The sequence below is a fragment of the Desulfofundulus thermosubterraneus DSM 16057 genome (genome assembly GCF_900142025.1).
Lineage (GTDB): Bacteria > Bacillota > Desulfotomaculia > Desulfotomaculales > Desulfovirgulaceae > Desulfofundulus > Desulfofundulus thermosubterraneus.
In genome coordinates, this window is record NZ_FQZM01000003.1 from 115,344 (window position 1) to 230,686 (window position 115,343).

Sequence of the window (115,343 nt, forward strand, 5' to 3'; positions counted from 1 at the left end):
GCAACACCGGAAGCAACAGGGCCAGTTCCACCATCGCCTGGCCTTTTTGCGAGCGGATAATCTTTTTCCACATCCGGCAGCTCACCTCAAAATAAACGGAAACAGATAGGCCGCAAAAACGCCTGCAAAAATGGCGGCCCCAAGGGAATGACATCACCCGGCGCGGCCTGTTCCAGGGGAGTAAGGGCGTACGGGGCGGGAACCCGGGCCAGGCGAAGGAGGGCAGCGCATCCCATCGCCCGCAGGGAGGAAAGCAGGCGCCCCTGCCTGATCAGCAAAACACAGGACATCAGGCCGCCGGCCAGCGCCGCGCCTAAAAAGACCAGAAGGGTAAATTGCGGCCCTTTAATCATCCCGATCGTGGCCAGCAGCTTGACATCTCCCGCCCCAATCTGGCGTACGGCAAAGGGGATCAAGAGAAGCAACAGGCCGGTCAAAAAACCGGCCATCCCCTCCGCCAAGCCCTTAAGACCATGAAAATATAGCTGCATGATGACGCCGATGAGGGCAAAGGGCAACAACACTTTATTGTATATTTTGTTCCAGCGCAGATCCGTGTACAGGCAGATGGCCGTGAGCGCGATCACGAGAATGTCAAAAGAAATCATCATGTGACAAAACCCGCCGAAACCACTTTATTGGACTTTTCCACCCTCGGTATTGAGCTTACCACCAATCTTGTTAAAAATTTCGTTGATGCCGCCCGACAAAATCCCTAAGGCCGCAATGGCTACCAGCGCCAGGATCAGCCCGTACTCGGCCATCCCCTGCCCGCTCTCTTCCTTCACCAGACGGGTCACTAAATTCCGCATGCAAAAACACCATCCTTTCTTTTTCTTCTGATTCTACCACCGGTAGACTTTTTACACATCGCACAGGCGTCTCATTTCAAGTTGTGATTTTGGTCTTAATTTCCATAGGACCGAAGTCCCAAAAAAAAAGAGGAGCGAAAAGCCCTTTCACACCTGCACCAGCTTGTTTTTGATGGCGTAAAGCACCACCTGCGTTCGATCATTAACGTTTAACTTTTGAAAGATATTGGTCAGGTGATTTTTCACCGTCTTTTCGCTGATGAAAAGTTTTTGGGCGATGCTTTTGTTGCTTTCTCCCTGGGCGAGCAGCTGGAGGATTTCCAACTCCTGGTTGGTCAGAATATTTCCCGCTTTCCCCGTCCGGCGGTTGAACTCCTGAAAAACTTTCGCCGCCAACCGGGGCGAAATAAAGGATTCCCCGCGGGTTACACCCAAAATGGTTTCCAGCAATTTGTCCGGGCTCACGTCCTTTAACAGATAGGCGGAAACCCCGGCCTGGATCAGCTTAAATAAATATTCTCCTGGTCGTGGATGGTCAAAGCGATAACTTTGGTGCCGGGCATCTCCGCTTTAATCAACTTGCAGGCGGTAATGCCGTTCATGCCGGGCATATTGACGTCGAGGAGTACAACGTCCGCCCCCGTCCGGCGAGTCAATTCTACGGCCTGCTCCCCGCTTTCCGCTTCCCCGGCGATAACCACGTCCGGCACCAGCGAAAGAATCCTGCGCAGGCCTTCCCTGATCAAAGGGTGGTCATCCGCAATAACAACCTTGATCGCCAAGAGCACCCCAACTCCTTTTCTATTAAAAGGAATTATAAGAACAAAACACAAATTAGAAAAACACTTCCAAACTATTCCTGCAGCGGAACCGTTACATATACTGCAGTCCCCCTGCCTGGGGCCGTGTTGATTTGTACAGAACCGTTTAGAAGCTGCGCCCTTTCGCGGATATCGATCAGCCCGTAACCTTCCGGGCGGCTGCTATTTTTTACTTCCTCAAGATCAAAGCCTTTCCCGTCATCCCTGACCAAAAGGTTTACCCTCTCCGGCAGGACCTCCATTTTGATCAGTACGCTACGGGCCGCCGCGTGCTTGCGCACGTTATTCAAGCATTCCTGACGATGTTGGCCATCATTTGTGCGGGTCCGTCATGTATTTCCCGGGCGACGCGCTTGCGTTCCTCTTCCTGGGCCCTGATGATGCTGACCCCGAGATCGTGGAGCTGCTGCAGTTCCCCTATTTTCAGTGACACCTGCTGCAGGTTGTTGCTGAGGTAATTAATGGCCGTGCTCAGGTAGGCAAGGGTGCTTTCCACTTTGGCCAGGCTGGTTTTCATGTGCCTTAAGTTTATTTCCAGCTGATCCCGGCGGAAGCGGAGCATTTTTTCCTGATTGCGCAGGTCGCGTAAACGGAGTTGCAAATTTTAGGCCGTTTCGTAGGCGCTTTTGATATCTTCCTCCCGGTAGCGCTTGAAATCCCTGCTCACTTCCATGAGGTGAATGCGCGCCTTTTTCTCCCTTATTTCCAGATCATCCACCTGGTCGATGGTCTTCCTCAGTTCCTCGATCACCTGCTGCAACTCTTGCTGGATGCGGTTACATTCAATCTGCGTGGCTTCCGCGATCTCGAAAATCTGGCTCCTTCCATTTTCCATGGCGGCAATAGTATCTTTAATTACCCTGTCTAAAGCTGAAATGTCAAACTAGCCTTCTCACCCCGTCCCGTTCGGCAGGAACACACATTTTACACAGGATGCTGTACATTTCATTTTCCGTCCTGTAAAGACATTCTGATATATTTTCGTTAAGGCACTGCTGACACCTCTGGAGCTACCCCTCCTGCTTTAGTGAAGTCATAAGGCTTTATTCGAGAGCGTTAGGGCAATACCCTTTTTACATGCTTCCACCATATGTACTTTTGATTGCCGCTTTACGTACATCGTTTATGCCCCAAAACAAGTACCAACTGAAGAAAGATTTCGGGGAGAATGTTATATAGAATGTTATAGTAGCATACTTGAAAAAATAAAAAGAAAATTTCCCCGGGGAGAACTCTGGATTTCCGGGGAAATACTAAGAGAGTTAGGCCTGGAACAAACGCAGGAGCGCTTGGGGAATTGGCGCTGCCAAAAGGCGTCATGGAAATATAAGTAAGCCAGTGTTTAAGGTGGAGCCGGTTGGTAATACAAACCCCAGCGCCTGCGCATTACACCGCGTTATGGCCGGGGGTACCGCCTGTAAAACACTGGTATTCAGCACTTCCGCCCAGTTGACGTGTCCCCGGCTGGCTGTTAAAATGGAAAAGGAGAGTAAGACTAAGTAAGAAAGTTAGAATGGAGTGAGCTAAAACCATGAACCTTATACGAATTCGCTCCAAAGGACAGATAACGCTTCCCCTTCCGGTCCGAAGGGCCGTGCAGGCTGACGTCGGCGATTACCTCGTGTGCGAGGTCCGTGGGGACAGCGTGATCCTGCGTAAGGCGCCCGTCTACCCCCGCGCCAGCTTTGACGACGGCATCTGGCGGCTGGTGGGTTCCGCGGAGGATAAGGAAGGGAGAGAAGATGTTTCCGTCGATAAGCACAAATACCTGGGGGATGAGCTGTGAGGGTGCTGGTAGATTCCAGTGCGATAGCAGCCCTGATCCTGCGGAACGACCAGCGGCATCCTGAAGCGGTCCGGGCTCTCCGCTATTTCACCGAGAAGGGGGCCGAACTGGTCCTCACCAACTTCATCGTCGCCGAGACGTACAACCTCCTTGCGGCCAGGGCATACCCGGCAAAAGCCAGAGAATGGCTGCTGGCCAATACCTGGCCCGTGGAGAGGGTTTCGGAAGAAGACGAAAAAGAGGCCCGCCGTATCTTAGAAAAATACGCCGACAAGGATTTTTCCTACACCGACGCCACCAGCTTTGCCCTCATGGCCCGCCTCTCCTTCGACCTGGTTTTCACCTACGACCGGCACTTCACCCAGTACGGGCTGCGCACCCAGGAAGACCTGCTGGCTCGAGGAGAAATTTGACAGATTTTTAGCCGCCGCGTGCCCGGCAAAGATAAGACCCAAAGACTCTAAAGTCCGGGCATTTTTTAAACTCGTCCGCCGCTTTTTTTTGACCCTCCCGGGTTGTCTTGATCGATTTTCACGGCCTTAGCGCCCTCCTTTCAAGCCTGATTTTGGACACGAAAGCCTTTACAGTCAATACAAGGAACATTGTCATGCGTTGTTGCTTTTTGTTCGGGAACTGTGAGCACAGGGGCATCCTGGTACCCATCTGCCTGCCCACGGGCCAGAAGCGGTGCAGGAGGGGTTATGTCCATGGAGGCTATTCACTGTAATACTTCCGGCAAATACTCTCCCTGTTTGACCGCACGTCCTCCAGGTAGGGCCATCTCTGGCGGACCTTGTTCACCCGGGACAGATCCAGGTCGAAGTAATATACCCCCGGTTCCCGGCCACAGGATAACAGGGTATACCCGTCGGGATAAGCCACAAAACTGTCCCCCTGCACTTCCCGGCCGTCGGGGTAGCTGGTCGCGGTATTGTTGGCTGCAACCACAAAAACGGTGTTCTCACAGGCCCGGGTGATGCCAACGCTTTGCCACAGGGGCATCCGGGCAGCCGGGATATTGGCCGGGTTCAAGATTAACAATGCCCCCCTTAAGGCCAGGCTGCGCACTATTTCCGGGTACATAATATCCACACACACCACCACACCGAGAGGTGTGCCCCGGTGCCGGATCACGGGTAATAAAGTGCCAGGCTTTACATACTTCCTTTCGCCAATGGCCTGGGAGGGGAACTGTTTTTCAAAGAAAACGGGGGCGGACAGTTCACCACCCAGGATCATACCCCGGGAAAATATGCCTCCCTCCGCCCGGACATACTGAGCCCCGGAAACCAACACGGGAGTGAGAGATGGGCTGCCGACAACATGAGGACCGTCCGGGATATACCCCCCGGACTTGCCCCGGGAGAGGATGGCTCCGTGGAATAACTTAACAATGATCTCCTGGTAATCATCCCAGTCGATCACTGTTGCTCCCAGCCAGTCCTCCGGGAGCAAAACCACATCTACATCCGCGGTAATTTCATCCAGAAACTTGTGCATTTGAGCGATGTTCTGATCAAGGTCTGTTCTATCCCTGGGGAATTGAACAATGGCCAGTTTTACCCAGGACATTTTTTCCCTCCTTAGTGTAAATCGTGGCCAGCGTGGGGTTTTACCGGTGTTGGCTTTCTAGACTAGCAACTCCACGATATCTTTGTCCTGCAAGACGTACTCCTTTGGCACACTCTGGCCGGGAAAACGGGCCGACCCCCAGATGCGTGCTCCACGCAAGGTTTTCAAAAAATCTTTGTGAATGCTCCCGGCTAGATCCAGAATACTGCTGCCGCGGGGCAAAATAAAGGGGCGGGTGAGGTCCGGTTCTTTGCCCGGGGACCTGGTAAAAACGCGAATAACTTCCAGGGCTGAAAACAGCCTGGTTTTGAGCTGTTCCAGGTTGAGACCCGTTGCGGCAGAAACCGGTAATATTTCCAGGTCAGGCGGCAGCAGTTCTTGCAGCAGCGAAAGATTTTCCCTCCCTTCGGGCTGCTCCGCTTTGTTAGCAGCTATGATCAGGCGGTGAGGCGGCACGGCCCTAACCCCGTGGGGAATCTCACTGCGGACGATTTTGCGTTCGTTCAGCAGCCGCAGGGAGTTTTCCAATTGTTCTAAACAGTCACCCGCGCAGCTGTCAATCACCAGCAAAAGGGCGTCGGCGTTGCGCAGTAAACCGGCCAACCCGGGGGGAAACCCTTCGGCGGTAAGGGGCGGGGTGTCAACCAGCTGGATGTAAATTTCCTCGTAAGGCATCATGCCGCTAAAAGGAATAGTAGTGGTGAAGGGGTAGTCCGCCACCTTCACCCTGGCTCTGGTCAAAGCCCCGACCAGGGCTGATTTGCCGCTATTGGGATAACCCACCAGGGCCACCTGCCCGGCTCCCTGCTTTTCAATATGGAAGGGGTCGTGCCGGCTGAGGCTGGTTTTCTTTTGGCCTTCTTCCCGCAAGCGGGCCAGCCGGCGTTTAATATCGGCTTGCAGCTTCTCCGTACCCTTGTGCTTGGGGATTACGGCCAGCATTTCCTCCAGGGCGGCGATTTTTTCCTCAACGGTGGTGGCGTTGCGAAAAGCTTCTTCCGCGGCGTGATACTGGGGGGTCAGGTTGGCAGGCACTGGCTATTCCCCCTTTTTAAAATATTAACAACGGTTTGGCTTCAGTTTAGCTTAAAAACCGGGATAAGGCAATCCAGGGATGTTTGGGGGTTCACAGAAGTTGCTTTAAAACTTACCCGGCACCCCCCCCTTAAGCCGCCTGGCGCTGGCGGCCTGTTTTGACAAAGATGTGTTTTCCGTCGGTCCTTAAGATAACCGCCCCGTCCACGTCGGTGCGGTAGACACGCACCGGCATCCGGGCCAGGTATTCCAGCGTTTCCCGGGCGGGGTGCCCGAAATTGTTATGCCGCCCCACGGAAATCACCGCCACGGCCGGGTGGGTTTTTTCCAGGAAAGAGGGTAGCAGGTAACGGCTGCCGTGGTGGGGTATTTTGAGCACGGTACACCCCAGATTAATGCCTGCATCCATGATGGCCTGCTGGGCCTCCACTTCAATATCCCCGGTAAGCAACAGCACCTCTTCCCCGTAACATAGGCGCAGCACCAGGGAGGCATTATTCAAATCGGACCGGGTGCCTGAAAGCAGCGGGCGGGGTGGTCCCAGCACCCGAACATCCAGGGCCGGGTCAAGATGCAGGCGGTCCCCGGCCCCCGTTACCTTCACAGGCACACCCCGGGCGACCAGTCCGGCAATCAGAGCACTATAGGTTGACGGGACCTGTTCCGGAGATTTGCCGGTGGAAACGGAAATGTTTCCCGTCCTTCCTACCGGTGACACCAGGACCAAATCAACCGGAAAGGCTTCGATCACCGCCCCCATTCCCCCGGCGTGATCCTCATGGGGATGGGTGATCACCAGCACGTCCAGGCGCCTGATGCCCAGCCGGCGCAGGTAGGGCACCACCACCTTCTCCCCTGCCCCTTCCCCCGAGTCCAATTCCCCCGGCCAGCCCCCGGTATCCACCAGCATGGTTTTGCCGCCGGGAGTCTGGACGAGAATACTGTCCCCCTGACCCACATCGATGAAATGGACCACCAGCTGGTTTTCCACGGAACTCTTGAACAGAAAGATGCTTATTAAAAGTCCTCCGCCCAGGAAAGCCACCGGCAATAAGCGGTGATGGCGGCTGAAAAACTGGGGCCAGAGAGCCCGTCTATCCTTGGAAACAAGCAAAACTCCCACAAACAGAAGTGGATACCAGGCCATCACCAGGAAAAAAGGCGGCGTGGGAACATAGATTACCGAACCGGGCAGGGCCCGGCAGAAGGAAACCAAACTTATAAAAACGTCCAGGAGCAGGGAGGTGCTGGTATTGATCAGGCCGGCCAGGGCAGGAGCAACCAAGCCCAGGAGGGCAGACACCGTCCCTAGGGCAAGGATCAACCCGGTGAGGGGTACTGCCACCAGATTGGTCAATAAGGATACCAGGGATATTAAATTGTAGTACCAGGCAATCAGGGGCAGGGTGGCCAGCTGGGCGGCCAGGGAAACCCAGAGGGTTGCCCTTAACCACGTGTGCCGGATGATATTTTTCAACAGCCTGTCCAGTACCGGTCCCAGGTAGAGAATGCCCCAGGTGGCAGCAAAGGAAAGCTGAAAGCCGATGTCGTAAAGGGAGAGAGGCTTGGCCATGAGGCTGACCAGGGCGGCAGCGGCCAGGGTGGTAGGCCAGTCGCTGGCCCGGCCCAGGTGGTGGGCCCAGAGAAACATGAGGGCCATAAGGGTGGAACGGGTCACCGCCGGACCCAAACCACACAGAGTGGCGTAAAGAAGCAGTATCGCAGTACCGGTAGGAGCGGTAAGGGAAAGGGGCACGCGCAGCAACCTGACCAGGGCCAGCACCCCGGCCAGAACGAGGCCCACATGCAAGCCGCTGACGCTCAGGATGTGAACCACGCCGGATTCACTGAAAAGCTGCCAGGTTTTCCGGTCGATCATCCCCTGGTTGCCAAAGACAATGCCGTTTAAAAGGGCTGCTTTCTCCGGCGGCAGGGTAGCCCGGCTGACCGCGAGGAGTTTTTCCTTAACCCGCAGAACCGCCCGCACCACCTGGTGCCCGCCCACCCCAAGCTTGTTAATGGAAGCGGGATCCCGCACCATGAGGACCGCACCGGCACCCCGGCGGGCCAGGTAGGCACGATAGTTAAATTCCCCGGGATTGCCCGCATCCGGGGGGCGGGTCAGCAAACCGTGCAGGCGCAGACGATCTCCGTATGAGTAAACGGGCCCCGGGGCGGGGGCCCGCACAAGCACCAGCGCCTGGAGCTCCCGGGCCTCCCGGCCCAGGGAAATCCTATGCACATTCAGCCAGTAGTAAACCCGGTCCGAACGGACATCCGCCTCCTGGCTGACGGTGCCCTCCAAAGTCACCCAGTGTCCGGCATACTCATCAAGGGCAGGGTTGACACGGCAGGCTGCCAGCGTGGCCCAGGCGAAACCCAGGGCCAGGAACAGGCTTAAAATGACCCACCGGTTAAAAGACCAGTGAAAAAAATACCCCAGCACCGCTGCAAAAAACAGAGCACAGCAAAGCAACAGGGCCGTGCTGGGGGGCAACTCCCAACAACCCGCCAGGAAGATGCCGGCTGCGAAAGCCAGGGTCAAATAGACCAAGGGCCTGGAAACCAACGACCACACCCCGAATGACATGTAGTAACAATACAAATTGTTCGCCACTGCGTTCCATCTTCCTGTCGCCCAAAACTAAAGAGGCTGCGACCTCTTCACCCTGTCAACAGCCTCACTCGCCCCTATATCAGCAGGGTCAGGCTTTAACTAACAAAACAAGCCGGTTTTAAAAACCGGCAATTATTTCTCTTTGTTGCCAGTTTAACAGGGGTCTGGGCAGGGCCAGTGGGAGAGTCAACCAGGATAACGATAGTTCCCCACCTCTTCCCGGCGATTCTTCCCTATCCCATTGCTGTTCCTTTTCCAGAGGGCAGTACCATTCGACCAGGTAGGATAAGTCCCCTTTTTCTCTTAGCTTTTGAAAATTAATTCCGGCCGTCGCCACCTGCACCAGCCCCCTTTGTTAAGAATATGTTAAATTTCTGTTAATATTATATTAACTAATGGTTCCAAATGTGTCAATAACAAAAAAGCATCTTCTGTATAAGTAGCTAGCCGTCCGATGCATCCTAAAAAAGGGGTGATCAAATGGGTCACAAGAAGGACAACGACAAGCTGCGTACGGAAAGGCAACTGGATAGGCTTAAGTGGGAGACGGCCAAGGAACTGGGCCTGGAGGATGATCTGGCCAATGCCGGAGATGAGTTGACCGTGCGAGAAGCAGGCAAAATTGGCGGCAACATGGTGCGCAAGCTGGTGAAGGCCGGAGAAAAGGCGCTGGCCGAAGAAGGGGATCGCAAAGCTCGTTTGAACCTTCAGGATGACCTTTAGGTTGCATACAAATCTAAAATATCGCGTAACCAACCAGAGGGCGGTCACTCCTTAAGGCATCGCCGTCCCTGGTTTTGCGACAGTTCCCGTGTGACGCGGTCAAAAACGTTTGAACCCGGCTGCTGAAGTGCCGGGTTGCTTTTTTACACCAAAAACTCATGTCTTGCTCCAGCTACCCGCTGCAGGTATTGCTGCGTTTCGCGGTAGGGGGGAATGCCGCCGTAGCGCTGCACCGCGCCCGGGCCGGCGTTGTACGCCGCCAGGGCCAGTTTGACATTGCCTCCGAAACGCTCCAGCAGGGATTTCAAATAACGGGCGCCCCCCTCCAGGTTTTCCCGGGGATCCCACGGGTTCCGCACCCCAAGGGCCGCGGCCGTGGCGGGCATGAGCTGCATTAATCCCTGCGCCCCGGCAGGGGAAAGGGCAAAGGGATTGAACCCCGATTCAACCTTGACCACTGCCTTGAGCAACGCCGGCTCTAAACCGTACTTTTCAGCCACATCGTTGATCAGGGCATCGAGCCCACCAGCTTCAGCCGGTGCACCGTTGTTCCCGCCGGAAGAAAAATTCCTTTGTCCATGTCCCTGTTGGGGAAGCAACGTATTAAAAATTGTCCACAGTGATGTCAAAAGTTCACTGCTACCCGCCGTCAGCAGGAAGAACGGCAAAAGATATTCCCTAATTTTGGGCTTGTCCAATTGCTTGCCCTTCTCCGCCCTCCCGTCCCCGGCGGACGATTCCAGGGCTGCTGCCAGCAGCAGGGCAAAGGACTGCCGGGGAGTATCGGGAGTCCCTACCGGAAAACCGGCCTGCCTGTTACTAATTTGAGGAAAAGGGTTTACCACGGGGACAAACATTGACCTTTCCTCCATTTATCTACAGCAATACTGGACCACAAAGACAAAACGCGATAGGATACGTTCTCAGGGAAGACTTCAAACCTAATATACCGTTATGTAATCCTTGAGCTGTTCAAACCTTTTATCCCCGATGCCGGAAACATTCTTAATGTCCTCGGGCACTTTAAACGGCCCGTTGGTTTCCCGGTACTGGATGATGCGCTGGGCCAGGGAAGGCCCGATCCCGGGCAGGGTTTCCAGTTCCTTTTGATCGGCGGTGTTGATGTTTACCAGCGAACCGCTCCCGGTCGGCGATTTTCCATGCGGTTGAGCAAAAGGATTGTCGCGCAAGGTGGCATTAACAGGACCAGAACCCGGCATGTTCTGCAAAGGCACCGCGCCACCGGTTAAACCAGGTTGTTTTACCGGCACAACCAGCTTTTGCCCGTCGGCCAGGGGAGCAGCCAGGTTTAACATATCCAGATCCGCTTCCGGACGGGCAACGGCCATTTGAACCGCATCCTGCACCCTCGCACCGGATGGGAGGCGGTATACCCCCGGTTTTTCCACAGCGCCGGCAACATGAACCACCAATTCTTTTTTTTCAAGATTTTCCGGAGGTTTTAGCTGTTCCAGCGCCGGTTTGTTTTTAGCGTCGACCCGCTGCTGCCACAGAGCATAGCGATAACCCCCGCCAAAAACCAGTATGGCCGCAACGATTAAAATGATCAGCTGATGGCGCCTTGTAACTTCAAACACCAGTTTCGCCCCACCTTGTTTTTCCCAGATAATTCTACCTCAAAAGGTATATTCCTCCTTTTTAAGCAAAAAAGATATTTTTACAGCATCCACCCCGGCCGTTTCAACACAAGATCTCGCCCATCGCCGGCAGGCTCCGCAAGCGGGCCGGAATAAGGGATGAATCTCTTCATCCATAATAATAACCCCCGGGAAACCAGGGTCAATACTTGCTCAAACATATTTGCCGGGCCATTTTTAAATATCCTCATTAATAAACAGCCGGCCATCGGTGCCCAGGGTAGCCAAAAAAACCTGCTCCGGCTTCAACCCGGCCGCAGCCAGACGCTCCTTCAGCCATACCTCGTCGAGGCCAACCAGACGCAGGTTTTCCCTCAATACCTGCCCATCCATAACCAGAATGGTGGGCAGACCTTCATAGCCGGTTGGCAAGCCCAGATCCTCGGGGGTAACGGGACGTTTTTGGGACTTGGGAATTATACTCAGTTTGCCCGAAGTTTCCAGAACCCCGAACTCCACGTCCCCCACATTAAAGATTCCTTTTTCCCTGAGCTGGGCCAGAAGATCGTTTAAATTGTAGCGCGCCCGGCGCAATTCGTCCTTGATAATGCGCCCGTTTTTGATTACCACCTGGGGTTCACCGTCCAGCAACCGGCGCAGGAAGGGGCTGTGCAGGGCCAGGTAGCTGAGCACGACTTCCAGAATCCCCAGGGTAACCAGGGGGATGATCCCCTTCCACAGGGGAATACTGGTAGACTCCATGGGAATGGCCGCCAGCTCGGCAATAATGATGGCCACCACAAAATCAAAGGGTGAAAGCTGACCAATTTCCCGCTTGCCCATGAGGCGAACTACCAGCAGTACAATAAAATATATTAACACCGTGCGGTAAATCGAGATCAGCATTTACCCGGCCCCCCCGCTCCTCTATTTTGGCCCCGGGGAAAGCCGGGTTATTCTTTCGGAAGACCTATTTAATGCAGCTGGCCCGGGTCCACGCATCCGGCTAGAATTTCCTGTAGTTTTTCCAGTTCCTCCCCCGGGTGGGATCCCTGCAATGGCGGCACCACCTGGGCCACCTGCCGGATTAGCTCGTCGAACCCCCGGTAGGCCTGGCGGATAACCAGGGCATGAGAAGGGGATATCCTTGTCTCCTGCCCAACCAGATCCCAGTCGGTGATGACAGTTAGGTCTTTGTGCCGAACGGCAGGCAGGATATTCCACATTTCCGGAGTAAAACCGATGGCCACTTCGTGCCCGCCATCCCAGTTTAAATCCAGAGTCACCAGGTAGTTCTGGCCATCGATGGGTACAAGTTGCCAGCCAAAGCGGTAAGGAACCTTTTCGCCCCGGTTAAAGCGCCGGAATAGCGGTTCAAGTTCGTCCGCAAGCGCTGAAACCATTACAATCATCCCGTGCTCCGATTCGCCAATAAAATCCGGCAAGGCAATTTCCCGCAAAACCCACACACCTCCACCGCCTGCTAACCAAATTTAAATAGCAGGATTAAATCCCTTACGGAAAGAATAAAAGGCAATTGTACCCGGGCTTAAAAAACTAGGTAACCACACTTCTAATATACACCATTGTCCCATATGAAAGGACCTGCTGGCAAGTAGCAGGTTAAACCGGATTTTGCGAAAAGCCCCGGGAATAATTTCAACAAGGATGGTGCTTTCAGAATGTTTCCACTGCGCACACTTCTTTTTACTCCCGCAGACGATCCCCGCAAGGGGGAAAAGGCCTTTACAGCCGGGGCCGACGCGGTCATCCTCGACCTGGAGGACGCCGTGGCCGAGGCCCGGAAAGAAAGGGCACGCCAGCAAATCCGTCAAACTTTGAGTGTTCCCCGTCCCGTTCCCGTTTTTGTGCGCATCAACGGCCCCAGTTCGCCCCATATCCTCCATGATCTACAAGCGGTGGTCGGTTTGCCCGTGGAGGGCCTGATGCTGGCCAAGGCCGAGTCGGGGGAAGAAATACGCCGGGTGGATTGGCTGCTCTCCCTTCTCGAGCAGCAACATCAATTGCCCGTGGGTAAAGTCAAATTAATCCCCTTTGTGGAAAGCGCCCGGGGTATTACCCGGGCCGGGGAAATTGCCGCCGCCCCCCGGGTGAGCTGCCTGGCTTTTGGGGGAAACGATTACACCATGGATATCGGGGTACCCTACTCGCGGGAGGGCGATGAATTATCTTTCGCCCGCAACCAGCTGGTGGTAGCTTCCCGGGCGGCAGGCATCGCCCCGCCCCTGGATACCGTCAACCCTGACTTCAGAGACATCTCTTTCCTGGTGGAAGATGCCCGCCGTGCCCGCAAACTGGGCTTTCAGGGCAAGCTGGTGATCCACCCCGCCCAGGTGGCGCCGGTGAATGAGGTCTTCACCCCCGGCGCTGAGGAAATCGCCTGGGCGGAAAAGGTGGTGGAGGCCTTTGCCCGGGCCCAGGCTGCCGGCAGCGGCGTCATACAGGTGGAAGGGAAAATGGTAGAACTGCCCATTGTACGCCGGGCGGAACAATTGCTGGCTGCGGCCAGTCGCCTGGGTAAATGAACAATGAATATGCAACAATTCACTGAGAGATTTTAAAAACATAAGTAGTGTTAACGAAAGGTGGAATGAAAACCATGCCGGCCGTGAAAAGGCCCGGGAAAAGGGAACCCCGGTTTGCTCCGGGGAACGAAGACCTTCTGGAGCAGCCGGCCACCCCAGAAGAAAAGAAACGCGGTGAATTTACCAGGGTAACAACCTTATCCTTTGATGAAGTAGAACCAAGTTAACTCAACTTGAAACGGTTCACGTGGGACTCCAATTCACCGGCCATGGAAGAAAGCTCATGAGCTGCCCGGGCTATCCGCTCTACCGTTCCCGACTGCTCGCTGGCCGCGGCGGCCACTTCCTGGCTGGCTGCGCTTACTTCACCGGTGGCCCGGGCCACCCGGTCCACCTGCCGGGCAATGTGCTCGACTTGCTGTACGATGGCACTAAAGTGTTTACCGGTTTCAACGGCCAGCCGGAGACCCTCACCCATACTTTGCACGCTTTTTTCCATATCATTGACCCCGCGGGCGGTCTCCTGCTGCACTTCGCTAATGAAAACACCTATTTCCGTAGCAGCCCGGGCGGACTGCTCGGCCAGCTTGCGCACCTCGTTGGCCACCACGGAAAAGCCCTTGCCGTGCTCCCCGGCCCGGGCGGCTTCAATGGAGGCATTGAGGGCCAGCAGGTTGGTCTGCCCGGCTATGTCGGTGATCATTTCCACGATCCGGCCCACTTCCAGAGAACGGCGGCCCAGGCCGTGAACGACGGCGGAAAGCTCGCTGACCTGACCCTGGATTTTTTCCATCTGGGAGCGTAGACGCTCCATGACCTTTCCCCCATCCCGGGCCGTCAGTGAAGCGTCCTTGGTGGTTCCTTCCAACTCTGCAACTCCCTGGTTCAACTGGGTGGCAACCTGGGCCAGGCTGTCGGCGATACCGGCCGTCTCCTGTGCGCCCGCGGAAACCTGCTGGATGGAAAGGGATAAATCCTGGCCTGCCGCCGAAAGCCGGCGTGCGGTGTCAAGCGCCTGCCCGACCAGGGTGCGAATGCTTTCAATCATGCGGCAGAAGCTGTTTGTAAGCTGTCCCACTTCATCCCGGGAAGAACAGACCGGAGAAACTGTAAGATCACCTTCGCCCGCACGCGCCATCTCACCCACCAGCCTGGTGATGGGGTCAAGGGAACGCTGGAGGAGCATGTAGATAATGACCAGTACCAGGGCACCGATAACCATGAAAACGACAAACTGGTTAACCATGGTGGCATTGAGTTTTGAAAGCATGCCTTCCCGGTTTAATACTATCTTGGCATAGGCAACGGTCGCACCGGAGTAGTCTTTCAGGGGGAGCAACTGCACCGCCTGGCGACCGTCGTTTATGTATGTTACTTGCGCCTTCCCCTGTTCCAGGCAGACTTTAATTAAGCCCTCGTCCACAGGATATGTATCTTTGTCCGCGGTAGCGGCCAGCAGGTTGCCGCTATCCACCAGGGAAATACCCCTGTCCCCCCGCCGGTAAACAAAAAAATCCGCCCCGAGTTGCTCTTTCCATTTCACCAGCAGAGCCTCGTTAAAACCCTGCCCGTACTCGGCGCTGCCCACATGCCGCCCCTGGTAGAAAACCGGCGCAACCACGCGGAAGCCGTAACCGCCCCGCCCCTCTTCCAGGCCGGCCACGAGCTTTTTGCTCCGGTTGGCCTCCACCACCGTAGCCCGGAAAGAAGAAAGGTCGTCGCCGAATTTATCGGGCATATGCAGGCGCAAGAAGGCGGTGGCAGGTGGAAGGTGGAACTGAAATTGATCGATTCCCTCGGCTTTAACTTTTTCCCAAATGGGAGCAGTGAGTGCCATCAACTTATCCCTGTCTCTGGCTGCAAATGCTTCCTGCACCTGAGGATTGTTGACCACGCTTTCAATACCCAAACGAATGCGCCGGTTGGTTTCGGCAAGATCGTTTTCTACAAAGGCCTGGATAGACTGGAAATGCTGCGTTTCCTGCTGGACAATCATGCTTTTAGTCTGACTGTAGTTGTAAAACGCTAAAAGCCCAAAGCCCAGGGCTGGCAATACCAGCAAAGGGATCAAAACACGGGTCTTAATGCTGGTAAATAAAACTTTCATCCCACAATTCGCCTCACCATTTCAACCACATCTCGCAGTAATTCCTGGAACACCCGGAGTGCGTGTTTGAACCACTCCGGGTGACCCTTTACTACGCCGATTTTTCCTCCACGGGAACAGTTTCCTCCTGCCCGGCACTTGATTCCCCGGCGATGCGGGCCACCCGGCCCACTTGCCGGACAACGTTCTCAATATGCTGCACAATGGCATTGAACTGTTTTCTCGTTTCCAGGGCAAGCAGGAAGCCTTCCCCTGCGGCAAAACTACTGTCACTCACGCCGGAGGATGTCTCCTGTTTCACCTTCTGAATGAAAACACCGATTTCCGTTGCTACACGGGCGGACTGTGCAACCAGTTCCTGCACCTCATTCAACAAAGCTGAAATTTCGCTTCCCTGGCCCCCTACCCTGACCGCCTCAAGGGAAGCGTTAAGAGCCAGCAGGTTCATCTGTTCAGCCACACCGGTGATCATTTTCAGTATCCGGCCCGCTTCCGAAGAGAGCCGGCCGGGACCATGAACAACCGTAGATAGTTCACTGACCAGGTCGTGAATTTTCTGCATCTGGGGCCGTATCCGCTCCATGACCTCCTGTTCCTCCCGGGAAGTCCAGAAGATTTCAGCCGACTCTTTTTCCGGTTCCAGAGCCTCCTGTTCCGACTCCATGGAAACCAGTTCAGTCCAATCGGCGGGTCGGAACTCATGGCCGCAGATTTGGTGGGCCCATACCCGGCGCGAGCAGGCGGGACATATTTCGGTTGTGCTGTGAAGGCGGTCCGGGTAATCTTTTAAACGTTCTTTCACAAAGCCAAGATGTTTTGACGTAGCATAGGACTGCCCGCAAATCCGGCAGGTAACCAGTTCCACACGGCTCATCAGCCCCCCGCACATGCGCATCTCCCTGAAGCCGCCTTCATCGCTTAAGGTTATGGCCTTCGTTGGGCAGTTGACGGAGCAACTGCCACATCCGATACACCTATCGCCCGGGCGCGAAAAATCAGTTACCGATCCCCTGCTGCCTTCAACGTAACCCAGTTGAATGGCTTCCGCCCCCACTTTGCGGCAGGTATCAACACACTTTCCGCAGGCAATGCAAAGGTCGCACCGCAGGCACCTGCCAGCTTCCACCGCACCGGCTTCCGGGCTGAGACCCTTCATTACTTCGTCAAATGTGTCCCGCCTAGCGGGTAAGTACTGCTCCTCAAAAGAGTAGGTCCGGGAGCAGCTTTTTTCCTGGGCAGTAACCTGCATGAGCGCGGCAACTCTTCTTTTGGCCGGGTACTTGATGGCAGCGGAAGGTTTTTCTCCACGCAAATAGGCGTCTATAGCCGCCGCTGCCCGCTTACCGGCGGCAATGGCCTTGATGGCGCTTGCGGGCCCCGTAACCACATCGCCGCCCGCAAAAACTCCCGGCCGGGATGTTTCCATAGTATCCGGGTTGACGACAATGCGGTCCCGGGAAACCAGCACCTGCGGCGGCTCCGGCCCTTCAGTGATAAAGGAGAGATCCGGCTTCTGACCGACGGCAAAAATAACCATGTCGGCTTGCATCTTGAACTCCGAATTCTTGATGGGAACCGGCCAGCAACGGCCGGTGGCATCGGGCTCGCTCAAAGTATTGCGTATGCACTCAATGTACTGAAGACGCCGGTCCTGCCCCCCCAGCCCCGTGGGAGAAATAAGGTATTCCAGGATTACTCCTTCCCTTTCGGCTGCTTCTATTTCTTCATCCAGCGCGGGCATTTCCTGGCGGGAACGCCGGTAAATAATCCTCACCTCAAGAGCTCCCAAACGCCGGGCAACCCGCGCGGCGTCGATGGCCACGTTACCGCCGCCAACCACAACCACTTTCTTGCCGCTGACCTCTACCGCGGGTCGAACGTTTCCTGCCAGTAAACCCTGGTTAACTACTCTGAGAAAGGTTACCCCGTCCATAACGCCCTTAAAAGAATCATGGTTGGGGATGGGAATAGAACCTTTCCAGGCTCCGGTGCCTAAAAACACTGCTGCGTAACCATCTTTCAACAAAGCCTCAATACCGTATTCCCCGGTAATCGGGCTGTTCAACCTGATTTCCACACCCAGGGCCTGGATGCGGGCTATTTCATCCCGGAGCACGTCCCGGGGGAGCCGGTACGGGGGAATGCCGTACGCAAGCATCCCCCCTGCCTCGGGCATGGCTTCAAATATGGTTACGGCGTAACCTTTCCTGGCTAAGAAATAGGCGCAGGACAGGCCGGCAGGGCCTGACCCGACCACCGCAACCTTCTTGCCGGATTTTCTTACGGGCCGCAGCGAAAAAAGGTTTACCTTATCCCGGATCTCCCGGACCTGGTCGTAGGCCAGCCTTTTCAGAGCGCAGATAGATACGGGTGCGTCGACCTCACCCCTGCGGCAGGCACGCTCACAGGGATGTTCACAAATACGCCCCAGAACACCGGGCAAGGGAACATCCTCTAATATTAGCTGCAAAGCTTCGGTATACTTGCCCTGTCCTACCAGTGCAACATAATTCGGGATATCTATGCCTGCCGGACAGGCCGCTTGACAGGGTGCAAGCACCAGTTGGGGACATTCCGAGGCGGGACATACCCGGTTCTCAATGTGCACAATGAAATCGTCCCTGTCTTCCCGCAAAATACTCATAACTTCGGGCGCCACACGTTTCCCCTGGCCGCAGTGGCAAGTAAGGTGCAACCTGTTAACCAATGTCAGCAGGCCCTCCAGGTCACCAAGGCGAGCCTTACCGCTCCTTATCCCGAATAGCAGTTTTAAAGCTGTATTCAGGTTGGAGCGACACTGGCCGCAAAGTCTATCTATTGTTAAATAAGACTTTACAATTTCCTCTGCCTTCTTGACGCTGCAGGCAGTTTTTATCATAAATACCTACTCCTTTTTAACTATGCCCCACTGCGATAATTTGGTGAACATAGCGGACCCTTTTTAGGTCCGGCATGCGATCGGCCGGACCAAAGAGAAGGCAGTCGGTGGGGCAGGCGGTAACGCATGCCGGCTTGAGCCCCGCGTCAATACGGTCCTTGCAGTAGTCGCATTTCACAGCCTTGCCTTTTTTGGCGTCCCACTGGGGGGCACCCCAGGGACAGGCCATGATGCAGCTTTTACACCCCACACAAAGTTCCTGGTCTATAAAAACGATCCCGTCCTTGGCCCTTTTCTGTACGGCTCCAGTGGGACAAGCTGGTACACACCAGGGTTCCTCACAGTGGAAACAGGGCATGAAAACATTTGTCGCTCTGGGTTGGCTGTCTATCTGAACGGGACCGACCACAACTACCTGGCTTGGCCTGGGCCCCACACCGAGCCCTTTGTTTACCTTGCACTGTACTTCACAGCTGCGACAGGAAATGCATTTTTTTTCGTCCTGGTACAGGTAATACTTGCTCATTGATTGACCCCCCAATAAATCACTTGATTGGCCTGATAGTAACGAAGACATGCTGCAAAGCCGGACTGCCACCCACCATGTCGGTGATGTTCTCCTGCAACAGGGCGTCCATAGCCCCTTTGCCGTAACACCTGGACTGCACGGGTACCTTGTGACCGAAACCGTGCAGCATGAAAACCGCCTCGGGGTGGATGAGGTCCGTGACAAACGCACGGATGGTATCCCGGCCCCGGGAGGAGATGACTTCTACCATCTGGCCGTTTTTGATACCCAGTTTTGCCGCCTGGCGGGTGTTGATCCACAACACGTTCTCGGGCACCAGCTCGTTTAAGAGCGGGTTGTTTTGTGTGGATACATGGGTATGGGCTGCAGTCCTGCCGATCATCAGGCGGAAATATCCTTCCGGGGGCGCCGGCACGGGCTCGTAAGCCGGGAAAGACGGGAAGCCGTTTTTCTCCAGGAGGCTGGACACAAACTCGATTTTGCCGGAGGGTGTCTTCAGCTTGATCCCGTCCTTGCGGTCCCAGTAAATAGCTTCATCGCTGAGGGAAACGAAGCCCTTTTCATCAAAGTCGCTGACGCTGATGCCGGTCCCCTGCAACTGGTAAGCCCACAGGTCTTCCAGGGTCTGATAGGGGAAGTACTGGCCGATGCCCAGCCGGTCGGCCAAGGACTTCATGATCTCCCATCCAGGCCTGGTGTCGTAACGGGGGGACACCGCGGGCCTGCGCAGGAACAGGGCAGGCTTCAAGCCGTTTGCCTCCTGGATGGAGTCTCCCCTTTCCAGGTAGATGGATTCGGGCAGGACGACGTCAGAGTACCAGGCCGTTTCGCTGAACTGGATATCTATGGTAACGACGAGGTCGAGCTTTTCCAGGGCACGTCTAGTGTATTCGTAGTCAGGTATGGAAAGCAACGGGTTGAAGCGCCAAACAAGTAACGCCTTGACCGGGTAGGGGTCTTCTTCCAGTATGGCCTTGGGCAGCATCTGCACCACCCCGTGGGCCGGGTCGGGCAAAGGCAGCCTGGGGGTGCCCACGCCGTCGCATCTTTCTTCGGTTACCCTGGGCAGGTCCTGATCCGTTAGTTTATTGAGGGGTTTCTTACCCGCATCCTTGGCGCCTTTCTTGAAGAAGAGTCCTCCGGGAGCTTCAATGCTACCCATGAGGGCGTTCAACATGATAATGGATCTTCTGAAGTAGATTTCGTTCAGGTAATGGGAGCACCGGTAACCGTAGTGGAATACCACCGCCGGCTTGGCCTCGCTGGCTTCCCGGGCCAGGGAGACAATTTCGTAAGCGGGAATGCCGGTCTCCTTTTCCGCCCATTCCGGGGTGTAGGGCTCGACGAATTGCTGCAGTTCCTTCAAGCCAAGGACCCAGCGGTTAACATATTCCTTGTCGTACAGGCCTTCCTTTAAGATGACGTGCATCAGGGCATAGTTCAGGGCCAGATCCGTTCCTGGCCGGATCATGAGGTATTTGTGAGCTTTGGTGGCCGTAACGCTTACCCGCGGGTCGATGTAAGTGAGTTTGGTCCCGCTGTCAAGGGCCTGCATCAGTTGCTTGACCGGCTTGAGTTCCAAAGATTCAAAAATATTGCGGCCGTAAAGGATCACGTGCTTGGCTTTGCCCAGGTCCACGCCCACCTGACCGTCGGTATATCCGGTCAGAGTCCGGAAGGCGGTGTTCAGGGAGCCCTTGCAGCAGGAGTCGTGGGTGAAGTAATTGGGGGAACCCAGGGCCTTCATAAAGGTTTTGCTGATATGGGAGTTGAGGTGAGCCCTTTCAGTCAGGGCGATGCTCCGCCCGCCGTATTTTTCTTTCACCTCGGCAAGTTTTGCCGCCACGTAGTCCAGCGCTTCCTCCCAGGACGCTTCCCGCCATTGACCGGAACCCCTGGGACCGGTGCGGATCAAAGGCCTTTTCAGCCTTTCTTCGTCGTTGAGAAGACTGACCCCGGCAGCCCCTTTCGGGCAGATGCTCCCTTCAATGCCGGCAACGTGGGGGTTGCCTTCAATCAGCTTGACGTCGTCATTTTCCACCATCACTTTAATGGGACACCTTACCGTGCACATCAGGCAAATGCTGTAGACACTTTCCATAAGGGAAGCCTCCATAAACAAGTTTTTCAAGTGATTTACAGATGGTTTACTTTGCCGCTGCCAGCGGCAGGGATTATATATAAAAACCTAGCTTTTGCCGGAATTTTCTTCGTAAGCCATCAGCATCCGGTGTATGCCCCGGAAATAGGGGAGCCGGTTTTTCACCCGGCCGAAAAACATGCGGGCCAGGATGTAACAGATAATAAAGGTAAAGACATAATTTACAGCCAGGCCGGTAAAGGGTATGGGGAAGCCGATGCCGGCAAAACGCTGCTGCATCCAGGCAAGGGCAAAGAAAGCGGGCCACAGGGCGGCTGCCGACAGGCCAAACATGTTGAAGAAAGCCCGGCCAAAGGCGTCGTTGGCCTCTTTGTTGCAGGCGTCATAGCTCTTCTTATCCCCCATTTTTAAAGCAGCCAGGGATAGCTGCTGCAGATCCGCCAGTCGGGTATTCAGCCGGTCAAGGTGGTTTTTGTTCACCAGAAAGACTACGGAGATGGTGAATTCCCCGATGACCACCGCCAGGAGTGCCACCAGGAATGTCCCCAAAAAATAATCAAAAACCGGATGGCCGCTGATTTTGTAAAAAATGATCAGGACCTGATCCACCAGTTCCCAAAGGCCCATACTTCAAGCCCCCGTTTATTCAGGTAGTTGCTCCAGGTTCCCCGGGAACAACCCGGGGAACCTGGTCCGGGTATCAGCAAAGCGAATCTTACATCGGCACCCAGGCTTTCCCGAAGAATCCCTTGCTGAAGTAACCAAGGCCCACGTACAAGGCGAGAACGACAAACAATCTCTTCAGCCAGATGTCCGGGATATATTTCTGGGTGCGCGGACCAATCATGGAACCGATAAATACGCCGATCAACTCCACGCCGATCATGCCCCAATCCATGGCGGCACCGGCTACGGTGATGTAGGTGGTGATACTGGTCATCATACTCACCAGAACGGCCATGGCCGAGGTGCCGGCCACCACAAACATGGGCAGGCCGACGATACTGGTCAGGTAAGGTACGTACAAAAAGCCGCCGCCCACGCCAAGGAAGGCTGAAATGGCTGCTATCACAACGCCGCCGACGAAAGCCCAGATGGGGTTGAACTGGAACTCCACACCGAAGAAGGAAAACTTAATGTTGGTAAGACTCCACTGGGTAACGGTGATCCCCTGGGAGGCTTCGTCTTTCTTTTCCTTGATGCTCTGCTCAAAGGCTTTGGCCGCTTCTTTGGCCGCCTTCTTGCTCGCCTGCCCCCGGGGGGTCGTTTCATATAAAAGAACGCCGCCCACCACAAAGACAAAGAGTCCGAACCATCCCTGGTACTGGCTGAAGCTGACCTTGCCGCCGGTCAAAGCGGGAATGGCCACAGCCCCCACAATGGAACCCAATCCCAGGGCAAGGCCCAGGGGCCAGGCCAGGCGCTTGGCTTTCAGGTAGTTGATGGTGCTCAGGAGAGACGACAGGCCTACCAGCCACTGGTTGGAGGTACGGATACTGTCGGTAAGCAACTTGTTGAATTGAGGCGCAGTCTTCTTAAAAGGTTTGACGAAATCGCCAAGGCCGTAAACGGTCATGTGGCCTACTCCAGCCATAATGCCGCCGAAAGCACCCACAGTGGAGAAGATCCAGCCCACCCAGACAGCCCACAGGATAGCCACCAGGTAGTTGATCTTGGGTGCTCCGGGAATGCCGAAGGCTCCCCTGGGCGCATCGGGATCGATCTGCCCCTTACCCGTGCCCAGCGGGGCTTTAGCTATGGCTTCGCCCAGTTTTCCTTTCAAGCCGAGGTCACTGCCTACCAGCTGCACTTGACCATTTTTTGCCCCGTCTTGTTGCGCTCCCACGCCGCTGGCGCCTAAAGCCAGAACGGCCAGCATCAACAGCAGGGTGGCCAGGGCAATTTTATTGATAATCCCCTTTTTCATTTAATCCTCCCCCGTAATTTATGATGATGAAGAAAACTCTTATAAGTTCACGTACCTATTAAAACCCAAAATGCTACCAAGGTATCGGTTGACAATCACACATGAACATGGGCATAAAAAAACGGTCAAATTTTACCGTGGATCACCTCCCTCTTAATCATGTGTCACGTAAAAATTCACCTCCCCAAAACCAAAAGGATTAAACAAGACATACTTCATGTGTTATAACTAAATATAATCTATGTAATAACATGTTAATGTCAGGTGTATGACATTCGAACAGTCATCTTGGCGACAGTGTAATGTCATGCTTCCGACATTTTTCAATTGTTCAGGCTGCCCGCAACCACCATTGACAGGGATGAAGAAGGGAGAATATAATAGGTAGTAAACGTATTAACTTTCCCTCTGGCGTTTTGGGCAGATGTTGCATAATAGTTCCAAGAATTTTCTAATAAGTTGGTTGTGAATAAACCCTTTCTTACCGGGAGGGATAGACGGCATGTCACTACCGCACCTGGAAATAGCGGCACTAAATGAAGTGGAAAGGGCAATTATTCGTCAGGCGGGATTCACGGTGCACTACCCGAAGGGGCACGTCATTTTTGCCGCCGGCGATCCGGCCGACCGGGTATACCTGGTGGAAAGCGGGTGGGTAAAAATCTACCGCTTGAACGCAGACGGCCGCCGGGTTACCGTGGGCAGTATCCGCAGCCCCGGGGAACTGATGGGCCTGGCGGAAGCCCTGTGGGGAGGGGAACGCACCTGTTTTGCCGGTGCCATCAGCAACGTCAGCCTGGTGGTTCTACGCAAGAACAAATTTGAAGAGCTAATGGGTGCCCATCCTTTTCTGGCGATTAAAGTTGCCAAGTTACTGGGAGTACGCATGCGGGAAGCGGAACAGATTATCCACGAGATGGTCTGCTGGCAAGCTCCCGGGCGACTGGCCCTGGCCCTGTTAAAAATGGGCGAGCGCTGCGGCGTGGAAACTAAAAACGGCATAAAACTGGGCGTGCAGCTTACCCACGAGGAACTGGCCAATATGGTGGGTGCCTCCCGGCAAACGGTAACTTCCCTTTTGAACACCTTCAAGCAGGAAAAAAGTATTGCTTACGAGGGCAGGACTATTAACATCGTGGATCCGGACAAGCTGGCCCGGTGGATTATGTAAACACACTGTTCAGGTAAAGGCTGTTGCGATCTTTAACAAACCCCGTTTCCGGGGTTTTTTTTGTGCGCTTGACAATACAAAATACCCATCAAAAAAAATAATATTTTTGAGAAGGTTTTCTAATGAAGTTATCGAACTATAGTCAAATAAACCGCCGGGGGGAAACATCGGTTGCGTCAGGAGGGCAGCCTGGCGTTACAGCGTGTCTTTGACCTTGGTAAGAAGATAGAAAGGAGTTAACCGATGAGCCGTTACTATTTGTATCAGGACGAAAAGAAATGCATTTCCTGCCGCACTTGCGAAGTGCAGTGCAAGGTCAGCAAGGGGCTTGGGGTGGGACCCAGGCCAAGTAAGGTTGTTACGGTAGGACCTGTCATCAAAAGCGGTCAAGCAATGGCAACGTATGTTTTGACCGCCTGTCACCACTGCGAGGATCCCTATTGCGTGCAGGCCTGCCCGGTTGGAGCCGTCCAGAAACGTCCCAGTGACGGCATTGTGTTTATCGACCAGGAACTGTGTGTGGGGTGCCAGAGCTGCATTATGGCCTGCCCGTGGGGTGCACCGCAGTGGGATGAAGAAAAAGGGGTAGCTGTTAAATGTGACTACTGCAAAGACCGGATTGATGCCGGGCTCCAGCCGGCATGCGTTACTGCCTGTCCCACCAACAGCCTTCTCTTTGGCCCGGCTGAACACATGCCGTACGTAAAAAGGGTACGTTATGCCCGCAAGAGGTTTGCATGTAATGTATAGCCGCTCTGCATAAAAAGGCAGGCCGGAAAATCCCGGCCGGTGGTCTAAATATAGCTCACAATTTCTTCTAGTTCCCTTCTCTTGGGCCTGCGGGCCGGGTCGTCGGCCGGATAACCCACGGGTATAATGGCCACCGGTATGAGCTCCGGAGGAATATCTAGGCACTCCCTCACCCGTTCCTCGTCAAAAGCGCCCACCCAGCAGGTCCCCAGGCCCAGGGCATTTGCGGTAAGCAGAATATTCTGCACCGCGGCGGCCGTATCCTGAATACAGTAAAGTCGCCGCCCCCGATCCCCGTAAACCCGGGCCGAGCGTTCTGGTTCCGCGCAAACCACAATCACCACAGGGGCCTGGACTATAAACCGTTGATTTAAAGCGGCCTGGGCCAGAGCTTCTTTTTTTTCCTGCCGGGTAACCACGTAAAAAAACCAGGGCTGCAAATTCCCGGCGGATGGAGCCCAGCGGGCCGCTTCCAGGAGTTGGTCAAGTAATGCTTCGGGCAGCGGGTCCGGTTTATAGTGTCTTACGGAATACCGGCTCCTTACCAGGGAGAGTATCGTGGACATGATCAATTTCCCTCCTCATCAAGGTGTTCTTAATATTATACCCGGAACTCTCATCTCGTGTGTTTTCACAACCGCCTTCTTAAGAAATCGCCCTTAATTTTCACCGGTATAAGCCAGGGCTAGTACATATTAATTCTTACTTCACCTGACCACCATTACCGGACAGGGGGCCAGGTGCAGCACTTTATGGCTCACGCTGCCCAGGAAAAGGGACTTGATATCGCCATAACCGCGGCTCCCAATTACGATCAGGTCAAATTGACCATCTGCGGCCACGCGACAGATGGCTTCGGCTGCATCTCCCCGTTCCACTGCCGTGGCTATGGCCTGGCCTTCCGCCAGAAAAATCTCTTGTACGGCAGCAAAGACTTTTTCCGCGCGGGCTTCTATTTCTTGATCCAGCTCTTTTTGCTGAAGCCAGGCACAAACTCCGGGTTCGGGGAAAAGTTTATAGCAGGAAGGCCCCACGTACAAAGCCGTTACTGCAACTTCCGGGTTTAGCTTGTTTAAGCGCAACGCCTGTCCGGCAGCACGCAGTGAATTCTCCGAACCATCCACGGCCAGAAGGATTTTCACAAACCACTACCTCCCCCGAAGACAATCTTTATTGCAGGATCTTCTACGTTCCAGTGGAAAAAACCTGCATTACTAGAAACATAATTAAATTCATAGGGTGACAATATCATAGTCCGGTGACAACATAATTAAATTCATATTGCCTTCACAGGGATTTATGAGCTATAATACTTCATAAAGTATAAAGTAAAAGATAGGAGAATACGGTGCTTACGGGTTGGGCAAACCGGGCGAAAGCCCGGGACGCTAAAGCTATGGGTCTAAGGTCCTTTTCAGGACTATGATCGCCAGGCTGCAACGGTACCGACTGCCGGGGGGGGTAGTCACTTGACTACCCCCCTTTAATTTTGCCTGAAGTTGTTCATATCCTTGTGTCCAGCGGAGGTGGTTTCCTCAAAAGTAGTAAGAACGGATGATTACCGAAACACTATGTAATGAAAGGAGATGAGAAACTTGTCGGCTCAAACGCAAGTTATTTTAGCTACATCCGTCTTTTTACTTACCTATGTTATAATTATTTCGGAAAAGATTCACCGTACCGTGGCCGCCTTTTGCGGTGCCGCGATAGTGATACTGGCTGGCATCATTACCCCGGAACTGGCTGTCCATTACATCGATTGGAACACCATCGGCCTTTTAACGGGGATGATGATTATCGTGGGCGTTACCCGTGAAACAGGGGTCTTTGAGTACCTGGCCATCAAGGCGGCCAAAATGGCCCGGGGGGAGCCCCTGCGAATCCTGGCATCCCTCTCTCTGGTCACGGCTGTACTATCAGCCCTGCTGGACAATGTGACCACGGTACTCCTCATCGTACCCGTTACATTTGCCATCGCCCACAAACTAAAGGTAAGCCCCCTGCCATTCTTAATTTCTGAAATTATCGCTTCCAACATTGGAGGCACAGCTACCCTGATCGGTGACCCGCCCAACATCATGATCGGCAGCGCCGTAGGGCTCGGGTTTATGGATTTTGTGATTAACCTTACCCCGGTGGTGGTTGTAATTTATGTGTTGACCATCTCCATCCTGCGCCTCATTTACCGCCGGGAACTGGTTACAAACCCTGAGAACCAAAAAAGCATCCTGGAGCTAAAAGAATGGGACGAGATTAAAGACGCCTCCTTGCTCAAACCCTGCCTATGGGTTCTGGGGTTAACCATTGCCGGCTTTGCCCTGCACCAGTTCCTGCACCTGGAGAGTTCGGTAATTGCCCTGGCCGGCGCGGCCCTGTTGCTGGTAATCACCCGTTCCGACCCGGAACATGCCCTGCACGCCGTGGAATGGCCGGTTATCTTCTTCTTTATCGGCCTGTTTGCCCTGGTGGGAGCGCTGGAAGAAGTAGGCGTCATTGAAACTATTGCCCATTTTGCCCTGGAGGTTACCGGGGGAGAACTCCTGCCGGCCGGCCTTCTGATTGTCTGGCTTTCGGCCCTGGCCTCGGCCTTTGTGGACAACATCCCCTTTGTAGCGACCATGATTCCTTTAATCCAGGACATGGGCCGCCTGGGGGGTATTGAAAACCTCAACTTTCTGTGGTGGTCCCTTTCCCTGGGAGCCTGTCTGGGTGGCAACGGCACCATCATCGGTGCTTCGGCCAACGTAGTGGTGGTGGGCATGGCTGAAAAGAGGGGTATTCCCATCAGCTTCCTGGGTTTCTTTAAAGTAGCTTTTCCCCTCATGATCCTGTCCATTGTCATTGCCACAGTTTATTTGCTGGCCTGGCTGAAATTTCCGACCACCCTGGTGCTGGTCGCCACGCTGGCAGTAGGGCTGGTTTGGAGCCTGCTTTTAAACCTTCTGCAAAGGCAGGGCAGGAAGGAGTCTTTCGGGCACGGCGGGTAACAACTGATTCCCTGCACCAGTTGCCTGGAGAACAGTAAATTGTACAAGGGGGGTTGGCAGTTGACCAGAAACCAGTTGGCCGCCATGATCGATCATACCCTGCTTAAGCCCACGGCCACCACCCGGGACATCCAGCGGCTTTGTGCCGAAGCAATGGCGGAAGGGTTTGCCGCCGTATGCGTCAATCCCGCGCATGTGGAGTACGCCGCTAAAATACTTGCCGGTTCCACGGTGGCAGTGTGTACGGTGATTGGTTTTCCCCTGGGGGCAACCACGCCATCCGTAAAAAAGAAAGAGGCTGAAGAGGCCATAAATAACGGCGCCAGGGAAGTGGACATGGTCATAAATATCGGCGCCTTGAAGGAAGGAAACCATGATCTCGTCGTGGCCGATATCCGGGGAGTGGTAGAGGCAGTGACCGCCCTTTTGCCCGGTGGGCTGGTCAAGGTGATTATCGAAACGGGCTACTTAAACCACGAGGAGAAAATCACCGCCTGCCGGCTGGTGTGGCAGGCGGGCGCCCACTATGTAAAAACCAGCACCGGTTTCGGCCCGGGCGGGGCCACGGTGGAAGACGTAAGGCTATTGCGGGAAAACCTCCCCCCGGAAATGGGCGTAAAAGCCTCGGGGGGCATTCGTACCACCGGCCAGGCCCTGGCCCTGATCCGGGCCGGGGCCACCAGGCTGGGTACGAGCGCCGGCCCGGCCCTGCTGGCCGGCCTGGAGTAAGCAAATAACATCGGTGAAATCATTTCCTCCATCTCCGGGCAGGTGGAGGAAAAAATTTTTTCCGGGCGAATATACTAAGGGTTTTAGGAAAAACTGCAGAGGAAGAGGGTTATTTATGGCCGGTATCAGGGATTATCAGGCTGTTGCTGGTGAACAACTCATTGAAGAAATTTACGAGCTGGCCCGGCAGCTCAAGGGGTGCAGGGTTCAACACATCAATTCCACCTTTACCGGCGGCGGGGTGGCGGAAATTTTAAAACGCCTCGTACCCATGATGCAGGAAGCGGGCTTAGAGGTGCGCTGGGACGTCATTAAGGGGAATGAGGAATTTTTCCGGGTGACCAAAACCTTCCATAACGCCTTTCACGGCGTACCCGTGCAAATAACGCCAGCCATGCTGGACACCTACCGCCGGATATCCCGGGAGAACTACGACCTGGTAGACCCCCGGGCCAACTTTGTCATTCTCCACGACCAGCAGCCCCTGGGCCTGGCCGAAATCCGTCCCGGCCACCCCGGCCGCTGGCTGTGGTACTGCCACATTGACCCGGTAGACGTAGACCGGGAGGTGTGGGATTTCCTGAGCCCCTGGGCAAGGAGTTGTGACGCCGCCATCTACCATATCCCGGCCTATGCCCGGAATCTGGGTCACCGGCAATACATCATGCCCCCAGCCATCGACCCCCTGGCGGAGAAAAACCGGGAGGTAACGCCCGGTGAGATTGCCGCGGTTATGGAACGGCTGGGCATACCGGCTGACCTGCCCCTGGTGGTGCAAATTTCCCGGTTTGACCGCCTCAAAGACCCGTTGGGGGTTGTGCAGGCCTTCCGCCTGGTGCGGCAGGAAGTACCGTGCCGCCTGGTGCTGGCGGGGGGCGGAGCCTCCGACGACCCCGAGGGCATCCAGGTGCTCCAGGAAGTGCGGCAAGAAGCCGCCCATGACCCGGACATCTTTATCCTGGAGCTCCCCCCCACCAGCGATCTGGAAATTAATATACTGCAACGGGTTGCCGCAGTGGTGGTCCAGAAGTCGGTACGAGAGGGTTTCGGGCTGACCGTAACCGAGGCCATGTGGAAATCCCGCCCGGTGGTAGCTTCCCCCGTAGGCGGCATTACGGTGCAGATAATTCACGGACAGACCGGGCTGGCCGCCGCCACCACCGGAGAAATGGCCCGGGCGGTGGTCAGAATATTGCGCGATCCCTCCCTGGCAGAAAAACTGGGGCAAAACGCCAGGGAACACGTGAAAAAGAACTTTATCCTGCCCATTTATCTAAAACGGTGGCTGGAACTGCTCACGGCCGAGCAGAGTTACCCGGTATGATCAGCTGCCCGGCCTGGTTGAAATAAGCCCGGTAAAGGGTAAACCCCAGGGCAATGCTGGAAATGGCCGTGGCGCTGCTGAGCATCAGCATAACCATGATCTGGTACTTAACCGCCAGCAGGGGATCGGCCCCGGCCAGGATGGAGCCGGTCATCATCCCCGGCAGGGTAACTAGCCCCACGGTTTTCATGGAATCAATGGTGGGCAGCATCCCTCCTTTAATGGCCGCCTGCAGCACACCTTCCACCGCCTGCCGGGGAGATGCCCCCAGGGCCAGGGCGGCTTCCACCTCCCGCCTCTGCCGGCGGATATCGGCTTGAAAACGGTTGAGCACCAGGCCGGCAGCCACCATGGCGTTGCCAACGATCATCCCCGCCACCGGAATGACAAAGCGGGGGCTACCCTCGATGATGTGGAGTGAGAGCATCAGTCCCAGGGTAACTACCTCCCCCAGCCCAATGGCCAGGATCACCCGCCAGAATATCCGCGGGATCTTTTTGCCCTTTCCGGCCGCATTGTGGGCGGCTACCAGGGTCATCAGCAGCAATATCCCTGCAGTAAAGTACCAGCGGTCCTGCTTGAACACAAAGGTCAGCACATAACCGATGGCCAGCAACTGCAAAAAGGTGCGGACCGTCCCCACCAGCAAATCCCGCTCCAGGCGCAGCTGCTGCCACAAAGACAAAAGCATGGCCACCAGCACCAGGGCCAGCGTGGACAATAGGGCTGCATCGGTCAAGGGATTTCACCTCTTTTCAGGCCGGCAGCACCCTTGCGGGGGGTACCTGCCCTCCTGGAAGAACTGGCGCACCCAGGGATCGACCTCGCCGCGCATGAGATCTTCTTTCGGGCCACAGGCCGTAAGGCGCCCCTTCTGCATGACGGCCAGTACCTGGGCTACCCGCAGGGCCTGGGCGGCATCGTGGGTTACCCACACCACGGTGAGGGCATTTTCCCGCTGTAGCCGCGTGATTAACAGCTCTATCTCATCCCGGGCCTCCGGGTCCAGGGCTGAAGTAGGTTCGTCCAGCAAAAGGGCCGCCGGCCGGTTGGCCAGTGCCCGGGCTAGGGCAACCCGCTGGGCCTGACCACCGGAAAGACCGCTTACCTCCCGCCGCAAAAACTCGCCGTCCAGCCCGACCTGTTCCAGCAACTCTGCCGGTTCTACGCGCGGGGCCGAGCGGGTAACCCGGGGACCGTAAAGGAGATTTTCTTCTACGGTACCGGGAAAAAGGACCGGGGTTTGAAACAACATGCCCACCTGACGCCGCAGTTCCCGCACGGGATACCTTTCCAGGGGTTTGCCCTGCCAGTAAAGCCTGCCCCGGCTGGGTTCATCCAGACGGTTTAAAAGACGCAGCAGGGAACTTTTACCCGAACCCGACGGCCCCACCAGGGCCGTGATGGCACCCCCGGGAAAATGGGCCGTAACGTCCTCGAGTATGGTGACCAGCTGCCCTTCATCGCCGGCAGCCGTACGCCATACCCGATCCAGAAAAAAACCATCAGCATAGATCGCCACTCACCATCACCAAATCCCCAAAATCTTGAAATCTCGAAACTTCATAAGTTCGTACTATTAAGTTCGTACTATACTTGTAATCTCCTGCCGGTCAAGTCCAGATTATGGTATAAATTCCCTCCGGCAGGTAAGAACATCCCGTTTTAGGCCACGCTTATGAGGTATTGGCATTATAAACTATGGTAAATGTTCAGTAAAACCGCTTTGTGACTATTTGTTCGCACGGCAATATGTTATCGATCTGAAAGCAGAGAACCGTTGAGTGTTGGGCTCAGTCCGGTGTTCCGCCCAGCACTCACTGGCATACCAGGCCTTCGCAAACCGGTGGTATTAATTAAACCTGAAACACCAGGAGTAAAGTAGTATTCTGGTAAGCGCTGGGTCGTTCGCTTAAGGCCAACTACGTGCCTTTGGTTTTAACCATACAATTTCAGTGAACATTAGCCGGCGCTGGCCGGTGAGAGCGAGGAAATCCAGGTGTTATTCGGCGACAAATTTGTAACCCACGCCCCAGATGGTTTTCAAATAGCGGGCTCAAACTACCCCGCATAATCATCCCACCCGCATCATTTCAGGAAATGCAGGATGTCCTTGCGGGCAACAATGCCCACCACCCGATTGTTCTCATCCACCACGGGAATTCTCCCGAAACCGTGTTTGATGATTAATCGAATGGCCTTTTGAATGGGGTCATTAGGGTAGACGGTGGTTACCTTTCTCACCATTATCTCCCCGATGGTATGACCGGTTCTGGGTGCTTTCTTGCGGCCCAGCAGTTGCCGGAGTGTGCCGCCGACAGGCACTGCTGAAAATTGGAAAATAAGATCCGATTCCGTAACAATCCCCACCAGTTTATTCTCCCGGTCAACAACAGGGAGACAATGAATATTCTTTTCCAGTAAAATACGAGCCGCCTCTTCAATGGTGGTATCGGGCGTACAGGTAATCACCGGTACAGTCATTATTTCCCCGATCCACTGTTTGCCTTCAAAGGTACTTTGACGTTTTTCCGCCTGGTCCAGGGTCAAATCGACGATAGTCAGCAAATCCTCCGGAGTTATATCCATCACCTTCCTCGTTTGCTGCAGGGCGGCTTCCACATCCTCCAGTAGGACAACCGGCCTGTTATTCATTCTTTCAACCCCCTCCATTTTGTTCCTGTTCGCCGCCTAAAGCCAGTATTTCGGGTATTTTCTTTCCGGCAGCAGGTTGTTGGTGATCAACCCCACCAGTACCAGTATGGCGGCGCCCAGGGCCACGGGCGTGAGTATGTACATGGGGGAAGCCTTGGTCAGCACTGCTCCCAGAGCGGTGGCGCCGCCCGGCGGGTGGGCGGTTCTGGTAATGAGCATCAGCAGTACCGCCAGGGAGGCGGCCAGCGCCGCGGACCACCAGGTCAGGCCGCAGAGGGCGTAAACCGTTACGCCGCATATGGCCGAAATAATATGCCCGCCAATAACATTCCGGGGCTGGGCCAGGGGAGCATCGGGCAAACCATAAATCAACAGGGCCGACGCGCCAAAGGAGGGCACAATCATGGGCATGTTGTAAACCAGGGTCAGGAAAGCCACCACTCCTATACCGGAAAAGGCACCAAACCAGGAAACGAGAAGCTCCTTCCACGAAGGGGCGGATAAGGGAGTCGTACGCCTGCTGCCGAGCATTTTGCGCAAATAAATGGCTATGTACGGCTGTTCAACTTCCTGCTTCTCAATGCCGGGAGGGGAGTACTGGCTTATGCTCACCATAATCAACTCCTCAAGCTAAATGCTCGTACCCAGTTTACCACACCGCTCCCGCCGAAACAATGATCCGGATCACAAGCAGTCAGGAACTGCACCATAGCAGCCACAGGCAAAAAAAGAGCGAAGAAACTCGCCCCGGTTTTTTCAAACTACTCCTTTAAAAGATATCCCGTGCACCACGGCCATCTGCTCTCCATCATCTTACCCATCAGTTCGCGGCTTTTAAAAGAACCGCCTGGTCGTGGGTAAGACGGTTGACGGACAGCTCCACAAAATAAATACGACTTCTACATGAACTCTTATCCATTCCGGTAACTCATAAGCCGCATGGCGTTCAGGATGACCAGGAGTACGCTGGCTTCGTGGATAAGCATGCCGGAAGCCAGCACCACCTTTTTGCCCATGACACCCAGCAGCAAAACTGCCACCACCAGAATGGCAAAGGTGACATTTTGCTGGATATTTTTCAAGGTCTGACGGCTGAGGCCGATGGCGTAGGGGAGCTTATCCAGGCGGTCGGACATGAGGACGATGTCCGCCGTTTCCATGGCCACGTCGGTCCCTGCCACCCCCATGGCAATACCCACATCGGCGGCCGCCAGGGCCGGTGCATCATTGATCCCGTCCCCCACCATGGCCACCACCAGCCCCTCCTGCTTCAAACGGCGGATGGCCTCCACTTTCCCTTCCGGCAAAACCTCCGCCTGATATTCGTCCATTCCCAGTTCCCGGGCCACGGCCCGGGCCACCCGCTGGTTGTCACCGGTGAGCATGACCACCTTGCGTACTCCGGCAGCCTTCAACCGGGAAACCAGATTTTTCGCTTCGTCCCGGATCCCGTCGGCGATGCTCACCGCTCCCCAAATTTCCTCCCCTATGGCCACCAGGACGGCTGTCCGTCCGGCAGACTCTTCGCCTGCCAGGTAATTTTCCACATCCACCGGAACGGGGATGCTGGCTTCCTGCATCAACCGGCGGTTACCCACCCGGATAATCTCCCCGTCCACCGTACCGGTTACCCCGCAACCGGGGTAAACCTGAAAATTTTCCGCCGGGGGGATTTTACCCAGGGACTCCGCCCTTTCCACCAGGGGTTTGGCCAGGGGATGTCCGGACAGTTTTTCCACGGCAGCAGCTTTTAGCAACATTTCTTTTTCCGACCCGCGCCACACCCGCACTTTTCTTACCAGCGGCCGGCCCCGGGTGAGGGTGCCGGTTTTATCTAGAACCACCGCCCGGATCCGTCCGGCCTTTTCCAGGTGCTCCCCGCCCTTGATCAGAACCCCGTGGCGGGCGGCATTTCCCGTAGCGGCCACAATGGAAACGGGGGTGGCAATCACCAGCGCCCCGGGACAGGCAATCACCAGCAGAGTCAGGGCCAGCAGGGCATCCCGGGTTACCAGATAGGTCAGGGCGGAAACCGCCATAATCCCGGGAGTGTAGTAACGGGCGAAGTTTTCCAGCCAGCGCTGGATCCTGGCCTTTTCCTCCTGGGCCTCTTCCACCAGTTGCATGATACGGGCAAAGGTGGTTTCCTCACCGGTTCGTTCCGCTTCCACCTCCAGGTAGCCGCTTTCATTCATGGTGCCGCTGAATACATAATCCCCTGGCTCCTTCTGCACCGGGAGGGACTCCCCGGTGATGGCCGCCTGATTGACCGCCGCCCGTCCCCTGACCACCCTGCCATCCACCGGAATTTTATCCCCGGCACGGATGAGGACCAGTTCGCCTGGTTCCACCTCTTCCGCCGGCACCTCCACTTCGGTTCCCTCCCGGCGCACCCGGGCCACCTGGGGCGCCAGCTCCATCAGTTTCCTCAAAGCGGCACGGGTTTTGTCCATGGTCCGGGCTTCCAGATAATTTCCCAGGGAAAACAGAAAAGTGACCACGGCCGCCTCCCAGTATTCGCCGATAATGGTGGCGCCCAGGGCGGCCAGGGTAACCAGGGCATTGATGCCCACCACCCGGAAGCGCAAAGCCTGCCAGGCTGACGCAGCAACCCGGTAGCCGGCCAGGAGAGTGGCCAACACCATCAACCCGTTGGCCGCCGCCGGCCAGCCCAGGCGGCCGGCCAGGTAACCCAGCAGGATGAGCAGTCCAGAACCCAGGGTGATCATAAGCTTGTCATAAGCCACCCACAGCGCCCTCAAGCGTTCCAGGCGGAACAAGCCGCCAACCGGAGCAACGGGAACGGCACTTTCTCTTTGCGACGGGAAGCTGAACATAACTAACCCCTCCCGGTAATCCGGTACCCGGTTTTAGCAATGACCTTTTCGATTTCCTCAGGAGTTACCACCGCCGGATCATATTCCACCTTCACCTTTCCCGTGGCATAGGTCACCACGGCCTTTTTAACTCCCTTTTGTCTTTCCAGTATTATTCCGGTGTTCCGGGCGCATTCGGGACAGGCCAGCCCTTCAAGGCGAAAAACTATGGTTTGCATAACAACTCTAACCCCCTTTCCGCCAACTGGTTACCCGGTTACCCGTTTTATTAAGACTTAGCTGATCTTTCCTTCACCCAGTTCATGAGCTCGTGGCGGGCCGACACCCGTCCGCTGGCCTTCAACTCCCCGTCTATCATCAAACCGGGTAGCCGGTAAACCTCGTACTGCAGCCGCTCCTCGGGATCGGTGACCTTATTGACCGCCGCGGCCACCCCCATCTCGGCCAGGACATCGAAGACCGTTTGTTCCAGCTGACGGCATACTGGACATCCATCCGCACCAAAAAGTTTGATCTCCATATTTACCTGCTCCTTTCGTGGTTTTCCCTTACCCTAGCATATTTCTGCCACCAAAACATTGATCCAGATCATAGTTCTGGAATGATTTATTTCACGACAAGTAACGTGGCAAGTCGGGACGGTTCTTGCTTGTCCACGGGCTTAATTCGCACCGGTTTCCATATTTTTAACCCCTGCCGGTTTAAATTGAGCTCTGTCCACCAGATCATCAAACAGCGAGTACACCACCGGTATGACCACCATGGTCAGCAAAGTGGCCACCAGCATTCCCCCGATAACGGTTATGGCCAGGGGGGAAAACCTTTCCGAACCCAGCGCCCATTCCAGGGCCAGGGGAAGCATCCCCACCACGCAGGACAGGGCGGTCATCATGATGGGCCGGAAGCGCACCTGTACCGCCTCCACGATGGCTTCATCCCTGGTCGTGCCCGCCTCCCGGGCGCGGATGATGAACTCCACCAGCACAATGCTGTTGCGCACCACCGTACCCACAAGCAGAATCAGTCCCAGTATGGCCGGCAAAGAAACGCTCTTGCCGCTCAGCAGCAGGGCCAGGGCTACCCCGAAGAGCACTAAAGGAATGCTCATCATAATGGTTACCGGGTGAATGAAGGACCTGAACTGGGCCACCAGCAGCAAATACACCGTCACCACGGCCAGAAGCAGGGCACGCTTTAAATCCCCGGCGGACTCCTGCAGGTCCGCCTTTTCACCGGTTACTTCCAGCCTGTAGCCCTCGGGAAGTTTCACCTCCCGGAGTGCCTTTTCCACATCGGCAATCACGTGGCTGAAGGGCCGCCCCTCAGTATAACCCAGAATATCAATGGAGAGCAGGAGATTTTCTCGGGTAACCACGCTGGCCGCCGGGTTGATCTCCACATGTACCAGCTCCCGCAGCGGCACCTGCACGCCCAGGGGAGAGGTGACGGTGACGGCCAGCATGCTTTCCAGGGAACCCCGGTCCTCGGGCCGGTAGCGTACCACTATGTCGGTATCCTTGCGGCTTTCCACCTCCAGGGAAGACGCCCTCAGTCCCTCCAGGGCGGCATAAACCTGCCGGGCCATTTTTTCCGGGGTAAGGCCCAGGGCCGCCGCCCGGGTTTCGTCCACCACCATGTTTACCTCCGGCGTGTTTAACGACCAGCTCCGGTAGAGGTTGACCACACCGGGTACGGTTTTTAACTGCGCAAGCACCTCACCGGCCAGGTAATCCAGCACCCGCACATCATCCCCGGTGATGCGTACGTCTATGGGCGCGGCGGTGCTGCTTTTAGCCGTACCGCCGACTTCCTTCACCACAAAGGTTTCAATGTCGGGAATGCGGGCCATTTCCCGGCGCAGCCGTTCTTCGATTTGCCAGATGGTTTCCTTCCTTTCCTTCCGGGAGGTAAGGGTAACGGTGATTTCTGCCTGGGTTACCCCCAGGGCGCCGGTACCGCCCATGTAATGCGACCCCGGTTCATAACCGATGCGGGTGCTGTAGGCGATTACCGCCGGCTCCCTGTCCAGTAATTTCTCTACCCGCGCCACCACCCCGATCGTCTTCTCCAGGGAACTGGCGGGGGAGGTTTGCAAACTGATCAAAAGCGACCCGGCGTCCATCTTGGGCAGCACTTCCATACCAATCAGGCCCAGGAGTTTGATACTCAGCAAAATTAGTCCCAGGGACAGGAGCAGGGTCATCTTTCGCCTTTTCAAGGCCCTGACGACCAGCAGGGCGTAGGAGTCTTTCAGGCGGTTCATGGCTTTCGTAAAAGGAGCAATTGCCGCGTTTAACGCCCTTTCAGCCGCCGCCCAGCGCCTGCCGCCCAGCATAACTGTGAGCAGGGGGATAATGGTCAGGGAAACAAGCAGGGAACAGCTGATGGCGTAAATGAGCGTTTGGGCCAGGGGGCTGAACATCTGACCCACGAACCCGCCTACAAACAAAAGGGGAATCAGCACCGCCACAATGGTGGCCGTACCGGCCACCGCGGGCAGCATGATCTCGCTTGCACCGTCAATGGCCGCGGTACGGATGTCCTTCCCGAGCTCATGGTGATGGCGCATGATATTTTCCACCACAATAATGGAGTCATCCACCACAATGCCTACGCTCAAAATGAGGGCGGAAAGGGTGATAATGTTCAGCGACAGGCCGGAGGCCTTCATAAGGACAATGGCTCCCAGCAGGGACAGGGGCATGGAAAAGGCAACGATGACCGATTCATTCAAGCTGATGAGGAATAGCAAAATAATGGCCGTGGTGAAGATGAGGGCATCCCTGACGCTGGCGGTCATATTCTCCACCACCTGCAGGGTGAAAATAGAGTCATCATCAGCTACAGCAAACTTTATTTCGGGAAATTGCCTTTCCAGTTCAGCCAGCTTTTCTTTTACCCTCTCAACCACTTCAACCGTGTTGGCCTCACGCTTTTTGATGATCTGAACGGCCAGGGAATTCTTGCCGTTAAAGTTATAGCTGCTGCGTTGTTCCTGGCTGGAATCTTCAATCCGGGCCACGTCTTTCAAGTATATGTTGTGGCCGCCGCGGTTTTCGAGGAGGATGTTGGCCAGCTCCTCGGGATGCAGGCGCTCCTGCGTGACCCTGATTAAGTATTCCTGCTCCCGCTGGGTAACCCGCCCGGCGGGCAGGCTGATATTTCCCCCTCCGATGGCCGCCGCCACCCGGTCGAGGGAAATATTAAGAGCCTCCAAACGGTGCCGGTCCACGTAAACATTAACCTGCCGCCGGTGGCCGCCCAGCACGTCCACGGCACCCACCCCGTCCACCAGCTGCACTGCGTTTTTAATTTCGTTATCAGCCAGCGTACGCAAGGCGACCAGATCCAGGCTATCGCTGCTTAAGGCCAGGGTGAGCACCGGCTTATCCTGGGAGCTGAACTTGAGCACCTGCGGTTCCTGAATGCCTGCGGGCAGGCTTCCCTTTATCCGGCTGATGGCATTTTGCACGTCCACCGCCGCCTGGTCCAAGTCTTTTTCGTAGTTGAACTCCACCCTGACCACGGAAAGCCCATCCTGGGAAGACGAGGAGATCTTCTTAACTCCCTCGATAGTAGCCAGTTCTTCCTCCAGCGGTTTGCTCACTTCCCTGGCCACATCCGAGGCGGCAACCCCGGGGTATACCGTGATCACGTTCACCATGGGAGGAGACGTATCGGGAAACAGCTCCAGTTTAATTACGTTTTTGGCGTAGAGGCCGAAAAACACTATGGCCAGGACCAGGGCAAACACCGTATATTTGTGCTTGATGGCAAAGGCGGGCCAGTTCATGACTTTCTCCTTTCCTGGTACACAAGTACTTCTTTCCCGTCATAAAGCCTGGTCAAGTCGGACACCACCACCGGCTCGCCGGGCTTAAGGTCTCCTTTTACTTCATAGTGCGTTTCGTTCTTTAACCCCGGAGTTACCGGCACCTGTACCGCCCTGCCGTTTCTGACGGCGAACACCCAGGCCCTGCCCTGTTCCGTTTTCACCGCCCGGCGGGGGACCAGCAGGGCCCGCTCGCTTTGGCTGACTACAAAGGAAACCTCCACGCTCATCCCCGGCCTGACTCCGGGAGAAGAAACCGGCACCTCCACGATGGTGCTGCGGGTGAGGGGGTCTTCTGCCGGGTAAATCCGGGAAACCTGCGAGGCGGTTTCCCGCCCCCCGGGATAGCGCAGCGTTGCTTTTTGCCCTACTTTTAAAAAGGGTAGGTCTGCTTCTGCTACTTTTATCCGCGCAACCATTTTTCCAGTATCGTCCAGGGTAAGAATTGGTTTACCCGGCACGGCCAGATCACCGGGATAGTTATGTACGGCTGTAACCACACCGTTAAAAGGCGCCTTGATGGTTGCATCCTGATAGGCTGACCTGGCAAGTGCCAGCCCGGCTTCGGCCTGGGCCAGCTGGGCCCTGGCCGCCCTGACCTGGGCGGGAGCGGTGCGTTCCGCCGATTCCTTCGCCTGCTGGTAGGGGAGTTCGTACTGGTTTTCAAAAACGGACGGGGCTATAGCTCCGGCGGCCAGCAACTCCTGCCCGCGTTTGTAATTGGCCGCGGCCTTTTCCAGGTTGGTCCGGCTGACGGAAAGGGCACCCTCGGCCTGTTCCAGAACCGCTCTGGCCTGGTCCACCGCCGCTGCCGCCTGGTTTAAGCGCTCTTTTAATTCTTCATCGTTTAAAACTACCAGAACCTGGCCCCTGGTCACCCGGTCTCCTTCTTTAACCGTAAGCGTTCGAATTTCCGCCATTACTTTGGAAGCCAGGGACGCCCGGTGGGCGGATTCAATGGTCCCCGTATAGCTCAGGCTCTCCGTGATGGTACCGGCGATAACCGGCACCGTCTCCACCGGCACGCCCGCCGCCTGTGCCGGTGGCGGCAACTGGCGCAGGGCCATAATCTTTGTGCCTACCACCAGGCCAAGGGCTGCCAGGATAACAACCAGCAGAACCGCTTTGACCTGTCTTTTAACGGTAGAAAAGATCTTTAGAAAGTTCAGCGGAAGATTCACGGCTTAAGCCCCCTTAACATCAAGAGTATCCAGTGTCAACTTACCAGTAAAAGTCCTTCCTCAGCGAAAGCCTTTAAGACTGCTGGAAACCCTGCTAACCGGTGCCAGAAAAGCGACCCTTTATGGCTACCGGCATTATTCGACAGGCCGGCCGGAAAGCATGATGGCCGGGCAAGCAGGGACGGTTCTTGCGTGCCCACGGACTTAACGTGCACAGCAATTGCCCGTCATTATCCTGGAGTAATGCCCTTACAGCCGAAAGCAAGCAAGTATTCACTCGCTAAATAACATAAAATTAATTTTGCAGTATTGTGGATAAAAAACGTAAAATCCGCCCGTGTGTTTCAGTAAGGGATGATTGACACCCCCTTAAAGACCAGCGCAACAGGCTTACCTGCACCAGGCCCAGGTAGGCAGCAACGACCATGGGTACATCCAGGCCGGGCCTGAACTGTCCCTTCTCCATACCCTCCCGGATAATGGTCCCTATAAGCTCCATGTATTCGCCAATGGTCTCAGACATCAACTGACGCAGCTTTTCGTCGTGCAGATGCACCTGCTCGGAAAAAATAATTTTGGGAATCCCGCTGTTTTGTTCAAACAGCTCCAGGTGAAAAAGCAAAATATCACCGAGCTTTTCCAAGGGTTCACCTCCCCCGGCAACCCTGGCCCGGCTCCAGCCCAGGAGGGTGTCCCTTATATAACGTACGGTGGCCAGCAGTATTTCATTTTTACTAGCAAAGTGGCGAAAAATGGTTCCCTCGGCAATGCCCACTTCCCGGGCAATTTCGGCAGTGGTCAACCCGGAAATGCCCCTTTCGGCAACAATCTTCAATGTGGCTCGGACGATTTGCTGTTGCCTGATCTGCGTATCGTATCGCTGCGCCATGAAAATTTGCCTCCTGAACAATTATACTCCATTATATTAAGTGATTACTCACTTGTAAACTAACATACCCGGTATAGTTTGTCAAGGATGCCACCTTTTCCTTAAAAATTGCTGCCTGCCCGCCATTATACCCCGCCCTTTGCCCGCCGGCAGTGAGCAATATCACAATTTCACTATGCCCGCAGGAAAAACAGCCGCAACAAATAACTCATACCCCAAGGCAGGATCCATTTCTGAACAGGTAGAATAACTAAACATGACAGCCTTATGGCAAATCTTTACATCAACACCCTAACCGTGGTCTTTTCGCGTTTATGATGAATTTGGAAAGGAATGTTTACTGGTGCCAGATTACACCGGATCGAAAATGATTCAATCCCTGGCGCCGGGTGAGTTTCTTTTTCGCCGGGGCGAACATAAAAGGGAAATATATGTAGTATTACAGGGCAAGATCGAGCTCAGCAAAGTTACCGGCGGTCACAGGGAAGTGCAGGCCCTTGTGGGACCGGGAGAATTTATCGGCCAGAGCTCCCTGCTGGAAGGTTTATCGCGGCAAAGCGACGCCCGGGCGGTGGAAGATTCCCTGGTGCTGGTTATTAATGAGGAAAACCTGGAACAGGTAATCAAGATGCACCCGCAACTGGCCGCAAAAATCATGCGGGCGTCAAGGGATAAACCACCCGCTCAAAAAGAAACTCTCCGTACAGGTTCAGGGCACCCCTTTCTTTACCAGTCAGAGGTTAAATGCCCGGTGTGCAGCACCACCTTTACAGTGCATAAAGTGTTTGAACATAAATTATCCGTCACCGGCCAGGATAGCGATTTCCGCCAGCGTTACCGCGATTTTGAACCGCTTTTGTATAGCGTCTGGGTTTGCCCGGCCTGCTTTTACGCTAACCAGCGCACCGATTTTCCAAATCTCTCCGCCAGGCAAAAAAAGCTGCTTCAGGATGGAAAGGCAGAAAGGCAAAAAGCTTTTTCCGGAACGATGGCCGCCCCGGGAACACCGGAATTTGCCCTGCAGGCACACCGGCTGGCCCTGTTCAACTCAGAACAGATGGCCGCGGAACCGGACAAAATAGCCCGCCTATGGTTGCACCTGGCCTGGCTGTATGAGGACGGAGAACAGAAAGAAGCTGCGTTAGACGCCCGGGCCCGGGCATTGGAATACTTCCGGCAGGCTTACTTTAACAGTTCCCGGACACTGTCCACCAAACAGGAACAGCAACTGGCCTACCTCATCGGCGAACTGCACTTCAGACTGGGCCGGTATGCCGAGGCACTGGATTTCTTTCGCCGGGCGGTAGTTGTACGTGGGGGCAGCGCCGCTCTAAACGAGCAGGCCCGGGACAGGATTGCCTTAACCAGGAAACTGGCTAAATCAACCAGCCAACCTGCCGCCGGTTCATCCGGCGCAGAGGAAACAGGTCGCTAACGGAAAATATAACCAGCGAAGTTGTCCCATACAAAACATCCATGGTACTATAACGGGAGAAAATACCCTACCCCCACTCCAATGAACGGGAAGGTATGCGGCATGGCTTTAAAAGCATCTCCTGAAAATACCATCTTTGCCCTGGATATAGGCACCCGCACGGTAATCGGACTGGTGGCCGTCCCCGAGGACGGCCGGTTAAGGCTGGCGGCGCAGCGGCTGGTGGAACACCGCCGGCGAACCATGCTGGACGGGCAGATCCACGACATCCCAGGGGTAGCCGAAGCGGTACGGGCGGTAAAAAAAGAACTGGAAAGGGAACTGGGCTTCCCCCTGCGACATGTGGCCATTGCCGCCGCAGGACGCTCCCTGATTACCAGGTCCTGCCACATCGAGCAGGAAACCAGCGGCCGGGAAATTGACTGGCCTGAAGTAAACGCCCTGGAACTGGCAGCCATCCAGCAGGCCCACCGGGAACTGGCAGCCGAACCGCCACCCAACGCAAAGGATTTCACCTGCGTGGGTTATAGCATCGTTTCTTATTACCTGGACGGCTACCCCATCTCCAGCCTGGTAGGTCACCGGGGCAAAACCATTGGAGCCGATGTGCTGGCCACTTTTTTGCCCGGTTCGGTGGTCAACAGCCTCTACGCCGTGCTCCAGCGGGTGGAACTGGAGCCTTTAAGCATCACCCTGGAACCCATTGCCGCCATCGAAGCGGCCATTCCCGAAAACTACCGCCTTTTAAACCTGGCCCTGGTGGATATCGGCGCCGGCACCTCCGATATTGCCATCACCAGGGACGGTGCCATCACCGCCTACGGCATGGCCCCCGTGGCTGGAGACGAAATTACCGAGGAAATTGTCCAGACCTGCCTGGTGGATTTTGATACCGCCGAGCGCATGAAAAGGGAGTTGGTCCGGGGCGAGGATATACGTTACACGGACATCGTGGGCATGGAAAATACAATTTCCTGCCAGGACCTGCTGGCCCGCATCGACCCGGCACTGGAAAGATTGGCCCGGGAAATCAGCACCCAAATCCTGGCCCAAAACGGGGGGCGACCGCCACGTTCGGTATTTTGCGTAGGAGGCGGCGGGCAGGTTCCCGGCTTGACGGAAAAGATCGCCCGGCATCTGGAGCTGGACAAAAACCGGGTGGTCCTGCGGGACCGGCGCAGCCTGGGACAGGTACTTATAGTGGAGGGCGACGATGAAATTCCCGGACCGGAAGGGGTAACGGTGGCGGGCATTGCCCTCGTTGCTTTACGCAAACTGGGCCATGATTTTATCCACATCATGGTGAACGGGGTGGAACACCGGCTCTTCAACGCCCGGGAATTTACCGTAGGGAATGTGCTGGCTTTAACCGGCTTTAACCCCCGCCTGCTGATCGGGCAAAACGGGAAAAACCTGACCTTTACCTTAAACGGCAAGCGCCAGGTCATTTACGGTGGGCTCTCCCAACCGGCCAGGATTCTAGTGAATGACCGCGAAGCCAACATGCAAACCAGGGTGGCCCACGGGGACCGGATTGTGGTCCACCCGGCCGTAAACGGTGCTGACGCCCGGGCCACAGTAGCCGACCTTCTGCCACCCCCGGGTACCATCACCGTTTACGCCAACCGCAGGCCAGTGGAAACAGCAGCTCGTTGTTATGTCAACGGACAGGCCGCCGAACCATCCTGGGAAATCCCCCCGGATGGTGAGGTGGAAATCTGCGCCGTGAAACCCATTTTTGAGTGGCTGGCAGAGCACCTGGCCGCCTCTCCGGTAGAATTGGACGCGTGGAAGGTGCTGGTGAACGGCCAGGCTGTCCCCCCTACCTACCGCCTCCATGATGGAGACAGGGTAGACTACCGGCCAGTGGACAGGGAAAACCGCGATTTTCAAGGAACACCCGCTGGCTGCCTGGCAACTCCGGAGGTGGGTTTCAGTTCCGAGCTCACTCAAAGCATCACCGTAACGGTAAACGGATCTACCGTCAACCTGACGGGACGTTCCAGTTACATCTTCATCGATGTCTTCAATTACATTGATCTGGACCCCAGCGGGCTTAAGCCGCCCATCCGCCTGACCCTCAACGGTAAAGAAGCATCCTTTACCGATGAGTTGCATAACGGGGATATCATTGAAATCGGCGTTTCAAACCTTAAACCGGGCAGCCATAGCCTCTAACCTTTCGGCCATGCTGGAAAGGGTGGCAATGCTGCTGGCGGTTTCCTGCAGCAGGGCGCTTTGCTCTTCGGTGGAGGCGGCGATATTTTGTACCGCCTCCGACACCTGCCGGGAAGCCGTCGCTACATCGGCCACCTGGGAATCCACTTCCTGTACCGCACTTAAAATTTCCTTAAAGGCGGTGCCGGCCTCCTCAACCACCGCCAGGCCCCGGTCCGCCTCCCGGGCCGATCCTTCCATCAGGGCAGTAACCTCGCTGATCTCTTCCTGGATGGCGGACACCAGGTTGCCTATTTCCTCGGCTGAAGAGGCCGATCTCTCTGCCAGCTTGCGCACCTCTTCGGCCACCACGGCAAAGCCCCGGCCGTGTTCCCCGGCCCGGGCGGCTTCAATGGCCGCATTCAACGCCAGCAGGTTGGTCTGGTCGGCAATGCTGCTGATAATGCCCAGTATTTCCCCGATCTGCTCGGACATCCGGGCAAAACGCTCCACCCGTTCCACCGCCTGGCGTGTGGTATCATGCATGGTACGGATCTGGCGGCTAACCTCATCCATCTTCCGGCCGCCGTCTTCGGCCAGGGAAGCGGCCCGGCCGGCCGTTCGGGCCACCGTTTCCGCCCGCCCGGCCACTTCCTCCACGCTGGCGGAAATCTGAACCGCCGCGCTGGCCGTTTCCGTGGCCCCCTGGGAGATCTGATCCGTGGCGCTGGAAAGCTGCTCGGCCAGCTCCGATGCCTTCCTGGCCTCTTCCGCAACTTCGCCGATCAGGTGGGCCAAGTTTCGGCACATTTGTTCAAACGAACCGATTAGTTGTCCAATTGCGTCTTTTTCCACCATGTCACCCCGCCTTATAATTCCCGGCTGCAAAAAAGGTCGCCCCCGTCTTTCAAATCACCGCTGGCCACCCGTTCAGCCATCCCGGCCAGGTTTTTTAAAGGAATGGCCAGCACAAAACGAGCCAGCAGGTAGTTGATCTCTCCAACGAGCAGCCCCGCCAGTACACAGGCTCCAAAAAACGACGGACGAAATACCATTTCGGAGGGTAATCCCAGGGCTACCACAAAGAAAGGAAAAACCGCCCCGATAAGCAATCCCATCACTATCATGGAAAGAAACAACACCCGGAACAAACTGCCCCTGGCGGCCAGGCGGCACAACACCTCATTTTGCAATCCCATGGCAAGCCCCCCTATAGATTATCATCGTTGATCTTCTGCATCTTCATAATAGCTTCACTGTTCTTCTGGATCATCCCGGCAATTTCTTTGGCGGAATTTGCCGACTGCTGGGCCAGCTTGCGCACCGCCTGGGCCACCACGGTGAAGGTGCGGCCGTGCTCCCCGGCCCGCGCGGCCTCAATGGCCGCATTCAAAGCCAGGAGGTTGGTTTCATCGGCTATATGGGAAATGACTCCCGCCACCTTGCCCACGTCCTGCTGCATTTGCATCAATTGTTCCAGTTGCTGGATGATATAGTTTTCGATTGCCAACTGCATGTCCAGGTTGATCCTCCTGGCAAAAGCATTGAAAGCGCGCTGGACGGCGGCCATATCATCTCCATGATGTTCAATTAAAATGCGCTGGATCTCCTGGCAGTACATCTGATAGGCCCCCAAATACCAGCGGGGGGAAAGGCCGATGTCAAGGTGCTTGCGCCCGATATACAGGCGTTGCTTGAAATACTGCTCGTCCAAAACCGGTGAAGTCAGGCTGATAAAATACTGCTTCTGGGTTTCCTTAAGCCTGTTTACATTGCTGTGCCTCTCGATAATTTTTTTGAGCTGGGGAAACTGCAAAATGTGCCCGTAAAAATAATCCACCACGCGGTCGGCTTCTTTCACAAACAAATCCCGGTACCGGGCCATAATCTCCAGGTCTTCCGGTGAAATGGCCAGGTATTGGACCTGAGTCTGGCGTGATTTTTCATGATCGACCATTACCTTCATAGTCTCTTCCTCGCTTTTAGGTAACATTTAGGTCCTGCCCTTTTGCAGTTCCCGGGCTAAAAGGGCGGCCAACTGGGGGTGCTGCTCCTTGATCCGGGCCAGGTAAAGGAAGACGCTGCCCGGGTAGTCGATGGTTTCCTGCAGCAGGGCGCTTTCCAGGGCTGAACGCACCAGGGCAATAACACAGTCGGGGGAATGGTTGTCGCGACACTGCCGGCACTGGCGGCAGGTTTCGGCAATGGCCCCGGCCACCTGTTCCGGGTAGTAGGGTTTAAAGTCCTGGGTGGGAAGAAGCTTGCTGGCCCCGGGAATATCCAGGAGCTTCTTCTGGGCGGCAAAGCTTAAAACCTTACGGGCGAACCCCACCAGACACTGGGACTCCTTGCAACCGGCAGAATTATATAAATCACAGCCTTGACAGATCCTGTCCAATTGCGTTTCTAAAGCTGCTAAATTTATTTCCTCAACTTTAACCGTGGCCATCTCTCAATTGCCACCTCCCCTAACCTTGCAAAAACCTGGCAAATTCAGATGCCTCTTCCCCCGGCGACGCCAGGAGTTCCGCGGGCGGCTGGAACTGCCCCTCCCCGACCCGGGCCAGGGTTTGACAGAGGCGCTCGTAGGGCTGGGCCAGGTTGCGGTAGCGTTCCAGTACAAAATCCAGTAGTCCCAGCACCTGTTCAGCAGTCACTTTGCGGGCAATGGGAATGCCGTGCACCGGCTTAACCGTACCTCCCCGCCCGCCGATGAAAACGTCAAACCGGTCTTGACCCGAAGCCCGGACACCAAAATCGGCGCACTGGGGATCCGTGCAACCCCGGGCACACCCCGCCACGGCAATTTTAAAATCCTTGGGCACCCCCTGCCCCACGTATTTTTCCTGGATCACGATTCCCAGGCCCAGGGCATCGGCAATGGCCCGCGGGCACAGGGCCTCGTTTCCCGGGCAGGCTTTCACCGGCCGCACCACTTTCCCAAAGGGAGCCACCCTCAACCCCAGCGGCTCCAGGGCGGCCACCAGCCTTTCCACATTTTCCTCCGGTACCAGAGCCACTACCGTTTGGCGGGTGGTCATTTTTAGCCGGAACACGTTGTTTTCCCGGGCCGCCTGTCCCAGACCGAACCACTGCTCCGCAGTCATCACGCCGCAGGCAGCCATGATGTCTACGGCAATCAAGCCGTTCCTTTGCTTGAAGTATCCTTCGCCCACGTTCACTATGACCTCCTTAAAGTTTTTGGATATTCGTGCTTAATATGTAATAATTGGTTAGCCAATTGTATTCTAGTTTAATTTGCCACGCTTGGTACTTTTCCTCCTGGAAAGATAATATTTTTTCTCGTTACTATTAAGCGACCAAAATTAACGCTCCATAGAGGTGGCAAATGCGGTAACCGGCAAGTTCTAGAAGCAGAAAGGTGGACTCACAATCCACCCGTGTACAGGCTCCAATGTATAAAACCAGGCCCGTGATTATCCAGACCTGGTTTTACATTTTCAGTGTGACCGGAAGCTATCCGGTCTTATGGTGTTCCGCGTATGCACCCAAAACTACACATTGCTCAACGCACGGTGTAAGACGTCAAGCCGCCGCCGTCCGCTGTAGTCGTCCACCTCGTCGTAGACCAGGGCCCCGGTAGGGCAGGCGCGTACACAGGCCGGTATCCCCGTTTCATCCCGGCACTCCCGGTCGCACTTCAGGGCCATGGTGCCCTCCGCGTCGCTACGGATTATACCATACGGGCAGACCATGACGCACATCCAGCAGGCAGTACATTGCTGCTCACCGCCCACATTGGTCACCGTGCCGTCCCCTTTCTTATGCATAGCCCCGGCAATGCAGGCGTCAATACAGGGGGCGTCCTGGCAGTGACGGCAGTTCAGGGGGGCTTTGTATCCGCCCACCTGGTGGACAAAAATACGGGTGCGGGGTTTTTCACCGTTCAAAACGGCGCCAAAGAGGTTGCCCGCACTGGAGTGGGCCACGGCACAGGCCAGCTGGCAGGAACGGCAGCCCAGGCAACGGTCGTAACGGATTAAAACTTCTTTCGGCATCCTGCCCACCCCCCCCCTAAATGCCCAGAGCGGCCCGTTTTTCATCAATATGTGCGATGATTAACTCAGCTGCCTTGAAGGGGTCTGTTTCCACCGCAAAATAGCCACCCACCAGATCCTTCGCCTGCTTGGTGAGCAGATCCGCCACCACGTTGCTCCCCAAAACGGGAGGTACCGTGCCCAGAACGGTGAAAATCCCGGAAGCAACCACATAGGCGCCGATGCTTACTGCCTTTTCCGACATCCACTCGGGCGCTGAGCCGGCCACCGGCAGGTCGGCAATGTCTACGCCAAGTTCTCTGGCCAGCGCTGCGGCAACCGTCAAAATCCGGCTGATGTCCACACATGAACCCATGTGCAAAACAGGAGGCACGCCGAGCGCTCGGCAAACTTCCGCCAGGCCCGCGCCGGCCAGCTCCGCCGCCTCCGGCAGAAGCAGCCCCGCCTTGGCGCTGGCAATGGCCGCGCAGCCGGTTTCGACCACCAGCACATCCCGGGCAATCAGGGCTTTTGCCATGTTCACGTGGTTGTAGTCCTGGGTGACTTTCGGGTTATTGCAGCCCACCAGAGCGGCGATTCCTCTGATCTTTTTGTTTTTCACGGCCTCTATGAGCGGGATAAGGGTGCCGCCCAGGGCGCTTAAAATGGCCTCCACACTGAAACCGGCCACGTATGCGGTAGCTTCTTCAGGAATAAAGACACGGTTTTTGTCCCGGTTGGGATAATTTTCGATGGCCTGACGAATAATCTCCCGGGCGGTTTCAAGAGCGTTATGTTCATCAAACGGTATATGAATGGCTCCGGGGAATTTTGCCTTGGGCGAGGTGGAAATAAACTTCGTATGGTAGCAGGCAGCCAGCTGGCCGAGGGCAGGCATGATGCACTGCACGTCAACCACAACCGCCTCCAGGGCACCGGTAATTACCGCCAGCTCCTGCTGAAGGAAATTGCCGGCGACGGGGATGCCGTGGCGCATGAGAATTTCGTTGCCGGTGCAGCACATTCCCACCAGGTTGATGCCGCTGGCTCCTTTTGCCCTGGCGGCGGAAATTAACCCGGGATCCTTTGCCGCCTCTACCAGCATCTCCGACAGGATAGGCTCGTGGCCGTGTACGAGAATATTCACTGCCTCTTTACTAAGAACGCCCAGGTTGCTCCGGCCCCTCACCGGACGGGGAGTGCCGAATAAAACGTCGGAAAACTCCGTGGCCAGCAACGAGCCGCCCCAACCGTCAGAGAGGCTACAGCGCAGGCCGTGCAAAATGAGATTGGCCGGGTCGTTGTCCACGCCAAAGTGGGTGCGGTGCATAGCTTCCACCACTTCCCGGTCGATCCCGCGGGGCATAATGCCCAGCTTTTCCCATATTTCTTTACGTTTTGGAGGAACCCGGTCAATGGCCTGCAGGTAGCCTTTCCTGGTGCCGAATTCCTCCAGAGCTGCTTCCGCCAGCTTTTCGGCTATGGTTTGAACCGTTTCGCCTTCGGTGGAAATGCCAAATTCCCGGGCCAGGGCCTTAAGTTTATTCTCATCTTTAATGGTATAGTCCTTGATCTCCCCGGCGGCAACTCCTCTAAGTGTTTCGATAATGTCCCGCCCGTGGTCCGAATGTGCTGCCGCTCCGGCGGCAATCATCCTTAACAGGTTTCGCGCCACTATAATATCGCCGGTTGCCCCGCAAACCCCTTTCTGCGGGCCATCTCCAAAAGGATCGATGCGGCAGGGGCCCATGTTGCAGTTCCGGCAGCAAAGACCCAATTCGCCAAAACCGCACTGGGGCTGCTGCGCCAGGTAACGATCCCAGGCGGTTTCCAGGCCCCCATCACGGGCTACCTTAAGCATCTGCAGGGAAGCCGGGTCAATTGAACTGGTACCCTTCATGGAATACCTCTCCTTTCTGCAAATTTGAATCTCCCTGGATTCCCGGACGGCATCTTAATTTATGTAGCAGTATTTATGTGGCAGTTCCGATTGAGATCCTTTTTCCCTTGTTCTAAAAGGGTTCCTAAAGATACGCTTCCCACCTGCCCTTGCAGTAACTGCCGGCGGTAAGCCCACGCCGGGCGGCCCGATTTCACCAGGGCCGTGTACACTCCCGCGCCGTCCACCTTTCCGGCCAGGATGAAGCCCGCCAGACGCTCCCCATCAAAGACCAGCCGCCGGTAGGTACGGCTCAGGGGATCATATTGGGCCAGCACCTCTTCACCTTCCAGGTTCCCCACCGAGACCACGTCCACCCCCCCAAAGCGGGCGCTGTTCAGCCTGGTGAGGGGAGCCGGGTAGGGACGAGCTATGCCCAGCATATTGGCCGCCGCGTAGCGCCCCTGCTCAAAGGCCAGCGTCCACAGGGCTGAATTGACCTTTTGCCCGGTTAACCGGTCGGTTACCTGGATACAATCCCCCGCCGCATAAATATCATCCAGGGAAGTACGCATGTTGCCGTCAACCACAATACCCTGCCCCACCTTACCGCCGGCCTTCTCCACCAGGCCGCTGTTCGGGCGCACACCCTTGGCCACCACAGCCAGCCCCGCGGGCAGTTCCCGGCCGTCTTCCAGCTCCACCCCCGTCAAGCGGCCTTGAGGCCCGGCAGCAAAGGCCTTTACCCGGGCGTTATAGATAAAATCGATACCCGCATTGAGCAGTTCCCGCTCCACCATGGCCGCCGCCCTTTCATCCAGTTGCCTGATGAGCAACCGTGGGCTGGTCACCACCACGGTAACCCACGCCAGGCCGGCCTGTTTCAAAGCGTAGGCCGCCTTCAACCCCACCAGCCCGCCGCCCACCACCACTGCCCCGGAAACCCGTGGGACCAGGGCGGAAAGCCGCCGGGCATCACGCAGGGTGCGCAGGGTAAAAACCTCCTCTGCTTTAACCCCCGGCACTGCCGGGAGCACCGGGCTGGCCCCGGTGACCACCAGCAGGCGGTCGTAGGCCAGTTCCCGGCCGTCCTGCAAAACCAGTCTTTTCTCCCCGGGCCGCACCTCCACTGCCGCCACCCCGGCCAGCAGCTCCACCTCCAGCCGCCGGTAAAATTCCGCCGGCCGCAGCCTGATGGAATATTCTGTACTTTTACCCGCTACTAAGTCCGGCAACAGGCAGCGGGAATAGGCCCCCGTGAGCTCATCGCTCACCACGGTAATGCGGTGCTGGAAACCGCCCAGGCGGCGCAGGGTCTCCACGGCCGCCACCCCCGCCGCGCTGTTGCCTATAATCACAAAACGCAATAAACCACCTCCCTTGTCCAGGTCTAAAACTGGAATTTCCAGCGAGGTTTTAAGACTCAAAATACACCTTAATTATATATCTGAATTGACATAACCAACAACACTTGTTTCCATTAAAGCTTAACTTAGTCGTAATAAACGGCAGGCATTCATACAGGAGCCTGCCGTTTATTATTTACAACCGGGTTATTTTGCAGCGGGAGCATAAGGAACCGGCTTGCCGCTGGCATCCTCGCGGGGAGCATAGATGGGAGCATCGGCCTGCTTGGTCCCTTCCCAGGCAATAGCGTAGCCAAAGCGCAGGTTCTTCACATTAAGACCCTCGGCGCCGAGGACACCTGCCGCTAACCCGGCAGTATGGGCGGTAAAGCAGTACAGCACAATCTCATTTTTGCCGCCTCTGGCCACATGAGCCTCAAGGGCCTCTTTAAGGGCAGCCAGGTTAGCCGGAGCTGCAATTTCCTCAGCGGGGGATATCCAGATGGCTCCCGGAATGTGCCCGGCATCATAGTCTTTCTTCAACCGGGTGTCGACTACCAGGGGATCGTTGGCTATGCTGTCACCCCCGCTGTGACCGTCGCGATAATCGCAGAGGTCGCCGTCCTTATCATCATCCAGAACGGCCAGCAAGTCGGCGGCTTTAACAAAGTTGGTATGGATGCTCGGATTCTGCTGGGCGGGATCATTTTTACCCCTGAGGAACTTATCCCCCGAGTTCTTTGTTATAACCACGGCATTTTTTGCTTCATCCCACTGAACGTCACACCCGAGGGCTTCGGCTACGAACCTGATTGGAACCAGAACCCTGTTTTCCTGCTTGACCGGGGGGACGTCGGACTTCACCTCATTGCCGTTCACGTACATTTTTATCCCTTCTACATTTGCCACCGCAACAGTCGCCAGTAAAACCAGTGACAGGGCAAGAACCAGGAAAAACACTCTCTTTTTCAAAAGATTCCCCTCCCCCGAAATTCTAAGATTTACTACTGCTCATTCAAATACTGTTCACTCATCTTTTAAACCTCATATCACCTCCTCGTTACCAGTCAGTATTATGGAGAAACCCGGCACTGCGGCTACTTCCCTGCCACTCCGGTCCGCTCATAATGAAAACCCTTTCTCTACTCATAGGAAATTCTAACAAAAGAATGTTGCTACACCTACAGCTGCTGCATATATTTACTTTTTTTGGTCCTGTAATTACGAATTTGTAGGTGGAAGTCCCGGGTTTCGTTATTCTTCCGGGACATGAATAAATTAAACGCCCCAAAAGACATTTTAGGGCTGTTTTATGCTCTAGAAAGCCGGCATTCAGGAAAGAAACCGGTAATTTTACGTCCTTGTGGTTGTAGAGCCAGGTTATCAGGTCTTATCATAAGCGTGGAGATTATTTTTTTAAAATTTTGGCCTGATAAATAGGCCGGACTTCGCCCGGTTTCGCACGGCCGGTAGGCTGGCCAACACCAGGCTGCCGGCCGGCGACCTGACGATCAGGACCAGGAGGTGATGTTCCATCTAAAATTATCAAAAATAACCCATAGCGAAGCAAAACTACAAGACACCAATAAGCTCAAGGAGGGGGGAAACATGTCTTCCACGCAGCGGTTTTCCCTGTTGAAAAGTGAAGACTGGTGGGCTGTCTGGCTGGGTCTGTTTATTTTTGTGCTTGGCCTGGGTAAGCTGGCCGGAATGGACCTGCTGGGCTGGGTAGTGAAAGCCAACGTCTGGACTGATCTTTCCAAAGCTCTGACTCCGGTATCCGATGCGTACAAGGGCATGCCGGGGATTCTCTCCCTGCTGTTGACCTACGTCTTTATGCTGGCCGTGACCACCATTGGTGCCGCCACCATGGGCTGGAATTTGAAAAGGTTTATGGCCGGTTTCACTATCATTTTCTGGATAACCTATGCTTGCTGGATTTGTGGCAATTATGCCTATATCGCCGCCACTCCCGATGTGCTGGCCAAGTTCAAAATTCCCTGGTCTTTAAGTCTTACCGGCGAGGCCGGATTTATTGTTGCCCTGCTGGTGGGCCTCATTCTGGCAAACCTGTTCCCTGGAGTCACCCGTTTTCTGCAGGAAGCAGCCAGGCCGGAGTGGTTTATCAAAACAGCCATCGTCATTCTGGGTGCCACCATCGGCATCAAGGCCTCTGAATCCATTGGCCTTGCCGGGACGGTGCTTTTCCGGGGCTTCTGTGCCATTGTGGAGGCCTACCTTCTTTACTGGCCCATCGTCTACTTCATTTCCCGCAAGTATTTCCGGTTTACGCCGGAATGGGCCGCGCCCCTGGCCTCAGGTATCTCCATTTGCGGCGTTTCGGCGGCCATTGCCACCGGTGCGGCCATCCGCTCCCGCCCGGTGGTGCCGATCATCGTCTCTTCCCTGGTCATCGTCTTTGCCGTAGTGGAACTGGTGCTCCTGCCCTGGCTGGCTCAAGGTTTCCTTTTTAACGAACCCATGGTGGCCGGAGCCTGGATGGGCCTGGCGGTGAAAACGGACGGCGCAGCGGCGGCCAGCGGGGCCATCACCGATGCCCTGATCCGGGCCAAGGCCATGACCGCCCTGGGCATTGCCTACGAAAAAGACTGGATTCTCATGGCTGCGGTAACCACCAAGGTTTTCATCGATATATTTATCGGCATCTGGGCCTTTGTACTGGCCGTGGTCTGGTGCTACGCCATTGAATGCAAACCCGGGGAAAAGGTTTCCCCGGTTGAGATCTGGTACCGCTTCCCCAAATTTGTCATCGGTTATGTGTTAACTTTTGTCATCCTCCTGGCAATCGGCCTTTCTTCCCCGGATTTGGTGAAAACGGCCAAAGCCGGTATCGCTCAGGCTGACAGTTTAAGGGGGATTTTCTTTGCCCTGACCTTCTTCTCCATCGGCCTGGTTTCCGACTTCCGCAAACTGCGGGAGGAAGGGATGGGTAAGCTGGCTCTGATTTACTTCCTTTGCCTCTTCGGTTTCATCATCTGGGTGGGGTTGTTCATTTCCTGGATCTTCTTCCACGGTATCCATCCGCCCGTGATCAAAAGCTAACATGCTTATAGCGGTACGGGGTGCATAGCTGAAGGACCGACAACCTTCTTTTAGGGGGGATTTAGATGCCGGAACCTGCATTACAAAAGCCGCTTCCTGAAGAAGAACAGTATGTAGAGCTCATGCCGGCGGAGAAAAAGCTTATCGGCTGGAGTCTGGGGCTGGGGATAGTCCTTCTGGCTATATTGATTCTGGCCAGTAGAAGCCTTTCGTGACATAAAAGGTTTTTTAAGCGACCTGCACCAACGGCACATCCGGGGCAGCGTAATTGCCTGGTAAGACCGTCGAGCACGCAATTTAAAGCCATAGATACGGACCTTTTCCCATAGGGTGGCGCATATTTTTTTCACAGTGGTAACACCTGTCGGGAAGGTTGGTGGCAAATACCGGGTTACCTAAACCTAATTTAATTGCCCTGGGGGTTTGAACCCCCGGGGCGCTAATCTTCCTTTAATGCCTTCACATACCTTGCCAGTTCTTCCCTCCGTCCCTCACTGAGGAGGGCCGTGATGATCTGGACGTGGTTGATGAAGTCGTGACGCTGGCTTCTAAGGGCGTCAATTTCCCAGCGCATCTCTTCGGCCAGTTTCTCCTGGGCGGACGCAACAGCCTCCCGCTCGGCAAAGCGAAGGATGCGCCAAATATAAAACGTTGAAACAAGCAGCGTTAATACGGTAACGGCTTCCTGTAACAGTGTATAAGGGCGTGGCTGTGCAAATACGATTAACTCAGATAAGGTGGTAAGAAAGGTGAGATAATTGATGTTGTCAAAAAGGAAATTGCCCGAATTAATTGTTATTGCTCTTTTTGTAATTGCTCTGCTCCTTGTTTCTAATCCCGCCGCCCTGGCCGCTTCTCCAGAAAACCAGGCAAATCCAGTCACCAAGCAAGTTTTTCCAGAGTTCAAAGATGTTCCTGCAACAGATGTTGACGCTCTTTTTATCCGGTATCTCACCAGCACTGGATTCTTAAAAGGTTTTCCCGACGGCACCTTTGGTCCTGAGCGGCCGCTTACCCGGGCGGAAGCCGTGGCCGTGCTCACCAGGAACCGGGAGGTAGCACCCCCGACGGACGGCAAACAAACCTTCCGGGATGTGGGTCCGGGTCATTGGGCTTACGCCAGCATCGAAACGGCGGCCCGGGAGGGCTTACTGGCCGGATATCCCGACGGCACCTTTCGTCCCAACCAGTTGCTTAGCCGGGCGGAGGCGCTGGCCCTTGTGCTGCGCTGGTCCGGTCAACCACTGCCGGAGGTGCAAAGGCCTGTTCCTGCGGATGTACCCGCCGGTCATTGGGCCTACCGAACTGTGGCCGCGGCACTGGATGCCGGACTGGTGGTGCCTGCCGGCGACCGGTTTAATCCGGAGCAACCTATGCTGCGCAAGGCGTTCGCCCGCAGCGTGGCTGTTACCATGATTCTGAGCCCTTCCCGCCGTGCGGAAACACTAGACGCCACCCTAGTGGTTAAAAGCGGCAGGGTGACGTTGCAAAACGCTTCCGGCGAAAAAACTGTCAGCGGCAGTGTACCGGTGGCCCTTAACGACATTATCCGCACCGGTGTCGAGGGGAGGGCCGAACTGGTATTCCCGGACGGTTCCGGCGTGCGCCTTGAACCGAATACGGAAGTGCAGGTTACCCGCCTGGACGGCGCCGCGTCAATCTGCAAGGACGGGCGGCCCACGGAAATCATCGAGCACCTGGGCTTGAAACTGAATAAGGGGCAAATCTTTGGAGCCCTGGCCACAACCTATACCACTTTTAAAGAAACAGCCAGCCTGCCTGAACATACGGCTCCACCGGTTCTGGTGGCCTCCCTGGGAATCACCCCCGAACTGGCAGCCGCGCTGAGCAAGACCGCGGCTCCGGAAAAAAACGCTCCCTGGTGGAAGCTAGCCCGGGCAACAAAGGTTCGTGTTACGGTGGACATGCCCTGGGCTGTAGCCGGAATACGGGGCACATTCTGGATGAACCGGGTCACTGATCAGGAGCAGGTAACCAACGTGCTCATCGGTGAAGCCACGGTCACCGCTGCCGAAAAAACCGTAACTCTGAGCGGCGGGCAGACCACCAGCGTCACCGCGGCCGGTGCACCACCACAACCGCCCGCCCCCATGAGCAAGGAGGAGGTGCAGGCCTGGCAGGCCGTCAAGGAGTGGGTGCAGGAACGGGCTCGGGCCATTGAGCAATCAGAGCCTGTAAAAATCGAGCCGCAACCGGCAGCGCAACTGGAGACTCCCGCTCAACCCGCACAAACGCTCAGGGAAATACTGGATGAAGCCATCGCTAGCGCAGCCGCGGTCGCGGCAGACAGCAGTTCCGGTGGTTCTTCTGGAGACAGTGGATCTTCCAGCGGAGGGGAAAGTAATCTTGTCTGGTGCATGGAGACCGTGGACGGAAGCGTATACGGGGTGGAATCCGCGTCTATGGTGCTGGATCTTTCCGGGTACCCACATATCGTTTACAGTTGTTTTGACGCAACCGGCAGCCACCTCAAATATGCATATAAAACCGGAGCAGGATGGCAATCAGAACCAATAGTGGACGATGCTGGCAACAACAAATTAATGTCCACATCCTTAGCTTTAGATACCTCGGGCAACCCCCACATTAGCTACTATGACGCAACGAATGGCAAGCTGATTTACGCCTGCAAAAACGGCCCACAATGGCAGCTAGAGCTTGTGGATACGGTAGTTGCGGATGTTTATTCCTCTTTGCCGCCGAAGATAGCCTCCCTGGCTCTGGACACCGAGGGCAGGCCGCACATAAGTTATTACGATGCCACCAATAAAAAACTTAAATATGCTTTCCGGTTAGGTCTGGAGCAATGGGACCGGGCAACGGTGGTTGACAGCGTTTACGACGAAGGAGTTTATGCATCCATTGCCGTGGATAGGTACGACAATCCTCATATTGCCTATTACGACTGGAGCAACGGCGATTTGAAGTATGCCTATAAAGGGGCGAATGGATGGGTAGTTGAGACTGTAGAAAGTGAGGGGTGGGTGGGCTGGAGCACTGCCCTGGCGCTGGACGCTTCCGGCAGACCTCATGTCAGTTACCACAAATGTGATGATGGCACGCTTAGATATGCTTACCGCGATGCCGACGGGACGTGGCACACAGAGAAGGTTGACGGTGATCAAAACAATTATACGGGCGATTACACCTCCATAGCAGTAGGCAGTGCCGGGAACCCTTATATCGCCTATTTCGTTACAGTTATAAGCAACAATGAACATTTAAATTATCTAAAGTACGCCTGCAAAATCGCTTCCGGCTGGCAGATTCAAACCGTCGACGTTACGGAATATGTGGGTTGCCCCTCTATCGCGCTGGATTCCAGCGGCAGGCCACATATCAGCTACTATGATGGTGCCAATTACAGGTTAAAGTATGCCTGTTTAACGCCTGCCCAGTAATATTTTCAACCTGATCAAATCACTGCAGGACACCGGGGTGTTTCGAATAAATAAAACGCTCCGGTGTTCTTCTTATCCTGCTCCAAGTGCCCCAGAAAAATCTCAGTTTCGCTGGCACGGACAGGAAAAATGATCGTAAAGCAAGAAAAAATAGAGTGCGATATTTTACCCCTCTGCTGTCCGGAGGATACAAATGAAGAGGAGGAAAGGTCGTTGGATCCCCATAACGGTTCCCAGAAAAACCCCTTTTGGTTGATGGGTAGAGCAATCGCCCGCTTCCTTTCCGGCAGGCTTTTGCTCCCGCTCTTATTTTTTCTCCTGGTAGAGGTCGGCGTACTGGTGGGGCTTTTTGAGCGCGCGGAAATGAGCCTTTACGATGCCTGGTTTCGCCTTAAAGGAGCGCAGGACCCTGGGGATGAGGTAATAATCGTGGCCATTGACGACCGCTCCATTCAAGAACTGGGGCCGCTGGCCTGGCCCCGCTTGGTTCACGCCCGCCTGCTGGACAAGCTCAGGCAAGCCCGAGTGGTGGGTTTTGATCTTATGTTTGATATGCCCACCGCACCCCATGAGGACGCTACCCTGGCTGAAGCGGTAGCAAGGCACGGCAGAGTGGTGCTGGCCGGACATTTTGCCTTTGAAAAAGAAGGTCGGGAAACGGTGCAGGTCTTCCGCGGGCCGCTGCCGGAGATAGCCGACGGCGCCGTGGAAGTGGGATTTACCAATGTTCCCGCAGACGAAGACAGGGTGGTCCGCCGCATCACCCTGGTGGATGTGAATACTCTTGGCGTACCTGTTCCCTGTTTCGGCCTGGCAGTTGGTTTGGTGGCTGCCGGCGAAAAAAGCGAAAGCTTGGTCCTTGCCTCCCCGGGGTGCCTGCAGGCGGGTCAACGCAACATCCCGGTAGACCGCTTGTACCGCTCAATGCCCTGTTTTTACGGCCCGCAGGGCACCTTTAAGACCGTGAGCTTTATCGATGCCTTGAACGCCGACCCGTCCGTTTTTAGGAATAAAATTGTCTTGGTGGGGGCGACCAGCCCCGACGTCCACGACTTTTTCCCCACTCCGTTTACCACCAGCAATCTGGTTTTAAGCGGCTCTCTGCCTGTGCCGGGAGTTGAAATTCACGCCTCGGTGGTCCAGAGCTTCCTGGACAGTCACTGGTACAGAAGGGTAACGCCGGTGGTAAACTTAATCCTTCTCTTCCTAGCCGGTCTGATTACGCATCTGGTTGTTTCCGGCCGGGGCCCGTGGACGGGCCTGGCAGGAATGCTGGCGCTGATCACCGCGTTTACCGGCGTCGCCGCCGGCGCCTGGTGGTACGGGCACCTGTGGCTTAACCTGGCGGCCCCCCTGGTTCTGATTTTCCTGACGTACGCCGGAAGTGCGGCGGCCGGCTTTGTACAGGCCGAAATGGCGCGGCGGCGCATTAGGGCCATGTTCGCCCGCTACGTATCACCGGCGGTGGCAGCAGAATTGATGAAAAATCCGGAAATGGTGGAGTTGGGCGGCCGGCGGCAGGAGGTGAGCGTCATGTTTTGTGACATTCGCGGCTTTACGGCTTATAGCGAGAATAAGCCCCCGGAAGAGGTGGTCAGCCGCCTGAACAATTACCTGACGGCCATGACGGAAGTGATTTTCCGGCACGGCGGCACCCTGGACAAGTACCTGGGTGATGGCCTTATGGCCGTCTTTGGCGCACCATTACCCTACCCGGACCACGTGCGGCGTGCCATCGATGCCGCCCTGGAAATCCAGGAACGCGTGGCGGAATTGAACCATTCCTGGGAGATGAAAGGCCAGCCGCCCATGAAAGTTGGTGTGGGTATCAACTCGGGTACTGTGCTGGTGGGTAATGTGGGCAGTCCCGAGCGGATGGATTACACGGTAATCGGTGAAAACGTAAACCTGGCCTCCCGGCTGGAAGGCTTAACCAAGACCTATGGCGTCTCCATTGTGATTAGCGAACGCTCGGCGCACCTGCTGCCGGAGGAACCCTCCCGGCCCTGGCAGCTGGTGGAATTGGGCCGGGCTGAAGTGCGGGGATTTACCGTACCCATCGGCGTGTATACGGCGGTAAGGGGGGAAGGCGCCGTACCGCCGGCCCCTTCAAAAGAAAAGCAGGCTCAATTATCAATAAACCAGGCACATGTAAATAAGCCTGATGCCCAGATGGATTTGCCAGGCTTTCACACATCAGGATTTAATTTCGTTGGTCAAGGGGTGAAGAAAATCAAAATATGAATCTTTTTTCATGGCTTATAGTAGGCCACTTAATTGGTGATTTTTTACTCCAAACACGGTGGATGGCCGAGGGGAAGACCAGGCACTGGTTTCCCCTGGTGGTGCATGCCCTTGTTTATACTGCTGCGGTTTATCTCTCATCCCTGCCGGCCGCGGGGTTATCCCTGCCGGCAACGGCACTGGTTTTTCTGGCCCACCTGGTTCTCGACCGGCGACTGCTGGTGGATTTCTGGGCGCGGCGGATTACCGGCACGGTGGATATTCCCTGGTTAAGCGTGATCATCGACCAGTCCTGGCACGTGGTGGTGCTGGCCGTAGCCACTTTGCTTTAATTATCTTCTTCAATTATCATCTTCCGGTAAAGCCTTGCTCATCCCTCTGATAAATGCTTCAACCACTGCGGGGTCGAAATGCGTCCCGGAGCAGCGCCGGATTTCCTTCAGTGCTTCGTGAAAAGGAGCACCCTTGCGGTAGGGCCGGTCGGTGGTTATGGCGTCGAAGGTATCCGCCACGGCGATAATACGGGCGACGAGGGGTATCTCTTTTCCCTTTATCCCTGTTGGGTAGCCGCTCCCGTCGTACTTTTCCTGGTGATAGAGGGCGCCCTCATACATTTTTTGAGCGAGATGACGGGGTTCCACGGTCCCCAGAATGCGGGCGCCGATTTCAGTGTGTGTTTTCATAATCTGCCATTTTTCCGGTTCCAGCGGACCTTCCTTGAGCAAGACATCGTCCCGGATACCGATCTTGCCCACGTCATGCAACAGGGCCGCCCGTTCCAGGGCTTCCAGTTCTTCCGGCGGCAGGCCCATTTCCCGCCCGGTAAGCACGGCGTACCGGCTGACCCGCTCCGAATGGCCGCTGGTGTAGGGATCCCTGGCGTCCAGCGCCGAGGCGAGCACCCGGATCAGGCTGTTTAACAGTTGCCTCTGCCAGTTGTAAAGGCGGCTGTTTTCCAGGGCGATGGCCGCCTGGCCGGCCAGGGCCAGCGCCACTTCCAGGTCATCCGACGTAAAGCTTTCGCCCTGTCTTTTGTTGACGAGTTGGAGGCATCCGATAACTCCCTTGCGAGCACGCAGAGGGATGCAGAGCAGGGAACGGGTGACAAAGCCGGTAGAGTCGTCGAAACGCCTGGCCCAGGTCGGATCATTGCGTACATCCGGCACCAGGCGGGGTTGATCTTCAACCACTACCTGGCCGGCCAGTCCCTCGCCGGGCAACAGGCGTAAACCTTTGAGCGCTTCAGCCCGCGGACCCCGGGCTACCAGAGGGGCCAGGTACCCATCTTCTTCCAGTATCCACAGGGTACCCGCTTCCGCCGATACCACTTCCATCATTTTTTCCAGTACCAGTTCCAACAGGGCGTCAATCTCCAGTTGGGAGTTCAGCTGGCGGCTTATTTGGAGGATGGCCTGCCATTGTTCCGCACCGGTTGACATTTGTGATCATTCCCCCATGAGATGGTTAATTAAAACTTTTATGGAACCATGATTTTCCCGGGTTTTTCGGTTTTTTAAGTTAGGAAAGGAGGCCCTCCTTTAATGCCTTCACATACCTTGCCAGTTCTTCCTTCCGCCCCTCACTGAGGAGGGCCGTGATGATCTGAACGTGGTTGATGAAGTCGTGGCGCTGGCCTCTAAGGATATCAATTTCCCAGCGCATCTCCTCGGCCAGTTTCTCCTGAGCGGCCACAACGGCTTCCCGCTCGGCAAAGCGCAGGACACGCCAGGTTAAGAAAAGTGATAGGAACAATGATATTGTCAGAAGAGCAAAAATTAGCGCCATTAATTTTTGGGTAGATGCATCAAAACGCGCGGCAGAGAAGAATTCGTTGACCGCAATGTAGATCAGAAACATCTGCATGAGCAGAGGTAAGAAGGTTCCCACGGGAATGTTGAGACGGCCGGTCTCCTTAAAGATGCGCCAACGCCGCCGGTAGCTAACGTAAGTAAGTATCGCCAAAGGAATAACATATGCCAGCGGGCAAATCACGCGGATCTTAAACGAAGCAAAGTAACTGGCCGGGGTAACGCCGATAAGGTAGACTAAAATAAAAAATGCTGTACTTTCGGCTAGTAAAGCAACAGTTAAAACGCTGAAGGTAACTAAAACCGACTTTTGAATGGTAAAGCCGAAAAAAAACTTTATTGTCCAAAAGAAGAAGACCCATAGCAGAATGATCCGGAACGTCTGGGGAAGGTGAAAAAATACTACACCGGCAATTCCAAAAATTGTCCCCACCAACAAAACCCGCCGCCAGTTTTGTTTAATGTCATATCCGTTAAGGGTCAAGGCCAGCGCTAAAAAAACTACATTCTCGATGATAAAATTATAGAGAAACAATCCGTAATGAAGCAGTGTCGCGGCCAAACCGGTGCCCATTCACCACCACCGCCCTCACATACCCGGCAACATCACCACAAACCGCGTTCCGTTCGTTTCGTCCGTAAAGACCCGCACCGTGCCCATCAGTTTTTCAGCCAGGGTTTTGACTATGTGCAGGCCCAGGCCGCTGTGCCCTTCTCCCTTGGTGGTGTAACCGGGCTCGAAAAATTTTTCCATCGTCCCCGGCTCGATGACCGGCCCCCGGTTGCTTACCTCCACTTCCAAAAGTGGCCCGGACCGGTGTATTTTCACCGAGACAATTCTTTCGGACTCCTCCAGAGGAAGGACCGCGTCAAAGGCATTGTCCACCAGGTTGCCGATGATCCGGGCCAGATCGACCGCCTTTGGGCCCAGGCCGGCCAGGGAGGCGGAAATGTCGATATCCAGCCTGATGTGCTTCACATCCGCCTCGGAGACCTTTGCCTTCAACAGGGCGCCGATGATGGCGTTATCCACCTTGAGGACGTTGTTTAAAAAGGTTATTTTAGCACAAATATTTTCGAGGTAGCTGGAGAGGTCTTCCCACCGTTCTTGATGGATTAAGCTGGAAATTTCCTCGATATAAAGATTAAAATCCTGGTTTTGGAACTTGATGGAACCAGCGAGGCCGACAAAGCTCTGCGCCATGGCCTCCCGGGCAGACAGGAGGGCCTCTTTTTCGTAAATCTTGACCATCCTGGCGACGATGAAAACGTTGAGGACTATGCTGCCGGCAAAGGAGCTGAGGATGAGCAGGTGTTTCGATGTTTGAGCGGGTTGGACCGGACGCTGGAGGAGGTACAGCGCTACGATGGCGACCAGCAGGACCAATTGGAAAAAAGCCAGGAGAACGACAGAGCATTTGCTCTTCTTCATTTCTGAATCATGAGGCAAAAGGCCTCAAACTTCTCCCGGCGCATGGTTACCCTGGCGGGGTAGTTGCGGAAAGTCACTTCATAGGCGCGGTCCGCATAGGGTAAAACCTTTTCCACGCGGTCGATGTTGATAATGAAACTTTTGTGGCAGCGAAAAAACCGGCCAGGGTCAAGCCTTTGCTCCAGGAGGGAAAGCCGCTCCGATGTTTCATAGAGCCCGGAGTCCGTGTGGATGACACACTTTTTACCCACTTTTTCCACGAAAAAAATGCTGTCCGTGTTTATGATGATAATCCCGTGTCCTCTTTTGATGGTGAGTTTTGTGTAGTTGTCCGGTGTGGTTTTTGAGCTGCCGCCCGGCCCGGGGTACGGCTGGTGATCTTTACCCCCGGCGGTTCGCATCTCTTTGAAGCGCTTTAACTTGTCCAGCGTTCGCCCGATTCGTTCCCGGTTAAGGGGCTTGATCAGGTAATCCACGGCGTCCAGGTTGAATGCTTCGGCGGCATACTGGGGGTAGGCGGTGATGAAAACGATAAAGACGCCGGGGTGCTGCCTTTGTAGTTGGTGAACAGCCGAAAGGCCGTCCAGCCCGGGCATCTGGATGTCGAGAAAAACAGCGTCCGGCCCGGTATCCTTTACCAGTTTCAGGAGATTCCCGCCATTGCTGGCCTTACCGATGACAGCGACACCATCGAATGTCCTCAGCATATCACTCAACAGGCTGCAGATGGGCTCGTCGTCATCGGCAATTACTATCTTTAATTCTGAGCCCGACATAAGGAACCTCCGGTGAATAATAAGATTTTATAATATTAAATTTTTAAAGCGATAAATGAAAATTATTTATAATATTCTCTTCACAGTTTCAAAATCCTTCTTCGGTTCAGGCCACTCCTTACCGGATCCACCCGGGTGCTGCTTTTACCATCTAAACAATAACCACTTCATCGGGGTAGCTGGTTAGCCTCTCCAGCCCCCGCTCCCCAACCACAAAGGTATTTTCAATGCCTACAGCTCCCCGGTCCGGGAAAATAAATTTCGGCTCTACGGCCATCACCATACCCGCCTGCAACTTTTCCTTCACTCCCCGGGCCAGCACGGGCAGCTCGTTTAATTCCAGGCCGATGCCATGCCCCACAAAACGCACCCGGTCGCCGTAGCCCATAAAATGTTCTGCCAGACCGGCCCCGGCGGCCATCGTCAGAGCTAGCTCGTAAAGTTCCCCGCCGGTTACTCCCGGCCGGGCCGCCGCCACCAGGGCGTTCTGGATGGATACCGCCACCTCATGGGCTTTAAGCAGGTCTCCGGGCAGGTACCCGAGGGCAAAAACCCGGGTCATGTCCACCTGGTAGCCGTTGGCCACTCCCACATAATCCACCATCACCGGGTCGCCGGGAGCAATAGAGTGTTTGCCCACGCCAAAAGGAAAGGCCGGCGTAAAACCGGGTCCACCCAGGGGGCTGTCAAAGTAACTGGGCACCCCCCCGCTGGGTCCGGCCAGGAGGCAGCCCCAGAAGAACTCCTGGTTGAACCCCCGCACCCGGATCAGCCCCATATGGCCGGCACAGCGGGCCGCCGCCTCCACCCGGGCGGCCAGCTCAAGCTCGCATATTCCCTCCCGGAGCATTTCCGGAATCCGGGCGAAGACGCCATCCATCATGGCAGCTGATTCTTTTAAAAGACCGATCTCGTACGCCGATTTTACAGCCCGCAATTCCCTGATCTGAAGCGAACAGTCCACAATTTGGCCGGGAAAAATTTTTTCGTAGCGGCGAAACAGGTTAACCGGCAGCACGTCCAGTTCCATGCCCAGCACCTCAGGCATCGCCAGACCACGGTCAGCCAAAAGCCCCGGGATTTCTTCCGGCCTGCGCAGGGGTACCACTTCCGCCGGCACCAGGGTGGGATCAACGCGCTCTTTGCTCCGGCGGATCATGAAAAGGGCACGCCCCCGGGCCGGAACGTACAGGTGGGCGCTCTGGGTGGTGCCGCAGAAGTACACCAGATCCGCTCCCTGCAGGAGCAGGGCGCCGTCCATACCCCGGCTCTTTAAAACCTCTTGAAAGCGTTCCACCCTGGCCGCCAGTTCCGCTAAAGGAGGATAAGACATTTTTTGCCACCTTCCTGTTTAAAAAACATTCGCCACCGGGCACCGGCTTCCTGAATTCAGAGTAAAAATTTTAACCTAATTTCTCTTTACTCCAGTTCACAGCGGTCCCCGGCTATAGTTAGTTCACCCCACATTTCTTCCAGTTCCCGCCGGCTGTCAAATAAAGCCCCCACCACCCGGCCGTCCAGCGCTCCCTCCTGCACCTGGTTGCCGATAATGCGTTCGATATGGTGCCAGGGCAGGCCGGGCCGGTAAGGCCGGTCCTCTTTTAGAGCCGTAAACATATCACTTACTGCCATAATCCGTGATCCCAAACATAGCTGGGAACCTGCCAGCCGGAAAGGATAGCCCTGACCATTAAGTTTTTCGTGATGGTAAGCCGCCCACCGGGCCAGGGACAGCTGATCATCGAAGGGCCTGAGCAGCCAGTAAGTATAATAAGTATGCTGCTTGATCCGGTTAAATTCTTTTTCGGTTAAACGGCCGGGTTTTTCCAAAATGCTCTCGGGTACGGTTAACTTGCCCAGGTCATGCAGCAAACCCGCCATTTCCATCAGCAGGCACTCCCCCTCACTCATCCCCATGTGCCGGGCCAGGTGACGGGCCACCGCGGCCACCCCCCGGGAATGGCGGTGGGTAAAGGGGCTTTTAGCGTCAATCACCCGGGCAAAAAGCCGGGCCACTGGCATCAACTGGGTTAGATCGACAATGAAAATTTGTCTTCCCACCAGGCCCAGTAAATTTTCGGTCAGACAGGGAGCCGTAATATCCAACCAGAAGCTTTCCGCCCTGGCCAGGCGCATGAAAATCTCCACCAGGTCGGGGTCAAAAACCCTTCCCGACAGCAATTGAATCTGCTTGATAATGGGCTCTCTTTGATCCAGGATGTATTCCCGGTCGGTCAACAAAACATCCAGCCGGTCGGCCAGGTGAATAATCCGGGCCGCCAGGGGGATACCGGCCCCCGCCTTCCCGGAAGGGTTGTCTCCCCGCCAGCGATCGTGGTGGGAGAGAATGATTTCGGCGGCGGGAGCTAAAATGTCCACATCGGAAACAAATTGATAGCCCCGCCGGCAATGTTCCCAGGGATCCCGGATATCGAAGGCCTCCAGGGCATCCTTTTCGGGCCAGGTAACCGCTCCGGCATCGTGGATAATTGCCGCTTTAAAAAGATCTAAACGCTCCTCAAAAGATATCCCCGCGGCTTCACCAATGCGCAGGGCAACCAGGGCCACCCGCTGGTGATGGCGCATTAAACCCCGGCGGGAGAAATCCAGGGCCAGGGACAGGTTGACGAGCAGCCGGGCCAGGTCTATTACGGGCATGCCAGGTTTCCCCCTAATTTATTGACATAAGTGGCCATTTAATGCAACTATGCTGGGAGCGGCCGGTCGCCCCGGGACGACCGGCCGCCCTTTCCGTTGCGGGGTTGAAGCGGTGTCTAGTTGCGCCCGGTTAAAAGCTCCTGCACCACCCGTTTCATTTCCTCCGGTGCCACGGTCAAAGTATGGCGCACCGGTTTTTTATCCAGGTCCTTTAACCCTTTGGGTATGGGCAGCCCGGTGGCCCGGGACAGGGTCTCGAGCAGCTCGAATTCTCCTTTTCCCCGTACCGCCTCTTCCCCCAGGATGGCCGTAGCCACGCTTTGATTGAACTTAAAAGGACTGGCCGTGGAGGCAATCACCGTTTTACTGGTATCCCTGGTAGCCTCGACGTAGCGGTCATAAACATACTTGCCCACGGCGGTATGGGTGTCCATCAGGTAACCATACTGCCGGTAAGTATTGCGGATGGTCTCCATGGTGGCTGGGTCACCGGCAAAATCGGACCAGAAAACGGCCTGGATCTTTTCCAGCGTTTCGCCGTCCACCTGGTAGCGCCCTGCAGTTTGCAGCGCTCCCATCCACTCCCGCACCCTCGCGGCATCGCCACCGGTAACCTCATAAAGCAATCGCTCCAGGTTGCTGGAAATGAGGATATCCATGGAAGGGGAGATGGTACGATAAAATTCCCTGGTGCGGTCGTAGGTGCCCGTGCGGATAAAGTCCGTCAACACATTGTTGCGGTTGGCCGCACAGATAAGCCGTTTGACCGGCAGTCCCATCTGCCGGGCATAAAAGGCGGCCAGGATATTGCCGAAGTTACCTGTAGGCACCACGAAGTTCACAGTTTCACCGGAAGCGATCTCCCCTTTGGCCAACAAATCCGCATAGGCTGAAAAATAATAAACAATTTGGGGCACCAGTCGCCCCCAGTTAATGGAATTGGCTGAAGAAAAGCGGTAGCCCCGGCGGTCAACGGCCGCATTTACCGCGGAGTCGGTGAAAATTGCCTTCACCCCGCTCTGGGTCTGGTCAAAGTTCCCCTCCACCGCCACCACGTGGACATTGCGGCCCTCCTGGGTGATCATCTGCAGGCGCTGTACTTCACTGACCCCCCGGGCCGGGAAAAAGACAATGATATGGGTACCGGGCACATCCCGGAAACCTTCCAGGGCGGCCTTACCCGTATCGCCGGAGGTGGCCACCAGGATGGCAATTTCCCTATCTTCCCCCGTCTTTTTCACCGCCCGGGGCAAAAGCCGGGGCAGTATTTGCAGGGCCATATCCTTGAAGGCGCAGGTGGGGCCGTGCCACAGCTCGAGCACGTACAGGTGTTCATCCAGTTTTTGCAGCGGGGCAATTTCCGGCACGTCAAACTTTTCCCGGTCGTAGGCTCCCTGTACGCATTCCCTGATTTCACCGGAGGTGAAGTCAGTCAGAAACAATTGCAGTATGCTTGCCGCCCGTTCCTGGTAAGTCATTCCGGCCATCAAGGCCAGCTCGCCGGCAGTCACATAGACCGGGCGGTCTGGCACAAACAGCCCCCCGTCGGGAGCAATGCCCAGCTTGATGGCTCCGGCGGCACTCACCGGCTGGCTATTTCCCCTGGTACTCTGGTATAACATGGCAGCAACTCCTTGGCATGTAATTACCGTTTTATATTAGCTATAGCATCGTTAAAATCCTGCCCCGAAACACCGGGAGCGCAAGAGGCCGTTTTAATTAAATTTTGCCAAAGGAAAGGAAATTTACCGCTCATGAGGAATACAATACCTGTACACGAAAATAAAATACCTATACCTCACCGGGGCCTAAAAACATAACAGGTTGGTCCCACAAATTTAGGAGGTAACGGAGTATGTACTTCATCCGTACGGTTACTGTAGCACCCAAACTGCCGGAAAAGATCTCCCGCCTGGGCGAGCTGGCCCGCAACCTGTGGTTTAGCTGGAACCCCCAGGCACAGGAACTTTTCCGGCGCATCAACAGTTCCCTTTGGGAGGAAGTAAAACACAACCCCGTCTGTTTCCTGCTCAACGTCAGCCAGGATCAGTTGGAAAGGGTAGCGAAAAGCGAGTCTTTCTTTCTGCTCTACAACCAGGTAATGGAAGACCTGAACCAGTACATGACCGCTCAAACGTGGTTTAACCGTCAATACCCCGAACACAACAACCACGTTATTGCCTACTTCTCCGCCGAGTTTGGCGTCCATGAATCCCACCCCACCTATTCCGGCGGGCTGGGATTGCTGGCCGGGGATCACTGCAAGTCGGCCAGCGACCTGGGCCTGCCCTTTGTAGGTGTGGGCTTGTTATACAAAAATGGTTACTTCACCCAGCGCATTAACCGGGAGGGCTGGCAGGAAGCCCATTATCCCTACTTAAATTTCTACCAGATGCCCATCACCCCCGTAACCCATCCCGACGGTAGCACGCTGTATGTTCCCGTGGAACTCCCCGGCCGGACCGTATACCTGAAAATATGGCAGATGCAGGTGGGCCGAGTACACATTTACCTCCTGGACGCCGATGTGACCCGTAATAACATGGCCGACAGGGCTTTAACCGGCCAGCTCTACGGTGGTGACCGGGAAACACGTATTTGCCAGGAAATCCTGCTGGGTATTGGCGGCGTGCGGGTACTGCGCGCCCTGAACATTCACCCCCTGGCCTGGCATATCAACGAAGGCCACGCCGCCTTCCTGCTTATTGAAAGGATCCGGGAGCTGGTTCAGGCCGGGGTTCCGGTAAATGCCGCCGTAGAGGCGGTGCGTGCGGGCACCCTGTTTACCACCCACACCCCCGTTCCTGCCGGACACGATGTTTTCAGCGCCGAAATGATCGATAAATATTTTAATCATTTATATCATCAGTTGAATATGGAGCGGGAGGATTTTCTGGCCCTGGGGTGGGATGATGAGCAAAAGGTGTTCAACATGACCCTTCTGGCCCTGCGTCTTTCCAGCTACTGCAACGGGGTAAGTAAGCTGCACGGCCAGGTAACCAGGCAAATGTTCCGCCGCTTCTATCCCGGCATACCCATGGAGGAAATTCCTGTTTCCTCCATCACCAACGGGGTGCACATCGGTAGCTGGCTCGCCCCGGAATTGCAGGAACTGTTCGACCGTTACCTGGAAGCCGACTGGCGGCAGAACTGCTGCAACCGGCAAGCCTGGGAACAAGTTTCGGCTATCCCGGCTGAAGAACTGTGGGAGGTACACTGCCGGTTAAAAGAAAAAATGATCCGCATCGCCCGGGACAACCTGCGCGGCCAGCGGCTGCGCAACCAGGAACCGGCGCTGCGTATCCGGGAAGTAGAGCAATACCTGGACCCCAGAATACTGACCATTGGCTTTGCCCGCCGTTTTGCCACCTATAAAAGGGCCAACTTGCTCCTGCGGGACAAGGAGCGCCTGGCCCGGCTGGTAAGCGATCCGGTGCGCCCGATCCAGATCATCTTTGCCGGGAAGGCTCATCCCGCAGATCGCCTGGGGCAGGAGCTGATCAAACAAATTTACGAACTGACCAACCAGGAACCCTTTAAAGGACGGGTGGTCCTTCTGGAAGACTACGACATTGCCCTGGCCCGGTCCCTGCTGCAGGGCGTGGATGTATGGCTGAACACTCCCCGCCGACCTCTGGAGGCCAGCGGCACCAGCGGTCAAAAGGCCGCCGTAAACGGGGTAATTCATTGCAGCATCCTTGACGGCTGGTGGCCCGAGGCCTACGATGGTGAAAACGGTTTTGCCGTGGGAGAAACCAGGGAATACCACGATGACGAAACCCAGGACCGGGATGATGCCTACTCCCTCTTTGCCCTGCTGGAGGAAACCATTATTCCCATGTATTACGACCGGGATCAAAAGGGAATACCCCGGGCCTGGATCGAGCTGATGAAACGATCCCTGCAAACCATCCCACCCTTTTTTAACACAGAACGGATGGTTAAAGAATACTGCCAGCAGTTTTATGTGCCGGCCATCGAAAGGAACCTGCACTTCGGCCGCAATAACTACGAACCCGCACGGCATTTAGCCGCCTTTAAAGAAAGGCTCAAGGAAAACTGGCCCCAGGTGGCTATCACATCCGTGAAGGCCGGAGACACCCAAGCCATGGGGGTAGGGGAAGCGCTGCCAATCGAAGCCGTGGTGCAGCTGGGCTCCCTTTCACCAGAAGACGTTACTGTGGAGATAGTCTACGGCAGGGTGGACGAAAAATGCTTCGACAGCTTTGAGCACATGCCCGGCGCTTTTTGTTTAATAAATTCCAATGGGCAGTTATGGAACATAAATAAAACAGCCATGACCATGACGGGACAAACACCAGAAGGGACATACCTTTACAGGGGCAATCTCATCCTGCCCCAGGGCACCGTGGGCTATACCGTCAGGGTCCGCCCGGTAAACGGCGATTTTGCCCACATCTTTGAGTTGCCCCTGGTCGCCTGGGCCCCGCATTTTTAAAAGCAGGAAAACGCAAAAGAAGGGTGGAATTTATAATATGGTCTGATCACTTGAAGACAGGAGGTATTGCTGTTATGAACTGGAAAGAGTTGCGGGAGGCAGCCCGGAAAAAACTGAAAGGGTATTGCCGGGTATGCCCGAGCTGTGATGGTCGTGCCTGTGCCGGGGAAGTCCCGGGTATGGGGGGAACCGGTACGGGAGCATCCTTTATGGCGAATATAGAAGCACTGGCCCGTTACCGCTTAAATTTGCGCACACTTCACGGGGCTAGAAATCCGGATACCAGCCTGACCCTCTTTGGCAAAGAACTGACCACTCCCATTCTTGCCGCCCCCATGACCGGAGTTACCTATAACATGGGGGGTGCCCTTACCGAGCGGGAGTTCATCGGCATGATCATGTCCGGGGCCCGCCAGGCCGGCACCCTGGGCATGTCGGGGGACAGCGGCGACCCGGTATGTTACACCTCCGGGCTGGAAGCCATCGCTGCAGAAGGAGGGCACGGTATCCCGGTGATTAAGCCCCGGGAGCAACAGGCCATCATTGAGCGCATACGCCGGGCGGAAGAAGCCGGTGCCCCGGCAGTAGGTGTGGACGTGGACGGCGCGGGCTTGGTGACCATGGCCCTGTTCGGACAGCCGGTGGGACCCAAGACAGCTGACGAGCTCAGGGAACTGGTCAAGGCCACCCGCCTGCCCTTTATCGTCAAGGGTATTATGACCGTGGATGAAGCTGAACTGGCGGCCGATGCGGGAACGGCGGCCATTGTAGTCTCCAACCATGGCGGGCGCATTCTGGACCATACTCCCGGGGCGGCCGAGGTATTGCCGGCCATTGCCCGGGCCGTAAAAGGCCGGGTGACCATTCTGGCCGACGGCGGCATTCGCTCGGGCGTAGACGTGCTAAAACTTTTGGCCCTGGGAGCAGATGCGGTGCTGGTGGGCCGGCCCCTGGTGGTCGGAGCCTTTGGCGGCGGCGCCGAAGGGGTAAAGTTTGTCCTGGAGAAACTCACCGGTGAGCTGAAACAGGCCATGATTCTCACCGGATGTGCCTCATTAAGCGACATCGACGAAAGAGTGCTCCGTCCCTATCCGGGAATAGAGTGCTAATCGAAAAAGAGTGTGCGCTGGTTCCCGCTCACTGCAGTGCCGCACCTGAACCTCCCTGGAACCAGCGCACCTTCGTCTCCGACAGGTTCACGCGTCAGGCCTTTTCCCCGGCCAGAGCTTCTTTAAGCTTGCGGTAGGTCGTGTCTAGGGCTTCGGAAATAACCCGCACATCCCCCAGGACGGGCATGAAGTTGGTGTCTCCGGCCCAGCGGGGCACCACGTGAATATGGAAGTGGCCCGGCACACCGGCGCCGGCAATCTTGCCCAGGTTGACCCCAATGTTGAAGCCATCGGGGTTAAAGGCCGCCCTCAAAAGGGAAACCACCCGCTGGGTCATTTTGCCCAGCTCCAGCAATTCACCTTCCGTAAGTTCCATCAATTCCCCCACGTGCCTGTTGGGGGCAATCAGCAGGTGCCCGTTGGTATAGGGATAGAGATTGAGCAAAACAAAGGTCTCCTGCCCCCGCAGGAGCACGTAATTGGCCTCATCTTCCGTAGAATGTAACTTCTCACAAAAGATACAACCTTTTTCTTTATGCTTACCGATATATACCGTTCGCCACGGTGCCCAGATCCGCTCCAAGGCCTTGACTCCTCCCCTTCAGTAGAATCTTACCATATCCCCACTTTTCAACTGGCCTGCCTGAAGCACTTGCCTGCCGTTTGCACGCTCTCTCCGGTGAGCCTCGCAAGCCAGAACAGAAAATGGGGATACTTCAGTAGTAGAAATTCTCCCTTTTTGATTATGTAGTTTTTCGGTTTTTCGTTCCTCAATTCCTTCCTGGACTGCAATTCCCCTTGTTTTAATTTATCCCCTGGAGTAATATGTAATAAAAATTTTGATCTTAAGGAGTTCGACCATGCCTGTATCCCTCCTGGCCAAAAAGCGCGCGGGCGTGGATGTATATCAAACCCTCGCAGGCCACACGGAAGATGCTCTGATTGTCTTGTCCCGCTACCTGCGGGAACACCGCCCGGCAGTGCAAAGATTGGTTGACGAGCAGTATCTGCCTTTAACAGATTTTTGCCAGATCCTTTTTTTCGCCCTGTTTTTACACGATATAGGCAAGGCCACCCGGGAATTTCAAGAACGGCTGGTCAAAGAAGAACTGAGCCGGGAGCTTTCCCATACCTTTTTCAGCCTGCCCCTGGTGGAAACGGATCTGCCGCAGGAGTACAATCTCCTGGTAAGGATACTGGTACTTACCCACCACACCCAGCCTTTCGACCACCTTTATTACAGCTTTGAACTGCTTCCCCGTGTAAACTACTTGACTGAGCAGATAAAAGATTACCTGCAAAGCTACCAGGACCTGCATACTCGTCACTTTAAGGATATCTTTCCCCTTTCCGCCCGGCCGGTTTTCCGCCCTCCTGCTTACATCGCCGAAACCGGCTTAAGAGAAAGGTTGCAGGGGGAAGTAGCCCGGCTTCAGCAAGGGGTAAGCCTGTGGGGCAATGCCACGCGAACCAAAGCCCTGTATTGTTTTGCCATTACCCTTTTAAAGTATTGTGACAGCCAGGCCAGCCGGGCTTTTCACCAGGCCGCCCTGACCGGCGGAACGGTTTGCGGGTCGCTATTAAGGAACGTGGTTAATGCACACGACAGGAGTTCAGGACCTTATCACCTTGAGTCAGCCTTCGACCGCCTGGCCCTTAACCGGTTGCCTTTTGCCGCTGCGACGGTTAAAACAGCCGGTGCGGCGGCCCGTGGTGGCAGGTTTGTACTGCTCCTGGCACCCCCCGGCTCAGGAAGAATAACGCTGGCCCTGGCCCGGGCCGTGTCCCTGGGCCGGGAAAGATGCCGGGAAAAACTGGTATGGATCTGCCCCGGACAAATCGCCTCCGGCTTTACCCGCCACCAGCTAACCCGTTTCTGGGGCGCGGAACAGGTGGCCCTGGTGCATGCTACGAGCTACTACGGGAATGACCCTTACCTCTGGGGGGTGCCGCCGCAAAACAATTACGGCCGCCCTAACGGTACGGCCACTAATTCCTTGGAAAGCATTTTTGCCTGCCCGGTAACGGTAGCCACCCTGGACCATCTGGTTTTCTCCCTCGTCCACGGTTTACGGCAGGCCGATTATATCCTGGGTAACCTGATGAAGGCGGTGGTGGTCCTGGACGGGCTGCCGGAACCGGGGAACCCGGCCTTTCATTATACCCTGGACGCCCTGGCCCTGCTGCGGAAAATGAAGGTCCCCCATATAATTCTAGACACGGTACTGGCTCCGGCATTAAAAAAATACCTGGCGGATGCGGGTTATGCGGTGGAAGATCACGTTGCCGGGCACAACAATCCTCTCTTTGAGTTGATCCGCTGCCAGGGCAAACAGCCGGAACTGATCCGGGAATACTACCGCCTGGGTCTCAGGCAGGTGGTTTATACCCCGTCCGCCCGGGAGGCAACGCAAATCGCCCGCAAGCTCAAATCCGCCCTGCCTGAATGCCCGGTTGTGCTTTATCACTCCCTGTTCACCCACGGGGACCGGGAAAGGCTGGAAAGAGAAATACTGTTATTGGAAAGACAGCCTGGCCCCTGGATAGTAATAATTGGTCGAGACGTAGATCCCACGGAACCACCCGGTTGCGATGTGGTGCACACGGGCGGCCTGGGACCCACCGGGCTGTTACGGCTCAGCTACCCCCTCTGGCGCAGGGACCCTGGTCCGCAATATCTCGAGGATAGGAACAACGGCCACCGTGGGCCGGGGGTACTGGTGCTTCACTCTTCCTCTAGTAGAAATGAACCAGAAAGCCATAGCTTTAACCCGGCTCTCACTCAACCCCTTCCCGTCACTCCGGGCTACCTGGAAGCCATCCTGGAAGAGGAATATTCGCGGAATAAACACATTCCCACCAATCTGGAGGAAATATTCCGCGCCTGTACACTATTCGGCTATTCACCCCGGGAGGTGCGCTACGCCGCATCCCCCCTGGTAAACCTGTGGCAACCCCGGGAGCGGTTAATAGACGTAATCCCGGCTGAATTGTGGCAGGAGGAACTTCTTGCCATACCGGCTGCCATAGGGGAGCGTAAAATGAAGGTACCCGCAGAATGGTACTCCCGCCATCCCCAATTATTTTCTACCCTGGACAGCCCCCGGGAGAAGATCATCCTTTGCCACCTTGCATATGACCAGGAACGCGGGCTGGAATTGCCGGAAAACGGATGATCACGGAGGTGCAGCATATGATTCTGGTTACCGGAGCTACCGGGCTGGTGGGCCGGCACATAGTCCCGGCACTGTTGCAGGCAGGTCACCGGGTGCGTTGCCTGGTGAGGGACAGGGAAAAGGCCCGCTCCCTGCTGGGTAACGAGCCCGAGTTCTACACTGGAGATGTTACCGGCCCGGTTTCCCTGGATGAAGCCTGCCGCGGCGCTGAGGCAATTGTCCATTTGGTGGCGGTAATCCGGGAAAAGGGACCGGTTACCTTTGAGAGCATCAACGTCCAGGGCACGCGCAACATGGTTGCCGCCGCCGAAAGAGCCGGCTGCCGGCGGTTCGTCCATATGAGTGCCCTGGGTGTGCGCCCGGACCCGGCCTACCGCTACGCCTATTCCAAGTGGTTGGGTGAAGAAGCCGTGCGCCAGAGCAGCCTGGCCTGGACCATCTTCCGTCCTTCAGTGCTCTACGGCCGGGGTTTCGGCTTTTTTGACCGCATGGACCAGTCCTTAAGGATGAGCCCTCCACCCTTTGCTCCGGTCCCCGCTGCATCCTCCCGCTTTCAACCCCTGGCTGCCGAAGATCTGGCTTGCTGCGTCGTCCTTGCTCTAAACAACCCGGCGTCTATAGGACAAACCTATGAAATCGGGGGGCCGGAGCACCTAACCTACGGCCAGATGCTGGATACCTGGCTGGTCAGCCAGGGCCGGCGGCGGGTCAAACTGCCCGTCCCCCTGACCCTGATGCGCCTTGTGGTCCCGGTAATGGAGCGCCTGCTGCCCGATCCGCCGGTAACTTCCGTGGAGTTAAAGCAAATGGAGCTGGACAATGTGACCGGCCTGGATGCAGTAGAAAAACATTTCGGGTTTAAACCCAGGACCCTGGCGCAGGGGCTGGCGGAGCTGAAATAGCCAATCTATTTCTCACCCAACCTACTTTTTTCTCCGGCGTTTGGCGGCCAGGAGCCTGGCGGCGGTGTCTTGTGGTGAACCTGGTTGGCCGGAAGACATCGCTCCCTCGTCTTGCGCTGCCAGGCCATCCAACTCCGGCCGCTGGCCGGAATCGCCCCGCATTCGAATATCCGGCGGGACACGTCCGGCACCCCGGCTGGCCCCTGCTACAGCACCACTTCCTTGTTCTTGAGACAAACCGGTTTGGTTCCCACCGCCTGCCCTGCCTGCCACCGGGTGTGTCCCTGCCGCTTCACTTCCTGCCTTTCCGCCACCGTTTGTTTGACTACCGGTAACCGCGTTATCCCCCCGCCTGCCGGGCCGGAAACCAAGCTTTTCTACGGTAGCCAGGGTGCGGCCGGTCCAGGCGGGAGCAGGTTCTGCTGCGTCCCCGCCACACCGGGTCAGCCGCTGCCATGCCGTTGACCAGGCCCGGCGCAAGGCCGCCCGTTCCTCGGCACCGATGACCAGACGGCGGCCGGCCACGTCCAGCAACCAGAGCACGGCAGCCAGGGCCAGCAGCGGGGAGGAGAGATCCCGGCCGGCCCGTACCGGGGGTAGGTCGGGGGCAAAGGCCTCGACCGGGGAGGCCAGCACCCTTCCGCCGCCGGCCCGGGCAATTTCCTCCAGCCGGCCCAGATCCACCCCCGTCTCCCGGTATTCGGTCGGATAGGATACCACCAGGCCCGTTTGAGCTACCAGCGCAGGGCTGCCGCCATTTGTGGCAGTAATGCTCACCAGGTACGCACCGGGACCGGAAACCGTTGTTTGCCCCGTATACCTCCCGGGACCGGCAGGATGTAAATCGAAGGTTCTGGTCTCCCCATCAGGCCCGGTCAATACAGCTGTAAACTGGCGCACCATTTGCCAGTGCCCGGGATCATCCATGGTAACGCGGACAACAGAACCACCCGGGGCACCGGCCTGCGGGGTACCTCCGGCAGCTGCCGCAGGCTCTTCGCCTTGTATAGCCGCCGCTGCTTCCGCCCCACCAACCACTTCCGCCTGCACCTGCACCGGACTGGTATCCACCGCCGGCAGGATCCACGACAGGACATTCCCCCAGAGCCTGGGGAAAACCTGACTTTGAGCCCAGGCCGCGCTCCAGCGGCCGGCTGCGTCGGGAGTCCAGGCCACGGCCCGCCCCAACCCGTACTGCCAGGCCGCCAGCACCGGATCTCCCCGGTGGGAAACGAGCACCGTTTCCGCCCGGTCTTTGGCCGTGACGGTAATGTAACCTTCCAGGGCGGGAACTTTTTCCAAACCCTGGAGCAGGGGGCTGGCTGCGGCGGCCCGGGGAAAGAAACGTTCGTTTACAGCAAAACTGCGGGTGGCCATAACCGTTTCCCTGGTAAATATGGCCGGAATGGTTTCGGCATCGGCAGTGGCGTAAAAACGCCCCCGGCCCAGTTCGGCCAGAGCCTTTAACATCCCGGCGTCTGCCCCGGGGCCCACGGCCACACAGGTGAGGGTTATGCCCTTTTCCCGCATCGCCCTTGTCAGTTCCTGATAAGACCCCCCGCTGGCCGAGATGCCGTCTGTCAACAGGATGATGTGCTTGACCCGGGTCGGGGCATCCTTTAAAGCCTCGTAAGCGCTGGCCAAAGCCGGAAAGATTTCCGTCCCTCCGCCGGCATAAATGCGCCCTATTTCCTGGCGCAGCCGCTCCCTGTCATCCGCCGGCGTCAGGGGCACTACCAGCCAGGGCTGGCTGTCAAAGGCAATTACCCCCACCCGGTCCTTTTTAGTCAGGATGGAAATGCTGCGCGCAGCCGCCTCCCTGGCCAGGCTCATTTTATCCGCCCCGCCGGCTGCCCCGCTCATGCTGCCCGATTTATCAATGACCAGCATCAGTCCCAGGGAAGGCATTTCACCCCGGCCGGAAATGCGCATTTCCACGGGCAGCGCCCGTTCCACCGGGGTACCGGCGTAACCACCGGGACCATAGGAGTCGGGCCCGCCCACCATAACCAGGCCGCCACCGCCGCTGCACCGGCATAACCAGGTGCGGCCCCGCCAGCACGGCCACAAGGAGGATCAGGATGGCAAAACGAAAAGCGACCCGGAAAATTTCCCGCCGCCAGGGCCCCCGTCCGGCCAGCCGGGCCATCTGCAGCCAGGGCAGGCGCAGGTACCAGGCGGCGGCCAGGATCACCGGCAGGGCCAGCCACCATAAAGGCTCGGTAAAACTAACGCCCACGGCTGGCCACCCCCCATTCCACCAGTACCGCAGCCAGGGCCAGGGCACTCAAAAGGCCGGCCAGGGATTGGGGCCGGGGTCGCGGGGCGGTGGAGGTTACTTCCTCCCCCTGCCGGGAACGGGGGTCCCGCACGCGCAGATCGGATTCCCGGGCATGGTATCCGTTTACGGCCACCAGGCGGCTGATCTGGTTACCGGGATAATCCCCATCCCCGCAACTTTCCACGATGCGGTACAGGCCCGGCGCAGAGGGAATCCAGGGGGCAGGTGGGAAGGGCGGGGCAAGCACCACCGGAACACCAGGCTTACCATCATCTAAATTGTTCTCATTGGGAACACTGGAAAGGGATGCTCCCCGCAAAAAAACGGCTTCCGGTGAAACCGGCTCCACCTCTATCTTCCGGGCCAGGGGCAAAGCGGCCACATTTACCTCCTGACCCGGGTAAACCTGTGCCGGCAACTCCAGGTCAGGGGGCGCCAGCCAGGAGATGGCGTTGTGCAGGAGCACGGGAAAGGCCGGGCGCAGGGGTAGATCGGATTCGTGCAGATCAAACCCCCAGGCAACCAGGCGTTTTCCCTGCCGCTGGCCGTGGGCCATCACCGTTTTCCCGGCAGCATTTACGTCGGCAGTCCAGCCGCTGCCGGTTTCCAGGGCGCGGGCAGAAGCAATATGTACCTGGGACAAATCTACATAGCGGAGCATGATACTTCCTTCCGTCCCGGCCAGGGCCGGAGGATGAAACCTGCCCCCTATTTTTAATCCGGCAACCTCCCCTGCCGGGGGGTTTACGAAAAGCGCCGCCCCCGGCGGTAGGGGAGAAATAAGGCCGTCCAGCACGGTAATCTCGTAGTTATAAGCTCCGCCCAAAAGGGATGTGTACTCTTGAGGAGTGCATTTATATACCTCAACGCCCGGCAATACGCCCAGCGCCCGTTCCAGGAAGATGTTCCCCTGGCTGACCAGCAGAACCCGCACGCGGTGTTTGTTTTCGGGCACCGCCCAGGCCTGGTTGTCCAGGGCCAGGTGATCCATCCCGACATCATCTACAGCCAGGCGCGCCGCCACCGGCACCCCGGCAGGCAAATGGGGCCACAGGAGGTGGGTACTTTCTCCCGGCTCCAGACGCCATTTCCGGGCCTGCATTTCCTGGCGGCCGGCACTAAGGTAAACCCGGCCGGAAGCCGCCCGCCTGCCATGGTTAACAACCGTTACCTGGGCCGCCTGGCCCTCTCCGGCCGGGCGCAACTGCAAACCGGCCAGGGCCACATTGGCCGCCTCATCCTTGCCCACGGTGACCAGTTCCAGATCCCCGGCATTGTCCACTGGAGCCAGGCCGCCGTCACTCACCAGGACTATCCGGGGCCGGTCCTGCTGGCGGCCCAGTGCCCGGGCCAGGGAAAGGGCCGGCCCCAGCTCCCCCGGATAACATGACGGCTTGAGCCCCTGCAGCGCCCGGTGCACCTGCCGGGAATCGGCAGCCTCACGCACTACCACCCGGGGCTGCTGGTCAAAGGCAATGACCGTCATGGCAGCCCCCTTCTCCAGGCCATTGGCCATGGCCTCCACTTCCCGCAATGCCCGGGAAAAGCGGGTCTGCCCTAAATCGGTAGCGTTCATACTGGCCGAGGCATCAAGAAGTATTATGACGCTTTTGGAAGGGGAACCCCGGTACCACACCGGCGCTGCAGCTCCCAGGGTCAGGGATGCGGCCACCAGCAACTGCAACCATAATAACAACCGGGGTTTCAGCCGCTGCCAGGGGCGGCTGGCCTCCATACTGGATGGCGCGGCCTGCCAGAAAAGGGTGCTGGGAACAATCATTTCCCGGCGCCGGGGCCGCAATATGTACAGGGCCACTATGGCCGGCAAAGTCAGGCCGAGCCACAGGAAGAGGGGGTGAAAAAAGCTCAAACAAATCGCCTCCGGTTTTAACCGTCTGCAGAATATCCCGGATAACCCAAAAGCTCCGGCAGGGAGTAGATAAACATGTCCGATCCGCCAACCAAAGTTAGTACATTGCTTGCTACGGCAGGCATTCCCTACTGCTTGATTTTATAGAAAATTGCCTCTGAAAACCTACGGCCTTGTGCCGTAGGATGAAAGAGGCATCGCCGGTAGGGCGATAAATACTTCACAAACATCTGTTTCCGTGGTATGATATTCCTGTGATCTTTGACAATCAGTATGGGGTTGCAGCGGGTCAATGGGCCGCTACGTAAAACTGATTCCCGAAAGAGACTGGTGCTTTGAAGTAAGCACGTATCTACGTAGCCAAATGGCGAAGTAGTAGACGCCCATGGACCGGGCCTTCCCGGCAAATGCCGGGATGTAGCTCACGAGGAAAGCGTAAGACCTGCGCTTTAGCAGGCAGCATTCCGATGACATGAGAAACCTTCGGGACGAAGCCCCCGGGCTTGTCCCGGGGGAGGTTCACCGCGGGTGCAATACCCCTGCCCGGGGCAAGGTAATGAAGAAGGTGCTGCCCGGCCTCTCACCGCTGTCCACCATCACCCGCCGGGCTCCCCAGCGCCGGCACAGGTCGTCCAGTTGCTCCATAAAGTTTTTCAGGCGCCGCCGGTAAGCCAGGAGCAACGCGGGGGTTACGGATACCTCCACCCGGGCCCCGCTCTCGGCATCTACCAGCGCCCATTCCCCTTCCAAACCTGGCTGCTGCTCCTGGGGAGCCATGATATGCAGGAGCGTCGTTTCCAAACCGTAACCCGCGGCCAGGCGCAGGGTTTTTTCCACCTTCTCCAGATCCAGCAGGTCGGAAAAGACGTACAGGCTGCCCGTACGGGGTGCCATGGCTAAAGCGGCACGCAGGTCCCCGGCCAGGTCGGAAACGCCTCCAAAAGTCAATCCCTCCAGAAACTGCAGCAGGCGAAAAATACTCCCCCGCCCTCCCAGAGGGGCTAAGAGGGCCGTTTGGCTCCCACCGGCCGCGGCGGCCAAACGGTCATTGCCCGCCAGGGTGCATACCCCTAGCCCGGCGGCCACCCGCAGGGCGCAACGCCCTTTGTGGGCCTCCCCGCCGTAATCCATGGAGGCGCTGGTATCCACCAGTAACAGGACGCAGTCCTGCCGCTCATCAAGAAACTCCTTAACATATAACCGCCCCAACCGGGCATAAGCCTTCCAGTCCACCCGGCGGGGTTCGTCTCCGGGCGTATACTGGCGGTAGTCGGCAAATTCCACCGCACCCCCCTTACGGCGGGAACGCCGGCTCCCGCCGGGTTCACCGCCAACGGGGTGGTAACGCACCAGGCGGTAGCCTTCCAGGCGGGCCGCCAGGCCGGGCTCTAGCAAGTACCTGCCGGGAGCCGGGTCAGGGTTCTGAATAGGATTTTGGAATTTCATAAATCCTCCGCCATTATAACGTCATGATATCGCCGGCACCGTAGCCAGTATCTCGACAACCAGGTCATCGGCCGTAACTCCTTCCGCGGCCGCTTCGAAGCCCAGGATCAGGCGGTGGCGCAGGGCGGCCGGTGCCACCCGCTGTACATCCCGGTAAACCACCTGGGGGCGGCCGTCCCGCAGGGCCTCGGCCCGGGCTCCCAGGATCAAGGCCTGCAACCCCCGGGGACTGGAACCGTACCGGATAAAACGGCGCACCCGCTCGGGGGCGTGGGGGTTTTCGGGTTGGGTTGCCAGCACCAGTCGCACCGCGTAGTTCATTATGTCTTCAACCACCACCACGTGCCGTACCAGCCCCAGCCACTCCAGGAGCTCGTGGGGCTCAAGCAGCGCCGGTACCAGGGGCTCCACGGCACCGGTGGTCCGGGCGGCAATGACCGCCAGCTCTTCGGCCGTGGGGTAGGGTACGTTAACTTTAAATAAAAACCGGTCCAGCTGGGCTTCAGGGAGGGGATAGGTACCCTCCATCTCCAGCGGGTTCTGGGTGGCCAGTACAAAAAACGGGTTGGGTAAGGGGTAGCTGGTACCCCCCACGGTTACCGTGCGTTCCTGCATGGCTTCCAGTAACGCGCTCTGGGTTTTGGGAGTGGCCCGGTTGATTTCATCGGCCAGTACAATATTGGCGAAGACCGGACCGGGCACAAAACGGAAAGGCCCGCCGCTACCCCGTTCCTCGAAGACCACGGTGCCGGTGATGTCTGCCGGCATCAGGTCCGGCGTAAACTGGATGCGCCGGAAGGTAAGGCCCATTACCTGGCCGATGGTGCGCACCAGCACCGTTTTGCCCAGGCCCGGTATGCCTTCCAGGAGCACGTGCCCCCCGGCTAAAAGGGCAATCAATACCTGGTGGACCACCTCTTGCTGCCCCACAATCACCCGCCCGATGGCTTCCTGCACTTCACCCAGCCGGCGGGTAACCTCATGTAAACGGCGGGTAATCTCCGCGCCTTCCGGTGCCAGAAGGCCAGCTCCCCATGTACCTGCCGGTCCATACTCGCTGTCTTTACCGGTTACCACCATAAAATCATCCTTTGCTTTGAGTAGATTGCTTCCTTAACTTATATGACGACGGGCAGGCCCATTTGGTTCCCACGAGGGGGGATATTTTTGTTACACAATGAGTGCTGGGTCAATATCGCTCGCCTCGTGCAAAACGGTGGCCATTTCTTCATCCTCTGTTGAAAAAAGTAGGACAAAAAGCCTCCCGTTTGGGGAACTTTTTGTAGGGTCAATTCGTCCTGAAACAAGCGCCAACGCTGCCGCCGAAAGAAAGGCAGGTAATCAGAACGAGCTGCGAAAGATTGTGCAGACCTTCTTACCTGCCGGCGCACACCTTTTAGCCCCGGAACCGGCAGGGGAGGTGGCCCAAAGCACCCGGGAATTAATTCAAACCGGCGACTTAAACCATGACGGGCAACCGGAAATTATTGCCGGTTACCGCACGAGCCAGGGCAGTGCCGGCGTCCTAATTTTAACTGGGATTAAACAGGGTCAATGGAGGAAGTTGTGGCAGGAGGAAGGCGGATATAGTTTGGAACGGCTGCAACTGACCGACATTACCGGCGACGGGCGGGATGAATTGCTTATCGGCTGGGCCATCGGCGCCTCGGCGGGCAATGGCCTGGACATCCTGGCCTGGCAGGATGGAAACCTGAAAAAATTGCCGGCACAGGTTACCACCGCCTGGAAGTGGAGGACCTGGCCGGTGAAAAAGGTAAAGACGGCCGGCAGGAACTGGCCGTCTGGGTCAAGGACACCGGTGACGCCATGGCCGTAGATGTACTGCGCTGGGATGGGAAAAATTTGATCTCCGCTGAAGACGTTTACCTCGCCTATTTCCCAAGGGTGGTGGAGTACTACCGGAAAAGGGTGCGGGAACACCCGCAGGCCAGCTTTTACTGGTACTACCTGGCGGACGCCCTGGTCAAGGTGAGGGAATACCGGCAGGCCTTGGAAGCAGCCGAAAAAGGGATGGCTGCAGACAAGGTAATCTACCCTTCTATATATGGTTTTCAACTGATTAAAGCGCGGGCGTTAACCGGCCTCGAACGCTATCATGAGGCCGTCGCCATCTACCAGGACATCATCGCCGCAGGGGAGAAAAAGCTTCCCTACCCACAAAAACCCGCCAGTATGGGTTCTGCTATCCGAAGTCTTTTAACCGCCGATCTTTCCCCCCGCATGATGGGCGAAGCCTGTTACGAAGCAGGTGAGATCTACGCCAGGTTGGGACAGAACCAAAGGGCCGTTGAATACTTCCAGAAAGCCTTGATTTACCTGCCCGGTTGGGACAAACCCCGGAAAGCCCTGGAAGACCTCAAATTAATCAAAAAATTAATTTCAGCCTAAAGTCTTCTTTCCCTAAACAAAATCTTTCTTGAAGCCGTCAAATAGATAATGATATAAGTTATAGAGGATTACCAGACAAAGGAGATGACCGGGGTGGCTGTTAAAAAGGCTTACAAGCATTTAGCCGCCTGCCTGCTCCTGGGGGCGGCGCTGGTGATCGGGGCGGCGGGCTGCGGACCGAAGGCGGGGCCGGGGCAGGCGCCGCCGGCGCAACAGGAGCAGCGAGGGCAGCCGCCGGTGCAGCCGCCCCGGCCGCTGCCGGAAAAGACAGCGGAAATTCTCGGGATAAAAGTAACCACCGGCGGCGGTACGGTCAGGGGCGGTGCGATCCACCTGGCTTCCTTCGACATGGGGCAGGGAACGATTGATTATACGCCGGCCGCGGCCATGTTTTCGCCGGACGGCCGGTGGATTGCCTTTCAGGGCAGGCAGGAACAGCCGGGCGGCCGGACGGCCGGACTGTGGGTGATGGCCCTGGACGGCTCCGGGGGAAGGCTCCTGGCCCGGAGCGGGGAAAACGAATTGACCGGCGGTACGCTGGTTCTGCAACTGCTGGGCTGGACCAGGGACAACCAGGTGGTCTTCGCCCGCCAGGGAACCCAGCCCGACGGAGCCCACCAGGGGCAGCGGGGGATTTCTATACGGGCGACCGCGCCAGATCAAGGCGAGGCCCGGGAGATAGCCTGGCTCCCCGTGCCGGAGGGCATGGTGCGCCAGGTGCAGTTGCTCCCCGGCATTGATGGCGTTTTTGTGCAGGCTTCCCGCGCCCTGTGGCGGGTGGATGTTGCCGACGGCAAAAAAACGCTTTTAAAGGATAATATCCCTTCCTACGACGGCTTTTTCTATCCCCGGCTTTCCCCCGCCGGCGACAGCTGCGTTTACGAACTGTGGGAGCCGGACCAAAAAGGGATTTTCCTCTTGAGCCTGGAAAGCGGCCGGGAAAAAGCCCTGGCGCTAAACGGCGAGAACTGGAACTTCCTTCCCCGGTATTCCCCGGACGGCAGTCACCTGGCCTATTACGCGGCGTCGTTGAAGCCCGGTCAAAAGGCCGGCCGGTCCGCCAGCGACTACCACGTCGTGCCTTTAGAAGACGGCCCCGCGCCAGTGGCGGAAGCAGTGGAAATAGTTACCCCGGACGGTCAAAAGGTTGCCCGTATAACTGTCCCCGGAGCGAAGGTGGCGAATTTCCGCTGGGGGGCGGACGGCAATCACCTTGCTTTTGCCGCGGGGAAAGTCAAGGGCAGCCCCGCCGGCCGGGCCGGAACATGGGACACGGCCGCGATGGAATGGCAGTCCCTGTGGGTGGCCGACCTCCAGGGGAAAATGACGAAAGTGGCCGATTTACCCCCCGACGCCACCCATATTATGCCCTTGAACGTCAGCCGGAACGGCAAGCAGGTGCATTACACGGTGAGCAGGCAGGATAAATGCTCCCTGTGGGTGGTCCGGGAAGGGGAAAAACCGGTCGAAGTCGCTCCCGTCGTTGATTTCTGGGATGACATCTTCCCCGCGCCCGGCTGCGCGGACGGTTTCTTCCTCGCCCGGGGTGAAGGCGGCGGCGAGGAGATTTTCCGGGTGCAGGGCGACCGGGCAACGCAAATCACCGCCGACGGCGGCCAGAAGTTAGTCCTCGGAGTAAACGGCAGGCGGCTGGCCTATATCCGGAACGAACGGTCCGGCGAAGAGGGCAGGCTGGTGGTATTATCCTGCGAATGAGACAGCGAACAGGCCCGCAAATCATCACCGACGCCATGATTATAACCGAACCATTAGATAGTTTAGATCTTCACGGCGGTTCCGTAGACCAGGATTTCGGCGGCGCCGGCGGTGACCGTGGAGGCAAATGCGTATTGAAAGGAGCAGTGGGCGGGGGAGCGGCAGTGGTACAACTGGCTCGGCTATATCAACGCCACCGCCTTCGGCCGGACGCCGGCGGAGATGGCTGCCTTTGCCCGGGAAATGATCAACTAAGTGCTGGCTTCCGGGGATGCCCGCATCCCGGCAGGCGGCGCAACTCCGGAGTTTCGGGAAGAGAGGTGATAAGCACCCGAACGCTGGGCGAACTGATTTAAGTCAACGGATGTTTGCTTAAAAATGGCCCTGGAGATGAACTTAACCGTCGAACCTTTGCAGCAAGTCATGCGCGTGGGTAACGAAAGTCTCCAGTCCCTGGGTGGAAAGTTTTAAAATCAGCTGCCCGCTGGCGATCGCCTTGAACCAAACGATCAAGGCTACCCCAAAGAAAATCATTGACGCCGGGCCGGCATAATGTTATCATAAATGCAATCATGCTGTTGGGAGTGATAAAAATGTTGCGAACCCAGATTCAGCTTACCGAGCAGCAGGTTGCCGCTTTGAAGGCCCGGGCGGCCGCTGAAGGGGTTTCTCTGGCCGAGTTAATCCGCCGGTGCATCGATCAAGCGCTTGCTTCTTCAGTGGGTCCGGAGCCAACAGAACGAATCCGGCGCGCTGCCGCTATTGCCGGTCGTTTCCGCTCCGGTACGGGAGATCTGGCGATTAACCACGACAAATACCTGGTGGAGGCTCTTGATAAATGAGTGTTTACGTGGATACCTCGGCTTTTCTGGCCGTTTTGGACGCCGACGACGAAAACCACGAAGCGGCAAAAAAAGTATGGACCGATCTGCTGGAGTCCCGCGAGGTTATTGTCTGCAACAGTTACGTGCTGGTGGAGACCTATGCCCTGGTGCAGCACCGGTTAGGCATGGCGGCAGTGAGGGCTTTTCATGAAGACGTTTTTCCCGTCCTGCAGTTGGAATGGATCGATGATTACCTTCACCGGCAGGCCGCCAACGCCCTGCTCACCGCCAACCGGAGAAATTTGAGCCTGGTTGATTGCGCCAGCTTTACCACCATGCGGCGTCTGGGAATCAAAAAAGCTTTTGCTTTCGATAAACATTTTTCCGAGCAGGGATTTATATGCATACCGGCGGCTTTAACCTGATTAACCTCGCGTATACCCATATTGACTAAAATATAGCGCTTGGGAGAAGCAGTCTCCGGCCACTATTTTCTACGTGACCCACGACGGCGGAGAGAGCTGGAACCCCACGGCCCCCCTCGCGCCGGAAGGAAATAAAGGGCTGGTCAGGAACTTCGCCGACGCCCGGCACGGCTTCGCCACTAACGGCGACCGGCTCTACCGGACCACTGACGGCGGCCGGAACTGGGCAAAGATTACCCCTTACCCGGACCTGGTGGGCGTGCGGCAACTGACGTTTGTCAACGGCAAAACGGGCTGGGCGCTAGTTTCCGAGGCCGGAAGCACCAAGACCCGCCTGCTCAAGACGGCCGACGGCGGCTCCACCCGGAAGCCCGTTACTCCCGGGCTTGCATCAAAGGAATTTACCAGAACAGGGGAAGTCAAGGGCGAATTGGAACAACTTTATAAGAACCCGGGAAGCGTTTCCCGAAGAATTGCGGCGTTTAAGCGGGATTCCCAGTCACTCTTCTCAATTGCTTGTTAGATTTCTCCCGTATTTCATTCTTCCGGTTTTACCCCCTCGAAATACTGCCATACCAGGGACTGCAGGGCCGGCGGCAGGGGCGCCCGGGACAACGATTCCTGGGCTTCGGCTTTATATGCAGCATAAACTTCGCTGTAGGGACGTATGGCCCCCAGGGTCGTGGGGGACTGGTGCAGGCCCACCTGTTCGCCGGCTTCACCGGGACGCACCTGCCCGGCCACCCGGGACTCCTCCCCCCTGCCCCCCAGCAAGGAGGGGGCGTAGATTGTCTCCATCCCTCCGCCGGAATGACCGGCCCCATGGCCGCCCGTCCCGTTGCCGCCACCACCCCTGCCGCTGCCATTGCCTCCATTGCCCCGTCCACCGGAACCGGTATTCTCTCCACCGCCGTTACCGCCGCCGGTCCGATCTCCCGTGCCCTGACCCTGACCGGTGCTTCCGGCCCCGCTCCCACCGGCACCGTCATCAGAACCGGTGCTCCCGGCAGCGCCGCCTGCCGCCCCCGGCGCACCAGTGCCTGCACCTGCCGGATTTGCGGCTCCACCGGGGTAACCGCCGGCCCCGGCCATTCCGGCCCCCGGACCGGTGGGGTAACCGGCGTTTCCGGCCATAGCCAGGGCAGATGCCGGAGCCCCCGCAGCAAGTTGTCGGGCCAGGCCGTTAAAGACGGATGATGCCGCGGCCAGCCGGGAGGCGGCCAGGGCTGTTTCCGCAAGTTCACCGAGTTCAGAGGCCAGGGCTTCACCGGCACTGTCGGAATGATTACCCTTACCGCCTCCTACCCCCTGGGAACTGCCCGCCGGATCACCCTCACCGCCGTCTTTCCCCTCCAGCACGGCCCGGGCCGCATCCCGCAGGCTCTGGCGAAGGGCAGGGGTTTTTACCGCTTCCGCCCCCTGGAACAGGGCCAGGGCCCGTTCTTCCCTTTCTTTCCCGTTAGCTGCCCCGAAGAGCTGGCGGGCCAGCTCCTGGGCTTTTGCGGCATCTCCGTTTTCCAGAGCGGCTGCTAAGCCCTTTAAAACCCGGTCATTTTTGCGCTCCCAGAGGGCCGCCAGCTCCCGGACATCCCGGTGGGCGCCGGGATTAAGGCCCCTCAGCAGATCGTCCAGCTCCCGGCTCGAACGTTCCAGCCGGGTGGCTGCCTCCATCCTATTCCGGGCCTTGCTCACCGTCCGGGGAAGGGCGGCCAGCTCACGGCGCACTTCTTCCGGCAGCAATTTCTGGGCACCCAGCTTTAAGTGCTGTATCTTTTCCACCGCCTGCCGGGACTGCCTAGCCGCCTCCGCCAGGGCTGCCCGTTCTTCACGCCGGGCGTCCCAGTGGGAAGCAAGGGGATTGGGTAGCAGGGAAAGGACGAGCAACACCGCTGCCACCAGGCCGGCATGCCTCCAGGGCCCGGCGGCGGGCATGATTGGGTAGATGCGCTCCAGACTGGAACCCAGCTCACGGCAGGCGGCCAGGGATTCCCCTACCGCCGCCCGGGCCCAGGGATCCGGCGGTGGCTGCCGGGCCAGGAGGCGATAGGCGGTAACGGCACGCCCGTCAAGCCCCAGCGAATCGGCCACCCGCACCACATCCAGGGCATCGGGACGCCGCCAGGTACGCCAGGCAACCACCAGCAGGGCCGAAACCCCGCCCGTTACGGCGGCCCACAGGCCCGGCAAACCTACCGGCGTCAACCGCAGCAAAACCAGTGTTCCGGCGGCCAGGGCCATCCCCCATAAAAGAGCCAGACGCAGGCTCTCCAGCAGGTAGCGGGTGCGCACCCGCCTCAACAGCGGCGACAGGGCATCCGCTAGGCCAGCATGAGGCCAGCCATGGCGTTTCTTTTGAAAAGACAACAATATTACGCGAATGCCATTGCTCATAACGGAATCCCTCCCTGCCCCCTGGCTCTGGCCCGCCGGGAGACCAGCCACACCGACCAGGGTTTGCGGGGGGCAATAACCAGAATCGATACTGCCAGGGAGATCACTGCCAGTATTCCCTGGCAGAGAGCAAAACGGGACCAGGGTGGCAACGCACCCCACCCCCGCTCCGGCGGGGGAACACCGGGAGAACCGGGATTTGTGCCGGGATAGACTCCGTAGGCATAACTCATTTTCCGGGCGTAAGCACTGGCCGGGTCCATCTGAAATTCACGCATGATCTCGTTAAGTAACGTGCCTACAAGGGGAATGCGCCCGCTCATGGCCAGCCCCTCACCTTCCGTACCCGGCAGGGCTGGAGAGAGGGCTGTCAGGGGGCTCAGGTAAACATACCAGGGTGGGCCGGGAACGGACTGCCACGGCTCACCAACCGGCACGGGCATATCTCCCGCCGGCTGCCTGCCGGCACTGACCACTCCTGCCACTACCAGGGAACCAAAGACCAGCATAAAGACCAGGACCAGGGAAACAATGGTGGCCGCCTGGCTGCGGCGTAAAATGGCCGACAGGGCCAGGCCCAGGGCGCCGTAGCCCAAACCGGTGGTTAAGGCCACCACCAGGGCCATGCCCATGTTGGACAGGGGCACTCCCCCGAAGAGAAAGACCACCGCCAGCACCGGCAGGGCAGCCAGCACCAGGAAGAGGAGGTAGGCCACCGAGGCCAGCCACTTGCCCAGGACAATTCCCGTTAAAGAAGCCCTGGTCACCAGCAGGAGATCATAGGTACGTCTTTCCCGCTCGCCGCTGATGGCTCCCGCGGCTATGGCCGGGGCAATAAAGGCCAGAAGCAGTATCATGCCCAGGACCAGAAGGCTGTAGAGGTTTAGGCCCACCTGAGGCATGATCTGGCTGGTGCGATCGGTCATGAGCCATAGAAAGGCCACCGTACCGGCACTCATCAACCCCAGGTAAAAGCTGAGTAACAAAGGGGAACGCAGTCCCCGGGTACGGCCACGCATTTCCTTGCCCAGCATGGGAACCAGGCCGTTGCGCAGTCCTTCCCACTGGTTCCAGAGGAATGCTTTTAGCCACTCCCTCCGGTGCCACCGCGTCGTCTGGCCGCTCCCGGCCGGTCCCGGCGGCCCGGCAGTGTGATCAGTCCTATCCCTTTCTCTGCTCATGCTTCGCCCCCCTCCCTGGCCAGTTGTAGAAAGGTATCCTCCAGGCTCTGCTGCGTCTCGGCAAAATGGGTTACGGCCGCCCCACTGGAGATCATCTCCCTTAACAGGGCCGCCGCCTGGGCCGGACCGTTGGACAGGCTGAATTCAACCTGTTCCTCCGTGGCGTTGATGATTTCCACGCCGGGCCACGCTTCCAGGACGGCCAGCGCCGGGACCAGGGACCCGTAACAGCGCACGATAAAATTCCGCCGGTGTGCAGCAGCCAGCACTTCGTGCAAAAGCCCCTGGCGTATTATGCGGCCTGCCGTAACCATGCCGATGTGGGTGCAGAGATCGGCCAGCTCCGACAGGATGTGGCTGCTGATAATGATGGTCTTGCCCAGACGGCACAATTCCTTTAATATTTCTCTCATTTCCACCCGGGCCAGGGGGTCCAGACCGCTGGCCGGCTCATCCAGGAGCAACACCTGGGGATCGTGGATCAGGGAACGAGCCAGGCAAAGGCGCTGTTGCATCCCCCGGGACAGGGTATCCACAAAAGCATCTCGCTTATCCCCCAGTTCCACCAGCTCCAAAAGGTCATCCCGTAACCTGGCCGCCCGCTGGCCCCGGATGCCGTAGGCAGCGGCGTAAAACAAAAGGTATTCCCCCACCCTCAGGTCATCGTACACGCCAAAAAAATCGGGCATGTACCCCACCACCCCCCGCACTGCCCGGGGATGGCGCACCACATCGTAGCCCGCTATTTCGGCCGCGCCGCCGTCGGGCAGCAGCAGCCCGGCCAGGATGCGCAGGGTGGTGGTTTTACCGGCCCCGTTTTGACCGATGAACCCGTAAATGGCCCCCGGAGGCACCGTCATATCCAGCCCCTGCAATGCCATTACCCTTCCGTAGTATTTAACCAGCCCGCTGGTACGGATCATTCCATCACCCCCCTGTAGGCCACCGTCGGCGGCAGGAAGTAAAATCCTCTCCCGGAGGAAAAGCTCTCGCCATTTACCCGCAGCAGTACTTCCCCGCCCGGCCTGACATATTCTTCAGGCAGGGTAAAACTTTTGGCCCCTGCCAGCAGCTCCCAGCGCCCCCGCCCGGGGTGATACACTTCCAGCGCTCCCGGAGCTACATCTGCCGGCTGGGAAACAGGCGGTCCCACAGACCCCTTGGGCATGCCGGGTGTGGACCGGGTGGGAAAGAAGGGCAGTTCCACCGTAATCCCCTTTACCCTCGCCCCGGCAGGCAAACCAGGTCGGAAGGCATAGGTAATGGAACCGCCATCCAGGCCAATCAGGTTATTATGGCCGGAGACACCCTGCACCTGCATATCCACCGGTTGAGGCACAACAAGGCCCGCGGGCAAGTCAAAAGCACCTCTGGGGATCGCCAGTTCCGGGCGCAGGAAAATCATGCTGAGGTAGTGGGTTTTGGCCCGCAGGTTTTTCACTTCCACGTCCTGCAGCGGGTCGTGGGTCCAGGCCACCAGGGTCAGGGGCTGGCCCACGTTCTCCACCGGCCCGTAACGGTACATGTTCAGCCACTGTTCCAGCATCATGGCCCGGCGCTGCTCCTCCACAGTCAGCGGCCGGGGCGGGGGCTGGTACTCCGGCGAGTGAGGCACTAGGAGCAGCGCCTGACCACGCTTATCATCCCTGCGGCCTTCGGGTTGCAGGAAAATCTGCCAGGTGGGCAGGTTGGGACGGGGCATCCCCTGGGGATTGTAAACAGGCGGACCTGGAATGGGCATGTCCACGGCTGCCTCCTGACCCGGGGCTAAATCCCCTAAACCCCGGTAATCCTGGCCCAGGAGCAGGGTAACGTGGTCCAGGTGGAGGGAGGTGCCGTTTTTCACCGTACCGATCAGCCGGGTTCCCTCAACCCGCAATTTAGCCGCCAACCCGACAACAGCCCCCGCCATGTCCTGGTGGAAAGCCAGGGTGCGCATGGTCCACCGGGAATCATCGCTGAAACGAACCTCCAGGTCGTTGCCGCGGATTACGGTATAGGGCGGTTCTGTGGGCGGGCCGTAAATCTCCCAGGGCCGGCCCCCAAAGGTTTGTACCTGTACCGAACGGTCACCCCCGGCCAGGGTGGCGGTAAAGGTGGACCGGGTGGGAGCAAAAAAGCCTACCGCCGTATATCCTTTAACCCGGTCCCCTGTGGCGGCATCGGCCACCTGTACCGTGTTGACCAGTACACCGGTTCCCGTCTGGAACATGTGAATGTAAAGGCTACCGGTAAAAATTACGGCCAGCAGGGGTACGGCCAGCCAGGTAAACTCGGGCCGCTGGAGCCGCCGTAAGAGCAGGTAAATTAACGGCCCCGCCACCACTATATAGGCCAGCAGGCAGATCCCCACCACCCACCAGCGGGGAAAAGCCGTCTGGGGCAGGTTATTGGGCAGGTGGGATATGTTCCCCAACCGGGCCATGGGGGAATTGGGGCTGAACCTGTACTCCTCCCGACCCCTTGCCATCAGGAGCTTCTCCCACAGGGCCCGGCCCAGGGCGCCGTGATTGAAGGGCTCTTGATTGGGATCAAAGGTGAGTACGGTAATCCTGCCGCTACCATAATCTTCCTGCAGTCCCAGGGGGCCCTCCGCCGGCCCCCACCAGGTCCCCTTCCCGACCAGACGCGCTACGGGGGCGCCGGTTACCACTGAAGAAGGCTGCTTTAACCAGGCGGCCGCCGGTTGCCAGTTGCCCCGGTCAGTTATGCCCTCGCTTTTAATGGTGGTTGTTCCAGAGGGCAGGACGGCCAGGGTATCGTTAATCTCAAGCCCTCCAGCCAGAACCAGGTGGCCTCCAAGCTCCACCCAGCCGGCCAGGGCCCGCCGCTGTTCTTCGGTCAAGGTACCCGCCCCGGACCCGGTAACCAGGATGGTGGTAAAGGCATTTAAGTCCTCACCGCGCCGGGGGAAAAGATCGGCAGTCAGCGGGATTACCTGGGGAGCCCGGGGAACACCGTCGGGCATGGTCAAACGCACTTTCTCCAGCGCCGGAGGCACCTGCCCGAGCACCCCGACGGCACCTGCCATGGGACCAGATATCATGCCCGCAGTGCCCGGCACATTCACTTCTATGCTTCCCAGGACTTTTTGCCCCTCCAGAAAACGGAAGATCATCTTGTCCCCGGGACCGTGCCAGGGAAACCACAGCACCACACGCTTTTCCGCACCGGCAGGCAGGGAAACTTTCTCGCCAAAGGCCGAAGCGGGAATAAAAATGGGCGGCCCCGGTTTGGTACCGGGTGGAGAACCGGGCGACGGGGGTGGTTGGTGCTTATAGTGGTTGATTACTTCCACCACACCGCTGATGTCCCGCCCGCTGTTATTTTTCAGGCTTACCACCGCCGGACCAGTATTACCCGGCACCACCTGTCCCTGCCAGCCCAGTTCTACGTTCATTTTGACGGGACCGGACCGGGCAGTTGCCGCCGGCGGCGCAGCAAAAACCACCCGGGAAAAACAAAAGAGCAATACAAGTGTGAGTATGGCGGCCAGCCAGCGCCATGCCGGCAGCCGCCGGAAAAATTGTTCGGCGACACTGTGGCAGCAACCTTTCTCCGCCGGCAAAGACAGATACTGGCCCGCACACGCGCAAAAACCTTGATTTCCCGCCAGCGATTCAGTTAACCGTTGGGAAACCTTCCGCCACATCAACCCTTTTGACCCCACCCCTTTCGTTTCATCCTGCTCATTCCAACCAGGCTTTCGTGATAAACCCATCCTGTTCTCCCCCTTTAGCTAACTGCAAACTAAAGTGCAATAAAGCCTGGCGCCTGCATCAATCCGTCCAGACCGGACCTTCTCCCCCGGCACATTCCTGTACCATCTCGTACCTCTACATCATAGACGAACTGGATGGCCCTCTGGTTCCATTGTCGGGCAAATTTTTGGGGAAAATTGTTCCGGCAATCTTCATTTTGAAGATTAGCAGGCGCAGGGGGGTAGATTGTTTTTACTTTACGCAAAATTTTTCCCGGGTGGCAGGAATTTCTTGTTTTATGACGAAGAAAAAACAAGAGGCTGGTTATTCCTACCTGGAGAGACCTTACAACATGTTTGGAGAAACATTACCCCAGGCATTGCTGGCATTACCCGTACAGGACCTGCCTGAAAGTATTGTCATGACCATGGCCGTTTTTGCCCTCCTGGGCCTGCCGCTGGAATGGAAAAAGATTACAGCGGTAGCCCTTTTGCAGACAGCCACCAACATGGTGCGTCTATTGCCCATTGCCTTTGGGATGCACACGGTGATTTTGACGATTTCCCTGGCAATTTACACCAGGATGTTTACGGGTGTCAAGCTTAGTAAGATTTTTCTCGCGATCGTAATTTGTTTTATAGTTATATTTACGGTAGAACTGATAAGCGTTAAGCCGCTAATGACTATGAGTAACCTTTCATATGAACAGGCAGTTAAAAACCCTCTGTTAAGGGGCCTTTTCAGCCTTCCCTATGAGGTTGCCTTATTAATGCTGGCCCTGGGGAAAAACTACTTCAACCAGCGGAATCGCAAACAAGTATCCAGGTGATGAACTCGATGGCTCGCTTTAGTCCCTCCCGGGAATTAGCCGGTTACCTGCGCAAAACCCTGGCACTGACAGAAGAGCAGGAAGAGATTGCGGCCTATAGCCTGCTGATCCTCTTTCAGACTGTCATCTCCCTGCTGGGCGTGTCGCTGGTGGCATGGCTGGCAGGGTGCCTGCCGGCCGCCCTGGCAACACTTTTTACAAGCGCCTTTCTGCGCTCTTTTTCCGGAGGCGCCCATTGTACTTCGCCCGCAAGGTGTACTATTTTAAGTATCCTGACTGTCCCGTTGTTTGGAACGCTGGCAACCAATCTTGCACCATTTTTCTCACGCCCTTTACTGGCCCTGGTGATTCTGGCCGGCGGGGCACTGGCTTTTGCGGTTGTCTGGCAACTGGCGCCGGTGGATTCCCCGGCCAAGCCCATTACCTCATCACGGGAACGGCAACGTTTCCGTTGGCTGTCATTAGCAGCAGTGTTGAGTATTGTTACGTTTCAACTCGCTCTTCTATTACTCTCCAGCCCCAACATGGCAATTCTTATCCTGGCTGCTGAAATGGGTATGCTGTGGCAGGTTTTTTCCCTGACCCGCACCGGCCACCGCTTTGTAGCCAGGTTAGACAAAGCATTTAATTTCATCTAAATGGAGGTGATCCACCAATGAAGCGGATGTATTTTAGTGCTTTAACAGCTCTTTTCACTGTGTTGCTTTTTGTAGCCACGGTCAGTATAAAACCCGCATGTGTCTCTTTATTTTATCAGCCTGAAATACCCCGGGGTTTGAAAAAGTAAGCAAAAGTAAGCATTTATAGCTGTTTAGGAGAGGTGACCACCTCTCCTAAACGCCTTTATATTTGTTGGTGAAAACTTATGAGTACGCGGAAAGAAAAAAGGGAACGAGATATTGCCGAGCATATCCTATCTACCCATATAGCATGCATTCTTTTATGTCTTCTGGTTTTGCCAGCCCTATATGACTTAAAACCGTGGCAAACCTACCAAAGCACTATTTATTACTGGCTTTTTCCATCTATAGCCATATCCCTTTTTCTGGTAACCTATCTGTTACAAAAATTTTACTCAATTAAATTAGGTAATGCCAGCGAACTATTAATAATTTCCATCCTACTACCCCTCACCCTTTCCCTGGCCGTAGCCTTTCCGGCAACTAAATTCCTTCTCCTTATACCGGTAATTATCGCCGCTACCACCTGGGGCAAAAAGGTAGGGGTGGCCGTGGCCGCCTTTTCCAGCTGCGTGGTGCTTATCAGCGATTTATCCCCCATCCTGCATCCTTTTTCACCCCGGGCTTTCCAGATAGATCTGGTCAATGCCGGCGTAATTGTCCTGGCAGGGTGGTTTATCGGCGGGCTTACGGATATCGAAACCGAAACCAGGAACACCCTGATCCACCTGGCCAATACCGACGGCCTGACCGGGCTTTACAATCACCGGTACTTCCAGGAAGAGCTGCGCCGCCGCCTGACAGAAGCCGAAAAAACCGGCAGGCCTTTAAGCCTGATCATGATGGACATAGATTACTTCAAGTTCTATAACGATACCTTCGGTCACCAGAAGGGCGATCAAGTCCTGGCCACCATCGGCCGTATACTGGCCCGGCTGGTAAAGGAGCCTTTTTTTGCGGCCCGTTATGGAGGGGAAGAATTTATAGCAGTCATGCCCGGGGCGGACCGGGAGGCAGCCCGGGAACTGGACGAGCAGATCAAGCGGGAGGTGGCCGGTTTTCCCTTTGAGGGTGCGGAAAACCTGCCGGCAGGCAGGTTGACCATCTCCTCGGGCATAGCCTGCTACCCCGGGGACGGTACCACCGCGCGGGAACTGGTCCGGGTGGCGGATGACGCCCTTTACCGGGCCAAATACGGCCGAAAAACCCACCTGTACTTCTCGGTGGTGGACGAACTGCGCACCTTTAGCCACTCGGAAAAGGAGCTCTTTAATTCATTAAAAACCCTTCTTACCATTATCAACGCCAGGGACCGTTATACCTTTGGACACTCCGAGCGGGTGGCCGGTTACGCCGTTGCCCTGGCGGAGAGGATGGGGCTTCCCCCGGATCATGTCAGCCTGCTCCAGTGCGGCGCGTACCTGCACGATATAGGCAAGGTTGAGATACCGCCGGAAATACTGAACAAGCCCGGCAAACTGGATCAAAATGAATGGGAGATGATTAAAAACCACCCCGAGTGGGGTGGGAACATTGTACGCCCCCTAACCCTGCTCTCGGCCATTGTCCCGCTGATCCGCCACCATCATGAAAACTACGACGGCAGCGGTTATCCCGATGGCCTGGCCGGAGAAGAGATCCCCCTTTTTGCCCGTATTTTGCGCATTGTCGATAGCTTTGACGCCATGACCACAGACCGCCCCTATAAAGGGGCTAAAACCCCTCTGGAAGCATGCATGGTATTAAAAGAAGAAGCAGGGAAAATGTTTGATCCCCACCTGGTCGAATTATTCACAAAGTTTATCCTGGAGCAGGAGGAAAAAAAGAACTCTATTTCACCTCAATCCCCCCGAAGACCGGCGGTGGGTTAAGTGTATTTACATTCCACCCGTGATATGGCTGCCGGCAGTGATTCCAGAATATCGCCGGCCAACAAGCCCCGCATACCTTTTTCCCGGGCGGCCATGTCACCGGCCAGGCCGTGCAGGTATGCCCCCGCCGCCGCCGCCCGGGGAGCACTCATGCCCTGGGCCAAAAGCCCGGCAATTATCCCGGTAAGAACATCACCGCTACCTCCAGTGGCCATACCGGGATTACCGGTGGGATTGATATAAGTAGTGCCGTCGGGGCAGGCGACCAGTGTAGCGGCCCCTTTCAGCAGGGCCACTACTCCCCAATTTGCCGCCGCTTCCTCCGCCACCGCTAGGCGCCGGGAGCGGACTTCCTCCAGAGGACGCCCCAGCAGGCGGGCCATCTCCCCTTCGTGGGGCGTAACCACCGCGGGTACGGAAATACGACTCAACAGCTGTACATCGCCGGCCAGGGCGTTCAGGCCATCGGCATCGATGACGCAGGGCACCCGTAACACCGGCAACAACTCCCGCACCAGGGCCACCGTTTCCAGGTGCCGGGAGAGACCCGGGCCAATGGCCAGCACATCGGCTTTTTCCAGCAGGGCCAGTATTTCGCTCCGGGCGTTGCGGGCCAGCGTTCCCTCCCCTGTTCCGGGCAGCCCAACCGTCATTACTTCCGTCAGCTTTACCGCCACCACATCCTGCAGCTCTGCGGGCACGGCCAGGGTCACCAGCCCGGCCCCGGCCCGGACAGCACCCAGGGCCGCCAGGCAGGCCGCGCCGGTCATACCCCGGGAACCGGCCACCACCAGCACCCGGCCACAGGACCCTTTGTGAGCCCAGGCGGGCCGGGGAGGCAACCATTCCCGGATCATTATTTCCGTGATCAGGTAACGACCGGGGGTGCCTTCCTCCAATAAAAAAGAAGGTATGGAAATATCGGCCACATGCAGTTCCCCAACGTGGCTGCGCCCGGGCTCCTGCACCAGGCCCAGCTTGGGCAGAGCAAAGGTTACGGTATGGGTGGCCCGCACACAGGGGCCATGCACCTGCCCGGTGTCGGCTTCCACCCCGGAGGGTATATCCACGGCCACCACCGGCTTGCCGCTGGCATTGATGGCCTCAATCACTCCCGCCGCCGGCTCCCGGGCTGCGCCTTTAAATCCGGTACCAAAGATGGCATCCACCACGGCGTGGGCGCCTACCAGGAACAGGCGGACCGCATTCAAGTCCTCGCCCCTGGCCACGGGATACACCGGCTGGCGCATCTTCTGCCAGATAGCTAAATTTACTGCCGCATCTCCGGTAATTTCCTCCGGTTCAGCCAGTAACAAAACCTTAACCTCCGCCCCGGCATTAAACAGGTGACGGGCCACCACCAGTCCGTCTCCCCCGTTATTACCTTTGCCGGCAAACACGGCCACCCGTTTTCCCGCCACCTCACCCAGCACCTGCCGGACGACCCGCACTACCGCCAGACCGGCATTTTCCATCAACACCAACCCCGGTATGCCGTAATCTTCTATCGCAGTGCGGTCCAGCTCACGCATCTGCCCTCCGGTAACCACCCGCATGGGCAACACCTCGCTCAATCAGTTAATCACCAAGAGCCACAGCAAAAGCTACGGCATACGAGCCATCGTGGGAAAGAGTGATCAGAAACTTTTTAATGCCCCGCTCCCGGGCAAGCAGGGCAGCCCGACCATGCAACTCCACCCCGGGGGCACCGTGCCTGTCGCGAACTATTTCCACGTTCCGCCAGCTGCAGCCCGCAGTTAATCCGGTGCCCAGGGCCTTTAATACCGCTTCCTTAGCGGCAAAACGTGCTGCGTAACAGGGGCAGGGATCCCGGCGGGCCGTACAATACCGGCGCTCCTGCCAGGTAAAAACCCTGGCCAAAAATCGTTCCCCAAATTTCCCTATCGCCTGCCTGATTCTGTCCACGGAAACCATATCCGAACCAATGCTACAGATACTGCCTCGTATATCGCGTTCCATTTTATCTTTCAATTTTCCTCCAATAAATTTAAATCCTAGCTTTTTAATAGTTCTCCTTGAAATGGCAAAACCCTGCCGTTAAACCCCTTCTCCATTGTTAATGAAGGTCCCCCGGAGTTTAAAGTTCACCCATTCGGGAAAAGGAATCCCCGACCGGGCAAAGAACTCGCTCTCTGCAGCCCGCTCATCATCCTTTTCTTTGAGAAATTCCCTTACCGCCCGCCGGGTGAGGGCGTAAAGCTCATCGTCCACCAGACCCTGCTCCATTAGCAAAACGCGCAAGGCGAGATTCTCCTCTTCTAGAACCTTAACCCGGCTGAAAAGCTCAATGAACATTAAACGAATTATGTCTTCATCCAGGGGGCGCTGTACGTCGCCCAACAGGTTCCAGATCTTCTGGTCGCTTAACATATCCCAGACGGCCTGCATCGACATCACCATCCATGCCAGGTTTGTACTCAAAAACGATTTCCTTCCAGAGCCTCCGGCATAGTTTTTACAAAAAGGGATTTGTTTATACCGCTGCCAACATACAGAACCAAAACGGAAGCTTTAACAAACCAGGGATATTTCAGGGCACCTGAATAAAAAAACGGCACGACCATTTTAGCCATGCCGTTTCCTCTAGATACCGTCACCCAATTACTCAGGACGGCAGTCGTCCCCCGTTCATAGTTCGTTCAGAAGCCCAAGATCTTGCGCAACTTCTTTGCCTGGGCCCGGCTTACCGGCACCTCGCTGTTTTCCTTGTCGTCAACCACCAGGTTGTAAGTGCCGTTGAAGAAGGGCACGATTTCCTTTACCTTGTGGAGATTTACTATATAGCAGCGGTGGGTGCGGAAAAACATGTTGGGGTTTAAGCGGGCCTCCAGTTCCTTTAAGGTGAAACGGGTAAAAAACTTATCGGCATATGTTTTGATGTAGATATAGTCCTGCTCCGTGAAGGCGTACACAATATCTGACTCGGCAACCAGCACCGTTTTGCCCTGCTTTTCCGCGGGGATACGGTCGATCTTAAATTGACCCGCCCCGTTGCCACCCCGGACAGCTGGCGTAACCAGGTCCTCCTCCGTAGCCGCAGCTTCGGCCGGAGAGAGCTCCTGGTATTTTTTCAATACTTTGTCTACGGCTTTTTTCAACCGGGCCTGATCCACCGGCTTCAAAAGGTAATCCACCGCATTGACTTCAAAGGCCCGCACCGCATATTCATCGTAAGCGGTTACAAAAATTACCTGGGGTTGCCTGGGCAACTCCTGGATAACCGCCCCCAGCTCAAGGCCGCTCATCCCGGGCATGGAAATGTCCAAGAAAAGAATCTGGTAGTCAAGAGCCTTGATTAGAGCCATAGCTTCCTGGGCATTGGTGGCCTCTCCCACAATCTCGATATTTTCAAAATTGCTCAAGGCGTAACGTAGCTCCTGCCGGGCCGGATATTCATCATCTACTATAAGCGCCTTTAACTTCAACTGAATTCCCCTCCCCTTGCCCCAGCTTGCACAACAAAGGTACCCGCACATAAACCGACGTTCCGGCATTGGGCGCACTGATAATGCGCAGGCCATAATCTTTGCCAAAAAGGCTCTTTAACCGCTCATGCACATTACTGAGGCCAACACCGTTGCCCGAACCGACCCCGGGCCGGAGCACCTCGGACAATCTTTCCGGGGGTATACCCACCCCGTCATCTCTAATCACAATCAGCATATCCTCATCCAACCGCTGGGCCGTAATTTGTACCGTGCCCTGTCCAGGTTTGGGGAGAATCCCGTGTTTAACGGCATTCTCCACCAAAGGCTGGATGGTCAATACCGGCACCTGGTAGTCCAGCAGCTCCCGGTCAATATTCCGGATTACCCGCAACTTCTCACGAAACCGCGCTTTTTCCAGAATAAGGTAAGTGTTCAGGTATTCTATTTCTTCCCTTAAAGTGTTGAAATGGCCGTGGCGCTTTAAAGCGTGGCGGAAAAAGGAGGCCAAACGAATAAGCAGGCGCCGCGCTGTTTCCGGGTTTGTACGGCTGAACATAATGATCGTGTTAAGGGTATTGAATAAAAAATGGGGGTTTATCTGGGCATGCAGAGCGTCCAGCTCCGCTTTAGTCACCAGCTGGGCCTGCCGGTCCAGCTCCGCCAGCTCCATTTGCATGCCCAGCAACTGGGCCAGACCTTCGGCCAGCTTAACCAGGTTCTGGGGGATTTCCCCCGGCTGCGTCCGGTAAAGTTTAATGGTTCCCACAATTTCCTCTTTGCACTTAAGAGGGGAAATAACCGCCGACTCCAAAGGACAGTGCGGAACGGGACACTGCAGATCCCGGCCGCTACGCACCACCTTGAGTTCGCCCGTAGCCAGTACCTCCCGGGTGGCATCGGTCATGATGGATCCTCCGGGCTGGTGGTGGTCGGACCCGGCACCGATGTAAGCCAGAACTTTCTCCCGGTCAGTGATGGCCACGGCCGCCACGTCGCTGATTTTTTGAATGATCTCCGCAGTTTTGGCCGCCGTCTCCTCGTTTAACCCCCGGCGCAAATAGGGCAAAGTTTCGCTGGCGATTTGGAGGGTGGAATCCAGAGGATGCTGTTCTGTCTTTAAGTTAATAATTTTTTGTTTTTGAATGTAGTCACTGACCACAAAGGCAGCCACGGCATTGACGCAAACCATGGCCAGCACCAGCTTCCAGGCCAGGGGGTCCCATAATAGAACAAAACCGGTGGCTAAAAAATTGATCGGCAACCAGCGGGCAATTACCCCCAGGGCCAGTTTTCTCTGCACTGCACTACCCTCCCCTCCCTATATTTTTTTAACAATTCATAACATTTTTAAGATATAAATTCATTAACCGGTTAACTTTATTATATTAATTCCACATTAAAATGTCTATTCCTTCATTAAGCAAAAACCGGACGGCGGGCAGGAAAAAAGCGGGCGCCGCCAGTGCCCGCTGTTTACTGCTATCGCAAAAAATAAATGGACCCGCCGGACGGCGGGCGGAGGTAATGCCCAAGTATTCACTTAAACCGCCCCCGCAGGCGGAAGCGCTGGCATAACCGCCGCCCGGCAGGCCCAAATTACATTTAGCTTTCCTGTGATTCGTACTGTTCCTTAATTTGTGCCACCACCGAGGGATCTGCCAGGGTGGTGGTATCTCCCAGCACCCGGCCCTCGGCGATATCCCGCAGCAGGCGCCGCATGATCTTACCACTGCGGGTCTTGGGCAGTTCAGCGGTGAAGAATATATCCTCCGGCCGGGCCAGGGCGCCGATCTTTTTGACCACGTGGGCTTTTAATTCATCAATCAGTTGAGGCGTCCCCTGCACTCCTTCCTTCAGGGTAACGAAGGCACTTACGGCCTGGCCTTTGACCTCGTGGGCCTTGCCGATAACAGCGGCCTCGGCCACTGCCGGGTGATCCACCAGGGCGCTCTCAATTTCCATGGTCCCCAGGCGGTGCCCGCTGACGTTAATCACGTCATCCACCCGGCCCATGATCCAGAAGTAGCCGTCCTCATCCCACCTGGCCCCGTCACCGGTGAAGTACATATTCTCAAACCGGCTCCAGTACTGGGCCACGTAACGGTCGGGATCGCCGTAAATGGTGCGCAGCATGGCCGGCCAGGGGGACTTGAGGACCAGGTAGCCACCGCCGCCCAGGGGTACATCCTTGCCGGTATTATCCACCACGGCAGCCTCCACACCCGGGAAGGGTATGGTAGCGGAACCGGGCTTTAAGGTGGTAACACCCGGTAGCGGTGAAATCAGAATCATGCCGGTTTCCGTCTGCCACCAGGTATCCACAATGGGGCAGCGTTCGTTGCCGATGTACTTGTAGTACCACATCCAGGCCTCGGGGTTAATGGGCTCTCCCACTGTGCCCAACAGGCGCAGGCTGGAGAGGTCGCGCCTGGCGGGCCACTCGGTACCCCACTTCATGAACGCCCGGATGGCCGTGGGAGCAGTGTACAGGATATTGACGCGATACTTTTCCACAATGGCCCAGAAGCGGTCCCTTTCCGGCCAGTCCGGACTGCCTTCGTACATCACCGTGGTACAGCCGTTGGCCAGAGGTCCATACACGATATAGGAATGGCCGGTCACCCAACCGATGTCGGCGGTACACCAGTAAATGTCATCGTCCTTGACATCAAAGATCATCCGGTGCGTGGTGGAAACTCCGACCAGGTAGCCGCCGGTGGTGTGCACCACGCCCTTGGGCTTGCCGGTGGTACCGCTGGTATAAAGAATGTACAGCATATCCTCGGCATCCATGTGCTCCGGCTCGCAACCGATGGGAGCCCTGGCCATCATTTCATGCCACCAGTAATCGCGCCCCTGGGCAAAGTTAATGTCCTGGCCGGTGCGTTTAACCACGAGCACTTTTTCCACACTGGGGCACTCGGCCAGCGCATCGTCACAGTTCTTCTTCAAGGGTACAATGCCGCCCCGGCGCCAGCCACCGTCAGCGGTAATGACCAGCTTGGCCTGGCAGTCGTTGATGCGATCACGCAAGGACTCGGCGCTGAAACCGCCAAACACTACGCTGTGGGGAGCACCGATGCGGGCGCAGGCCAACATGGCAATGGGTAATTCGGGAATCATCGGCAGGTAGATGGTCACCCGGTCACCCCGCCGGACGCCCAGCTCTTTAAGCACATTGGCGCATTTAGTTACTTCCCGGTACAGATCCTGGTAGGTCAGCACCCGGTCGTCCCCGGGCTCCCCTTCCCAGATGATGGCCGCTTTAGTCCTCCGCCAGCTATTCAGGTGGCGGTCGATGCAGTTATAAGAAACGTTTAATTTACCGTTTACAAACCACTTGAAGAAAGGAGCGTTGCTGGTATCCAGCACTTTGTCCCACTTCTGGAACCAGTCCAGGTTTTCGGCCTGCCTGGCCCAGAAAGCCTCGCGATCTTTCTTTGCCTCTTCATAAGGGGAGGTATCTTTTACCAACGCCTTCTCGACAAAATATGCCGGCGGCGGGAATGTCCGTTCTTCCTTTAATAAAGCCTCAAGAACCTTATCTTCATTGGCCATCAAATCAGACCTCCTTTTCCTATTTTGAAAATGTTAGTATCCCAGGCAGAACCAGGTGCCAGCATCACCCCCACACTAAGCCAGCGCGAGTGTTTTCTTTTTCTGCAAAGAATTTTACACCATAAGTTAATAAATTTTAAGAATTTTAAGTCCAATTGACAAATTATAGCCCCAGCGTGTTTTTAAAATATGTAAATGGTAAAACGCAAACCTCCGGTGGAGCGTTCACCGTTGGCGGGCAAAAATAAACACTCTGCCCCGAATCCCCAGGACAAAGTGGAAAAATGTTTTCAAGGCCAGATAATATATAGCTTATCCAGGCCTGCATGCCGGATTCCCAACCAGTGAACAGTCATTCACCGTGCCTTTTCATCCGTTCGGCAGTTCAGGTTTATAGCAAAAAGCGAGTTTGCGGTAAGGCAAACGTTAAATAAAACCACTAGCACTGGCAGGTGCTGCGTTGTCCGAAGCGAACCTGCCTGGATGGTAGTGTTTAATCCACCAAAAGACACAACGGCAAGCAGGCGCGCATTTTTCAGGCCATATCCTCCAGGATTTCACCTATAAGCCAGAACAGGTCAATGGTCCGCACCACGCCACACAAGTTATCCCCGGCCATCACCGGTACGGAGTTGACCTTTTTATTCAACATAAGCAGCGCAGCCTCCCACAAAGCTGCATCTTCATTGATAAAGGCCGTTTCCACAGGGCGCATGACTTCTTTGACCGTTATAAATTGCTCACTCCAGCGTGGGGGCAGGAAAAAAAGACCCACCGGATCGCCTTTCAGCAAATCATCCAGGAGGGCCTGGAGCTGCAGTGCCCGCAACAACCCCCGCAGGGTAAGTATACCGACGGCGCGTCCCCGGCTGTTGTAAACCAGTGCCGATTGAAAGCCCATCCACGTGCCGTCTTTACAGCGGAAATATTCCCGGAACAATTTGAAAGCCGAAGCCACGTCCGCATCTTCGTGCAGTGCCGGGAATTCTCCTGCCGGGACCATAATTTCTCGCACCTTCAGCCGCAGGGGCATGAGACCTTTGCACCTCCCCCAGGGTTTAGCCGGTCTTGGCCTCATTGATCTTTTCAATATATTCATGGGTTACAAAAATAAATTCCGTCAGCAGTCGCGCGATTTCTTCACAGTCACGTGTCGATATGCGTTCGTTCAAGGGAAAGCATATTTTAAAGCGATATTTACCGGTTTCTTCAACACGGGTAGATTCCCGTTCCAGGCGAAACCCCAGGCGGTGTTCCATTTCGGCCTGGTGGTGAAGAAGCGGCAAAAAAAGGCTGTGCTTGTGGCCATCCAGCACCAGTTCACCTTTGATGATTTTCTGCCCGGAATAGGGCCCTTTGCGGGGCTGCGTGCGGCACAGACGGTAGAAAATATCCCGGCGGTCGGGCAGCACCAGGCACAGGGCCGAACCCTTAGCCTGCCCCCAGCGCGCCGCGGACAGGCATTTAATCACTATTCCCCTTTTCATGAGGTACTTTTCCACACGCCGGCAGATATCTTCGAGGAGAACCCTCCAATCTTTTTCCACATTGAAGTGCGTTCCCGGGACAGGGGCAATTTCCTCCTGTTTATCATTATCCCGCATCTGCAGCCATTTTTCAAACATTTCCAGAACCCCCAGCTGGCCCTCTTCCAGACCCGATTGCTGAAGAAATTCACGTTTGAATCTGTTAAAAGACAGGATAAATTCGCTGTCGTTCAAAATTTCCCCCTCCTTTTCCTTCCGGTAACACAGGAAGGGGAGTTCTACCCTCCCCTCCGGTTGCACATCGCTTCTGGCGGGTCTTGACCACCTACGCCATTTTGAGCGCCAGCAGCAGGCAAGCTGTCAGAACGAACGCAAGCATAACAACCAGCAGCAAACCGCCTTCTTTTTCTGCTTGCTTTTCAGCCCGGGACAATTCGATCCGGGTGAACGCCTGCTCCAGGTATTCCAGAAGTGAAGGATCGTAGTCCGGGGACGGCCTGCCCGGGTGGGCCGTTAACGCTTCTTTACCGGAACAACCTTCTTGCAAGAAGTATACCCTGCCATTATGCATGGCCAACCCTCCCCTCAATCAGGGGTAATATTCAAAGAAAAACCATGGAGAAGACGCCCCGGGCATAACGTTGCGTTCATGCCCGGGTTAATCAAGTTTTTTGGAGGGTTACTGCTACGCCAGCATCTTTTGCTTCCAGCTCCCTCTTTCTCTTCCACATATTCCCCAGCACAATCGCCCCACCCGTGGCCAGGGCAAGGCACATGATGATAAAACTCGTGTTATTCAGCAGCTTTATAGTGCTCTGGTCGAGCTTTATAATACCCAGTTGGTGCAAGTAGGTCGGTATGGCTATCCCCCTGCTGACGGAGACAATCAACATTATAGTGGCCATGACCAGCTTAATCATGTATTCCTTGACGTAGGTAGTACCCACGGCGCCCAGCTGTACACCTATCAGGGAACCGGCCAGCAAAAGCAGAACCATCCTTATATCGACAAAGCCGCTCAATGCCCACGTCACCGTGCCGGTCAGGCCCATCAGGAAGGCGACCACCAGCTCCGTGGCACTGGCCATAATGGGCGGCACACCCAGGACATAGATCATGCCCGGAACGCCAATGAAACCTCCCACCGCAATCGTTGCAGCCAGCATGCCGGTGGCAAGCCCCAGCGGAACGATGACCCAGAAAGAAACCCTTGTACGGGCCACGTTAAAATTAATTATCGGGGGAATGGTAATTCTTTTCATCCTTTCCGCCAGTCTGGAAGTGGTATCTTCGCTTTTGGCACGCACCGCTCTTCTGGCATCAAAAAGCATATACAGGCCGACCAGGGTCAGAATCAACACAAACGCTACACTTACGTAGAGGTTTGATCCGGCCGAACCCCATTTGGCAAAAATAAACTTTTGTACATAAATCCCCAGCTGGACGCCAATAACAGCCGAGATGGCCATAAACAGCCCCATTTTTAAATCCAACTGGCCGTATTTATAGCGCTTGTAAGCCCCCACCATCGCCTTGGGAAACTTGTGGCACATGTTGCTGGCCACCGCGATGGCCGCCGGTGCACCCAAACTCATCATGCCGGGAGTCAGAACGAATGCCCCCCCGGAGCCGATAAAGCCGCTGATCAACCCGCCGAGGAAGCCCAGGATGATCAGGTAAATCGCCCCCAGTGCATCGAGATGGACAAACTGCTTAACCACATCGCCCGGACCCAGCGCTTCCCCGGCTGCTTCACCCAGGGAGGGTATGGAAAGCAAAAGCAAGGCGCCGAGGGCAACCAAACTCCAGCGCGTTATCTTTTTACGGCGCTCCATTCTAATGCACTCCTTTCTTCAGGGGCCGGATACCCAGCATTTCCAGGAGATAACTGGCAAACGCCCCGTGAATGAACGAAAAAGCCATGGCCGTAAGAACAACCGCTATCGCAAAAGCGCCTCCTCGGGCAAAATAGTTGGTTACGATTTCCTGGTTTAAAAATAACGCCAGATAGGCCGCCAGGGAGACTATTCCCCATAATATTGCCTGTTTGACAGGCCTTTTTTGATTGCCCATGTTCATCCCCCCTTGCCGGAAATTGTTGTTTGGCCATGATTTTTATTGCTCATACAGGTTCATTCCTCGTACTCATTGCAACTTTATCACCCACGCCACCGCAATTAGCTCAACCATTCCCCCCTCTCTCAACCGGTTTTTTGTCTTTTGTGCCCAAAGGTGCAAATGCTGTGCCGTTGTTCACAAAAAAAAAGGCCGTATTTAAAGGCCTTCTGGTTACTCCCAAGTTTTACCTGTTGACTAAATTATGGTCAGCCGGTTATTTTCTCAACACAGTTTAAAAAAACAACGGCCTTTGAGCTTTTAACTCAAGGAGTGTGGCCGCCCGGTCTACCAACCAGTCCCCACTTGCCGGTGTTGAATTTTTCAGCAGCCTCCGTTGAAAATGTGTAATTGAGTATTTTCACAATGGTCCGGACGCACCAGAAAAAATTCAGCCGTTCTTTTCTTCCAGCCCCAGATAGTAATCGCTCAATACCCTGAAGACATCAACGGTGCGCACGACGCCCAGCAAGCACCCGCGGTCTAAAACGGGCAGGGAATTAACGTTGTGCTTTAAAAAAGTACGAACGATGTCCAGTAGTTCATCATCAGCCTGCACTGTGGCCACCGGTACGGGTCGCATGATATCCCGCACGCGCATACGAGATCCTTCCCTTAATTTTCTTAAAAAATACCAGCTCCAGGACTCGGATTTAAACAGGGGATCCTTGATTAAATCGTAAAGGCCTACTGCCGTTAATATACCGCGGAGGGTTAAAATGCCTTCCAGATTGCCATTCTCGTTCAGAACAATCAGAATACGGTGGCCGTGCCAGGGTCTGCCTTCACGGTGAAAAGATTGTCTCAGGGCCTGGATGCCTTCATGAAGGGTGGCATCTGCAGTGATGGTGGTAAACTGTTCAATGGGAATCATAATATCACGCGCCTTCAGTGAGAGCACGGCATACCCCTCCATAACAATTTGCGCGCCGGGCTCAGTCGATGATGCCCAGTTCTTTCATTTTAAGATAAAGGGAACTCCGGTTCATTTTCAGCGCCTGGGCGGCTGCAGAACGGTTCCAGTTGTGTTCTTCCAGTGCCTGCAGAATGATCTCCCGCTCCACTTCGGCGATCATCTCTTTAAAGGAATCCCCACTCAAGCCTTTTAACCAGTGCAGGCGGCGGGAGCTTTTACGGATGGAGTGGGGCAGGTCCTCCACCGTCAGCAGGGGGCCGTTAGACATCAATACGGCCCGTTCACAAACATTTTTCAGTTCCCTCACGTTACCCGGCCAGTCATATTCCAGGAGCAGCTTCATGGCCTGTTCGGTAAACCCGCTGACCTGCTTTTTGTACTCGGCGCTGTACAGCTTGATCATATGTTCGGCCAGCAACGGAATGTCATCCTTTCGCTCCCGCAGCGGCGGCAGGTAGATATCCACCACGTTCAGGCGGTAGAACAGGTCTTCCCGGAAAGTTCCTTCGGCAATGCATTTTTCCAGGTCCTTATTGGTGGCAGCAATAATCCGTACGTCTACTTTGATGGTTTCGGTACCTCCCAGGCGTTCAAATTCCCGCTCCTGGATGACGCGGAGCAGCTTGGCCTGGAGGTTCAGGGACATTTCCCCGATTTCATCCAGGAAAATGGTTCCGCGCTGGGCCAGTTCAAATTTACCGGGTTTCGATGTTACAGCCCCGGTGAAAGCGCCTTTCTCATAACCGAACAGTTCACTCTCCAGGAGGTTGTCGGGTATGGAGGCACAGTTGATTTTAATGAAAGGTTTATCCCGCCGTACACTGTTAAAATGTATCGCCCTGGCCACCAGTTCTTTACCCGTACCGCTTTCGCCCCGTACGAGCACCGTGGCATTGGAATTGGCCACCCGCCCGATAACCTTATAAACCTTCTGCATTCCCGGCGACAACCCGATCATGATCTCGCCGGGTCCGCTCATCTCCTTACCGGATTGAGACGAGGTTTTTCGCATCAACCGCTTTATTTCCGTAGCTTTTTTGACCGTCTCGATAAGATCGTTAATCTGAAGAGGTTTTAAAAGGTAGTCGAAAGCACCCATCTTCATGGCTTCGATGGTACTTTGAGTGGAACCGTAAGCCGTGATGAGGATAATGGGAGTATTCTGCCCCTTTAAGCGCACCAGTTCCAGGACCTTGATCCCGTCTACTTCCGGCATGCGGATATCCATTATTACCGCTGACGGATCAAGCACGGTTATTTTTTCTAACCCCTCCCGGCCATCCCGGGCCGTCTCCACACGATAACCGTGGTCGGTAAGAATGTCTTTAAGGGTTTGCCGCACGCTCTCTTCATCGTCGACAACTAAAATCAAATCCTCCATACACTTTCACCTCTAAGCAATCCTGCTATGCCCTGAGATAAACGGTAAACCTGGTTCCCTTGCCCACTTCGCTGTCCACTTCTATCTGCCCACCATGGGCCTGTACGATCTCGTAGGCAATGGCCAGCCCCAGGCCGGTCCCCTTCGGCCTGGTGGAATAAAACGGGTCAAAAAGGCGGGCCAGGTTCTCTTTGGGTATGCCGCACCCGGTATCGGCAATAGTCATGGCCACCTGGCGCCGGTCGGGCAGGTAAGCGGTGGTTATGGATATGGTACCACCTTCGGGCATAGCCTGGATGGCGTTAAAGATTATATTGACCACCACCCTTTCCATTTGTTCTGCGTCCATCCAGACCGGCGGCAGGTCGGTACTCAGATCGAGCAGAAGGTTATATTTGCCGTGATGCATCTCCCGAAAGAATTCAGTCAATTCGCGGATCAGGACATTTAGATCGCGCTGTACCAGCCGGGCCTCGGCAGGTTTGGTAAAGTACAACAGTTGCTCCACAATGTAATCCAGGCGGGCAATTTCACGCTGAATTGTAGCCAGTGCCTGAGCATTGGGCTGATTATTTTGCAGCCAGTGCTGGATATAGCAACTAATGGAAGTCAACGGGTTGCGGATCTCATGGGCAACACCGGTAACCAGCTTCCCTAAGGCGGCAAGACGTTCCTGGCGCCGCACTTTTTCCTCCAGGCGCATACGTTCGGTCAGGTCCCGGCAATTTATCACGGCCCCCAAGAGCTCACCGGAAGCAGTTTTTAAAGGCAAAATGCTCAACAGTAATTGACGGGATTTCTGGCCGTTGCTCCAGTTTAGCATCAAATCGCGAAACGCTTTTTCTTCTTTTAATGTCCGTTGCAGGTAATCTATCAGGGGTGAGTTCTTGGGAAAAAGCTCGTGAATCACACGGCCTTTAATCCCTTCCGGCAGGGCGAAAAGTTCCCGTGCCAGGTTATTGGCCAGTACCACCTTGCCCTCGGCGTTGACTACCACGATGGCTTCATCAATCACGGCCAGCATGGTCTCGGTGTACAGGTTCAACTCGGCAATGCGGCGGGCAAAACCGTTAATCCCCTCTACAATCTCGCCAAGCTCACCGTGGGCTTCAGGCATTGTTTGGGAAAGATCTTCTTCCAGGGTTTTTAATCCCTGCCTGATGAACCGCACCTGCATTACCAGGTCACGGAATATATATATGGCCCCTCCAAAACCCGTGAGCACCACAACGGCAATCGCCGAATAGGCAATCATTTCGATATGGCGCCTCTTACCATAATATCCAACTTCTGATAAATATTCAGCGGATCGAATTACACCTTCTACCTTTCCGTTACGCGTAAACGGCCGGTAGATTTCTACAATTCCGCCTTCTTCCGGGCCCAGGTTTTGTACAAGGCTGGTCCTTCGGGCCATGGTTTCTTCGAAAGCTTTTTTGCGGCGCAGGGAAAAGTTTACATCGAAGCGTTCCGTGCCGTCAAAGAATACGTCCAGCGGTGCGTAATATAACCCCAAGTGAACGTTGGGGTACTCGCGCTTGATATCGTTAATCTTGCTATTGACATAACTTCCCAGAGCAATGGTTTTTTCCTGGGGTGTCTTATTACTGAGGCCATTTTTAATCAGATAATCATCCAGGCTAATAGTCAAATTTTGATCAAGCAGGTAAGCGGCCTGGTTGAGCTCCGCCTTCTGGTGTTCCAGAAGGGAGAGTTCGCTGTTTTTGATAATATGCATCATATAGACGGTAAGAAGTACAGGCAGTACCAGCAGCAGGGTTACCAGAAACAATATACGGTTGCCGTAAAAAAATCTGTGCAATGATCCCACCTCTAACGGGAATGGGTTTATAACTTAATTTTAATACCGGATAATCCACTTTTGGAAGTGAAAAACTTCCCATTGAAAGACGTAAAATAAAATACGGTGCCGCTGGTTTAAGCGCCGCGAGATCCGGTTACCCTCCCCAGCACTCACTGTAATGATGTCCTCGCTTAAGCCTGCTACGACCTGTTTTAGCTCTGAAGCCTTTAAGTGCTACCCTTTCAGTGAGTGCTGGGCGGCACCTGCCAGTGGTAGCGGTTTTACTGAACAGTTACCGATTCAGCTTAAAAAAATTTGGGCTGGTACTACGGACCAGCCCGTTTTCCGAGTTAAATTTTTACATATCCCGGTAGTCAAAAACCCTTTTGCTTTTCTTCTCGCTTCTGGGCAAGGTACCCGGCGCGACCACTTCCACGTCGGCAGTGATGCCAATCCAGGATTTCATGTTACGCTTGAACTCCCCGGCGACTCTCTGGGGGTCTTTTCCCTCTTCTCCTTCTATTTTGATCAGCATGTGATCCTTGCCTTCGATCCTGGTCAAGATTATTTGATACTCACTGCCGGCCCCTTCCGTCACCTTGAGGACATGGTCAACCTGGCCCGGGTAGATATTCACCCCTTTAATCTTGATCATGTCGTCGGTCCGGCCGAGAATCCGGTCGATCATGGGATACTCGCTTCCACAAGGACACCTGTGGGGCAGTAACCGGGTGATGTCATGGGTGCGGTACCTGAGCAGGGGCATACCTTCCTTGGTCAAGGTGGTGATGACCAGTTCTCCCTCTTCCCCGGGGGGAAGCTGCTTACCCGAAACGGGGTCAATGATTTCGAAGAGGAGGTGGTCGGACCAGTAATGGAGGCCGCTGTGGTAGGGACAATCAATGGCAATTCCCGGGCCGTAGATCTCGGTCAGCCCATAGATGTCAAAGGTTTCAATATTGAAGATTTCTTCAATGCGGCGGCGCATTTTATCGCCCCAGCGTTCCGAACCGAAGATACCCAGGCGGAGCTTGATTTGATCCAGGATCCCCCTTTTATAGGCCTCTTCAGCCAGCAGGAGGCCGTAAGAGGAGGTGCCGATCAAAACAGTGGTCTTCAGGTCGATCATCATTTCCATTTGCTTTTCCGTATTCCCGGGACCGGTGGGTATGGCCATGGCGCCCAGCCGTTCAACGCCGGCCTGAAAACCGATGCCCGCCGTCCACAGGCCGTAGCCCGGAGTGATCTGCACCCTGTCCCGGTTGTTGACCCCTGTCATGGCCAGGGAGCGGGCCATCATTTCGGCCCAGATATCCACGTCTTTTTTGGTGTAAGGCACAATAATCGGCTTGCCTGTGGTACCGGAGGAGGAATGTATGCGGACCACCTGTTTCTCAGGGACGGCCATCAGTCCCAGGGGATAGGCGTCGCGCAGTTCGTGCTTGTCGGTGAAAGGTACCCGCGCAAGATCGGCAATAGTTTTGATGGACCCGGGGTCCACCCCTGCTTCGTCCAGCTTTTTGCGATAGAAAGGGGAATTCTGGTACACCCGCTGGACCATTTCCCGGAGCATTGATCCCTGCATCTCATACAAGCTTTCGAAATCGAATTGACCCCTGGCAAGATCTGCAGCTTCTAAAGCCATTCAACACACCCCCATGGCCCGGCGGCCCATTTCAAAAGCCTTCCGGTTAATCTCTCTAAACTGTGACGGCACAGTCTTCAGTACCGCTTCCAG

Annotated in this window: 109 protein-coding genes, 1 pseudogene and 1 riboswitch (2 of these 111 cut by a window edge); of the genes and pseudogenes, 32 read left to right on the forward strand and 78 right to left on the reverse strand. The window is 56.1% G+C overall.

Annotated features, from left to right (window positions below):
• From BUA65_RS00595 to BUA65_RS17565, 8 genes and pseudogenes are all read right to left on the reverse strand, one after another.
• On the reverse strand, positions 1-73 hold the start of the coding sequence (locus BUA65_RS00595; RefSeq protein ID WP_072866823.1) for a TadE/TadG family type IV pilus assembly protein. Its footprint begins 290 nt before the window's first position; the window shows 73 of its 363 coding nt (coding positions 1-73); the start codon lies at positions 71-73; its stop codon lies beyond the left edge, outside the window.
• 13 nt (positions 74-86) lie between these two features.
• Positions 87-611 (reverse strand): A24 family peptidase, encoded by a 525-nt coding sequence (locus BUA65_RS00600; RefSeq protein ID WP_072866824.1) that lies wholly within the window; start codon positions 609-611, stop codon positions 87-89.
• Between the two features lie 24 nt (positions 612-635).
• Positions 636-812 carry a Flp family type IVb pilin gene (locus BUA65_RS00605; RefSeq protein ID WP_072866825.1) on the reverse strand — a complete coding sequence of 59 codons (177 nt, stop codon included), beginning with the start codon at positions 810-812 and terminating at the stop codon, positions 636-638.
• 147 nt (positions 813-959) lie between these two features.
• Entirely contained in the window at positions 960-1,262 is a 303-nt protein-coding gene (locus tag BUA65_RS19405) for a response regulator transcription factor (protein WP_341349589.1), read from the reverse strand.
• A 50-nt stretch (positions 1,263-1,312) separates the two neighbouring features.
• A complete protein-coding gene (locus BUA65_RS19410) occupies positions 1,313-1,594 on the reverse strand; it encodes a response regulator (protein ID WP_341349590.1) in 282 nt (93 codons plus the stop codon).
• Between the two features lie 71 nt (positions 1,595-1,665).
• Positions 1,666-1,914, reverse strand: a complete 249-nt coding sequence (locus BUA65_RS19080; RefSeq protein WP_341349591.1) for a sensor histidine kinase — start codon at positions 1,912-1,914, stop codon at positions 1,666-1,668.
• A gap of 5 nt (positions 1,915-1,919) precedes the next feature.
• Positions 1,920-2,066, reverse strand: coding sequence for a histidine kinase (locus tag BUA65_RS19145; protein WP_369332849.1), 147 nt, complete (start codon positions 2,064-2,066; stop codon positions 1,920-1,922).
• Positions 2,067-2,081: 15 nt separating this feature from the next.
• Positions 2,082-2,468: pseudogene (locus tag BUA65_RS17565) on the reverse strand (histidine kinase); the annotation flags it as partial.
• Positions 2,469-3,164: 696 nt separating this feature from the next.
• Between BUA65_RS17565 and BUA65_RS00630 the strand changes: the two are divergent.
• Both BUA65_RS00630 and BUA65_RS00635 read left to right on the forward strand, forming a co-directional pair.
• Positions 3,165-3,419: an AbrB/MazE/SpoVT family DNA-binding domain-containing protein gene (locus BUA65_RS00630; RefSeq protein WP_072866829.1), complete on the forward strand. Its 255-nt coding sequence runs from the start codon at positions 3,165-3,167 to the stop codon at positions 3,417-3,419.
• Complete coding sequence (locus BUA65_RS00635; RefSeq protein ID WP_072866830.1) at positions 3,416-3,832, forward strand: type II toxin-antitoxin system VapC family toxin; 417 nt, start codon at positions 3,416-3,418, stop codon at positions 3,830-3,832. Before BUA65_RS00630 ends, BUA65_RS00635 begins: the two co-directional genes overlap by 4 nt.
• 301 nt (positions 3,833-4,133) lie before the next feature.
• Here the strand turns inward: BUA65_RS00635 and BUA65_RS00640 are convergent, their stop codons facing one another.
• The 4 genes from BUA65_RS00640 to BUA65_RS00655 form a co-directional block, all read right to left on the reverse strand.
• Entirely contained in the window at positions 4,134-4,991 is an 858-nt protein-coding gene (locus BUA65_RS00640) for a carbon-nitrogen hydrolase family protein (RefSeq protein WP_072866831.1), read from the reverse strand.
• A gap of 57 nt (positions 4,992-5,048) precedes the next feature.
• Positions 5,049-6,026, reverse strand: a complete 978-nt coding sequence (locus BUA65_RS00645; RefSeq protein ID WP_072866832.1) for a GTPase — start codon at positions 6,024-6,026, stop codon at positions 5,049-5,051.
• 130 nt (positions 6,027-6,156) lie between these two features.
• Positions 6,157-8,595 carry a DNA internalization-related competence protein ComEC/Rec2 gene (locus BUA65_RS00650; RefSeq protein ID WP_165613162.1) on the reverse strand — a complete coding sequence of 813 codons (2,439 nt, stop codon included), beginning with the start codon at positions 8,593-8,595 and terminating at the stop codon, positions 6,157-6,159.
• 166 nt (positions 8,596-8,761) lie between these two features.
• Positions 8,762-8,980, reverse strand: coding sequence for a hypothetical protein (locus tag BUA65_RS00655; RefSeq protein ID WP_072866833.1), 219 nt, complete (start codon positions 8,978-8,980; stop codon positions 8,762-8,764).
• Positions 8,981-9,123: 143 nt separating this feature from the next.
• Between BUA65_RS00655 and BUA65_RS00660 the strand changes: the two genes are divergently transcribed.
• Entirely contained in the window at positions 9,124-9,366 is a 243-nt protein-coding gene (locus BUA65_RS00660) for an alpha/beta-type small acid-soluble spore protein (protein ID WP_072866834.1), read from the forward strand.
• A 143-nt stretch (positions 9,367-9,509) separates the two neighbouring features.
• Here the strand turns inward: BUA65_RS00660 and BUA65_RS17570 are convergent, their stop codons facing one another.
• The 4 genes from BUA65_RS17570 to BUA65_RS00680 all read right to left on the reverse strand — a co-directional run bounded on the left by BUA65_RS17570 (position 9,510) and on the right by BUA65_RS00680 (position 12,424).
• A complete protein-coding gene (locus BUA65_RS17570) occupies positions 9,510-10,223 on the reverse strand; it encodes a lytic transglycosylase domain-containing protein (RefSeq protein WP_084061922.1) in 714 nt (237 codons plus the stop codon).
• Between the two features lie 84 nt (positions 10,224-10,307).
• Positions 10,308-10,964, reverse strand: coding sequence for a helix-hairpin-helix domain-containing protein (locus BUA65_RS00670; protein WP_072866835.1), 657 nt, complete (start codon positions 10,962-10,964; stop codon positions 10,308-10,310).
• 237 nt (positions 10,965-11,201) lie between these two features.
• A complete protein-coding gene (locus BUA65_RS00675; protein WP_072866836.1) occupies positions 11,202-11,870 on the reverse strand; it encodes a DUF421 domain-containing protein in 669 nt (222 codons plus the stop codon).
• Between the two features lie 68 nt (positions 11,871-11,938).
• Entirely contained in the window at positions 11,939-12,424 is a 486-nt protein-coding gene (locus BUA65_RS00680; protein ID WP_072866837.1) for a hypothetical protein, read from the reverse strand.
• 222 nt (positions 12,425-12,646) lie between these two features.
• Between BUA65_RS00680 and BUA65_RS00685 the strand changes: the two genes are divergently transcribed.
• Positions 12,647-13,510, forward strand: coding sequence for an HpcH/HpaI aldolase/citrate lyase family protein (locus tag BUA65_RS00685; protein WP_072866838.1), 864 nt, complete (start codon positions 12,647-12,649; stop codon positions 13,508-13,510).
• 74 nt (positions 13,511-13,584) lie between these two features.
• A complete protein-coding gene (locus tag BUA65_RS18105) occupies positions 13,585-13,737 on the forward strand; it encodes a hypothetical protein (protein ID WP_165613163.1) in 153 nt (50 codons plus the stop codon).
• Here the strand turns inward: BUA65_RS18105 and BUA65_RS00690 are convergent.
• From BUA65_RS00690 to BUA65_RS00715, 6 genes are all read right to left on the reverse strand, one after another.
• Positions 13,734-15,617 carry a methyl-accepting chemotaxis protein gene (locus tag BUA65_RS00690; RefSeq protein ID WP_072866839.1) on the reverse strand — a complete coding sequence of 628 codons (1,884 nt, stop codon included), beginning with the start codon at positions 15,615-15,617 and terminating at the stop codon, positions 13,734-13,736. The genes BUA65_RS18105 and BUA65_RS00690 overlap by 4 nt on opposite strands.
• Before the next feature lie 91 nt (positions 15,618-15,708).
• Positions 15,709-18,495 carry an FAD-dependent oxidoreductase gene (locus BUA65_RS00695; RefSeq protein ID WP_072866840.1) on the reverse strand — a complete coding sequence of 929 codons (2,787 nt, stop codon included), beginning with the start codon at positions 18,493-18,495 and terminating at the stop codon, positions 15,709-15,711.
• Between the two features lie 16 nt (positions 18,496-18,511).
• Positions 18,512-19,021, reverse strand: coding sequence for a 4Fe-4S dicluster domain-containing protein (locus BUA65_RS00700; protein ID WP_072866841.1), 510 nt, complete (start codon positions 19,019-19,021; stop codon positions 18,512-18,514).
• 19 nt (positions 19,022-19,040) lie between these two features.
• Complete coding sequence (locus BUA65_RS00705) at positions 19,041-21,125, reverse strand: molybdopterin-dependent oxidoreductase (RefSeq protein ID WP_072866842.1); 2,085 nt, start codon at positions 21,123-21,125, stop codon at positions 19,041-19,043.
• 87 nt (positions 21,126-21,212) lie between these two features.
• Positions 21,213-21,752: a hypothetical protein gene (locus BUA65_RS00710; protein ID WP_072866843.1), complete on the reverse strand. Its 540-nt coding sequence runs from the start codon at positions 21,750-21,752 to the stop codon at positions 21,213-21,215.
• Positions 21,753-21,840: 88 nt separating this feature from the next.
• Positions 21,841-23,052: a sulfite exporter TauE/SafE family protein gene (locus BUA65_RS00715; protein ID WP_072866844.1), complete on the reverse strand. Its 1,212-nt coding sequence runs from the start codon at positions 23,050-23,052 to the stop codon at positions 21,841-21,843.
• A gap of 502 nt (positions 23,053-23,554) precedes the next feature.
• Here BUA65_RS00715 and BUA65_RS00720 point away from each other — a divergent pair.
• On the forward strand, positions 23,555-24,223 hold the full coding sequence (locus BUA65_RS00720) for a Crp/Fnr family transcriptional regulator (RefSeq protein WP_072866845.1): 669 nt from the start codon (positions 23,555-23,557) through the stop codon (positions 24,221-24,223).
• Positions 24,224-24,466: 243 nt separating this feature from the next.
• On the forward strand, positions 24,467-24,973 hold the full coding sequence (locus tag BUA65_RS00725; protein WP_072866846.1) for a 4Fe-4S dicluster domain-containing protein: 507 nt from the start codon (positions 24,467-24,469) through the stop codon (positions 24,971-24,973).
• Positions 24,974-25,017: 44 nt separating this feature from the next.
• On the opposite strand, the gene BUA65_RS00730 is transcribed toward BUA65_RS00725, so the two are convergent.
• Positions 25,018-25,539 carry a nitroreductase family protein gene (locus BUA65_RS00730; RefSeq protein ID WP_072866847.1) on the reverse strand — a complete coding sequence of 174 codons (522 nt, stop codon included), beginning with the start codon at positions 25,537-25,539 and terminating at the stop codon, positions 25,018-25,020.
• 141 nt (positions 25,540-25,680) lie between these two features.
• Positions 25,681-26,115 (reverse strand): universal stress protein, encoded by a 435-nt coding sequence (locus BUA65_RS00735; RefSeq protein ID WP_072866848.1) that lies wholly within the window; start codon positions 26,113-26,115, stop codon positions 25,681-25,683.
• Positions 26,116-26,325: 210 nt separating this feature from the next.
• Positions 26,326-26,415: riboswitch (cyclic di-GMP riboswitch) on the forward strand.
• A gap of 153 nt (positions 26,416-26,568) precedes the next feature.
• Here BUA65_RS00735 and BUA65_RS00740 point away from each other — a divergent pair.
• From BUA65_RS00740 to BUA65_RS00750, 3 genes are all read left to right on the forward strand, one after another.
• The gene (locus BUA65_RS00740) at positions 26,569-27,960 is read left to right on the forward strand and encodes an ArsB/NhaD family transporter (protein WP_114281435.1); all 1,392 of its coding nucleotides are present in this window, start codon (positions 26,569-26,571) and stop codon (positions 27,958-27,960) included.
• Positions 27,961-28,020: 60 nt separating this feature from the next.
• The gene (gene deoC, locus BUA65_RS00745) at positions 28,021-28,689 is read left to right on the forward strand and encodes a deoxyribose-phosphate aldolase (protein ID WP_072866850.1); all 669 of its coding nucleotides are present in this window, start codon (positions 28,021-28,023) and stop codon (positions 28,687-28,689) included.
• 115 nt (positions 28,690-28,804) lie between these two features.
• Positions 28,805-30,013, forward strand: a complete 1,209-nt coding sequence (locus BUA65_RS00750) for a glycosyltransferase (protein ID WP_072866851.1) — start codon at positions 28,805-28,807, stop codon at positions 30,011-30,013.
• On the opposite strand, the gene BUA65_RS00755 is transcribed toward BUA65_RS00750, so the two are convergent.
• From BUA65_RS00755 to BUA65_RS00800, 10 genes are all read right to left on the reverse strand, one after another.
• Complete coding sequence (locus BUA65_RS00755) at positions 29,985-30,752, reverse strand: ABC transporter permease (RefSeq protein WP_072866852.1); 768 nt, start codon at positions 30,750-30,752, stop codon at positions 29,985-29,987. The genes BUA65_RS00750 and BUA65_RS00755 overlap by 29 nt on opposite strands.
• A 6-nt stretch (positions 30,753-30,758) precedes the next feature.
• Positions 30,759-31,535, reverse strand: a complete 777-nt coding sequence (locus BUA65_RS00760) for an ABC transporter ATP-binding protein (RefSeq protein ID WP_072866853.1) — start codon at positions 31,533-31,535, stop codon at positions 30,759-30,761.
• Between the two features lie 566 nt (positions 31,536-32,101).
• Positions 32,102-32,668, reverse strand: a complete 567-nt coding sequence (locus tag BUA65_RS00765) for a CBS domain-containing protein (RefSeq protein ID WP_072866854.1) — start codon at positions 32,666-32,668, stop codon at positions 32,102-32,104.
• 36 nt (positions 32,669-32,704) lie between these two features.
• Complete coding sequence (locus BUA65_RS00770) at positions 32,705-33,283, reverse strand: HPP family protein (RefSeq protein ID WP_072866855.1); 579 nt, start codon at positions 33,281-33,283, stop codon at positions 32,705-32,707.
• 296 nt (positions 33,284-33,579) lie between these two features.
• Positions 33,580-35,505 carry a heavy metal translocating P-type ATPase gene (locus BUA65_RS00775; protein WP_084061925.1) on the reverse strand — a complete coding sequence of 642 codons (1,926 nt, stop codon included), beginning with the start codon at positions 35,503-35,505 and terminating at the stop codon, positions 33,580-33,582.
• Positions 35,506-35,507: 2 nt separating this feature from the next.
• Positions 35,508-35,723: a heavy-metal-associated domain-containing protein gene (locus tag BUA65_RS00780; protein WP_072866856.1), complete on the reverse strand. Its 216-nt coding sequence runs from the start codon at positions 35,721-35,723 to the stop codon at positions 35,508-35,510.
• 50 nt (positions 35,724-35,773) lie between these two features.
• The gene (locus tag BUA65_RS00785) at positions 35,774-36,025 is read right to left on the reverse strand and encodes a thioredoxin family protein (RefSeq protein WP_072866857.1); all 252 of its coding nucleotides are present in this window, start codon (positions 36,023-36,025) and stop codon (positions 35,774-35,776) included.
• Positions 36,026-36,166: 141 nt separating this feature from the next.
• Positions 36,167-39,298, reverse strand: coding sequence for an efflux RND transporter permease subunit (locus BUA65_RS00790; protein ID WP_072866858.1), 3,132 nt, complete (start codon positions 39,296-39,298; stop codon positions 36,167-36,169).
• Entirely contained in the window at positions 39,295-40,518 is a 1,224-nt protein-coding gene (locus tag BUA65_RS00795) for an efflux RND transporter periplasmic adaptor subunit (protein ID WP_072866859.1), read from the reverse strand. The genes BUA65_RS00790 and BUA65_RS00795 overlap by 4 nt, the downstream gene beginning before the upstream one ends.
• Before the next feature lie 295 nt (positions 40,519-40,813).
• Positions 40,814-41,407, reverse strand: a complete 594-nt coding sequence (locus BUA65_RS00800) for a TetR/AcrR family transcriptional regulator (RefSeq protein ID WP_072866860.1) — start codon at positions 41,405-41,407, stop codon at positions 40,814-40,816.
• A gap of 343 nt (positions 41,408-41,750) precedes the next feature.
• Between BUA65_RS00800 and BUA65_RS00805 the strand changes: the two genes are divergently transcribed.
• Together BUA65_RS00805 and BUA65_RS00810 are read left to right on the forward strand one after the other, a co-directional pair.
• The gene (locus tag BUA65_RS00805; protein ID WP_072866861.1) at positions 41,751-42,842 is read left to right on the forward strand and encodes a DUF2225 domain-containing protein; all 1,092 of its coding nucleotides are present in this window, start codon (positions 41,751-41,753) and stop codon (positions 42,840-42,842) included.
• 102 nt (positions 42,843-42,944) lie between these two features.
• Positions 42,945-45,020: a cell division protein FtsA gene (locus BUA65_RS00810; RefSeq protein WP_165613164.1), complete on the forward strand. Its 2,076-nt coding sequence runs from the start codon at positions 42,945-42,947 to the stop codon at positions 45,018-45,020.
• On the opposite strand, the gene BUA65_RS00815 is transcribed toward BUA65_RS00810, so the two are convergent.
• The 9 genes from BUA65_RS00815 to BUA65_RS00855 all read right to left on the reverse strand — a co-directional run bounded on the left by BUA65_RS00815 (position 44,988) and on the right by BUA65_RS00855 (position 53,194).
• Positions 44,988-45,887 (reverse strand): methyl-accepting chemotaxis protein, encoded by a 900-nt coding sequence (locus BUA65_RS00815; protein ID WP_072866863.1) that lies wholly within the window; start codon positions 45,885-45,887, stop codon positions 44,988-44,990. The two genes, BUA65_RS00810 and BUA65_RS00815, sit on opposite strands and share 33 nt — an antisense overlap.
• Positions 45,869-46,198: a hypothetical protein gene (locus BUA65_RS00820; protein ID WP_072866864.1), complete on the reverse strand. Its 330-nt coding sequence runs from the start codon at positions 46,196-46,198 to the stop codon at positions 45,869-45,871. Before BUA65_RS00820 ends, BUA65_RS00815 begins: the two co-directional genes overlap by 19 nt.
• Before the next feature lie 11 nt (positions 46,199-46,209).
• The gene (locus BUA65_RS18945; RefSeq protein ID WP_278246236.1) at positions 46,210-46,992 is read right to left on the reverse strand and encodes a globin-coupled sensor protein; all 783 of its coding nucleotides are present in this window, start codon (positions 46,990-46,992) and stop codon (positions 46,210-46,212) included.
• Positions 46,993-47,448, reverse strand: a complete 456-nt coding sequence (locus BUA65_RS00830) for a hypothetical protein (protein WP_072866865.1) — start codon at positions 47,446-47,448, stop codon at positions 46,993-46,995.
• Between the two features lie 19 nt (positions 47,449-47,467).
• Positions 47,468-48,181, reverse strand: a complete 714-nt coding sequence (locus tag BUA65_RS00835) for a ferredoxin-like domain-containing protein (protein WP_341349592.1) — start codon at positions 48,179-48,181, stop codon at positions 47,468-47,470.
• A 333-nt stretch (positions 48,182-48,514) separates the two neighbouring features.
• Positions 48,515-49,018 carry a 4Fe-4S dicluster domain-containing protein gene (locus BUA65_RS00840; protein ID WP_072866866.1) on the reverse strand — a complete coding sequence of 168 codons (504 nt, stop codon included), beginning with the start codon at positions 49,016-49,018 and terminating at the stop codon, positions 48,515-48,517.
• 16 nt (positions 49,019-49,034) lie between these two features.
• A complete protein-coding gene (gene cooS / locus BUA65_RS00845; protein WP_072866867.1) occupies positions 49,035-50,897 on the reverse strand; it encodes an anaerobic carbon-monoxide dehydrogenase catalytic subunit in 1,863 nt (620 codons plus the stop codon).
• A 59-nt stretch (positions 50,898-50,956) separates the two neighbouring features.
• Entirely contained in the window at positions 50,957-52,234 is a 1,278-nt protein-coding gene (locus BUA65_RS00850) for an NAD(P)/FAD-dependent oxidoreductase (RefSeq protein ID WP_242656198.1), read from the reverse strand.
• A 195-nt stretch (positions 52,235-52,429) separates the two neighbouring features.
• Entirely contained in the window at positions 52,430-53,194 is a 765-nt protein-coding gene (locus BUA65_RS00855; RefSeq protein ID WP_072866869.1) for a stalk domain-containing protein, read from the reverse strand.
• Between the two features lie 636 nt (positions 53,195-53,830).
• Between BUA65_RS00855 and BUA65_RS00860 the strand changes: the two genes are divergently transcribed.
• Together BUA65_RS00860 and BUA65_RS18110 are read left to right on the forward strand one after the other, a co-directional pair.
• Positions 53,831-55,285, forward strand: a complete 1,455-nt coding sequence (locus BUA65_RS00860) for a putative sulfate exporter family transporter (RefSeq protein ID WP_072866870.1) — start codon at positions 53,831-53,833, stop codon at positions 55,283-55,285.
• Positions 55,286-55,350: 65 nt separating this feature from the next.
• Positions 55,351-55,500, forward strand: coding sequence for a hypothetical protein (locus BUA65_RS18110; RefSeq protein WP_165613165.1), 150 nt, complete (start codon positions 55,351-55,353; stop codon positions 55,498-55,500).
• A gap of 224 nt (positions 55,501-55,724) precedes the next feature.
• On the opposite strand, the gene BUA65_RS18720 is transcribed toward BUA65_RS18110, so the two are convergent.
• Positions 55,725-55,859 carry a Spo0B domain-containing protein gene (locus BUA65_RS18720; RefSeq protein ID WP_242656185.1) on the reverse strand — a complete coding sequence of 45 codons (135 nt, stop codon included), beginning with the start codon at positions 55,857-55,859 and terminating at the stop codon, positions 55,725-55,727.
• 187 nt (positions 55,860-56,046) lie between these two features.
• Between BUA65_RS18720 and BUA65_RS00870 the strand changes: the two genes are divergently transcribed.
• The 3 genes from BUA65_RS00870 to BUA65_RS00880 all read left to right on the forward strand — a co-directional run bounded on the left by BUA65_RS00870 (position 56,047) and on the right by BUA65_RS00880 (position 61,283).
• Positions 56,047-58,707, forward strand: coding sequence for an S-layer homology domain-containing protein (locus tag BUA65_RS00870; protein ID WP_084061928.1), 2,661 nt, complete (start codon positions 56,047-56,049; stop codon positions 58,705-58,707).
• Between the two features lie 129 nt (positions 58,708-58,836).
• A complete protein-coding gene (locus BUA65_RS00875; RefSeq protein ID WP_242656187.1) occupies positions 58,837-60,951 on the forward strand; it encodes a CHASE2 domain-containing protein in 2,115 nt (704 codons plus the stop codon).
• Positions 60,948-61,283, forward strand: coding sequence for a DUF3307 domain-containing protein (locus tag BUA65_RS00880; RefSeq protein ID WP_072866872.1), 336 nt, complete (start codon positions 60,948-60,950; stop codon positions 61,281-61,283). The genes BUA65_RS00875 and BUA65_RS00880 overlap by 4 nt, the downstream gene beginning before the upstream one ends.
• Positions 61,284-61,292: 9 nt before the next feature.
• Here the strand turns inward: BUA65_RS00880 and BUA65_RS00885 are convergent, their stop codons facing one another.
• The 7 genes from BUA65_RS00885 to thrC all read right to left on the reverse strand — a co-directional run bounded on the left by BUA65_RS00885 (position 61,293) and on the right by thrC (position 69,247).
• Positions 61,293-62,390: a GAF and HD-GYP domain-containing protein gene (locus BUA65_RS00885; protein ID WP_072866873.1), complete on the reverse strand. Its 1,098-nt coding sequence runs from the start codon at positions 62,388-62,390 to the stop codon at positions 61,293-61,295.
• A 79-nt stretch (positions 62,391-62,469) separates the two neighbouring features.
• Positions 62,470-63,333 (reverse strand): Spo0B domain-containing protein, encoded by an 864-nt coding sequence (locus BUA65_RS00890; protein ID WP_072866874.1) that lies wholly within the window; start codon positions 63,331-63,333, stop codon positions 62,470-62,472.
• A gap of 15 nt (positions 63,334-63,348) precedes the next feature.
• Positions 63,349-64,209 carry a sensor histidine kinase gene (locus BUA65_RS00895; RefSeq protein ID WP_131821441.1) on the reverse strand — a complete coding sequence of 287 codons (861 nt, stop codon included), beginning with the start codon at positions 64,207-64,209 and terminating at the stop codon, positions 63,349-63,351.
• Positions 64,188-64,967, reverse strand: coding sequence for a LytR/AlgR family response regulator transcription factor (locus BUA65_RS00900; RefSeq protein ID WP_072866876.1), 780 nt, complete (start codon positions 64,965-64,967; stop codon positions 64,188-64,190). Before BUA65_RS00900 ends, BUA65_RS00895 begins: the two co-directional genes overlap by 22 nt.
• Positions 64,968-65,118: 151 nt before the next feature.
• The gene (locus tag BUA65_RS00905) at positions 65,119-66,300 is read right to left on the reverse strand and encodes a M24 family metallopeptidase (protein WP_072866877.1); all 1,182 of its coding nucleotides are present in this window, start codon (positions 66,298-66,300) and stop codon (positions 65,119-65,121) included.
• 86 nt (positions 66,301-66,386) lie between these two features.
• Positions 66,387-67,625 carry an HD domain-containing phosphohydrolase gene (locus tag BUA65_RS00910; RefSeq protein WP_072866878.1) on the reverse strand — a complete coding sequence of 413 codons (1,239 nt, stop codon included), beginning with the start codon at positions 67,623-67,625 and terminating at the stop codon, positions 66,387-66,389.
• Between the two features lie 116 nt (positions 67,626-67,741).
• Entirely contained in the window at positions 67,742-69,247 is a 1,506-nt protein-coding gene (gene thrC / locus BUA65_RS00915) for a threonine synthase (RefSeq protein ID WP_072866879.1), read from the reverse strand.
• Positions 69,248-69,480: 233 nt separating this feature from the next.
• Between thrC and glgP the strand changes: the two genes are divergently transcribed.
• Together glgP and BUA65_RS00925 are read left to right on the forward strand one after the other, a co-directional pair.
• Entirely contained in the window at positions 69,481-72,084 is a 2,604-nt protein-coding gene (gene glgP, locus BUA65_RS00920; RefSeq protein ID WP_072866880.1) for an alpha-glucan family phosphorylase, read from the forward strand.
• A gap of 74 nt (positions 72,085-72,158) precedes the next feature.
• Positions 72,159-73,193, forward strand: a complete 1,035-nt coding sequence (locus BUA65_RS00925) for an alpha-hydroxy-acid oxidizing protein (protein ID WP_072866881.1) — start codon at positions 72,159-72,161, stop codon at positions 73,191-73,193.
• A gap of 94 nt (positions 73,194-73,287) precedes the next feature.
• Here BUA65_RS00925 and BUA65_RS00930 read toward each other — a convergent pair whose 3' ends face one another.
• Positions 73,288-73,776: an HIT family protein gene (locus tag BUA65_RS00930; protein WP_072866882.1), complete on the reverse strand. Its 489-nt coding sequence runs from the start codon at positions 73,774-73,776 to the stop codon at positions 73,288-73,290.
• A gap of 277 nt (positions 73,777-74,053) precedes the next feature.
• On the opposite strand from BUA65_RS00930, the gene BUA65_RS00935 reads away from it, so the two are divergent.
• Entirely contained in the window at positions 74,054-76,369 is a 2,316-nt protein-coding gene (locus BUA65_RS00935; protein ID WP_072866883.1) for a CRISPR-associated endonuclease Cas3'', read from the forward strand.
• A gap of 17 nt (positions 76,370-76,386) precedes the next feature.
• On the forward strand, positions 76,387-77,271 hold the full coding sequence (locus BUA65_RS00940) for an SDR family oxidoreductase (RefSeq protein ID WP_072866884.1): 885 nt from the start codon (positions 76,387-76,389) through the stop codon (positions 77,269-77,271).
• Positions 77,272-77,292: 21 nt separating this feature from the next.
• Here the strand turns inward: BUA65_RS00940 and BUA65_RS00945 are convergent, their stop codons facing one another.
• The 5 genes from BUA65_RS00945 to BUA65_RS00965 form a co-directional block, all read right to left on the reverse strand.
• Positions 77,293-79,278 (reverse strand): VWA domain-containing protein, encoded by a 1,986-nt coding sequence (locus BUA65_RS00945; RefSeq protein ID WP_084061929.1) that lies wholly within the window; start codon positions 79,276-79,278, stop codon positions 77,293-77,295.
• Positions 79,181-79,510 (reverse strand): hypothetical protein, encoded by a 330-nt coding sequence (locus BUA65_RS00950; RefSeq protein WP_072866886.1) that lies wholly within the window; start codon positions 79,508-79,510, stop codon positions 79,181-79,183. The genes BUA65_RS00945 and BUA65_RS00950 overlap by 98 nt, the downstream gene beginning before the upstream one ends.
• Positions 79,500-81,422, reverse strand: coding sequence for a vWA domain-containing protein (locus BUA65_RS00955; RefSeq protein WP_072866887.1), 1,923 nt, complete (start codon positions 81,420-81,422; stop codon positions 79,500-79,502). The genes BUA65_RS00950 and BUA65_RS00955 overlap by 11 nt, the downstream gene beginning before the upstream one ends.
• A 519-nt stretch (positions 81,423-81,941) precedes the next feature.
• Complete coding sequence (locus tag BUA65_RS00960) at positions 81,942-82,868, reverse strand: DUF58 domain-containing protein (protein ID WP_072866888.1); 927 nt, start codon at positions 82,866-82,868, stop codon at positions 81,942-81,944.
• Between the two features lie 21 nt (positions 82,869-82,889).
• On the reverse strand, positions 82,890-83,948 hold the full coding sequence (locus BUA65_RS00965) for an AAA family ATPase (protein ID WP_114281436.1): 1,059 nt from the start codon (positions 83,946-83,948) through the stop codon (positions 82,890-82,892).
• Positions 83,949-84,288: 340 nt separating this feature from the next.
• On the opposite strand from BUA65_RS00965, the gene BUA65_RS00970 reads away from it, so the two are divergent.
• The 7 genes from BUA65_RS00970 (at position 84,289) to BUA65_RS00995 (ending at position 88,765) form a co-directional block, all read left to right on the forward strand.
• Positions 84,289-84,705, forward strand: coding sequence for an FG-GAP repeat domain-containing protein (locus tag BUA65_RS00970; RefSeq protein ID WP_131821442.1), 417 nt, complete (start codon positions 84,289-84,291; stop codon positions 84,703-84,705).
• On the forward strand, positions 84,618-85,277 hold the full coding sequence (locus BUA65_RS00975) for a tetratricopeptide repeat protein (RefSeq protein WP_131821443.1): 660 nt from the start codon (positions 84,618-84,620) through the stop codon (positions 85,275-85,277). The genes BUA65_RS00970 and BUA65_RS00975 overlap by 88 nt, the downstream gene beginning before the upstream one ends.
• A 93-nt stretch (positions 85,278-85,370) precedes the next feature.
• The gene (locus tag BUA65_RS00980; RefSeq protein ID WP_072866891.1) at positions 85,371-86,993 is read left to right on the forward strand and encodes a TolB-like translocation protein; all 1,623 of its coding nucleotides are present in this window, start codon (positions 85,371-85,373) and stop codon (positions 86,991-86,993) included.
• Positions 86,990-87,349 (forward strand): hypothetical protein, encoded by a 360-nt coding sequence (locus BUA65_RS18025; protein ID WP_131821444.1) that lies wholly within the window; start codon positions 86,990-86,992, stop codon positions 87,347-87,349. The genes BUA65_RS00980 and BUA65_RS18025 overlap by 4 nt, the downstream gene beginning before the upstream one ends.
• Before the next feature lie 237 nt (positions 87,350-87,586).
• The gene (locus BUA65_RS00985) at positions 87,587-87,835 is read left to right on the forward strand and encodes a ribbon-helix-helix protein, CopG family (RefSeq protein ID WP_072866892.1); all 249 of its coding nucleotides are present in this window, start codon (positions 87,587-87,589) and stop codon (positions 87,833-87,835) included.
• Positions 87,832-88,242, forward strand: coding sequence for a type II toxin-antitoxin system VapC family toxin (locus tag BUA65_RS00990; RefSeq protein WP_072866893.1), 411 nt, complete (start codon positions 87,832-87,834; stop codon positions 88,240-88,242). The genes BUA65_RS00985 and BUA65_RS00990 overlap by 4 nt, the downstream gene beginning before the upstream one ends.
• Positions 88,243-88,315: 73 nt before the next feature.
• Positions 88,316-88,765: a WD40/YVTN/BNR-like repeat-containing protein gene (locus BUA65_RS00995; protein ID WP_072866894.1), complete on the forward strand. Its 450-nt coding sequence runs from the start codon at positions 88,316-88,318 to the stop codon at positions 88,763-88,765.
• Positions 88,766-88,779: 14 nt separating this feature from the next.
• On the opposite strand, the gene BUA65_RS18115 is transcribed toward BUA65_RS00995, so the two are convergent.
• From BUA65_RS18115 to BUA65_RS01015, 4 genes are read right to left on the reverse strand one after another with little or no spacing between them, the layout of a single operon-like run.
• Positions 88,780-90,633, reverse strand: a complete 1,854-nt coding sequence (locus tag BUA65_RS18115) for a DUF8809 domain-containing protein (RefSeq protein ID WP_072866895.1) — start codon at positions 90,631-90,633, stop codon at positions 88,780-88,782.
• Complete coding sequence (locus tag BUA65_RS01005; RefSeq protein ID WP_072866896.1) at positions 90,630-91,814, reverse strand: ABC transporter permease; 1,185 nt, start codon at positions 91,812-91,814, stop codon at positions 90,630-90,632. Before BUA65_RS01005 ends, BUA65_RS18115 begins: the two co-directional genes overlap by 4 nt.
• The gene (locus BUA65_RS01010) at positions 91,811-92,737 is read right to left on the reverse strand and encodes an ABC transporter ATP-binding protein (protein WP_072866897.1); all 927 of its coding nucleotides are present in this window, start codon (positions 92,735-92,737) and stop codon (positions 91,811-91,813) included. The genes BUA65_RS01005 and BUA65_RS01010 overlap by 4 nt, the downstream gene beginning before the upstream one ends.
• Positions 92,734-95,535 (reverse strand): DUF4350 domain-containing protein, encoded by a 2,802-nt coding sequence (locus tag BUA65_RS01015; RefSeq protein WP_072866898.1) that lies wholly within the window; start codon positions 95,533-95,535, stop codon positions 92,734-92,736. Before BUA65_RS01015 ends, BUA65_RS01010 begins: the two co-directional genes overlap by 4 nt.
• Before the next feature lie 278 nt (positions 95,536-95,813).
• Between BUA65_RS01015 and BUA65_RS01020 the strand changes: the two genes are divergently transcribed.
• From BUA65_RS01020 to BUA65_RS01035, 4 genes are all read left to right on the forward strand, one after another.
• On the forward strand, positions 95,814-96,344 hold the full coding sequence (locus BUA65_RS01020; protein ID WP_242656191.1) for a hypothetical protein: 531 nt from the start codon (positions 95,814-95,816) through the stop codon (positions 96,342-96,344).
• Positions 96,345-96,352: 8 nt separating this feature from the next.
• Positions 96,353-96,982, forward strand: coding sequence for an accessory gene regulator ArgB-like protein (locus BUA65_RS01025; protein ID WP_072866899.1), 630 nt, complete (start codon positions 96,353-96,355; stop codon positions 96,980-96,982).
• 26 nt (positions 96,983-97,008) lie between these two features.
• Positions 97,009-97,131, forward strand: coding sequence for a cyclic lactone autoinducer peptide (locus BUA65_RS19150; protein WP_369332850.1), 123 nt, complete (start codon positions 97,009-97,011; stop codon positions 97,129-97,131).
• A gap of 78 nt (positions 97,132-97,209) precedes the next feature.
• The gene (locus BUA65_RS01035) at positions 97,210-98,895 is read left to right on the forward strand and encodes a bifunctional diguanylate cyclase/phosphohydrolase (protein ID WP_072866900.1); all 1,686 of its coding nucleotides are present in this window, start codon (positions 97,210-97,212) and stop codon (positions 98,893-98,895) included.
• Here BUA65_RS01035 and BUA65_RS01040 read toward each other — a convergent pair.
• The 17 genes from BUA65_RS01040 to BUA65_RS01120 all read right to left on the reverse strand — a co-directional run.
• On the reverse strand, positions 98,892-100,451 hold the full coding sequence (locus BUA65_RS01040; protein WP_072866901.1) for a bifunctional ADP-dependent NAD(P)H-hydrate dehydratase/NAD(P)H-hydrate epimerase: 1,560 nt from the start codon (positions 100,449-100,451) through the stop codon (positions 98,892-98,894). The two genes, BUA65_RS01035 and BUA65_RS01040, sit on opposite strands and share 4 nt — an antisense overlap.
• Positions 100,452-100,473: 22 nt before the next feature.
• Positions 100,474-100,887, reverse strand: coding sequence for a holo-ACP synthase (gene acpS, locus BUA65_RS01045; RefSeq protein WP_242656192.1), 414 nt, complete (start codon positions 100,885-100,887; stop codon positions 100,474-100,476).
• A 66-nt stretch (positions 100,888-100,953) separates the two neighbouring features.
• On the reverse strand, positions 100,954-101,337 hold the full coding sequence (locus BUA65_RS01050) for a hypothetical protein (RefSeq protein WP_242656193.1): 384 nt from the start codon (positions 101,335-101,337) through the stop codon (positions 100,954-100,956).
• On the reverse strand, positions 101,334-101,489 hold the full coding sequence (locus BUA65_RS18120; protein ID WP_165613166.1) for a hypothetical protein: 156 nt from the start codon (positions 101,487-101,489) through the stop codon (positions 101,334-101,336). Before BUA65_RS18120 ends, BUA65_RS01050 begins: the two co-directional genes overlap by 4 nt.
• 66 nt (positions 101,490-101,555) lie before the next feature.
• Positions 101,556-102,341, reverse strand: a complete 786-nt coding sequence (locus tag BUA65_RS01055) for a LytR/AlgR family response regulator transcription factor (RefSeq protein WP_072866902.1) — start codon at positions 102,339-102,341, stop codon at positions 101,556-101,558.
• Positions 102,313-103,644, reverse strand: coding sequence for a histidine kinase (locus BUA65_RS01060; RefSeq protein ID WP_072866903.1), 1,332 nt, complete (start codon positions 103,642-103,644; stop codon positions 102,313-102,315). The genes BUA65_RS01055 and BUA65_RS01060 overlap by 29 nt, the downstream gene beginning before the upstream one ends.
• Positions 103,645-103,946: 302 nt before the next feature.
• Positions 103,947-105,902: an acetate--CoA ligase gene (acs, locus tag BUA65_RS01070; RefSeq protein WP_072866905.1), complete on the reverse strand. Its 1,956-nt coding sequence runs from the start codon at positions 105,900-105,902 to the stop codon at positions 103,947-103,949.
• A gap of 535 nt (positions 105,903-106,437) precedes the next feature.
• A complete protein-coding gene (locus BUA65_RS01075; protein WP_072866906.1) occupies positions 106,438-106,935 on the reverse strand; it encodes a CBS domain-containing protein in 498 nt (165 codons plus the stop codon).
• Between the two features lie 25 nt (positions 106,936-106,960).
• A complete protein-coding gene (locus tag BUA65_RS01080; protein ID WP_131821446.1) occupies positions 106,961-107,623 on the reverse strand; it encodes a hypothetical protein in 663 nt (220 codons plus the stop codon).
• 91 nt (positions 107,624-107,714) lie between these two features.
• On the reverse strand, positions 107,715-107,960 hold the full coding sequence (locus BUA65_RS01085) for a hypothetical protein (RefSeq protein WP_072866908.1): 246 nt from the start codon (positions 107,958-107,960) through the stop codon (positions 107,715-107,717).
• A gap of 91 nt (positions 107,961-108,051) precedes the next feature.
• Entirely contained in the window at positions 108,052-109,224 is a 1,173-nt protein-coding gene (locus BUA65_RS01090) for a sulfite exporter TauE/SafE family protein (protein WP_084061935.1), read from the reverse strand.
• Between the two features lies 1 nt (position 109,225).
• A complete protein-coding gene (locus BUA65_RS01095; RefSeq protein ID WP_072866909.1) occupies positions 109,226-109,462 on the reverse strand; it encodes a hypothetical protein in 237 nt (78 codons plus the stop codon).
• A gap of 433 nt (positions 109,463-109,895) precedes the next feature.
• Positions 109,896-110,405 carry a CBS domain-containing protein gene (locus BUA65_RS01100; RefSeq protein ID WP_084061936.1) on the reverse strand — a complete coding sequence of 170 codons (510 nt, stop codon included), beginning with the start codon at positions 110,403-110,405 and terminating at the stop codon, positions 109,896-109,898.
• 34 nt (positions 110,406-110,439) lie between these two features.
• Entirely contained in the window at positions 110,440-111,801 is a 1,362-nt protein-coding gene (locus tag BUA65_RS01105; protein WP_072866911.1) for a sigma-54-dependent transcriptional regulator, read from the reverse strand.
• Positions 111,802-111,826: 25 nt separating this feature from the next.
• Positions 111,827-113,623 carry a two-component system sensor histidine kinase AtoS gene (atoS, locus tag BUA65_RS01110; RefSeq protein ID WP_072866912.1) on the reverse strand — a complete coding sequence of 599 codons (1,797 nt, stop codon included), beginning with the start codon at positions 113,621-113,623 and terminating at the stop codon, positions 111,827-111,829.
• A gap of 340 nt (positions 113,624-113,963) precedes the next feature.
• Positions 113,964-115,190 carry a phenylacetate--CoA ligase family protein gene (locus BUA65_RS01115; RefSeq protein ID WP_439328927.1) on the reverse strand — a complete coding sequence of 409 codons (1,227 nt, stop codon included), beginning with the start codon at positions 115,188-115,190 and terminating at the stop codon, positions 113,964-113,966.
• A 60-nt stretch (positions 115,191-115,250) separates the two neighbouring features.
• A protein-coding gene (locus BUA65_RS01120) for an indolepyruvate oxidoreductase subunit beta (protein WP_072866914.1) crosses the window boundary here: on the reverse strand, positions 115,251-115,343 show its 3' portion. 498 nt of this gene lie beyond the right edge of the window; the window shows 93 of its 591 coding nt (coding positions 499-591); its start codon lies off the right edge, out of view — the gene reads right to left on this strand; it ends in the stop codon at positions 115,251-115,253.

Coding starts and splice junctions, on each gene's coding strand:
- thrC (WP_072866879.1), bottom strand. CDS start 69,247: ATGTTATACCAGAGTACCAGGGGAAATAGCCAGCCGGTGAGTGCCGCC.
- BUA65_RS00765 (WP_072866854.1), bottom strand. CDS start 32,668: ATGAATAACAGGCCGGTTGTCCTACTGGAGGATGTGGAAGCCGCCCTG.
- BUA65_RS00720 (WP_072866845.1), top strand. CDS start 23,555: ATGTCACTACCGCACCTGGAAATAGCGGCACTAAATGAAGTGGAAAGG.
- BUA65_RS00935 (WP_072866883.1), top strand. CDS start 74,054: ATGCCTGTATCCCTCCTGGCCAAAAAGCGCGCGGGCGTGGATGTATAT.
- BUA65_RS01035 (WP_072866900.1), top strand. CDS start 97,210: ATGAGTACGCGGAAAGAAAAAAGGGAACGAGATATTGCCGAGCATATC.
- BUA65_RS18720 (WP_242656185.1), bottom strand. CDS start 55,859: ATGCGCTGGGAAATTGACGCCCTTAGAAGCCAGCGTCACGACTTCATC.
- BUA65_RS00800 (WP_072866860.1), bottom strand. CDS start 41,407: ATGGCGCAGCGATACGATACGCAGATCAGGCAACAGCAAATCGTCCGA.
- BUA65_RS01010 (WP_072866897.1), bottom strand. CDS start 92,737: ATGATCCGTACCAGCGGGCTGGTTAAATACTACGGAAGGGTAATGGCA.
- BUA65_RS00710 (WP_072866843.1), bottom strand. CDS start 21,752: ATGGGCCTTTGGGAACTGGTGGATCAGGTCCTGATCATTTTTTACAAA.
- BUA65_RS00705 (WP_072866842.1), bottom strand. CDS start 21,125: ATGGAAAGTGTCTACAGCATTTGCCTGATGTGCACGGTAAGGTGTCCC.
- BUA65_RS00685 (WP_072866838.1), top strand. CDS start 12,647: ATGTTTCCACTGCGCACACTTCTTTTTACTCCCGCAGACGATCCCCGC.
- BUA65_RS01115 (WP_439328927.1), bottom strand. CDS start 115,190: ATGCAGGGATCAATGCTCCGGGAAATGGTCCAGCGGGTGTACCAGAAT.
- BUA65_RS00715 (WP_072866844.1), bottom strand. CDS start 23,052: ATGAAAAAGGGGATTATCAATAAAATTGCCCTGGCCACCCTGCTGTTG.
- BUA65_RS00630 (WP_072866829.1), top strand. CDS start 3,165: ATGAACCTTATACGAATTCGCTCCAAAGGACAGATAACGCTTCCCCTT.
- BUA65_RS00790 (WP_072866858.1), bottom strand. CDS start 39,298: ATGAACTGGCCCGCCTTTGCCATCAAGCACAAATATACGGTGTTTGCC.
- BUA65_RS00925 (WP_072866881.1), top strand. CDS start 72,159: ATGAACTGGAAAGAGTTGCGGGAGGCAGCCCGGAAAAAACTGAAAGGG.
- BUA65_RS00780 (WP_072866856.1), bottom strand. CDS start 35,723: ATGCAAACCATAGTTTTTCGCCTTGAAGGGCTGGCCTGTCCCGAATGC.
- BUA65_RS01040 (WP_072866901.1), bottom strand. CDS start 100,451: ATGCGGGTGGTTACCGGAGGGCAGATGCGTGAGCTGGACCGCACTGCG.
- BUA65_RS01015 (WP_072866898.1), bottom strand. CDS start 95,535: ATGGGTTTATCACGAAAGCCTGGTTGGAATGAGCAGGATGAAACGAAA.
- BUA65_RS01105 (WP_072866911.1), bottom strand. CDS start 111,801: ATGGAGGATTTGATTTTAGTTGTCGACGATGAAGAGAGCGTGCGGCAA.
- BUA65_RS01075 (WP_072866906.1), bottom strand. CDS start 106,935: ATGCCCCTGCGGCTGAAGGTGCGAGAAATTATGGTCCCGGCAGGAGAA.
- BUA65_RS00985 (WP_072866892.1), top strand. CDS start 87,587: ATGTTGCGAACCCAGATTCAGCTTACCGAGCAGCAGGTTGCCGCTTTG.
- BUA65_RS00830 (WP_072866865.1), bottom strand. CDS start 47,448: ATGGCCACGGTTAAAGTTGAGGAAATAAATTTAGCAGCTTTAGAAACG.
- BUA65_RS00875 (WP_242656187.1), top strand. CDS start 58,837: ATGATCGTAAAGCAAGAAAAAATAGAGTGCGATATTTTACCCCTCTGC.
- BUA65_RS01085 (WP_072866908.1), bottom strand. CDS start 107,960: ATGCATAATGGCAGGGTATACTTCTTGCAAGAAGGTTGTTCCGGTAAA.
- BUA65_RS00640 (WP_072866831.1), bottom strand. CDS start 4,991: ATGTCCTGGGTAAAACTGGCCATTGTTCAATTCCCCAGGGATAGAACA.
- BUA65_RS19150 (WP_369332850.1), top strand. CDS start 97,009: ATGTATTTTAGTGCTTTAACAGCTCTTTTCACTGTGTTGCTTTTTGTA.
- BUA65_RS01025 (WP_072866899.1), top strand. CDS start 96,353: ATGGCTCGCTTTAGTCCCTCCCGGGAATTAGCCGGTTACCTGCGCAAA.
- BUA65_RS01005 (WP_072866896.1), bottom strand. CDS start 91,814: ATGAGCAGAGAAAGGGATAGGACTGATCACACTGCCGGGCCGCCGGGA.
- BUA65_RS00890 (WP_072866874.1), bottom strand. CDS start 63,333: ATGGGCACCGGTTTGGCCGCGACACTGCTTCATTACGGATTGTTTCTC.
- BUA65_RS00910 (WP_072866878.1), bottom strand. CDS start 67,625: ATGCCCGTAATAGACCTGGCCCGGCTGCTCGTCAACCTGTCCCTGGCC.
- BUA65_RS00870 (WP_084061928.1), top strand. CDS start 56,047: ATGTTGTCAAAAAGGAAATTGCCCGAATTAATTGTTATTGCTCTTTTT.
- BUA65_RS00905 (WP_072866877.1), bottom strand. CDS start 66,300: ATGTCTTATCCTCCTTTAGCGGAACTGGCGGCCAGGGTGGAACGCTTT.
- BUA65_RS17570 (WP_084061922.1), bottom strand. CDS start 10,223: ATGTTTGTCCCCGTGGTAAACCCTTTTCCTCAAATTAGTAACAGGCAG.
- acs (WP_072866905.1), bottom strand. CDS start 105,902: ATGGCCAATGAAGATAAGGTTCTTGAGGCTTTATTAAAGGAAGAACGG.
- BUA65_RS00965 (WP_114281436.1), bottom strand. CDS start 83,948: ATGGTGGTAACCGGTAAAGACAGCGAGTATGGACCGGCAGGTACATGG.
- BUA65_RS01090 (WP_084061935.1), bottom strand. CDS start 109,224: ATGGAGCGCCGTAAAAAGATAACGCGCTGGAGTTTGGTTGCCCTCGGC.
- BUA65_RS00940 (WP_072866884.1), top strand. CDS start 76,387: ATGATTCTGGTTACCGGAGCTACCGGGCTGGTGGGCCGGCACATAGTC.
- BUA65_RS00900 (WP_072866876.1), bottom strand. CDS start 64,967: ATGTCGGGCTCAGAATTAAAGATAGTAATTGCCGATGACGACGAGCCC.
- BUA65_RS00730 (WP_072866847.1), bottom strand. CDS start 25,539: ATGTCCACGATACTCTCCCTGGTAAGGAGCCGGTATTCCGTAAGACAC.
- BUA65_RS00600 (WP_072866824.1), bottom strand. CDS start 611: ATGATGATTTCTTTTGACATTCTCGTGATCGCGCTCACGGCCATCTGC.
- BUA65_RS00775 (WP_084061925.1), bottom strand. CDS start 35,505: ATGTTCAGCTTCCCGTCGCAAAGAGAAAGTGCCGTTCCCGTTGCTCCG.
- BUA65_RS00725 (WP_072866846.1), top strand. CDS start 24,467: ATGAGCCGTTACTATTTGTATCAGGACGAAAAGAAATGCATTTCCTGC.
- BUA65_RS00605 (WP_072866825.1), bottom strand. CDS start 812: ATGCGGAATTTAGTGACCCGTCTGGTGAAGGAAGAGAGCGGGCAGGGG.
- BUA65_RS18120 (WP_165613166.1), bottom strand. CDS start 101,489: ATGGCTAAAATGGTCGTGCCGTTTTTTTATTCAGGTGCCCTGAAATAT.
- BUA65_RS00785 (WP_072866857.1), bottom strand. CDS start 36,025: ATGGAGATCAAACTTTTTGGTGCGGATGGATGTCCAGTATGCCGTCAG.
- BUA65_RS18110 (WP_165613165.1), top strand. CDS start 55,351: ATGCCGGAACCTGCATTACAAAAGCCGCTTCCTGAAGAAGAACAGTAT.
- BUA65_RS00860 (WP_072866870.1), top strand. CDS start 53,831: ATGTCTTCCACGCAGCGGTTTTCCCTGTTGAAAAGTGAAGACTGGTGG.
- BUA65_RS01095 (WP_072866909.1), bottom strand. CDS start 109,462: ATGGGCAATCAAAAAAGGCCTGTCAAACAGGCAATATTATGGGGAATA.
- BUA65_RS00675 (WP_072866836.1), bottom strand. CDS start 11,870: ATGCTGATCTCGATTTACCGCACGGTGTTAATATATTTTATTGTACTG.
- BUA65_RS18115 (WP_072866895.1), bottom strand. CDS start 90,633: ATGAGCAATGGCATTCGCGTAATATTGTTGTCTTTTCAAAAGAAACGC.
- BUA65_RS00810 (WP_165613164.1), top strand. CDS start 42,945: ATGGCTTTAAAAGCATCTCCTGAAAATACCATCTTTGCCCTGGATATA.
- BUA65_RS00960 (WP_072866888.1), bottom strand. CDS start 82,868: ATGAAATTCCAAAATCCTATTCAGAACCCTGACCCGGCTCCCGGCAGG.
- glgP (WP_072866880.1), top strand. CDS start 69,481: ATGTACTTCATCCGTACGGTTACTGTAGCACCCAAACTGCCGGAAAAG.
- BUA65_RS00770 (WP_072866855.1), bottom strand. CDS start 33,283: ATGGTGAGCATAAGCCAGTACTCCCCTCCCGGCATTGAGAAGCAGGAA.
- BUA65_RS18945 (WP_278246236.1), bottom strand. CDS start 46,992: ATGTTACCTAAAAGCGAGGAAGAGACTATGAAGGTAATGGTCGATCAT.
- BUA65_RS00880 (WP_072866872.1), top strand. CDS start 60,948: ATGAATCTTTTTTCATGGCTTATAGTAGGCCACTTAATTGGTGATTTT.
- BUA65_RS00700 (WP_072866841.1), bottom strand. CDS start 19,021: ATGAGCAAGTATTACCTGTACCAGGACGAAAAAAAATGCATTTCCTGT.
- BUA65_RS00695 (WP_072866840.1), bottom strand. CDS start 18,495: ATGATAAAAACTGCCTGCAGCGTCAAGAAGGCAGAGGAAATTGTAAAG.
- BUA65_RS01020 (WP_242656191.1), top strand. CDS start 95,814: ATGACGAAGAAAAAACAAGAGGCTGGTTATTCCTACCTGGAGAGACCT.
- BUA65_RS18025 (WP_131821444.1), top strand. CDS start 86,990: ATGAGACAGCGAACAGGCCCGCAAATCATCACCGACGCCATGATTATA.
- BUA65_RS00750 (WP_072866851.1), top strand. CDS start 28,805: ATGGCCGGTATCAGGGATTATCAGGCTGTTGCTGGTGAACAACTCATT.
- BUA65_RS18105 (WP_165613163.1), top strand. CDS start 13,585: ATGCCGGCCGTGAAAAGGCCCGGGAAAAGGGAACCCCGGTTTGCTCCG.
- BUA65_RS00885 (WP_072866873.1), bottom strand. CDS start 62,390: ATGTCAACCGGTGCGGAACAATGGCAGGCCATCCTCCAAATAAGCCGC.
- BUA65_RS00945 (WP_084061929.1), bottom strand. CDS start 79,278: ATGGTGGGCGGGCCCGACTCCTATGGTCCCGGTGGTTACGCCGGTACC.
- cooS (WP_072866867.1), bottom strand. CDS start 50,897: ATGAAGGGTACCAGTTCAATTGACCCGGCTTCCCTGCAGATGCTTAAG.
- BUA65_RS00820 (WP_072866864.1), bottom strand. CDS start 46,198: ATGGGATTGCAAAATGAGGTGTTGTGCCGCCTGGCCGCCAGGGGCAGT.
- BUA65_RS00840 (WP_072866866.1), bottom strand. CDS start 49,018: ATGCCGAAAGAAGTTTTAATCCGTTACGACCGTTGCCTGGGCTGCCGT.
- BUA65_RS00660 (WP_072866834.1), top strand. CDS start 9,124: ATGGGTCACAAGAAGGACAACGACAAGCTGCGTACGGAAAGGCAACTG.
- BUA65_RS00990 (WP_072866893.1), top strand. CDS start 87,832: ATGAGTGTTTACGTGGATACCTCGGCTTTTCTGGCCGTTTTGGACGCC.
- BUA65_RS00690 (WP_072866839.1), bottom strand. CDS start 15,617: ATGAAAGTTTTATTTACCAGCATTAAGACCCGTGTTTTGATCCCTTTG.